86 protein-coding genes, 2 tRNA genes and 6 rRNA genes (2 of these 94 running past the window's edge) are annotated in these 115,343 nt (G+C 57.5%); 52 read left to right on the forward strand and 42 right to left on the reverse strand.

Features of this window, described 5'->3' with window-relative positions; translation table 11 throughout:
* The 7 genes from I6J19_RS02850 to pknB all read left to right on the forward strand — a co-directional run.
* Positions 1–228: the 3' end of a DUF3662 and FHA domain-containing protein gene (locus I6J19_RS02850; RefSeq protein WP_038627135.1), read on the forward strand. Its footprint begins 672 nt before the window's first position; 228 of the gene's 900 nt are visible here — the last part of the coding sequence; the start codon falls outside the window, past its left edge; the stop codon is at positions 226–228.
* Between the two features lie 148 nt (positions 229–376).
* Positions 377–838 (forward strand): FHA domain-containing protein FhaB/FipA, encoded by a 462-nt coding sequence (locus I6J19_RS02855; protein ID WP_038627132.1) that lies wholly within the window; start codon positions 377–379, stop codon positions 836–838.
* Positions 835–2,190 carry a PP2C family protein-serine/threonine phosphatase gene (locus I6J19_RS02860; protein ID WP_038627130.1) on the forward strand — a complete coding sequence of 452 codons (1,356 nt, stop codon included), beginning with the start codon at positions 835–837 and terminating at the stop codon, positions 2,188–2,190. The genes I6J19_RS02855 and I6J19_RS02860 overlap by 4 nt, the downstream gene beginning before the upstream one ends.
* Positions 2,187–3,548, forward strand: coding sequence for an FtsW/RodA/SpoVE family cell cycle protein (locus I6J19_RS02865; RefSeq protein ID WP_065422994.1), 1,362 nt, complete (start codon positions 2,187–2,189; stop codon positions 3,546–3,548). Before I6J19_RS02860 ends, I6J19_RS02865 begins: the two co-directional genes overlap by 4 nt.
* Positions 3,549–4,982, forward strand: coding sequence for a penicillin-binding transpeptidase domain-containing protein (locus I6J19_RS02870; protein ID WP_038627126.1), 1,434 nt, complete (start codon positions 3,549–3,551; stop codon positions 4,980–4,982).
* 5 nt (positions 4,983–4,987) lie between these two features.
* The gene (locus I6J19_RS02875) at positions 4,988–6,466 is read left to right on the forward strand and encodes a serine/threonine-protein kinase (RefSeq protein WP_038627124.1); all 1,479 of its coding nucleotides are present in this window, start codon (positions 4,988–4,990) and stop codon (positions 6,464–6,466) included.
* A gap of 53 nt (positions 6,467–6,519) precedes the next feature.
* Positions 6,520–8,574: a Stk1 family PASTA domain-containing Ser/Thr kinase gene (gene pknB, locus I6J19_RS02880; RefSeq protein WP_049181928.1), complete on the forward strand. Its 2,055-nt coding sequence runs from the start codon at positions 6,520–6,522 to the stop codon at positions 8,572–8,574.
* Positions 8,575–8,577: 3 nt separating this feature from the next.
* Here the strand turns inward: pknB and I6J19_RS02885 are convergent, their stop codons facing one another.
* Positions 8,578–9,249: an aminodeoxychorismate/anthranilate synthase component II gene (locus I6J19_RS02885; RefSeq protein WP_038627121.1), complete on the reverse strand. Its 672-nt coding sequence runs from the start codon at positions 9,247–9,249 to the stop codon at positions 8,578–8,580.
* A gap of 135 nt (positions 9,250–9,384) precedes the next feature.
* On the opposite strand from I6J19_RS02885, the gene crgA reads away from it, so the two are divergent.
* Positions 9,385–9,654 (forward strand): cell division protein CrgA, encoded by a 270-nt coding sequence (gene crgA / locus I6J19_RS02890; protein ID WP_005511903.1) that lies wholly within the window; start codon positions 9,385–9,387, stop codon positions 9,652–9,654.
* 695 nt (positions 9,655–10,349) lie between these two features.
* On the opposite strand, the gene I6J19_RS02895 is transcribed toward crgA, so the two are convergent.
* Positions 10,350–10,886, reverse strand: a complete 537-nt coding sequence (locus I6J19_RS02895) for a peptidylprolyl isomerase (protein ID WP_370643299.1) — start codon at positions 10,884–10,886, stop codon at positions 10,350–10,352.
* A 304-nt stretch (positions 10,887–11,190) separates the two neighbouring features.
* Between I6J19_RS02895 and I6J19_RS02900 the strand changes: the two genes are divergently transcribed.
* The gene (locus I6J19_RS02900) at positions 11,191–12,072 is read left to right on the forward strand and encodes a hypothetical protein (protein WP_187402524.1); all 882 of its coding nucleotides are present in this window, start codon (positions 11,191–11,193) and stop codon (positions 12,070–12,072) included.
* Positions 12,073–12,196: 124 nt separating this feature from the next.
* Here I6J19_RS02900 and I6J19_RS11025 read toward each other — a convergent pair whose 3' ends face one another.
* Positions 12,197–12,430 (reverse strand): PLDc N-terminal domain-containing protein, encoded by a 234-nt coding sequence (locus I6J19_RS11025; protein WP_038627117.1) that lies wholly within the window; start codon positions 12,428–12,430, stop codon positions 12,197–12,199.
* A gap of 1,195 nt (positions 12,431–13,625) precedes the next feature.
* Here I6J19_RS11025 and I6J19_RS02910 point away from each other — a divergent pair.
* The gene (locus I6J19_RS02910) at positions 13,626–14,816 is read left to right on the forward strand and encodes an IS1249 family transposase (protein WP_187402530.1); all 1,191 of its coding nucleotides are present in this window, start codon (positions 13,626–13,628) and stop codon (positions 14,814–14,816) included.
* 118 nt (positions 14,817–14,934) lie between these two features.
* On the opposite strand, the gene I6J19_RS02915 is transcribed toward I6J19_RS02910, so the two are convergent.
* From I6J19_RS02915 to gyrA, 4 genes are all read right to left on the reverse strand, one after another.
* Positions 14,935–15,007 (reverse strand) — tRNA-Ala (locus I6J19_RS02915).
* A gap of 31 nt (positions 15,008–15,038) precedes the next feature.
* Positions 15,039–15,112: transfer RNA gene (locus tag I6J19_RS02920), tRNA-Ile, on the reverse strand.
* A gap of 203 nt (positions 15,113–15,315) precedes the next feature.
* On the reverse strand, positions 15,316–15,648 hold the full coding sequence (locus tag I6J19_RS02925) for a DUF3566 domain-containing protein (protein WP_038627114.1): 333 nt from the start codon (positions 15,646–15,648) through the stop codon (positions 15,316–15,318).
* A 4-nt stretch (positions 15,649–15,652) separates the two neighbouring features.
* On the reverse strand, positions 15,653–18,169 hold the full coding sequence (gene gyrA / locus I6J19_RS02930) for a DNA gyrase subunit A (RefSeq protein ID WP_235191283.1): 2,517 nt from the start codon (positions 18,167–18,169) through the stop codon (positions 15,653–15,655).
* A 271-nt stretch (positions 18,170–18,440) separates the two neighbouring features.
* On the opposite strand from gyrA, the gene I6J19_RS02935 reads away from it, so the two are divergent.
* Both I6J19_RS02935 and I6J19_RS02940 read left to right on the forward strand, forming a co-directional pair.
* The gene (locus tag I6J19_RS02935) at positions 18,441–18,668 is read left to right on the forward strand and encodes a CopG family transcriptional regulator (RefSeq protein WP_038627110.1); all 228 of its coding nucleotides are present in this window, start codon (positions 18,441–18,443) and stop codon (positions 18,666–18,668) included.
* On the forward strand, positions 18,665–19,003 hold the full coding sequence (locus I6J19_RS02940; protein ID WP_038627108.1) for a hypothetical protein: 339 nt from the start codon (positions 18,665–18,667) through the stop codon (positions 19,001–19,003). The genes I6J19_RS02935 and I6J19_RS02940 overlap by 4 nt, the downstream gene beginning before the upstream one ends.
* Positions 19,004–19,016: 13 nt before the next feature.
* Here the strand turns inward: I6J19_RS02940 and I6J19_RS02945 are convergent, their stop codons facing one another.
* The 7 genes from I6J19_RS02945 to dnaA form a co-directional block, all read right to left on the reverse strand.
* Positions 19,017–20,969, reverse strand: a complete 1,953-nt coding sequence (locus I6J19_RS02945; RefSeq protein WP_038627106.1) for an alkaline phosphatase family protein — start codon at positions 20,967–20,969, stop codon at positions 19,017–19,019.
* A gap of 47 nt (positions 20,970–21,016) precedes the next feature.
* Positions 21,017–21,925, reverse strand: coding sequence for an alpha/beta fold hydrolase (locus tag I6J19_RS02950; RefSeq protein ID WP_370643300.1), 909 nt, complete (start codon positions 21,923–21,925; stop codon positions 21,017–21,019).
* 74 nt (positions 21,926–21,999) lie between these two features.
* Positions 22,000–24,039 (reverse strand): DNA topoisomerase (ATP-hydrolyzing) subunit B, encoded by a 2,040-nt coding sequence (gene gyrB, locus I6J19_RS02955; RefSeq protein WP_038627102.1) that lies wholly within the window; start codon positions 24,037–24,039, stop codon positions 22,000–22,002.
* A gap of 289 nt (positions 24,040–24,328) precedes the next feature.
* Positions 24,329–24,991: a DciA family protein gene (locus I6J19_RS02960; protein WP_038627100.1), complete on the reverse strand. Its 663-nt coding sequence runs from the start codon at positions 24,989–24,991 to the stop codon at positions 24,329–24,331.
* Between the two features lie 5 nt (positions 24,992–24,996).
* Positions 24,997–26,196, reverse strand: coding sequence for a DNA replication/repair protein RecF (recF, locus tag I6J19_RS02965; protein WP_038627098.1), 1,200 nt, complete (start codon positions 26,194–26,196; stop codon positions 24,997–24,999).
* 9 nt (positions 26,197–26,205) lie between these two features.
* The gene (gene dnaN, locus I6J19_RS02970) at positions 26,206–27,396 is read right to left on the reverse strand and encodes a DNA polymerase III subunit beta (protein ID WP_005511615.1); all 1,191 of its coding nucleotides are present in this window, start codon (positions 27,394–27,396) and stop codon (positions 26,206–26,208) included.
* Between the two features lie 513 nt (positions 27,397–27,909).
* Entirely contained in the window at positions 27,910–29,658 is a 1,749-nt protein-coding gene (gene dnaA, locus I6J19_RS02975; RefSeq protein ID WP_038627095.1) for a chromosomal replication initiator protein DnaA, read from the reverse strand.
* A 694-nt stretch (positions 29,659–30,352) separates the two neighbouring features.
* Here dnaA and rpmH point away from each other — a divergent pair.
* From rpmH to I6J19_RS03015, 8 genes are all read left to right on the forward strand, one after another.
* Positions 30,353–30,490 carry a 50S ribosomal protein L34 gene (gene rpmH / locus I6J19_RS02980; RefSeq protein ID WP_005511646.1) on the forward strand — a complete coding sequence of 46 codons (138 nt, stop codon included), beginning with the start codon at positions 30,353–30,355 and terminating at the stop codon, positions 30,488–30,490.
* A gap of 20 nt (positions 30,491–30,510) precedes the next feature.
* Positions 30,511–30,891 (forward strand): ribonuclease P protein component, encoded by a 381-nt coding sequence (gene rnpA, locus I6J19_RS02985; RefSeq protein WP_038627093.1) that lies wholly within the window; start codon positions 30,511–30,513, stop codon positions 30,889–30,891.
* Entirely contained in the window at positions 30,851–31,183 is a 333-nt protein-coding gene (gene yidD / locus I6J19_RS02990) for a membrane protein insertion efficiency factor YidD (RefSeq protein WP_080972909.1), read from the forward strand. The genes rnpA and yidD overlap by 41 nt, the downstream gene beginning before the upstream one ends.
* Before the next feature lie 86 nt (positions 31,184–31,269).
* A complete protein-coding gene (gene yidC, locus I6J19_RS02995) occupies positions 31,270–32,418 on the forward strand; it encodes a membrane protein insertase YidC (RefSeq protein ID WP_038627091.1) in 1,149 nt (382 codons plus the stop codon).
* A gap of 320 nt (positions 32,419–32,738) precedes the next feature.
* Positions 32,739–33,374, forward strand: coding sequence for a 16S rRNA (guanine(527)-N(7))-methyltransferase RsmG (gene rsmG / locus I6J19_RS03000; protein WP_070431835.1), 636 nt, complete (start codon positions 32,739–32,741; stop codon positions 33,372–33,374).
* A gap of 279 nt (positions 33,375–33,653) precedes the next feature.
* Positions 33,654–34,610, forward strand: coding sequence for a ParA family protein (locus tag I6J19_RS03005; RefSeq protein ID WP_038627088.1), 957 nt, complete (start codon positions 33,654–33,656; stop codon positions 34,608–34,610).
* A 21-nt stretch (positions 34,611–34,631) separates the two neighbouring features.
* Positions 34,632–35,909 carry a ParB/RepB/Spo0J family partition protein gene (locus I6J19_RS03010; protein ID WP_038627086.1) on the forward strand — a complete coding sequence of 426 codons (1,278 nt, stop codon included), beginning with the start codon at positions 34,632–34,634 and terminating at the stop codon, positions 35,907–35,909.
* An 11-nt stretch (positions 35,910–35,920) separates the two neighbouring features.
* On the forward strand, positions 35,921–36,874 hold the full coding sequence (locus tag I6J19_RS03015; RefSeq protein ID WP_038627084.1) for a hypothetical protein: 954 nt from the start codon (positions 35,921–35,923) through the stop codon (positions 36,872–36,874).
* 26 nt (positions 36,875–36,900) lie between these two features.
* Here the strand turns inward: I6J19_RS03015 and I6J19_RS03020 are convergent, their stop codons facing one another.
* The 7 genes from I6J19_RS03020 to I6J19_RS03050 all read right to left on the reverse strand — a co-directional run bounded on the left by I6J19_RS03020 (position 36,901) and on the right by I6J19_RS03050 (position 48,148).
* Positions 36,901–38,085 carry an N-acetylmuramoyl-L-alanine amidase gene (locus I6J19_RS03020; protein ID WP_038627083.1) on the reverse strand — a complete coding sequence of 395 codons (1,185 nt, stop codon included), beginning with the start codon at positions 38,083–38,085 and terminating at the stop codon, positions 36,901–36,903.
* A gap of 411 nt (positions 38,086–38,496) precedes the next feature.
* The gene (gene trxA, locus I6J19_RS03025; protein WP_038627081.1) at positions 38,497–38,817 is read right to left on the reverse strand and encodes a thioredoxin; all 321 of its coding nucleotides are present in this window, start codon (positions 38,815–38,817) and stop codon (positions 38,497–38,499) included.
* Positions 38,818–39,210: 393 nt separating this feature from the next.
* Positions 39,211–40,149, reverse strand: a complete 939-nt coding sequence (trxB, locus tag I6J19_RS03030) for a thioredoxin-disulfide reductase (RefSeq protein WP_038627079.1) — start codon at positions 40,147–40,149, stop codon at positions 39,211–39,213.
* A gap of 168 nt (positions 40,150–40,317) precedes the next feature.
* The gene (locus tag I6J19_RS03035; RefSeq protein ID WP_235191280.1) at positions 40,318–40,881 is read right to left on the reverse strand and encodes a sigma-70 family RNA polymerase sigma factor; all 564 of its coding nucleotides are present in this window, start codon (positions 40,879–40,881) and stop codon (positions 40,318–40,320) included.
* 235 nt (positions 40,882–41,116) lie between these two features.
* Positions 41,117–44,719, reverse strand: a complete 3,603-nt coding sequence (locus I6J19_RS03040; RefSeq protein WP_038627076.1) for a murein biosynthesis integral membrane protein MurJ — start codon at positions 44,717–44,719, stop codon at positions 41,117–41,119.
* A 27-nt stretch (positions 44,720–44,746) separates the two neighbouring features.
* Positions 44,747–47,284: a hypothetical protein gene (locus tag I6J19_RS03045; RefSeq protein ID WP_038627074.1), complete on the reverse strand. Its 2,538-nt coding sequence runs from the start codon at positions 47,282–47,284 to the stop codon at positions 44,747–44,749.
* Positions 47,285–47,290: 6 nt separating this feature from the next.
* Complete coding sequence (locus I6J19_RS03050) at positions 47,291–48,148, reverse strand: NUDIX hydrolase (RefSeq protein WP_187402523.1); 858 nt, start codon at positions 48,146–48,148, stop codon at positions 47,291–47,293.
* A 160-nt stretch (positions 48,149–48,308) separates the two neighbouring features.
* On the opposite strand from I6J19_RS03050, the gene I6J19_RS03055 reads away from it, so the two are divergent.
* Genes I6J19_RS03055 through I6J19_RS03070 form a run of 4 tightly spaced genes read left to right on the forward strand, consistent with a single transcriptional unit; the run spans position 48,309 to position 51,516 of the window.
* On the forward strand, positions 48,309–49,751 hold the full coding sequence (locus I6J19_RS03055) for a CCA tRNA nucleotidyltransferase (protein ID WP_038627072.1): 1,443 nt from the start codon (positions 48,309–48,311) through the stop codon (positions 49,749–49,751).
* On the forward strand, positions 49,751–50,392 hold the full coding sequence (locus I6J19_RS03060) for a YqgE/AlgH family protein (RefSeq protein ID WP_038627070.1): 642 nt from the start codon (positions 49,751–49,753) through the stop codon (positions 50,390–50,392). The genes I6J19_RS03055 and I6J19_RS03060 overlap by 1 nt, the downstream gene beginning before the upstream one ends.
* Positions 50,393–51,169, forward strand: a complete 777-nt coding sequence (locus I6J19_RS03065; protein WP_052155556.1) for an AzlC family ABC transporter permease — start codon at positions 50,393–50,395, stop codon at positions 51,167–51,169.
* Complete coding sequence (locus I6J19_RS03070; protein ID WP_038627068.1) at positions 51,166–51,516, forward strand: branched-chain amino acid transporter permease; 351 nt, start codon at positions 51,166–51,168, stop codon at positions 51,514–51,516. Before I6J19_RS03065 ends, I6J19_RS03070 begins: the two co-directional genes overlap by 4 nt.
* Before the next feature lie 53 nt (positions 51,517–51,569).
* Here the strand turns inward: I6J19_RS03070 and I6J19_RS03075 are convergent, their stop codons facing one another.
* The 4 genes from I6J19_RS03075 to I6J19_RS03090 all read right to left on the reverse strand — a co-directional run bounded on the left by I6J19_RS03075 (position 51,570) and on the right by I6J19_RS03090 (position 55,404).
* Positions 51,570–52,484: a hypothetical protein gene (locus I6J19_RS03075; protein ID WP_235191279.1), complete on the reverse strand. Its 915-nt coding sequence runs from the start codon at positions 52,482–52,484 to the stop codon at positions 51,570–51,572.
* 14 nt (positions 52,485–52,498) lie between these two features.
* Positions 52,499–53,629, reverse strand: coding sequence for a DUF695 domain-containing protein (locus I6J19_RS03080; RefSeq protein ID WP_016421714.1), 1,131 nt, complete (start codon positions 53,627–53,629; stop codon positions 52,499–52,501).
* Positions 53,630–53,737: 108 nt separating this feature from the next.
* A complete protein-coding gene (locus I6J19_RS03085; protein WP_038627067.1) occupies positions 53,738–54,721 on the reverse strand; it encodes a bile acid:sodium symporter family protein in 984 nt (327 codons plus the stop codon).
* 71 nt (positions 54,722–54,792) lie between these two features.
* The gene (locus tag I6J19_RS03090; protein ID WP_038627065.1) at positions 54,793–55,404 is read right to left on the reverse strand and encodes an SdpI family protein; all 612 of its coding nucleotides are present in this window, start codon (positions 55,402–55,404) and stop codon (positions 54,793–54,795) included.
* Between the two features lie 60 nt (positions 55,405–55,464).
* On the opposite strand from I6J19_RS03090, the gene leuS reads away from it, so the two are divergent.
* Entirely contained in the window at positions 55,465–58,383 is a 2,919-nt protein-coding gene (leuS, locus tag I6J19_RS03095; RefSeq protein WP_038627063.1) for a leucine--tRNA ligase, read from the forward strand.
* A 156-nt stretch (positions 58,384–58,539) separates the two neighbouring features.
* On the opposite strand, the gene I6J19_RS03100 is transcribed toward leuS, so the two are convergent.
* The 4 genes from I6J19_RS03100 to I6J19_RS03115 form a co-directional block, all read right to left on the reverse strand.
* Entirely contained in the window at positions 58,540–58,956 is a 417-nt protein-coding gene (locus I6J19_RS03100) for a hypothetical protein (RefSeq protein WP_038627061.1), read from the reverse strand.
* 43 nt (positions 58,957–58,999) lie between these two features.
* Positions 59,000–59,932, reverse strand: a complete 933-nt coding sequence (locus I6J19_RS03105) for a universal stress protein (RefSeq protein WP_038627059.1) — start codon at positions 59,930–59,932, stop codon at positions 59,000–59,002.
* Between the two features lie 159 nt (positions 59,933–60,091).
* On the reverse strand, positions 60,092–60,583 hold the full coding sequence (locus I6J19_RS03110) for a MarR family winged helix-turn-helix transcriptional regulator (RefSeq protein WP_038627058.1): 492 nt from the start codon (positions 60,581–60,583) through the stop codon (positions 60,092–60,094).
* 522 nt (positions 60,584–61,105) lie between these two features.
* On the reverse strand, positions 61,106–62,191 hold the full coding sequence (locus I6J19_RS03115) for an inositol-3-phosphate synthase (protein ID WP_016421706.1): 1,086 nt from the start codon (positions 62,189–62,191) through the stop codon (positions 61,106–61,108).
* Between the two features lie 272 nt (positions 62,192–62,463).
* On the opposite strand from I6J19_RS03115, the gene I6J19_RS11030 reads away from it, so the two are divergent.
* From I6J19_RS11030 to trxA (I6J19_RS03165), 10 genes are all read left to right on the forward strand, one after another.
* Positions 62,464–62,835, forward strand: coding sequence for a DUF5318 family protein (locus I6J19_RS11030; protein ID WP_224786660.1), 372 nt, complete (start codon positions 62,464–62,466; stop codon positions 62,833–62,835).
* Between the two features lie 11 nt (positions 62,836–62,846).
* Entirely contained in the window at positions 62,847–65,327 is a 2,481-nt protein-coding gene (locus I6J19_RS03125) for a transglycosylase domain-containing protein (RefSeq protein WP_038627056.1), read from the forward strand.
* On the forward strand, positions 65,328–65,519 hold the full coding sequence (locus I6J19_RS03130) for a hypothetical protein (protein WP_049181968.1): 192 nt from the start codon (positions 65,328–65,330) through the stop codon (positions 65,517–65,519).
* Between the two features lie 311 nt (positions 65,520–65,830).
* A complete protein-coding gene (gene rpsF / locus I6J19_RS03135) occupies positions 65,831–66,118 on the forward strand; it encodes a 30S ribosomal protein S6 (RefSeq protein WP_005511978.1) in 288 nt (95 codons plus the stop codon).
* A 121-nt stretch (positions 66,119–66,239) separates the two neighbouring features.
* Positions 66,240–66,806 (forward strand): single-stranded DNA-binding protein, encoded by a 567-nt coding sequence (locus tag I6J19_RS03140; RefSeq protein ID WP_005511984.1) that lies wholly within the window; start codon positions 66,240–66,242, stop codon positions 66,804–66,806.
* 100 nt (positions 66,807–66,906) lie between these two features.
* On the forward strand, positions 66,907–67,359 hold the full coding sequence (rplI, locus tag I6J19_RS03145) for a 50S ribosomal protein L9 (protein ID WP_005511982.1): 453 nt from the start codon (positions 66,907–66,909) through the stop codon (positions 67,357–67,359).
* Between the two features lie 736 nt (positions 67,360–68,095).
* A complete protein-coding gene (dnaB, locus tag I6J19_RS03150) occupies positions 68,096–69,688 on the forward strand; it encodes a replicative DNA helicase (protein ID WP_038627052.1) in 1,593 nt (530 codons plus the stop codon).
* A 142-nt stretch (positions 69,689–69,830) separates the two neighbouring features.
* Entirely contained in the window at positions 69,831–71,027 is a 1,197-nt protein-coding gene (locus I6J19_RS03155; protein WP_038627050.1) for an acyltransferase family protein, read from the forward strand.
* Positions 71,028–71,116: 89 nt separating this feature from the next.
* Positions 71,117–71,965: a fumarylacetoacetate hydrolase family protein gene (locus I6J19_RS03160; protein WP_038627048.1), complete on the forward strand. Its 849-nt coding sequence runs from the start codon at positions 71,117–71,119 to the stop codon at positions 71,963–71,965.
* 142 nt (positions 71,966–72,107) lie between these two features.
* Positions 72,108–72,488: a thioredoxin gene (gene trxA / locus I6J19_RS03165; protein ID WP_005511980.1), complete on the forward strand. Its 381-nt coding sequence runs from the start codon at positions 72,108–72,110 to the stop codon at positions 72,486–72,488.
* 93 nt (positions 72,489–72,581) lie between these two features.
* Here trxA (I6J19_RS03165) and I6J19_RS03170 read toward each other — a convergent pair whose 3' ends face one another.
* Positions 72,582–73,883, reverse strand: coding sequence for a serine hydrolase (locus I6J19_RS03170; RefSeq protein WP_038627046.1), 1,302 nt, complete (start codon positions 73,881–73,883; stop codon positions 72,582–72,584).
* 161 nt (positions 73,884–74,044) lie between these two features.
* On the opposite strand from I6J19_RS03170, the gene I6J19_RS03175 reads away from it, so the two are divergent.
* Positions 74,045–74,872 (forward strand): PspA/IM30 family protein, encoded by an 828-nt coding sequence (locus I6J19_RS03175; RefSeq protein WP_038627044.1) that lies wholly within the window; start codon positions 74,045–74,047, stop codon positions 74,870–74,872.
* Positions 74,873–75,050: 178 nt separating this feature from the next.
* Here I6J19_RS03175 and I6J19_RS03180 read toward each other — a convergent pair whose 3' ends face one another.
* Positions 75,051–76,622 carry an NYN domain-containing protein gene (locus tag I6J19_RS03180; RefSeq protein WP_038627042.1) on the reverse strand — a complete coding sequence of 524 codons (1,572 nt, stop codon included), beginning with the start codon at positions 76,620–76,622 and terminating at the stop codon, positions 75,051–75,053.
* Between the two features lie 261 nt (positions 76,623–76,883).
* Between I6J19_RS03180 and I6J19_RS03185 the strand changes: the two genes are divergently transcribed.
* The 4 genes from I6J19_RS03185 (at position 76,884) to rrf (I6J19_RS03200) (ending at position 84,079) form a co-directional block, all read left to right on the forward strand.
* On the forward strand, positions 76,884–78,161 hold the full coding sequence (locus tag I6J19_RS03185) for an MFS transporter (RefSeq protein ID WP_038627040.1): 1,278 nt from the start codon (positions 76,884–76,886) through the stop codon (positions 78,159–78,161).
* A 698-nt stretch (positions 78,162–78,859) separates the two neighbouring features.
* Positions 78,860–80,379, forward strand: a 16S ribosomal RNA gene (locus I6J19_RS03190).
* Positions 80,380–80,765: 386 nt separating this feature from the next.
* Positions 80,766–83,855: ribosomal RNA gene (locus I6J19_RS03195) — 23S ribosomal RNA — on the forward strand.
* 107 nt (positions 83,856–83,962) lie between these two features.
* Positions 83,963–84,079, forward strand: a 5S ribosomal RNA gene (gene rrf / locus I6J19_RS03200).
* Together the 16S, 23S and 5S rRNA genes form the textbook arrangement of a ribosomal RNA operon.
* 537 nt (positions 84,080–84,616) lie before the next feature.
* Here rrf (I6J19_RS03200) and I6J19_RS03205 read toward each other — a convergent pair.
* Positions 84,617–86,065 carry a nucleobase:cation symporter-2 family protein gene (locus I6J19_RS03205; RefSeq protein WP_038627038.1) on the reverse strand — a complete coding sequence of 483 codons (1,449 nt, stop codon included), beginning with the start codon at positions 86,063–86,065 and terminating at the stop codon, positions 84,617–84,619.
* Between the two features lie 812 nt (positions 86,066–86,877).
* On the opposite strand from I6J19_RS03205, the gene I6J19_RS03210 reads away from it, so the two are divergent.
* From I6J19_RS03210 to I6J19_RS03230, 5 genes are all read left to right on the forward strand, one after another.
* Positions 86,878–88,397: ribosomal RNA gene (locus I6J19_RS03210) — 16S ribosomal RNA — on the forward strand.
* Between the two features lie 386 nt (positions 88,398–88,783).
* Positions 88,784–91,875, forward strand: a 23S ribosomal RNA gene (locus I6J19_RS03215).
* Positions 91,876–91,982: 107 nt separating this feature from the next.
* Positions 91,983–92,099: ribosomal RNA gene (gene rrf / locus I6J19_RS03220) — 5S ribosomal RNA — on the forward strand.
* A 227-nt stretch (positions 92,100–92,326) separates the two neighbouring features.
* Positions 92,327–93,082 (forward strand): SDR family NAD(P)-dependent oxidoreductase, encoded by a 756-nt coding sequence (locus tag I6J19_RS03225; RefSeq protein ID WP_187402518.1) that lies wholly within the window; start codon positions 92,327–92,329, stop codon positions 93,080–93,082.
* A gap of 90 nt (positions 93,083–93,172) precedes the next feature.
* Complete coding sequence (locus I6J19_RS03230) at positions 93,173–93,616, forward strand: DUF2871 domain-containing protein (protein ID WP_038627034.1); 444 nt, start codon at positions 93,173–93,175, stop codon at positions 93,614–93,616.
* A 111-nt stretch (positions 93,617–93,727) separates the two neighbouring features.
* Here I6J19_RS03230 and I6J19_RS03235 read toward each other — a convergent pair whose 3' ends face one another.
* Genes I6J19_RS03235 through I6J19_RS03245 form a run of 3 tightly spaced genes read right to left on the reverse strand, consistent with a single transcriptional unit; the run spans position 93,728 to position 98,217 of the window.
* A complete protein-coding gene (locus I6J19_RS03235; protein ID WP_038627033.1) occupies positions 93,728–96,352 on the reverse strand; it encodes an ABC transporter permease in 2,625 nt (874 codons plus the stop codon).
* A gap of 20 nt (positions 96,353–96,372) precedes the next feature.
* A complete protein-coding gene (locus tag I6J19_RS03240) occupies positions 96,373–97,167 on the reverse strand; it encodes an ABC transporter ATP-binding protein (RefSeq protein ID WP_016421690.1) in 795 nt (264 codons plus the stop codon).
* A gap of 18 nt (positions 97,168–97,185) precedes the next feature.
* Positions 97,186–98,217: a pseudouridine synthase gene (locus I6J19_RS03245; RefSeq protein WP_038627031.1), complete on the reverse strand. Its 1,032-nt coding sequence runs from the start codon at positions 98,215–98,217 to the stop codon at positions 97,186–97,188.
* 297 nt (positions 98,218–98,514) lie between these two features.
* On the opposite strand from I6J19_RS03245, the gene I6J19_RS03250 reads away from it, so the two are divergent.
* From I6J19_RS03250 to I6J19_RS03260, 3 genes are all read left to right on the forward strand, one after another.
* Positions 98,515–99,414, forward strand: a complete 900-nt coding sequence (locus I6J19_RS03250) for a universal stress protein (RefSeq protein WP_016421688.1) — start codon at positions 98,515–98,517, stop codon at positions 99,412–99,414.
* 344 nt (positions 99,415–99,758) lie between these two features.
* Positions 99,759–100,052, forward strand: coding sequence for a GlsB/YeaQ/YmgE family stress response membrane protein (locus tag I6J19_RS03255; protein ID WP_016421687.1), 294 nt, complete (start codon positions 99,759–99,761; stop codon positions 100,050–100,052).
* Positions 100,053–100,427: 375 nt separating this feature from the next.
* A complete protein-coding gene (locus I6J19_RS03260) occupies positions 100,428–101,048 on the forward strand; it encodes a TetR/AcrR family transcriptional regulator (protein WP_016421686.1) in 621 nt (206 codons plus the stop codon).
* Positions 101,049–101,100: 52 nt separating this feature from the next.
* On the opposite strand, the gene yidC (I6J19_RS03265) is transcribed toward I6J19_RS03260, so the two are convergent.
* The 4 genes from yidC (I6J19_RS03265) to I6J19_RS03280 form a co-directional block, all read right to left on the reverse strand.
* Positions 101,101–102,459 (reverse strand): membrane protein insertase YidC, encoded by a 1,359-nt coding sequence (gene yidC, locus I6J19_RS03265; RefSeq protein ID WP_038627029.1) that lies wholly within the window; start codon positions 102,457–102,459, stop codon positions 101,101–101,103.
* A 196-nt stretch (positions 102,460–102,655) separates the two neighbouring features.
* Positions 102,656–103,009, reverse strand: a complete 354-nt coding sequence (locus I6J19_RS03270) for a histone-like nucleoid-structuring protein Lsr2 (RefSeq protein ID WP_016421684.1) — start codon at positions 103,007–103,009, stop codon at positions 102,656–102,658.
* A 348-nt stretch (positions 103,010–103,357) separates the two neighbouring features.
* Positions 103,358–105,115, reverse strand: coding sequence for an alkaline phosphatase D family protein (locus I6J19_RS03275; protein ID WP_038627027.1), 1,758 nt, complete (start codon positions 105,113–105,115; stop codon positions 103,358–103,360).
* A gap of 160 nt (positions 105,116–105,275) precedes the next feature.
* Positions 105,276–106,055 carry a DUF6474 family protein gene (locus I6J19_RS03280; protein WP_016421682.1) on the reverse strand — a complete coding sequence of 260 codons (780 nt, stop codon included), beginning with the start codon at positions 106,053–106,055 and terminating at the stop codon, positions 105,276–105,278.
* 173 nt (positions 106,056–106,228) lie between these two features.
* On the opposite strand from I6J19_RS03280, the gene I6J19_RS03285 reads away from it, so the two are divergent.
* A complete protein-coding gene (locus I6J19_RS03285; RefSeq protein ID WP_038627024.1) occupies positions 106,229–108,049 on the forward strand; it encodes a ribonuclease H-like domain-containing protein in 1,821 nt (606 codons plus the stop codon).
* Between the two features lie 4 nt (positions 108,050–108,053).
* Here the strand turns inward: I6J19_RS03285 and I6J19_RS03290 are convergent, their stop codons facing one another.
* The 3 genes from I6J19_RS03290 to I6J19_RS03300 form a co-directional block, all read right to left on the reverse strand.
* Positions 108,054–108,899 carry a crotonase/enoyl-CoA hydratase family protein gene (locus I6J19_RS03290; protein WP_038627022.1) on the reverse strand — a complete coding sequence of 282 codons (846 nt, stop codon included), beginning with the start codon at positions 108,897–108,899 and terminating at the stop codon, positions 108,054–108,056.
* A 170-nt stretch (positions 108,900–109,069) separates the two neighbouring features.
* Complete coding sequence (locus I6J19_RS03295; RefSeq protein WP_005510435.1) at positions 109,070–109,666, reverse strand: superoxide dismutase; 597 nt, start codon at positions 109,664–109,666, stop codon at positions 109,070–109,072.
* Positions 109,667–109,802: 136 nt separating this feature from the next.
* Positions 109,803–111,779, reverse strand: a complete 1,977-nt coding sequence (locus I6J19_RS03300; protein ID WP_038627020.1) for an alpha/beta-hydrolase family protein — start codon at positions 111,777–111,779, stop codon at positions 109,803–109,805.
* 110 nt (positions 111,780–111,889) lie between these two features.
* Between I6J19_RS03300 and I6J19_RS03305 the strand changes: the two genes are divergently transcribed.
* The 3 genes from I6J19_RS03305 to I6J19_RS03315 form a co-directional block, all read left to right on the forward strand.
* On the forward strand, positions 111,890–112,837 hold the full coding sequence (locus I6J19_RS03305) for an L-lactate dehydrogenase (protein WP_038627019.1): 948 nt from the start codon (positions 111,890–111,892) through the stop codon (positions 112,835–112,837).
* Positions 112,838–112,975: 138 nt separating this feature from the next.
* Positions 112,976–114,943, forward strand: a complete 1,968-nt coding sequence (locus I6J19_RS03310; protein ID WP_052155554.1) for a pyruvate kinase — start codon at positions 112,976–112,978, stop codon at positions 114,941–114,943.
* Positions 114,944–115,061: 118 nt separating this feature from the next.
* Positions 115,062–115,343, forward strand: partial view of a hypothetical protein gene (locus I6J19_RS03315; protein ID WP_038627017.1) — the beginning only. Its footprint extends 597 nt past the window's final position; 282 of the gene's 879 nt are visible here — the first part of the coding sequence; its start codon is at positions 115,062–115,064; the stop codon falls past the right edge of the window.

Here is a 115,343-nt window from a genome sequence, read left to right on the forward strand (position 1 = left end):
GGTTCGAACATCATCGGCCGCGGCACCGCTTCCGACTTCCGCCTTCCGGACACTGGTGTTTCCCGCCAGCATGCCGAAATCACGTGGGATGGCCAGGATGCGGTGCTCGTCGATTTGCATTCGACCAACGGAACCATTGTCAATGGCGAACCCATTGATAACTGGCTGCTGGCCGACGGCGACGAGATCTCGCTTGGACATTCTGTTCTCGAAGTTCAGATCCGCTAGTTAAATCCGCTGATTTAGATCCGCTAAGTAGTGAGGTTCACTAGATTCAAATGCCACTACCCTAGGTTTGCCGACACATTCCTGGAATAATTACGTCCGTGTGTTCGGTTGCGGACCCACCAGCTCTATATAAGGAGGTTCCTCGGACGTGGAAGCTATCGTTTTTCTGCTTTCGCGCATCGGCGTGCTGGTCGTCCTGTGGTTTTTCATTTGGATGACGCTTCGCACCCTGCGTACAGAAACAATAGGTTCGGCTCCGCTGCGCCCGCTTCGGCAAACCAGCAGCGCTCCGGCCAAGCGTTTCCAGCGCTCGCAGACTCCACATCAGCTCCTTGTCACCTCCGGGCCGCTGGCGGGTTCGCGCATGAACCTAAACAACCAACGCGACATCACTATCGGCCGTTCAGAGTCGAATGCCTTCGTCCTCAACGATGATTTCGCCTCGGGCCAGCACGCTCGCGTCATCAACCGCGACGGCATCTGGTACCTGGAGGATCTGGACTCCCGCAATGGCACATTCCTCAATGGTCAGCGCGTGGAACAGCCGGAACGACTGGCTTCGGGTATGGAATTTCGTATTGGCCGTACAACTTTGAGGTTGCAACCATGAGTCTTGCTCTGAATTACACGGCCCGCTCTGACCGCGGCCTCATCCGACAGAACAACGAGGACTCCGCCTATGCGGGTTCGCGTCTGCTCGCGCTTGCCGACGGCATGGGTGGCCACGCCGCCGGGGAAATCGCATCCCAGCTGATGATTGCGGCTGTCTCTCGGCTGGACAATGATCAGCCCGGCCCCGATTTGCTCGAGTCCCTGCGCAGCGCCTGCATAGAGGGCAATAATTCCATTGCGGATGAAATTGAGCAGAACCCCTCTACGCAAGGCATGGGCACTACGCTGACTGCTCTGCTTTTCGACGGCACCCGCCTGGGCATGTGCCATGTCGGTGACTCGCGTGGCTATCTGCTGCGCGACGGGGAGCTCATCCGCATTACCCGGGATGACACTTATGTGCAGTCGCTGGTGGACGAGGGCAATCTCACCGAAGAAGAGGCGGCAATTCACCCTCAGCGCTCACTGATTTTGAAGGCTCTCACCGGTCGCCCGGTGGAGCCTACTTTGTCTTATCGCGATGTCCACGAGGGCGATCGCTACCTGCTGTGCTCGGATGGCCTGTCCGATCCGGTGTCCGCGGACACCATCAAGGATGTGCTCTCGGAGGGGACTCCGGACGAGGCCGCTACCAAGCTCATTGACTACGCGTTGAAGTCCGGTGGTCCGGACAACATCACCGTGGTGGTTGCCGATGTTGTCGATTCGTCGGCACGCACGCCTTACGAGCCCGCCCTGGCCGGTGCCCTGCAGAGTGCGGAGGAGGAACTCCCCCGCCCCAATACTGCAGCGGGTCGCGCGGCGGCACTCCGCCCGCGGAAGTCGCAGGAAATTGCAGTGACTTCGGCGCCGGAGAAGAAGGCTTCCAAGGGCAAGTGGCTAGTTGTTTCTGTGGTGCTGGTGCTGGTGGCCGGTTTGGTCGGCCTTGGTATTTGGGGCTGGCAGAAGAAGGAGTCGATGTACCATCTCGCGGTGGTTGACGGGCAGGTGCAGTTGATGCATGGCGTGCCCGGTAGTTTGCTGGGCTTCGATCTGCAAGAGCCGCATCAGTTCATCTGTTTGACCGATGACAACAAAGTTCAGCTGCCTCCGGCTGGGACGCCGAAGGAGAAGGTCGACTGCCACATCATGACGCCGGAAGATCTCTCGCCGGCGGCACGCAATTCGCTGGAAGGTCTGCCGGCTGATTCCTACGACGGTGTCAGCGACCAGATTGGCCGTTTGGCGGAGTCGGCACTGCCGGTATGTCTGTCCGTGTCCGACGACGACAAGGACGCAACTTCCGCCGACAAGAAGGATGAAAAGCTGGGTTCGAAGCCAGGAGTCAACTGTAGGCAGGTGCGAAAATGAGTGAAACTACCGCGAAGCGACAGCTTCGGATGAAGGAAATGCTCCTGCTGCTGCTGTCGGCAGGATTGTTGCTTTTGGCACTTATTTCGCTGGAACTGGCTCAGGGCAACTCTCTGACCGCCGATGTCTTTTACATCATTGGCGGATTCTTTGTAATCTTTGCAGTGGCGCATATCGCACTGACCTTTGTGGCGCCCAACGCCGATCAGGTGATGCTGCCGGTTGCAGCCACTCTCAATGCCTTGGGGTTGGTGATGATTCACCGCCTCGACCTGGCCAATGACACCTCGTTAGTGCGCAACCAGATCATGTGGACCGTGCTCAGTGTCGCACTGTTTATCGGCGTGATCGTCCTGCTGCGCAACCATCACTCACTGTCGCAGTACTCGTATCTGCTGGGTCTCGGCGGCTTGATTCTGTTGGCGCTGCCGCTGGTGTGGCCGTCGTCGATTAATGCTGATGCCCGCATCTGGATTTCCATCGGCCCGTTTTCCATGCAGCCTGGTGAGTTTGCCAAGGTCATGTTGCTGATCTTCTTCGCACAGCTGCTGGTGAATAAGCGCTCGCTGTTCAATGTGGCGGGTAAGCGTTTCCTGGGCATTGATTTCCCGCGTGTTCGCGATCTGGGCCCGATTCTGCTGATCTGGGGCATCGCTACTGTCATCATGGCTCTGCAGAATGACTTTGGTCCGGCGCTGGTGCTCTTCGGCACTGTGCTGGCAATGCTCTACGCTGCCACCGGTCGTGGTTCCTGGCTCATCATCGGCATGGGGCTGGTGACCATCGGTGTTGTCGGTGTCTACATGGTTTCGGACAAGATTCAGGCGCGAGTCACGCATTTCCTGGATCCGTTGGGTTCCTACGACGAGGGTGGCTACCAGCTCTCCCAGGGGCTGTTCGGCATGAGCTGGGGTGGCATCGGTGGCACCGGTCTGGGTCAGGGCTACCCACAGAACATTCCGGTGGCACACTCTGACTTCATCCTCTCCGCCTTTGGCGAGGAGCTCGGTTTTACCGGTCTGAGTGCCATCATCCTGCTGTTCGCGATTCTGATTTCGCGCGGTATTTCGGCGAGCTTGGCGGTACGTGATTCCTTCGGCAAGCTGCTGGCGGCCGGCATCGCATTCTCGATGGCCATTCAGCTGTTCGTGGTTGCAGCCGGTGTTTCCAAGCTGATGCCACTAACCGGTCTGACTACACCGTTCATGTCAGCCGGTGGTTCCTCACTGCTGGCCAGCTACATCATGTTGGCCATCGTGCTGCGCGTCTCTGACGAGGCCAACCGCCCCTGGGGCATTCCAAGCACCCCTTCTGGCCTCAACGACAATGCCAACGCAGCTCAGGGGGTGAACCAGTAGATGAATAAGACCATTCGCCAAATCTTTGTTGTCGTACTCGGGCTCTTCGTTCTTCTACTGGCGAACCTGACCTACATCCAGGGCTTCCAGCAGGATAAGTACGCCCACAATCCGCTGAATAGCCGCCAGTTCCTGGAGGAAAAGTCCAAACCTCGCGGCCAGATCACCACTGACGGCGACATTCTGGCCCACTCGGTCAAGGGCGAGAACGGCTTCTATGACCGCAGCTACGACACCGACCCGGAGGCATATGCCGCGGTGGTCGGATACCTGTCGGACATCTACGGCTCCGCCGGTATCGAACGCTCTCAAAACGGAATCTTGAACGGCAGCGACCCTTCGCTGTTTACTTCCCGCGCCCTCGACATGGTCACGGGCAAGGAACCTTCTGGGGCTTCCGCAGAGCTGACGCTGTTGCCGAACGCTCAGCGGACTGCGTACCAACAACTCGCTGAACGCGGCTACGTCGGCTCCGCCGTCGCCATTCGCCCATCGACGGGTGAAATTCTCGCGATGGCCTCCACACCGTCGTTCAACCCGAATGACATCGCGGCCGGCGACGAGAGTACCTGGCAGTCCCTCAATAACAATGAGGGCGCACCGCTGCTCAACCACGCCACTCAGCGTCCGCTGCCGCCGGGTTCCACTTTCAAGGTGTTGACCACGGTCACGGCACTGGAGCAAGGCGCCTCCCCGGACACCTCGGTCACTGGCGCACCGCAGATTACGCTGCCGGATACCACCACCACGTTGGAAAACTACGGTGGCTCGACCTGTGGCGGGGCTACTACGACTCTCCGCCAGGCTTTCGCACAGTCCTGTAATACGGCGTTCGCGGAGCTCGGTATGCAGTACGGGGCCGATGCGCTCAAGGACGTCGCCAAGCGATTCGGCATCGGTGAGACCCACGACGACGCGGGCCTGCCGATTCAGCCCTCCACCGTCGGTGAGATTCCGGATCAGTCCTCGCTGGGGCAAACCTCCATTGGTCAGCGCGACGTGTCCTTTACACCACTGGACAACGCCATCATCGCCGCCACGATTGCCAACGGCGGCGTGCGCATGGAACCCCAGATCATCAAATCGGTGCGCGGTGCCGACCTCTCCGAGATCAAGTCCTTCAAGCCGATTGAAGCCGACGAGGCGATTTCGCCGGAGATCGCAGAAACCGTAACTGAGCTGATGCGCGGTTCAGAGTCACATTCGGGCGGTAACGGTTCGCGTATCGCCTCCAAGACCGGTACCGCGGAACACGGTGCTGTCCGCGGCGAGTACGCGCCGCACGTTTGGTACATCGCCTTCGCTCCGGACTCCGATGTCGCCGTGGCCGTCGTCGTGGAAAACGGTGGCGGTCAAGGCCAGGGCGCTACCGGCGCCTCCGTTGCTGCCCCGATTGGCCGTGCGCTCATTGACGCGGTCGAACAGGCGGGTTGATAAGCATGGATGCCCACCAAGTTCAAGACATCGTCGGCGACCGCTATCACGTCCGCCGTCTGCTCGGCCGTGGCGGTATGTCCACCGTCTGGCTTGCCGACGACGCCACCAGCGGCGAACTAGTTGCGATCAAACTTCTGAATCAGGAGTACTCGGACAACTACGAGTTCCGGCAGCGCTTCCAGAACGAAGCCGCTGCTGCACGCAGCGTCAACAGCCCAAACGTGGTGAAGATTGTCACGTACGAGGAAGGCGATATCGGCAGCCACGGCGCGTGTTACATCGTCATGGAGTACATCCGTGGCGAATCTCTGTCGCAGGTGCTGCAGCGACGTCGCACCCTGCCAGAGCACCTGATGCTCGACGTGCTGGAGCAGACTGCGCACGGCCTGTCGGCAATTCACGCTGCGAACCTTGTCCACCGCGACATTAAGCCGGGCAACCTGCTGGTGACGCCGGAGGGCACCGTGAAGATTACCGACTTTGGCATTGCCAAGGCCGCCGAAGCGGTGCCTCTGACGCGTACCGGCATGGTCGTCGGTACCGCGCAGTATGTCTCACCGGAGCAGGCGCAGGGCAAACAGGTAAGTCCGGCGACTGACATTTACTCGCTTGGCTGTGTCGCCTACGAAATGGTGGCCGGCGCCCGCCCCTTCCAGGGCGACTCCACCGTCGCGGTTGCCGTGGCACACATCAACGAGGCACCGCCTGCGTTGGCGCCGACGGTCAATCCGCATATCCGCGAACTTATCGGCATTATGCTGCGCAAGGATCCGCAGCGTCGCTATGCCGATGGCCGCGAGCTGGCACAGGCTGTTTTGCGAGTGCGCGCGGGGCACCGCCCACCGCAGCCGCGTGGTGTGACCCCAACGGTGCACCGTCAATCCAACGCTGCCAACCCGGCGACCACCGAACTCGGTGCCATGACGCGACCGCCCATGCCGGTGTCGCAACCACAGCAGCAGCCACAGCGGCCACCGCAGCAACCCACTCGGCAGCGAAAGCCGGCAAAGAAGCGCAGCGGCTGCGGTTGTGGCTGCGGCAGCATTGTGCTGTTGGTACTGCTAGTGTTACTGGCCGGTGCTATCGCTGTTGTCTATTCGCTGTCGACAACCGGTTCACTGCCAACCATTCCAAACTTGGAGCAGTACATTCCGAACCAGTCACAGCAGCAAACCACGGAAGAAAACTCTGACTCCAGCAACGGTTCCGGTTGGTCGGACGACAATTCCGGTAACTGGGGAAATAACGACGGTGGCAGCTACGGCGACAACTCTGGTGAAAACTACGGTGGCAACAATGATGGTGCTTCTGACAGCTCCACTGAACAGGACACCAGCGAGACCGCCCCGGATACCTCCGAACCGACTCAGGATTCGGGCAACGACAATAGCGACGACTCCACTGGCGGTGGTCTGCCCGGCATTCAACTGCCCCCGGAAAATGGGTCCGGTAATACCTTGGGGACTCCAGATGCACAGTAATATTCAGGTACAAGATGTTTTGGTGGAAATCCTTCCGAAGGGACTGACGAACAATGTCTGGCAATGACGATCTCCTCTCCGGCCGTTATCGGCTCGGCGAGCTCATTGGCGTTGGCGGCATGTCCGATGTTTACCGAGCTGAAGATACTGTTCTCGGTCGCTCTGTCGCGGTCAAGATGATGAGGGCCGACCTTGCCAGGGATGAGAACTTCCTCGCAAGGTTCCGTCGTGAAGCGAAAAACTCAGCACTACTGAATCACCCGTCTATCGTGTCGGTGTACGACACCGGCGAGACGGATAGCCCGATGGGGCGTGTGCCTTTCATTGTCATGGAGCTGATTCAGGGTGAGACGCTGCGTGACCTTGTTCGTCGTGAGGGGCGGCTCGACCCGAAGAAAGCCACGTCGATAATGGCATCGGTGTGTGACGCACTGACGGCATCCCACCATGCCGGCATCATTCACCGTGACATCAAGCCGGCGAACATCATGCTGACCAACACCGGCAAGGTGAAGGTGATGGACTTCGGCATCGCTCGCGCGCTCGGTGATTCCACCACGATGACGCAGACTGCGGCCGTGCTGGGTACCGCGCAGTACCTTTCGCCGGAGCAGGCGCGCGGTAAGACCGCCGATGCACGTTCTGATATTTACGCTGTCGGTTGCGTACTTTTCGAGGCTGTCACGGGCGCCCCGCCATTCACCGGTGAAACCCCTCTTTCTGTCGCTTACCAGCATGTTCAGGATCAGCCGCCGCGCCCTTCGGGGAAGCTCAACACCGACCCGAACACGGCTCAGGGCCTCGACGCGGTGCTGTTGACCGCGATGGCCAAGGATCCGATGGAGCGCTACGACACCGCAGAGGACTTCGCCCAGGATTTGCGTCGTCTTGCACGCGGCGAGGATCCGTTGGCGCTGGCGCACCACGGCGCGCATGACGACGACGCGAAGACCACCGAATTCCTTCCGGCAGCTCCGTCGGATGCTGAGACTCGGGTGACCCCTGCACAGCAGGCAACTCCGGCCCCTGTCCCTGCTCCCGCTCCTGAACCGAAGGAAGCAGCGGACCAGTCGGAGGCCCCTGCTCAGATCGCTAACACTGACGAGCCCGAGAAAAAGAAAGGCGGCGCAGGAAAGACTGTCGCGCTGGTGGCTGCTGCAATGGTGGCTCTCGGCGGTGTCGGCTACGGCGCCTACCAGCTCTTCAACTCGTCCACCGAGGTCGAGACCGTTGCCATTCCGCAGGTCGAGGGTCTAAATGTCAATGAGGCAACGCAGGTTCTCGAGGAGGCTGGTTTTGTAGTCAACCGCGTCGATGAGCCGAACCCAGATGTCCCCCGAGACACGGTGATCGCCACGGAACCGGGTGTCGGATCGGGGTTGCCGCAGGGATCTCGCATCAAGCTGCGCGTATCTTCGGGCCCGGAGTTGACCAATGTGCCGGATGTGCGCGACAAACAGGCCGAGGAAGCTCGCCGCCTGCTCGAGGAGGCGGGGCTTGTCGTCAATCCAAAGCTGCAAGAGGAACCGAATGAGGACGTTCCGCGCGGCAACGTTATCGAGCAGTCTCCAGCTGCCGGTTCTCAGGTATCGAAGGGAACCCGCGTAACCTTGACTGTCTCCTCCGGTATCGAGACCAAGACTGTTCCGGATGTCACTGGTCAGACTTTGGATTCCGCCCGCACGACCCTCGAATCCGCTGGTTTCGTTGTCGAAGTGGTAGAGGTGGACTCCGCTGAGAAGCAGGGAACCGTCATTGAGGTTCCGCAGAAGGGCTCGGAGCTCACTGTCGGTACGACGGTTGAGCTGCACGTTTCGCGTGGTAACCAAATTAAGATGCCACGGGTTGAGGGACAGACCCTCAGTGATGCGGAGAAGGCACTCGCCGATGCCGGATTCGAGGGAACTATCCGCACCGAGGAAGTCACCACGCTGGATCTGTCCAAGGTCGACCACGTGGAGAAGGCCAATCCGTCGGCCGGGTCTAAGCTGAACAAGGACGGCGAGGTCACCCTGCGTGTCTACCGGCTTGGGGTTGCTCCGGAGGGTTCTGAGGACGAGCCTGCGCCGGAACCTCCCCTAAGGCTGCCGGATTTGCTGCCTAACTAACGGCTAGTGTGCCAGCACATCTGAGAAGGCGCGCTGGTACACGGCCTGCTGTTCCTCCAACTCCGCCAGGAGTTCCTCGGAGTACTCGCCACCGGCCAGGCGCAGCCAGTTGACGAGCATGCGGTGCCCGTACTGGGTGAGCACCGACTCCGGGTGGTACTGCACGCCGTGAATCGGCAGGTCGCGGTGGCGCATCGCCATCAGCATGCCCGAATCGGTGAATGCCGTGGCAATGAGTTCCTCCGGCAGTGTCTTCGGATCGACCGTCAACGAGTGGTAGCGCGTGGCAATAAAAGGACTGGGCACATCGGCCAGCACACCCGTGCCGTCGTGTGTGACCGGGGAAGTCTTGCCGTGCAACAGCTCGTCGGCACGCACGACCTGCGCACCAAAGACCTCACCAATCGCCTGATGACCCAAGCACACACCCAACACCGGTGTCGGATCGTCCTGCCTGCTCACCGCGCGAATAATGTCCTCTGTCCATCCAGCATTGGACGGCTCACCGGGACCGGGCGACAGTAGGATTGCATCAAATTGCTTTACGACGTCGTCAACATCGCGGAGACGCGCATCATCATTGCGCCAGACAGTCACCGTTTCGCCGAGCTGGCCTATGTACTGGACCAGATTGAATACGAAGCTGTCATAGTTATCGACGACGAGAATCTGCATAACTGGGAATTCTACTGCCTGCGAACTTCACTGGTAAGTTCGGATGCAAAGTTTACAATTATGCATATACCGCGGGAGTGTAGATACCGCGCTGATCGCAACCTGCTGACCACAACCTAAGGAGTTTAAAGCGCTATGCCTAAGGCAAAGATTGAAAGCACTAATTCACCACAATCCGGTGGCTCCTCCGTCAGCCGTACCCCGGTCAAGATCAACAGCACTCAGACACCGGTGTGGTACAAGGTGCTGATGTTCGGGTTCATGCTGATTGGTTTGGGCTGGCTGCTGGTCAACTACATCGCGGGTCCGCATATTCCGTTCATGGTGACTTTGAACGCATGGAACTACGTCATCGGCTTTGGTCTTTTCATTGTTGGTCTGCTGATGACTATGGGTTGGCGTTAGTCAGCTCTAATACACCGCACTCCTCAGGCGCATCCACTTTTGGATGCGCCTTTTTCATACCTAAAAACCCAGGTCAATTCACCCCCGTCAATACACCCGTTTCCCACACCTTTTTCGGAGAATGGGGATTTCCCTCCTATTGATCGCGCAAAAAAGTTATCCACAGAAACCTGTGTAACAATCATGTAATTTGTGGATAACTGTGGAGAGATTTCGTCCCAAAATTCTCACGGGTTACATGACAGAAACCGTAAAGCATGACAACTTTGGCTCTATCCCCTGTGTCCACAGTATCCACAGCCTGTGGATAATTCTGTGAACAAGTAACATAGTTGCAAGTCAACTTGTATGTAATTCCAATATTCTGCGGAGTTCGACCACTTTCGAACGCTGGTTCGTAAATTACAAGAATGGAATTATCCACACATGTGCACAAGTCTGTGGACAACTGTGGATTCTTGTAATTTGTGAAAATTGGGACCCGTAACGTGCTTCTTGGTCCATGTTCACCTAGGTGAACAGTGGAGTATTTTGTCCACAGGACTGTGGACATGTGGAGAATCAACCCAATTTGCTACTACCCCCGCTACCCCTAAACACAACATTGAAGTTACGGGCCGTCGTAAAGCGAAAATGGGCATGAAAAAACCCGCCCGGAACAACCGGACGGGTTAAAGAGCGTAGAAGCTAGCGGATTACTTCTCGATGTCGATGGAGGTAATCACGACCGGCTCCAGCGGGCGATCCCAGTGATCGGTAGCCACACGAGCGATCTCGTCGACGACCTTCTTCGAGGCGTCATCAACGACCTCACCGAAGATGGTGTGAGCGCCATTGAGGTGCGGGGTCGGAACCACGGTGATGAAGAACTGGGAACCGTTGGTGCCGCGGCCGCCACACTTGCCGGCGTTTGCCATAGCGAGCAGGTACGGACGATCGAACTGGAGCTCCGGGTGGATCTCATCGTCGAACATGTAGCCCGGGCCGCCGGTACCGGTGCCCAGCGGGTCACCACCCTGAATCATGAATCCGGCGATGATGCGGTGGAAAATGGCCTCATCGTAGAACGGGCCGGACTCGGTGCCAGAGGCGTTCTGACCCTTGTACTCCTTCGTGCCCTCTGCCAGGCCGATGAAGTTGTCGACAGTGTTCGGCGCGTGGTTGCCGAACAGGTCAATCACGATATCGCCATGGTTGGTGTGCACAGTTGCAGTAGCAGTCTTAATAGTCACGTTCCTTAGGATACCGACCTTGGTGGCCAATTGCTCTTACTGGTGAGTTTCTCCGTGGCAGAAACCAGCGAAAATGTTTTTCAAGATAAGGAAAAGAGTTCTCCGTTGACCCCCATGAAGAGCAAATAGTGCCTAAGCTGGAATGTGAGCCTGTTGCAAATATTTCGACGCTAGGTCTAACTGGGCCCTAGCTCTTGGACTTAGAAGCATCTTGGTCTCAGAGGCACTGGCGCCGCAGCAGTATTAATCATTGATTGAAAATAAAAGGCGAAGCCTGTTGGCGATGCACTAATTAAGGAGAGTCATGAACCCCAACGCAATCTCGCTGGCTGTCAAGGGACTGAAGTCCGCTTACGACAGCTACTCCGATTACCGGGACAAGAAGGCTGCAGAGCTCTACGACACGATGCAGGAGGCTAAGAAGGTGGCAGCTGCACAGAACGAGGCTGCAAAGGACGCAGCATCCGATTGGGCAGAAGACGTTAAGGAAAAGGTTTCCGACGCTCGCGATCAGCTCGCTGAGCAGGCTGAAGAACTGACCGGCAAGGTTGAGAAGAAGTCCAAGGAGACCAAGAAGCAGGCGAAGAAGGCCGAGAAGGACGCTAAGCGCAAGGGCAAGAAGACTCGTTGCAAGGCTCGCTGCGAGGCTAAGAAGGCTGAAAAGAAGGCCAAGAAGGCTCGCAAGGACCTCGAGGTGCGTACCCAGAAGGCTATCGACAAGGTAACCGGTAAGGAAGAGCAGCGCGCCAAGAACGGCCGCATTGCAACCGCTTCCCTGGTCTTCGCTGTTGTTGCAGCAATCGTCGGTGTCATTGTCTGGAAGCTGCGCAAGGACGACAAGCTCCCGGTTGACCCAGCTCCGTACCAGCAGAAGGCCCAGGAAGTTAAGCACAAGGTCGAAGAGAAGGCCGCAGAGGTCAAGGAGACCGTTGAAGAGAAGGCTTCCGAGGCTAAGGAAAAGGCTGAAGAGGTAAAGGGCAAGGCAGCTGACAAGGCCGACGAGGCCAAGGGCAAGGCAGCTGAGGCCAAGGAGACCACTGAGGAGAAGGCCGCAGAGGCTTCCAAGCAGGCTCAAATCAAGGTCGACGAGGTCAAGACCGAGAAGAAGAACGCTGAGGACGCTAAGAAGATCTCTTCCAAGCCGTCCAAGCCGGCTCCGAAGCCGGGTCAGGCTCGCAAGAAGTAAATAGGCGGCTAGATAGCCAAAAGCCTTTTCTCGCCCGATTGTCCTGTGCAGTAGATGCGCAGACGGTCGGGCGTTTTGCTGTCTATATCTTCTTAGCTGTCGTGCGGTCTAATTCTTTGGCTCTTCAGCCTTTGTCGCCAAATCTCTTTTCGCTGAAGAAGAATATTCCCCAAATAATAAATCCGATGATTGGGAACAGTAACTGCACAAGTGTCCATGCAATTATTCGACTCGTCCTGCTTTTCCGGCGCACTTCAAAGATAATAACAATCCCCAAAAACCCGAGATAAATAATTGGGAAAAGCGTCCATATTAAATCGTAGTAGGTCGGAATTTCCACTATTACACCTGTCGGCATCCATTTTCGGCATTAACATCAGCTAAAACGTCGGTATGACCATTGGCATAACCAGTAAGTTTGATACAAGGATGCAAAGCCGGAAGTAGATGTACGAAGTCCACACCGTCTAGTAGCTTGAGGCCTATCTCTGAATAAGCTCGACCTGAAGTACCCGATGCACGAGCCCCGCTATTCAAAACGCCTTGGTATGTATATCCCGGGGTTGATGTCTCCCCACCTTGGTTAGTAATTCTAACACTGGTTACTTTATTTCCTGACGAGCACCACTCCATCGACAACCAGGAAGTAGCAACTACGAACCCATAGTTAGATTTCCAGTCTTGATGATGGTTAGCAGTCCTGCAGTTGCCACTACTGCGCGTTGCAGTGACAACTGGAGCCGAAACACTTTGCTCTACTGAGGACGGCGACATAGCACGCAAAAAGACCGCTTTATCTTTTTTAGACAACGCATTATACGTTTCTTGAGGATTCCCCGAATTCATTACCTCGTTTACCAGTACCGCCTCAGATCGACTTTCAGCAGAAGCAGTTCCCGTTGCTGTTCCGACAAAAGCTAGGGCAACGATTGCCGTTGCGAATAACCTTTTTTCATACTACACCTCAAGATTGCGGAATTCGGTCCTTGAATCAACACCGTTGTGCTTTCGATGTAACGGTCTCACGAAAGATTAAGAACATCAATGATTTCGCTGAAGTGTCCAATTGGTTACCTCTAAATGGAGGGATAATATTCAACACTGTGATTCGGTCCATCTGAACTGACAACAAGCACAATCTCAGTACCCGAAAGTGAATTTCCCAACCGATATTGTGTGCTTAAAAGCGCACTCCAGAATACTTCGCACTCAATACAATTTTGGCTGACCTGAACAATCGACATAAAACTAGACAGCATGGTCGACTTTGTGGCAGAACCATCTCAACGCGAACGAGGAACTGCTTCATTGAGCTCAAAGCTCGCATCAATGCCGGCATTCATAATGCCCACACGGTCTAGCAGGCTAAGTACACGACCACTAGAATCCGCGGGTTAAGTAGCAGAATGTGTGTCTGATTCTTGCGATTTCCGCAGATCAGACTATACAAATCGGGCTTGAATAAGGATTTAGTCCTTATTCGGGCCCGTTTCTCGTTCAATCCGCCGGAACGGCGCTTCAGTGTGGTAGCTGGATGCTGGTTAGCTTTGCCGGTGACACCAAACAGACCACGATGCCCCGTATGTACTGGGCAAATGAAGAAAAACGGCACCACCACAAAAGGAACGACTAGATGGCGGTGCCAGAACCCTGACTGTGGATCTTCCACCACCTACCGTCGGCCTGATCTGACTACAACCCGCGACTTCAAAGCGTTTCACCGATACGTGACCTCCACGAGGTCACTAACCGAGATCGCCTGCGATGCCGGAGTCAGCAGATGGACCCTCGACCGCCGATTCGAACCGTTATGGCTCATCGATGTTCCCAACACTCCAGACCCCAACAGGGTCTACGACCAGATCTTCATCGACGGCACCTACACCGACGCCGGCTGCCTGCTCGTAGCAGCAAGCCACGACCACGTCATCGCCTGGCACTGGGCCAAACGCGAGTCAGCCCACGCCTACACACAACTGCTGCGTGGTATCGCCGAACCGTTATGCGTCGTCCTCGACGGCGGCCAAGGCGCCTACTCAGCGATCAAAGCCTGCTGGCCCACGACCATGATCCAGCGCTACCTCGTCCACGCCCAACGCGTCATCCGTCGCTACACCACATCACGGCCCCGCACCGACGCTGGCAAAGCGATCTATGCCCTGGCTTTGAAACTGACTAAGATCACCACCTTGGACCAAGCACGCGACTGGACACTACGCCTGCACGACTTCGGAGTGGTCTACAAACGGTTCCTCAACGAAAAAACACCGCTGCCAAAACAACATCGCACACTCGATAAACAGTGGGAATGGCCCCACCTGCGAGTCCGTAAGGCATACAACTCGCTTTTGCACTTATCGCGCAACGACTGGCTGTTTGCCTATCTCCAACCCCCGCCAGAAGCACTCGAACCGGCCCAGTGGGCAGCAACCACAAACAGCCTAGAAGGCGGAGTCAACGCCGGGCTCAAACGCATCGCTGATGCCCACCGCAGCAGATCCGGGGAACGACAACGCAAGATGCTCGAGTGGTACCTGCACTCGAAAACGCAGCTGCCTGACGACCCACTCGAGATCGCCAGGCAGTGCAATTACGGACAAGATCAACTCGCCAAAGTTCCAGACCTTGTCCCAGAAGACCACAACACAGCCGACCAAGAAACAGGACGACCAGCCTTCTACGACAACGCTATCCCAACCGAATACCAACACAACATAGGAATCCGCAAAGGCCCCATGCAATAAAAAGGGCCGCCCGGCGACACGCCGAGCGGACACACTTTTTGCTACTTAACCCGAATCCGCGGCATTCCCAAAACGCAAAAAATCCCCCGGTCTTACGACCGGGGGATTTTGTTCCTTGTGGAGCTTAGGGGAATCGAACCCCTGACCTCCTGCTTGCAAAGCAGGTGCTCTACCAATTGAGCTAAAGCCCCGTACACCGAGCAATTATACCTTGTTCGGCAGTGGGCCTAGGAGGACTTGAACCTCCGACCCCTTCGTTATCAGCGAAGTGCTCTAACCGCCTGAGCTATAGGCCCCGTGGAACGAGATATAACTTAACCCGTAACCATCACACTTCACAAATCGCCTGTTCAGAGGCCTAAATATTGAGTTAAAAAGCAGTCATTAAGTAGTCATTATGGCTACTTCATAACCAGGTCACTGAAAATACCTCTGAACCAACGCGGCCCCGGAGCCACCGAACGGGGGTGACACCGGGGCCAGCGGGAGACTAGGCAGCCTAGCTGTCGTCGGCAAGCGAAATCTTGAGACCTCCGACGAGACCGCCGCACGCGTTGTAGATAACCGCGCCGAGGGCCATGAACCCAATCGACAGCACCCACCACAGCGCTCCTACAGCGGCCGCCAGGCCAAGGACAAGACCCGCGCTGATGGAATCCTCCCCGCCAATCATTTCACTAATCGGAGCGAGCAATCCCATCCCGGAGAGCAAGAGGTAGAGCAGGCCAACCGCGGCAAGCCAGACGAGGAAGCCAATGAAGCCAGTGGCCGCCGTAATGCGCATGGCGGACCAGGGACTCACCTTGTCGACTACCAAGTTAGTTTCGGCCATGCGCTTACTCCTTCTCCGCCTCCGAGTCACCGGACTCGGCGGCGCCGGTGCTCTTGGTGGCGCCGGTGCGCTTCGGGACTACGTCCAGGGTTCCGGCCTCAGAGACCTTGGAAGCGGTCTCCTCACCCTCATCCTCAACATTGCGGTCGATAGCCAGCAGTTCCACGCCATCAGCGAGGTTGACCAGGCGCACGCCCTTGGTGGCACGCGAGGTGGCGCGAATCTCGTTGACGTTGGTGCGGATGATGTCGCCGGCGGAGGTGACAGCGAAGATTTCGTCGTCGTTGTCGACCACCAGGGCGCCCATCAACGGTCCACGCTTCGGGTCGTACTTGAGCGTCAGCACGCCCATACCACCGCGGTTCTGCGGGGTGTACTCGCTGAGCTTGGTCTTCTTGCCGAAGCCGCCAGTCGTGGCGACCAGCAGGTTGTGCTCTTCCTCGACCACGACCATGCTGAGCAGCTTGTCGTCGCCCTTGAAGCGCATACCCTGAACACCAGCAGTGGCGCGCCCCATCGGGCGCAGTGCGTCGTCGGAGGCAGTGAAGCGAATGGCCTGGCCGCGCTCGGAGACGAGCAGCAGGTCATCGTCCGAAGAGCACAGACGAGCACCGATGAGGGAGTCGCCTTCGCGCAGGTTGATGGCAATTAGGCCAGCGGAACGAGCGGACTCGTAGTCCTCCAGGCGAGACTTCTTGACCTTGCCCTCGCTGGTGGCCAGCACCAGGTACGGGCTGTCCTGGTAGCTCTGAATCTGCAGCACCTCGGCGATACGCTCCTCCGGCTGGAACTCCAGCAGATTGGCGACATGCTGGCCGCGGGCAGCGCGAGTGGCCTCCGGCAGTTCGTAGGCCTTGAGGCGGTAGACGCGCCCCTTGTTGGTGAAGAACAGAATCCAGTCGTGCGTGGAGCAGACGAAGAAGTGGCGGACAATGTCGTCCTGCTTCAGATCCGCGCCGCGAACGCCCTTGCCACCACGGCGCTGGGCCTTGTAGGCATCGACCTTGGTGCGCTTGGCGTAGCCCGTGGAGGTAATGGTCACAACCACGTTTTCGCGGGCGATGAGGTCCTCTTCGGTGACGTCGCCCTCGGCGGCCACGATCTGGGTACGACGGTCATCGCCGTACTTCTCCACTACCTCGGTCAGTTCTTCCTTGACAATGGCGCGCTGGCGCTCCGGGCTGGCCAGGATGTCCTTCAGGTCGGCGATCTCGAGCTCGATCTCAGCCAACTCGTCGATAATCTTCTGGCGCTCCAGGGCAGCCAGGCGACGCAGCTGCATCGCCAGGATGGCGTCAGCCTGAATCTCGTCGATGTCGAGCAGACCCATCAGGCCCGTACGCGCGGTATCGACCGTGGCAGACCGGCGAATCAGGGCGATGACCTCGTCCAACATATCCAGGGCCTTGACCAGGCCGCGCAGGATATGGGCACGCTTTTCCTTCTCGTCCAGGCGGAACTGGGTCCGTCGAACAATGACCTCAATCTGGTGGGCGACGTACAGCGTCACCATCTGGTCAATACGCAGCGTACGCGGCACACCGTCAACGATGGCGAGCATGTTCGCGCCGAAGCTGGTCTGCAGCTGGGAGTGCTTGTACAGGTTGTTCAGCACCACACGCGGTACGGCATCGCGCTTGAGCTTGACGACGATGCGCATGCCCCACTTCAGATCGGATTCGTCATCAATCGAGGCAATGCCCTGCAGACGCCCGTCCTTGACCTGATCTGCAATGTTGGCAATCATGCGGTCCGGGTTGACCTGGTACGGCAGCTCAGTGATGACAATCGACTGACGAGTGCCCTCCTGCTCAATCGAGGTCACACCGCGCATGCGGATCGAGCCACGGCCGGTGGTGTAGGCCTCCTTGATGCCCTTATCGCCGACGATTTGGGCGGCAGTTGGGAAATCCGGGCCCTTGATGCGCTCCATGACCGCATCCAGCGTGGTCTTTTCATCCGCCTCCGGGTTGTCCAGGCACCAGTTAATGGCATCCGCGACCTCACGAAGGTTGTGCGGTGGGATGTTGGTGGCCATACCGACGGCAATACCGCCGGAACCGTTCATCAACAGCTGCGGGACACGCGACGGCAGAATCACAGGCTCTGTCGTACGACCGTCGTAATTCGGCTGGAAATCGACAGTGTTTTCGCGAATGTCGCGCACCATTTCCATGGCCAACGGCGTCAGACGGGCCTCGGTGTAACGCATAGCTGCGGGGCCGTCGTCACCGCGGGAGCCGAAGTTACCCTGACCGTCGACAAGCGGATAGCGCATGGACCACGGCTGCGCCATGCGCACCATGGTGTCGTAAATAGCGCTGTCGCCGTGCGGGTGGTAGTTACCCATCGTGTCCGAAACCGGCTTAGCGGACTTCACATAACCGCGCTCCGGGCGGTAGCCGTTGTCGAACATGGCGTAGAGAATGCGGCGGTGCACCGGCTTCAGACCGTCTCGGATCTCCGGCAGCGCACGGCCAACAATCACGCTCATGGCGTAGTCGATATAGCTCGACTGCATCTCTTCATTGATGTCGATCGGGCGAACCTGGTGGCCCAATACTCCACTTCCGAAGGATGAGCCGTCGTTGTTGTTATCGTCGCTCAATGACTGCTTCCTTTACTTAAAAGAGGTTCGCATCCATTCTACAGGGCTTTAGAACCCGTTTTACGACGCCGTGCGCAACTTTTCGATACCATTGTGGTATCAAATACTTGGTTTTCAAGCCTGATAGCGGAAACAAACCAGCGCAGTTAGGAAGCGCGGCTAGGTAGCAAGGAGCAAGTGCACGATGGCGATGACCTTAAGGCTCACGAAAGAACAGGACACCGCCCTGGCGCTGCTGGCGCAAATGGAGGGCGTATCCAAACACGAGGCCGTCATTCGCGCCATTGAATCTGCCGCCGCGAGAGCCCTTCAACAAGGCCAGGCCAGGGAAATCACCGCAAGTGTGATTGATACCGACATGGCGCTGCTGCGAAAGTTGAGCTCCCCGAGCCCCCGGGGAGCAGAGGAATGAGTGCGCCCCAAGTTCAGCCTCCCAGCGAGGCCGCAATCCTGGCGGCTACCGACGAACTGGTGGCCAAAGTGCCGGAATTGGCTGACGCTACGCTTGTGCGACCATGGGCAATCAGCGCCATTGCTGCCGCCAGCTCAGGTGTCATTGCTGGTCACCGCAGCTTTCCCACGGTTTCTGCGGCTGCACAAGCGGTCGCTTACGCAACGTTTCACGTGAAACCACTGAGTTTCGGAAACACCGCGCTGGGCGCACTACTTGCGCACATACTCCTCACCACTAATGGCGAAGAAGTGTCATTCACAGAGACATGGAAACTGGTCAAAAGCGGCATTTAGCCAAAGACGCGGCCTAGTCGATTTTCCGGGTGAACGGGCTCGTCGGAATGCGATTACCGGACTCCAGTCGACCCGTGTAATACGCCGTGGCCTCACCTTCAGTCAGCTCGACCTCGTACCAGCCATCACGGACATAATCAGCCGTTCGGTCCTGCCCGCCGACGAGAACACGTCCCGCCACGTGCTCCAAAGTGACCTCCGGCAACTCCTTCGCCGTCTTGCTGAACACACGCAGGAAGCGGTCCGGGCCGCACACGGTAAGTTCGCGGTCTAGAAGTCCAATTCGCAGCTCTAATGTGCCGAGCACGGTGTGGTGCTCTACCTTGTTACCACTGTAAACAGCGAAAACAGCCTCACGGGAACCGTCGTTGACCAGCACAAGGTTGCCGTCTTTAAGGTAGGCGTGAAGCCGGTACGGTGTTGGCAGCGCGGTCGCCTGCTCGGACTCCTGCACTGGATAGTCACCGGCCGGCTCCGCCTCCCAGCGCTTCACAAACTCCGGTGCTGGCCCCGGCTGCTCTGGAAGCTGCATTCCCGCCGATGCCGAGAAGTCCAGCGTGGATACCAAATCACCACAGACTCGACGACGCCAATCAGTGATGTTTCCACAGTTCACGCCAGTGACCTGCTCCAGAAAGCGAATCACCGAAGTGTGATCGAAGACCTCCGAAGAAACCAGACCACCCACCGACCATGGTGAAATGACAGTCATCGGGACGCGGAAACCGAGCCCCTTCGGCTTGCCCAGGTACCACTCCCCCGGCTCATTCTTTGGCGGCAGCGGCGGCACCACATGATCGAAGTAACCATCAAACTCGTCAAAGTTAATCAGGAAAACTGTCTTGGCCCACACTTCCGGATTGGAGGCCAACGCATCCAACAGACGATAGGTGATATTCGCCGACTGAATTGGCGAGGACGCTCCCGGATGCTCACTTTCCGCGGCCGAAGGCACAATCCAGGACACCTTTGGCAGCTTCCCGGATTCAACATCCCGTCGGAAAGCGTCGGCTAGCGTGCCCGGCTGGCGGCGGTGCAGCGCGCGATCATAGAGATCCCGTTCCGCGTCAGGCAGCTTCTCCACAGCGGCATTCAGGCGATTGACCATCTCCTGTTGCTCTGTAGTTGGCGACATCCCATCGCCGAGTGCAGTAAGCAGCTCATAAAAACCGGTTAAATCGAGTCCCGGCAGTCCGGCCTCACGAATGACCTTGCGGCCAATATTTCGAAACGCGGCGAAGAAATCCAAATTGTTGTCCGTGTAGTTATCCCACTCCTGGTAGACGCGCCACGGCACCCCTGCCTCCGTGAGCTCCTCGGCATAAGTGCGCCACTTATACCCCGGGTGCGTCGGCTCGTACGCCGCATTGCCAACCGCTCCAGTCCCCCACGGTTCCTTTCGGGTGTCACCCGAAAACAGGTAGTTGCGGTTCGGGCTTGTCGACGTAGGCATCGAGGAAAAGTAACCATCGCAGATGGTGAACGTCTCTGCGAGAGCGAATTGGAACGCAATGTCCTGGCGGTCATAGCAGGCCATCGTGCCCTTACCCTTGGCCTCGATCCAGCCGTTACAGCGGCCGCCGTTTAGTGCAACCTGCCCGTCTTCCCAACCGTGCGGCAGACTTGCGATGTACTCCACCGAGAGATCACCGCGATTAGCGGCGTTGCGGATTAGATATGGACTGACCCCACTCTGGTTGAAGACACCCGGTAAAGCGGAGTTGTCTTTGTACCCTCGCACACCTCGGAGCGTGCCGAAGTAGTGATCAAAAGAGCGGTTTTCCTGCATCAACACGACTACGTGCTCAATTTGATCAAGAGAGCCAGCCGGTCGGGGCTGCGCGAGCGCGTGGCGCAGTGATGGTGGCAGCAGCGTGCTCGCAGCGGTGACGGCACCGACTCCTGCGGCGGTCTGCAGGAAGTGCCGACGGGAAAATTCAGATATTTTTTTAGGTGATGTTGCCATAAGTATCTACGTTAAGAAGCGCAGATTACAGGTTGGAAAATTGCGGTTTAAATTTCCTCAATGAACCGCTCGAAGCGGTCAACCACAGCCTGCGGCTCACGCGCCCATCGGTTATGTCCCAGGCGCTGCTCAATGAACTCGTACTTCGCCGAATTCGGCAACATCCGCGCCAATGCCTGCGCCGACTCCGCCGGGCAGTCACGGTCACCGCCACAGTTCAGCAGCAGCGCCGGGGTGGTCACCTTAGGCATCTCAGCGGCATAGTCGATGTCCGCACCGCGCGGTCGCAGGAGACCCGTGCGCGAGAATCGCGCCCACTCCACCACATGGTTACGGGCCTGTCGGCCGTAGCCGGCCACATCAAACCTGCCCGCTGGCCAATAACCCAGAATCTGGGACACTACCTGCATAAACGGTGCGCCGTAGCGAAGCCGCTTGTACTCGTTGCCAGTAAAACACTTGTAGTGCGGGGTACCGGAGCCAACCATCACAACACCAGCCACGTCCGCTTCCGGTCGGGCCAGATACAGCGAGGCAATCTGACCGCCCATGGAATGACACAGCAAGTAAACGGGTAACTTCTCCCCTGTGCTCTCCCCTGCCGCGAGGTGGTCAAACTCCTTGCGGGCCCGCGCCACGGCCAACGGGTAATCCACCGAGGCAAGATCCTGGTAGCCCCAGTTGTGACGGCGGGTGGCTACCGCCGTCTGGTTACCCTGGCCGCGTAACTCCGAGGTCAGGACGCAAAACCCTCGGCGCTGCAACTCTTGGGCAATTGGCCGGTAATAGCGAGCCCCCATGCCAAAACCCGGCCAAATAACGACAATGCCCCGAGGCGTACCTTCGGGAGTCCGAAGCGCCATCGGGGTCACGGAGCCATCGGGCAATGTCTCCTGCACAATACGTGGCTCGACTGGCGGTTCCCCGTTGACCATGCTTCCTCGAGTATCTTCCATTTCATAAACATTAATGGCTGAACTGAGGTTTTGTCAGGGGAACCGACAAGCCGATAACTAGACTAGGTATCGGCTTAGACGTCGAGGAAGCGAACGTCCTTCGCATTACGGGTAATGAACGAACGTCGTGAAGCGACGTCATCGCCCATCAGAATGGTGAACAGTTCATCGGCCTTCTGTGCGTCCTCGAGGGCGACCTTACGCAGCACGCGGTGATCCGGATCCATGGTGGTATCCCACAGCTCGGCGGCGTTCATCTCACCGAGACCCTTGTAGCGCTGGACACCATCGTCCTTGTTGATCTTGCGGTTGGCGGCCAGCCCCTCTTCCAGCAGCTGATCGCGCTCAGCATCTGAGTAGGCGTAGCCCGGCTCGCCCTTGGCCCACTTGAGCTTGTACAGCGGTGGCTGAGCGAGGTAGACGTGCCCTTCATCAATCAGCGGACGCATCAGGCGGAACAGCAGCGTCAGTAGCAGCGTGGCAATGTGCTGACCATCGACGTCGGCATCGGCCATCAGCACAATCTTGTGGTAGCGCAGCTTTTCGATATCGAACTCGTCGTGAATACCGGTGCCCAGCGCCGTAATAATGGCCTGGACCTCGTTATTCTTCAGCGTCTTATCCAGGCGCGCCTTCTCGACGTTCAAAATCTTACCGCGCAGCGGCAAAATGGCCTGGAACAGCGAGTTTCGGCCTGCCTTTGCAGAACCACCTGCGGAGTCACCCTCCACGATGAACAGCTCGGACTGCTTCGGGTCCTTCGAACGGCAGTCCGCCAACTTACCCGGAAGACCGCCAAGATCGGTCGCGGACTTACGACGCACCAGGTCGCGGGCCTTACGAGCCGCCTGACGGGCATGCGCCGAAGCAATGGCCTTGTTAACAATGGCCTTAGCCTCAGCCGGATTGGCCTCCAGCCAGTGACCGATGTGCTCATTGGTCATGCGCTGGACGAAAGAACGCACCTCGGTGTTACCCAGCTTCGTCTTTGTCTGGCCCTCGAACTGTGGATCGGCGACCTTCACCGAAATCACGGCAGCGAGGCCTTCACGACAGTCCTCACCAGAGAGGTTGTTTTCCTTCTCCTTCAACAGTCGGTGCTCACGCGCATAGCGGTTCATCAGCGATGTCAACGCAGAACGGAAGCCCTCTTCGTGCGTGCCACCCTCAATGGTGTTAATGGTGTTGGCGAAGGTGTGCACCGACTCGGAGTAACCCGAGTTCCACTGCATGGCAATCTCGACCTCGTGGCCATCACCTGCAGCATCGAAGGAAATGATGGTCGGGTGGATGATGTTCTTCGACTTGTTCAAAGTCTCGACATAATCCCGCAGACCATTCGGGTAGTGGAAGACCTTGCGGCGCTCCTTCGGCTTGGTGGTCTTCTCTGCCTGCTCCTTCTGCTCTTCAGCCGCATCCTTGGCGATCTCAGCGGATTCGGTCTCCGCCTGCTCCGCCAGAGCCTCAGCCTCGAGCTCCTCCTCGGAGACACGCTTGTCCACCAACGTGATGGTCAGACCCTTGTTCAAAAACGCCATCTCGCGCAGGCGGCGAGAAATGGTGTCGAACTTGAAATCGGTGGTCTCAAAAATCTCCGGGTCCGGCCAGAAACGCTGCGTGGTACCCGAACCACGAGTCTTTTTACCGCGGACAATTTCTTCCGGAACTGCCTGGTCGAAGTTCTGGTACCAGGTGTAGCCATCGCGGATGACCTCGGTTTCCATACGCGTCGACAGCGCGTTAACCACCGAAATACCCACACCGTGCAGACCACCGGAAACAGCGTAGGACTCGGAGTCAAACTTGCCGCCGGCGTGCAGCTGAGTCATAACCACCTGCACCGTCGGCATGCCCGACGGGTGCATTTCGACAGGAATACCACGGCCGTTATCGCGGACCTGAACGCCGCCGTCTTCCAGCAGAGTGACCTCAACATCGGTGGCATAACCCGCCATCGCCTCGTCGACGGAGTTGTCTACAACCTCCCACACCAGGTGGTGCAAGCCACGCTCACCAGTCGAGCCAATGTACATACCCGGCCGCTTACGCACGGCCTCGAGGCCCTCGAGGATGGTAATCGATGAGGCGTCATATTGATGTTCGGTAGCAGCCACGATTCGGCGCGTCTCCTATTCTTGGTTCTCTCCCCGCGCAACATTCGTCAGCGCGCGAAAAATAGGCCAGCGGTCAAGCGCTATCGGCGCCAGCCAGAACTACATAGGACTACTAGATAGGTCTGGCTAGTTTGGATGCCGATAACGTCTCAAGAACCGCCTGCCGGTATTCTCCTGCCCATCTTACCCCAACGTAGTCCCCTACTGTGGATATAGCCGATGCGCTCAAAGGACCAAATTTCGCAGTTTTACGCATACCGATGCCTATTCGTAGACCGTTTACCGACCTTTACCCGTAAGTATCACGCGGTCCTCGGCCCTCGATGTGCAATTTGCCCTTGCGCCAATTCGGCGCTTTCGGCCCCAGCACCTTAATTTCTTCAACCACCCCATCCCCGACGCGTTCCGCGATGGACTTCAAAACCTGTCGCTGTGCTAGCCGCAGCTGTGTTGCCCATGCTGTCGATTGGCACTCGACCACCAAAGTGCCGTCCTTGAACTCCTTGACCTCGGAGTGTTCCGCGACAACTTTGCCGACCATCGAATCCCACTCCGTCATGATCACACCGTGGGCAATATGGATCTGCCAACCGCGATCAACTACTGCCTTATTCAGCACCGCACCAATCGGCGCAGGTCGACGGTCATATTTCCGGTACAGCCGAATCCCCGCCTCCTTCAACAGGCTCGGCGAAATTACCGTACCGGCACGATCTCGCACCACTGCTTGCGCTGCCCGCTGCTTATCGACGTCCGCAACAATCCCCTTCGCGGCCTTCACAGGCACACGGCTATCGAGGCCAGACCACGAGCCCTTCTTCTTCGGTGGCCGCTGGAGATTCGGTAACTTGTGACCGCCCTCTTTAGCGGCATCGCGCATGCGGAAGAAAGCGTCGCTGATCAGGTCGTTTTCCTCTTCCGGTGAGTTATCCGACTCCATGTTCTCGACCATACCCGTCACTCTTCCGCGACTGGTTTTTCATCCAGAAGCGAGATTCGCCCCTGCTCAGTCTGTGCCACCGTCACCGTGTGATGAGTCACCGAAGAATCCTCGACCAATGCCTGAGGTAACTCCTCTCCCACCGCCGAGGTGATTAACACCTGCTCAGCCTGCTGCGCGATTTCCATGAGAGCTTCCCGACGATGCCGGTCAAGCTCCGCAAACACGTCGTCAAGCACCAAAACCGGGTCGGGACCATCGGCACGGAGCAAAAAGTACGCGCCGAGACGTAGCGCGAGTGCAAAAGACCAGGTCTCGCCGTGGCTAGCAAAGCCCTTGGCGGGGTCATTGCCGAGAATGAGGTCGAGATCATCGCGATGCGGACCAACGAGACAGGAACCGCGCTCAATCTCCGCGGTGCGGCGCTCCGCCATCTTCGTCAGCAGCAATGCCTCCAGCAGCTCCGGTTCGCTGGGCAATGGCCCGCCATCCAGGCTGTCGACCTTCGGCGCATAGGCAATCGTGGCTGGGCGCGAGTGCGGGGCAAGCGTGGCATAGGCCTCGCTGACATGTTCGGAAAGCTCGGCAATCAAATCTATGCGCGCAGCCATTAACGCCGCTCCCACCTGCGCCAATTGCGCATCCCAGGTATCCAGCGTGCTCAGTGCGGCCTGCCCCTCCGAAGAAGAATAGCCACGGCGCAGCGTCGAGCCCGCCGACTTCAGCAGCGCATTCTTCTGACGCAAAATCTTGTCATATTGAATGCGGATACCGGCGGACAGTGGCCGTCGTAAAGCGAGCAAATCGTCGATGTAGCGGCGGCGGGAAGCGGGCTCGCCCTTAACCAGCGTGAGATCCTCGGGCGAGAAAAAGACCGACTTGACGATCCCCAGCAGCTCCCGCGGGGACTTCAGCCTCGTGCGATTAATCTGCGCCTGATTCGCGCGATGCGGATTAATGAGCAGATGCGCAGTCAGCTCGCGGCCATCATTGACCGCCGTCGCCGAAATGCGTGCCAACGGGGTCCCCGAACGAACCAGCGGAGCATCCATAGAAACTCGATGCGAACCGAGCGTGGAGAGATACCCAACGGCCTCGACGATATTGGTCTTGCCGTAGCCATTTTGACCGGTAAATACGGTAATTCCAGGCGTGAACTCGACTTCCAACCCCGGCCAGGAGCGGAAGTCCCGCAAGGACAAATACCGAATGTGCATAGCCGCAGACTAGCCCGGCAGGCGCACAGGCATCAGCAGGTAAGTGAAGTCGGTCTCCGGCGTTGGGTAGAAGCCGTCCTCACCGAGCTCCGGAATGGCTTCCGGCTCCGGAATGAGAATCGCAGGACGCGACGGCTGCGTAAAGCCCAGCAAAACACGATGGGAGCGAACAGCGCTGAGCCCCTCGAGCAGGTACTGCGGGTTGAAGGCAATCAGAAGTGGTTCACCATAGAAGTTGCAGGCCACAGTCTCTTCTGCGTGACCAACCTCGTCTCCATGAGCGGAAAGGACAACCTGACCGTCGGAGAAGTCCATGCGAATCTGCGCACCGTGATCCGCCATCAGAGACACACGACGGATAGCATCCTGCAGCTGGTCAACACGGGCAACAGCCATGGAGGAATGCTGCTTCGGCAGTAGCGGGCGGAACTTCGGGAACTCGGCGTCCAGCAGTCGCGTGGTAGTGCGACGAGGATCGGCGAGGATAGCCAGCAGGCCTTCGGAGCCGACCTCACGATCATCGGATCCGTCGCCGAATGCCAAGGTCACTGGCTCGCTAGAAGTGGTATCGAGAGTGCGGGCGGTCTCCGCGAAGGTCTTGGCCGGGATGAGCAGCTTGGTCTCACCCTCCGGAACCTGCTCCCACTCGAAACTGCGAACCGCCAGGCGGAAACGGTCGGTGGCAGCGAGAGTGACCTCGTTACCTTCGGTTTCCATCCGGATGCCGGTCAGCATCGGCAGCGACTCATCCTTGCCGGCAGCGACAGCGACCTGACCAATAGCCTCGGCCAGCAGAGCGGCATCGACAGTGCCGGTAGCAGCCGGAGCTTCCGGTAGCTGCGGGTAATCCTCCAAGGTCAGACTTGGCAGCTCGAAGCGGGAAGAACCACAGCGAACGATGACCTTCGTGCCATCAAAGTGCATCTCTACCTGCTTATTCGGCAGCTTAGAAACAATGTCAGAAACCAACTTGCCATTGACGGCGAAGCGACCGGGCTCATCGACCTCTGCGCTAATACGAATCTGAGTGGAGACCTCGTAGTCATAGCCAGCGAGCTGCAGACCATTGTCATCCGCGAGAAAAATCATGCCACGCAGAATCGGCTGAGTCGGGCGTGCAGGCAGGTTACGAGCAACCCAGCTCACCGCACCCGCGAGATCGTCCTTAGCCGCGCGAATACGGACTTCGGTCTGCTCCATCGTTCCTCCACCGGTATTGGATGTCTGTTTTTAGCCGTTTATTAGCCGTCTTTTGTGTTGTCAGCGTGCTATGTCAGCACACATGACTGGAGTTACAAAGATTCCATCGTACAACTCTACTGCAGACTGCCAAAGACCTCACTGGGATTCTTGTAGTCCGTCTAGTGCTTAATCGTAGTTCTTACTCGTTCTTGGCATTTTTAAAGTTGTGCGCCAGAAGTTGCTTGCCCGGGGTTGTGCGCAGGCCCCCTTTTATCTAGAAGTTTCTAGAGATTTTTAAAGTCGGGAGTAGTAATAGGGGGTGTGCACATTGTGAAATTACATGATTCCCGCTGGTCTTCACTGGTTTCGCGCTGTGGATAACCAGTGCGCCTAACTGTGGATAACTTGGGGTGTCTGTGGATAGTGTTCGGACTTCATCTTTCATCCACAAAATTTACGAGTTGTCCACAGCTCTGTGCACGGAAAAACCGCAGTTAATAACAAGAATTCCGCACGCCGAACCCAAGGTTTTTAAGCCGTTCCACGAGCTCGATCTCGAATGCGTGTGGTCAGGTCGTTGACCTGGTCCTTTGAGGGCTTCTTCTCCTGAATTTCCTTAACAATCTTGCGTTCAGCGTGCAAAACCGTCGAATGGTCACGATTTCCGAACTCCCGGCCAATCGACGGCAACGAAAGCTCGGTGAAGGACCTCGTCAGGTACATCGCAATCTGGCGTGCATGAGCGACCGGGCGAGTCTTACCCGGGCCCACTAAATCTGCAACCGTTAGGTCGAAGTACTCAGCCGTGGTGGAGATGATGATCTCCGGAGTAATCTGCACCTCGATTTCGTCGGCACCGAGGATCTCCTGTGCAAACTTCAAGGTCACAGGCTCATGAATCATGGATGCATGAGCGCTAATCTGCAGTAGACGCCCCTCGAGCTCACGAATAGAAGACGAGGTGTTCTCCGCGATGTACTGGAGTACATCATGCGGAACGACCAGATCAGATAGCTGTGCCTTCTTCGACAGAATTGCGATTCGCGTCTCCAAGTCCGGGTATTGCAGATCCGGATTGAGCCCCCACTGGAAGCGGGTACGAAGGCGATCCTCCAGAGTCTTAAGCTCCCGCGGTGGGCGGTCCGACGACAGCACAATCTGGTGATTGGACTGGTGCAGGGCATTGAACGTATGGAAGAACTCTTCCTGTGTACCTTCCTTGCCCTCCAAGAATTGGATGTCATCGATGATGAGCATGTCCAAATCGCGGTAGCGACGCTTGAAGGATTCTTGGGCGTCGTCACGCACGGAATTAATGAAGTCGTTGGTGAACTCTTCCGAGGAAACGTAACGAACCCGCAGGTTAGGGTACAAATGCTTGGCGTAGTGACCAATGCCGTGGAGCAGGTGCGTCTTGCCAAGACCCGAACCGCCGGAGATAAACAGCGGGTTGTAGGTGCGCCCCGGAGACTCCGCAACAGCGACGGCGGCTGCAGCGGCGAACTTATTCTGCGGACCAATAACGAAGGTCTCGAAGGTGTAGTTCGGGTTGAGGGTTGGCTCCTCGAAAGGCATGCTCATCTCGGTTGGAGTGCCGTGGCTCTCGGAGCGGAAAGGACTTGTGACCTGGCGCTGATCAGCAATAGTCATCGGATTCTCGGCAGATGAGTGCGAAAGCCCCTGCGCCATTGAATCCACGGCGTCCATCGATCGGTGCTGTGACTGGGCACTTTGCTGATTATGGACATTTGGCTGATGCGTCTGCGGCACTTGTGGCATCTGTGTCGATCCCTGGTGCTGCTCGTGGAGATTGAAGTCGTTCGTATCTGCACTGGGGAACGGGTAGTTACGGCCAGACTGCTGCTGGTGTTGCTGGTTTGGCTGTTGACGCTGAGCCTGCTGCGGACGCGAAGCTGCAGATGGGGTCTGTCTCGAGTGCTGTGCAGATGGTTGAGTGGCCTCTGCTGCCTGGCTATCTTCAGCGTCGTCAGCAGGATCAGCAACGGTGATGACCGTTTCCAACTCCTCGCCGGTCAGCGAAGCTAAGACGGCCTCGATAATGCCCTTGAGCTCTTCTTTTACCAGCGCCTGCACCACTGGCGATTGAGTGCTGAGCAGGAAAAAACCTGGAAAGTCACCAGTGTGCGTCACTGACCGCAGCAGTGCCTTGTGTGGCGAGCGTAGTGGTGCAATACCCAACTCCGGCGCACCTTCTGGTGAAGTCAGGATAGAAACGACCTGCTCCCAGAGTCCACCTGGCAATTCTGGTTGTTCGCTCACTGTGTGAATGTCCTTTTACATGTTTACGTTCATCAAATTTATCGAGGCGACCTGTTTTTGTGGAGTGTTTTCGGCATGGCGAGAGTGCCATATCTGCCCATTTGGGGGCTATTTCTTGTAATTCGCCCTGTGGGGTGTTTCTACACAAGGTGCTATACGCCCCGAGCAGGACTTCCACATGTTTGTCCACACCTGTGGATAAACATCGTCGCTAATTGACTAACAGTTTATCCACAGTTTGCCCACAATGAAAAATAGCCCCCTAGTCTGCGTTTACCTAGGTAAACACGTTATTTTCCCTGCTCGCTGTGATTCATGGTGTGGAAGTTATCCACAGCTGATTGGATAAACACCCTGTGGATTGCGGTGCATAGGTCAGTATTTCCACAGGTCAACATTGGTACCGTTGGAAAACTTGGAAAATGATTCTCCAGGTAAATCCGGCGTGTTGATTTGAATTTCTCGCTCGATTCGACGTAACCTATCTGGGTGTTTCATATCCATTGAGATATGAGTCCGAGCTCGTGCTTGGACCCGACAGAACGCTTGTAGCTTTCATTCTGTCGGTAAGTAATTTTTCCGTGCATCACGGGAATGCGTCAGACGCATCGCTGCCTCGCACTCAAAGCGAGAGGTTTACTGCGGTGTGTTCAGCGTGGACTCGTGGTCGTTTGAGTTTCAAGGAGTGTCAACCGTGTCGAAGCGGACGTTCCAGCCGAATAACCGCCGTCGTGCACGCGTGCACGGCTTCCGTACCCGTATGCGTACCCGTTCCGGTCGCGCTGTTGTGGCAGCACGCCGCAGCAAGGGCCGTGCCCGCCTGTCCGCTTAAGTAAGAGGACGCCGATTTCGGTGCTCCCTCAGAGCAATAAGCTGCGTTCTTCGCGTGACTTCACGGTCACCGTACGACGTGGACGCCGAATCGGACGCAAGACGTTGGTCTTGCATATTCGTGACACCGCCGCTTCTGGCGGTGGAGATAAGACCGATACGCAGATTGCCAGGTTTGGTGGTCCACGTGTCGGTCTTGTCGTATCTAAAGCTGTGGGCAACGCCGTGACTCGTCACGCTGTATCCCGCAAGCTCCGCCATGTTATGGCCGCGGCCGCGCAGGATCTCCCGTCCACTATGGACATTGTCGTTCGCGCGCTGCCCGCTTCTGCCACAGCCACCAGCCAGGAGCTGTCCCACGATGTGCAATCGGCACTCGCTACATACGAACGTCGGCGCTAATTCGCTTGACGACGGCCCCCTCGCCCAGGCCCCCGGTGCACGTGTGGCTGAGAGGGCGATTCTCTTCTACCGCCGTCGTATCTCTAATCTGAAGCCAACGAGCACATGTCGTTTTGAACCGACGTGCTCCGCATATGGTCTTGAGGCCGTGCGCCGCTTCGGAGCGATTCGTGGCCTGTGGCTGACTCTCCTGCGTATCTTCCGTTGCGCACCCTGGCATCCGGGCGGCTGGGATCCAGTTCCAGCTACATTCCCCGGCCTGGGTTCGTGGTTAAAGCGAATGCACAGGTAACCTCTAGTAATGCTTAGCCTTTGACCGGGCTTTGTAGACGAAGGCGCGAGTGCGCTGCCCCCTAAAGAACGGAGTGATCTTAGACCGTGCTCAATTTCGTGTATTGGCCGATTTCGGCCATCCTGTGGTTCTGGCATAAGGCCTCAGGTTTCCTATTCGATCCCTCCTCGGGTATCTCGTGGGTGCTGGCCATTATTTTGCTTGTGGTCACCATCCGTATCCTCCTGTTTAAGCCGATGCTGAACCAGCAGCGTTCTGCCATCAAGATGCAGCAGCTCGCTCCTGAGATGCAGGCGATCAAGGAGAAGTACAAGAATGATCAGCAGGCTCAGGCTCTTGCTATGCGCCAGCTACAGAAGGAAATGGGTGTCAACCCGCTCGGCGGCTGTCTGCCGATTCTGGTTCAGATGCCTGTGTTCATCGGTCTTTTCCACGTGCTGCGTTCGTTTAACCGAACGGGTACGTCGGGCAATGCGCTCGGCATGTCGGTGGGGCAGAACTGGAATACGCCTAACTACATCTTCGGTGTAGATGAGGTGCGGTCCTTCCTGCTGGCTCGTGTGCTCAATGCTCCACTGTCCAGTTCGGTTGGAATGGGTGAGGATCAATACGCAGCCTTTACCGTGCCTGGTACGCCTGCAGACTTCACCCGCATGGACATCATGATCGTTGCTATCCCGCTGATTGTTGTCGCGGCACTGGCAACGCACTTCAACGCTCGCATGTCTGTTGAGCGCACCCGTGCCCGCCAGGAAGCCGGCTTGGTGAAGCGCCAGGAAGGCCCTATGGGTCAGCAGATGGACATGATGAACAAGATGATGCTTTGGTTCTTCCCAATCATGATTCTTGTTACCGGTGCTTTCTGGCACATCGGTCTTCTTGTCTACATGGTGACTAACAACGTGTGGACCTACTTCCAGCAGCGCTACATCTTTGGCAAGCTGGATGAGGAAGAGAAGGAAGCTGTCGCAGCCAAGAAGGCTGCTAAGCGCGAGGCACAGGAGAAGCTCGCTCCGAAGGTTGGCCAGAAGCCAATCAACCCCAAGAAGGGTGGCAAGCGCCAGGCAGCGCAGAATGCGCAGCAGTTGCAGTCTGGTGAGGCTTCTACTGCGAACAAGGCTTCTAGCCACCTTCCAGATGGTAATTCGGCGAAGGGACAGCAGGGTCCGGCTTCCAAGCCGGCGCCGGGACAGAAGCCCGCGAATCGGAAGAAACGGAAGCGCAAAAAGAAATAGCTGAAGTAGCACCACGCTTCGTCTACATAAGTTAATTACTCAGAACGCCCCGCATCAAATGCGGGGCGTTTTTGTTTGCCTTAGTCCCCTCCCACGCAAACAACGTCGCTGTTATTACAGATCTGTAATTTTCTCTGGAGCCTCAAGTTTGGCATCCATCCCCAGTCAATGTTTCACGTGAAACATCGCTGTTGCACTGTCGTACACTAGGGGTGTTGAAAAGCTCGACGAGTGACGGCACAGCTGCCCCATTGGAAAGGTTAGAGGAACTGTTGAGTAACTCCGTGAAAGATGTCGATAAGCAAGAAGCCTCCGCAGTTTTGGTCGATGCAGATCTGCGTTCGGTGATAGATACCGTGTTTGGAGAGAATGTCGATCGGGCATACCGCTACCACTCATGGTTGGCCGAGGAGGCGACAGTCCGAGGTTTGATTGGACCACGTGAAGCTCCAAAGCTGTGGGATCGGCACATTATCAATTCTGCGGTAGTTGGAGAAGCGATAGGCAAAGGGCTTGTAGTTGCGGATATTGGTTCGGGGGCGGGCTTGCCCGGCATTCCACTTGCTCTAGCACGACCGGATTTGAAGGTCATGCTTGTGGAACCATTGCTGCGCCGCACAACCTTTTTGAACGAAGTTGTGGAAGATCTTGAGCTGGACAATGTAACGGTAGTTCGCGGGCGTGCTGAGGAGAAAGTGGTTCGCGCTGAGATTGGCCAAGTGGATGTCGTTACCTCCCGCGCTGTTGCCCCTCTGGGGAAGTTGGCGGGATGGTCGCTTCCTTTAGTTAAATCCGGGGGCGCGATGGTTGCACTGAAGGGTGGAACTGCCCAAGAGGAAATCGATCGGGATGCAAAACTTATTGCAAAGGCGAAGGGAATTAATCCTCGCGTCGTAGAGGTCGGCGGATCCGTGTTGGGAACCTCGACGTACGCCGTGATTATCCAGAAGAAGTAGGCTGTAAGCCCCACTTCCCCTACTCCACTGCGGATTCGTTTGTGTTTTGGTTTCGGCATTGAGGCGCGTAGTACCGTCGGGCTAGAGTGGGATAAGTATCGCGGTATGGCAAAGTCCTAGCGACCAAGGTGGATGTTTCACGTGAAACATTTCCACAATCGTCGGCGTCTAACGGTTGTTGGGGCTTGATGATTACGCTTTTGCAGATAGTTACTAAGTTTAAATTCGCACTCCAGTGGCCATGATTGGTGATTGCTGTGCTTGTAAGGGGAATAGTTAATGAGCCGGAAGTCCTGGCAAGACACACCCATTGCTGTGGCAGCTCAACGAGCGGCGCAAGTTAAGGCTCCGAACCGTTTATCGCTTCCACGCCCCGAGCGACCGCGTCGTATCACGATCGCCAACCAGAAGGGTGGCGTGGGCAAGACCACCTCGGCAGTCAACATCGCTTCGGCGCTCGCGCGGCATGGTCTCAAGGTTCTGGTCATCGATAATGACCCGCAGGGAAATGCTTCTACGGCCCTGGGCATTGAGCATGTTTCCGGGACTCCTTCGACGTATGAGCTTCTCATCGGCGAGCTACAGATTGACGATGTCATCCAGCGTTCCCCTGAATCTGAGAACCTCTATTGTGTGCCGGCGACATTGGACTTGGCGGGCTCCGAGATTGAGCTGGTCTCGCTCCTGAACCGTGAGCGCCGACTTCTCGATGCAGTTCCAGATCAGTACTTGATCGACAATGGCTTCGACTTTCTCATTATTGACTGCCCGCCTTCGCTTGGTCTGTTGACGCTGAATTCGATGACCGCCGCCAACGAGGTGTTGATACCGATTCAGTGTGAGTTTTACGCCTTGGAGGGTGTGACACAGCTGATGAATAACGTGCAGATGATTCGTCAGCATCTCAATCCGGAGCTGCATATTTCTGCTGTGCTGCTCACTATGTTCGATGGCCGCACCAAACTGTCAGAAGAAGTTGCCAATGAGGTACGTAACTACTTCGGCGAGGTTGTTCTACGTAATCTCATCCCTCGATCCGTGAAGGTATCGGAGGCGCCGGGATATTCGCAGACCGTAATTTCCTACGATCCAGGGTCTCGGGGCGCAGTTGCTTATCTTGATGCTGCAAAGGAATTGGCAACGCGTGGCGACTATTCAGCAGTTCCGGGGGGAAGTGCGATTGGGCAAAAGCCAGCTTCCTCCCCTACCCCGTCCAATTCCACTGAGCCAAATTAAAGCAACTAGGAGTAGTAACCCATGTCGAATCAAAAGAAGGAGAACCGCAAGGGAGGGCTCGGTCGCGGTATCGCCGCACTGATCCCAACTGCTCCGGCGGCTAACCCGTCGGTAGGTGAAAGTGCCGCGGATATTATTTTCGGTCCCCGCCGTACCCAGGGGGCGAAGCAGTATGGCAGTAGCGGAGTTGCCGACGTATTGGGCGCGGCCGCGACGGAATCCGGCACCTCGTTGCCTGAGAGGAAAAACGCCGGAAAATCCACAAAATCCGGGCAAAGCGAGCCGCATACTAATGAGGCGAATAAACGTCACAGTGACGATAACGCTATTGGTAAGTCTAGCAATGTTTCACGTGAAACAATGCCCTCGACGACGTCGGGAGTAGCGGACTACAGTGGCGCCGAGGCTGCTGATGTTGACACTACGGCCGCAAACGAGTTTGGCGCGACCTATCGCGAGGTCGATTTGAAGCTCATCACGCCGAACCCGAAGCAGCCACGAGAGGTCTTCGATGAAGAGCCCTTGAATGAGCTTGCTCACTCTATTCGTGAGTTCGGTCTATTGCAGCCGATTATCGTACGACCAATCTCAACGGATAATCGTGCGGCAGCGCTCGAGGCAGCGCGCAAGGAAGATCCGAATGCGCTGCAACCCGAGTTTGAAATCATCATGGGTGAACGTCGCTGGCGTGCTTCTCAGCGAGCTGGAATTGACACGATTCCCGCCATCGTTCGCGATACTCCAAACCAGGACATGCTCCGCGATGCCCTACTAGAGAACATCCATCGCGTGCAGCTGAACCCACTCGAAGAGGCCGCTGCGTACCAACAGCTGCTCGATGAGTTTGGTGTTACTCAGGCAGAGCTGGCGGATCGTATCGGTCGCTCGCGGCCCGTTATTACCAACATGATTCGACTCTTGCAGTTGCCGGTGGAGGTACAGCGACGAGTAGCGGTCGGTGTTCTGTCGGCTGGCCACGCACGTGCCTTGCTTGGGGTCAAGGCAGGTAAGGAGGAACAGCAGCGCCTCGCCGAGCGAATTGTTGCTGAAGGACTATCTGTCCGTGCGACCGAAGAAGCAGTGACATTACTCAATGCAGGCGAGCGACCAAAGAAGCAGCACCGCGAGCCCACTCCGCAGCCGGAGGTACTCCACAATTGGGCTGATCGCCTGTCCAATTCTTTTGATACGAAGGTGACTGCCCAGATGGGCAAGCGTAAGGGCAAAATTGTCATCGAATTCGGCAACCTCGAGGACTTTGATCGCATCATGTCACTGATGCATCTCGACGAAGAGTAAACCCGGTTACTGTGACTGAAGTATTCATCGAGAAAATCTCGCTGGCCGACATCGATGGAATCTATCCGGAGACGATGTTAAGCCTGTTTTGGGAACAGGGCATGGAGCATATCCGTACTGCAACTGCCCTAGCCCACTTCTCGTCTGAGCCGCGCGAACCTAATTTGGACCCTCGCAAGCCAGAAGAGGATGAAGCCCTCAACGGCGATTTAAAGCATTCGGACAGCCAACCCCCTATTCGGCCAACCGGAGCTAGTGAGAGCCCCTTAAATAGCGTCCTAAGCTCTGATTTAGCCGCCCAGGTGCGCTTGGAGAAGGAAGCATGGCTCAATACCGTCTACCTTTCCTGGGGGCCGTGCGGATATTCGCTACGGCGAAAGCCACCGGCATCACGTATCGATGGGAAGCCTGAGACCGTCGGCACGCTCCTCTTTGCGCCCCCGCGCTTCTGCCCGACGACATTTTCCATGCCTTCCGGGCCAATATCGCCGGATGCGATAGCGCTGACGAGTCTGCATTACAACGCTTTAGAGGTCGATGATGACATGCTCCGCGTTCTCATTGTGACCGCTCTGCACAAGCTCGCGCTGCGCGGGATCTCAGCGGTAGAGGCGTTTGGTTGCAGTGGCACAGCGGATTCTATGTCGGGACCCACGCCGTCATCGCCAACGCCTGACGACGGCACGGAGAATCTAATCGCTGATTTCGAGGCGCAACTCGAAGAAAAGCTAAATCCAAAGCCGTGTATCTCAGATTCGTTGGCGGCGATTAACCATAACGCCGGTGATTTAATTCGTACGCGAACCCTTCTTGACTCCGGGTTTCGGGTGGTGACTCCACATCCGATTCATCCGAAACTCCGTATCGAGTTGGATGCGGAATTGGACTGGGATGAAGAAATCGGTCATGCGTTGGATCTAAGTGCGAAAGAACCCTTTATGCGCTCAAAGCTGTTCAGTCTCTAGCACCGGGTTACATAGGCCGGCCGTGTTTAGGCTTTTTCCTCTTCAATCAGCTGAGCAAAGCTGTAAGCGCCGGTCATTGGTTGCTCCTCTTCATCGCCCAGGTACAGACGCTTTACAGCGACAACGATAGATTCGGCAATTACGTCCCGCTGATCTGGGGAAGAAAGAATTGCCACGTCATCCTCATTGGTCAGGTAACCAACGGCGACTTCCACCGTGGGCATCCTGGTCAGACGGAGGAGATCCCAAGTACGGGCGTGCGAGCGGCAGTCCACCAGGCTCGTACGGGCAACAATTTCCCGCTGAATAAGGCCAGAGAGCTGTTCGCCCAGAATGGAGTTGGAGCCCTTCATCGAGCCGAAGTAAAAGGTCGCAATACCGCTGGCGCGGTTGTTGTGATAGTGATCAGCCTGCAGGGAGATGAAGATGTCAGCGCCAAATGCGTTGGCCATCTCAGCTCGATCTTCGATAGATGGGTTGTCGGTACGAGGACGAGACAGAATAGTCTCTGCACCCGCCGCGACAAGACGACCTTCGATGCGAGAGGCCAAATCCCAAAGAATTTCCTCTTCAGAAATCTGACCGTAGGGGCCGTCGACCACGACGCCGGGCTCCCCTGCCCCAAGGCCTGGATCAATGACAATGCGCTTGCCTGAGAGCTTAGGCCCCATCGTGCGCAGGATTTCCTTCTCGTGGAAAGCGTTTACCGAGCCACCAGTAACCCTTCTACCCAAGTAGCTGAGCGCTCGGAGAGTAACGGGGCCACAGATACCGTCGGGCTCCAACCCGTAATTGAGCTGGTATTCACGCACAGATGCATCGGTCTTCGGGCCGAAGTGGCCGTCTACTCGGGCATCGTGGAAACCGAGCTCCTGCAAGGTAGCTTGGAGGACGCCCACGTCCTCACCGGTCATTTGTGACAGTGGATCGTAGGACAGTACGCGGGTGCCCAGAGTGTACGAAGCTTCTCGCAGTAGGCGCAGGGTGCTGTCGCGGATGATGCCGTCGGCATAGACACCGCGGGACTGTTGGAACGCCAGGAGAGCGTTGCGCATATCCTCATCAAACAGGTCGTCGTCACCAGACCACTGAGGCGAGTTCTCCTCTGCAGCTGAGCCCTCCCAGTTGGGCAGAAGCCCAAGACGAGCCAGGGTAGAACGTACCTCGGCAACACGAGGTGACCTATCGCCCACCTTCAGAAACTCTGGCACGAAAACTCCCTTCCGAACTCCACAATTATGTTCAGGCCGTTGTGGGGTTCTCACAACACTTAATCAGTATTACTGGCCAGTGAGCTAAACGAAACTTCAGTTAAGAAACTTCGCGCACTCTCAGAGGATATGGTCAGCAATACCTCTTAAGTTGGCGGCAACCTGGTTCCTTCACGGTATTAAGGAAGACGTAAACCGCCATTTCCAGCAAGATTACCAGGTCGCAGGCGCGAATTGATTGTTACGAGGGCGCGTCGGCAAGCCCGACGGCAAAACCCCAGAACTAACTCTAAATCACAACCATAACTTCAGTCACATCTTAATGGGGCGTGTCCAAGGAAGGTGGGAGAAGTGAAGTGACGGGTGAGCAGGTGCGACCTCGTATCGGATAAGGAGCAACCCCTGGTTTTTTTAAAGGTGCTTCTCGATGAGCGCCGTGATTTCGCCCTTCGGGCGGATTCCGCGAATCTCTTCGACCTTCTTGCCGTCCTTGAATAGGAGCAGGCTTGGGATGGACATAATCTGGAACATGCCAGCCAGTGCACGCTCCTCATCGACGTTGACCTTGGCGATGACGGCCTTGCCATCGAGCTCGGTCGCAACCTCGTCGAGAACGGGAGCAATCTTCTTACACGGGCCACACCACTCTGCCCAGAAATCTACAAGTACCGGCTTATCGGATTCGAGGACATCGGACTTAAAGGTATTGGCGGTGACAGTTACCGGAGCCATGAAATTCTTCTCCTTAGAATGAGCTCGTTTGAGTTCTTAGTGGTTTTGATTCGTGCTCTTGATTCTAATTTTTCAACCTAGTTTCTTCAGTCTCGCGTACGGATTTGGCGCTAAAGGCGTCAAAAATTAGGGCTTCCGGTGGCGTGAGTGAAGTACTAAATTGTTAATTAATGGTGTTCTTGGGAACGCTGCGAGCGCTCGATGGGTGCGGGGCGGATCGGGCTATAACACGTCCCGCTGCGCCCTCATTGAGCGACAGCTAACAACAATTGGGCTGACTGACTATCGGGTACTCCCAATAGTTGGATGTCTGCAATCGTTGGCGTTATCCAACAATTGCACCGCCCCAACTAATAGCTGTTTATCCAGCTAGCGAGGCTACCCTGCTTTCAGCTACCGAGCAACAGTTTCCAAGTAGTGCTCAGCATCCAGCGCGGCCTTGCAGCCAGAGCCGGCGGCGGTAATTGCCTGCTGGTAATGCGAGTCAACAACGTCGCCCGCTGCAAAGACACCCTTGAGGGAGGTCTGGGTGCTCGGAGCGGCTACCTGAATGTAGCCATTCTCGTCGCAGTCCAGCTGATTGCGAACCATCTGCGAACGTGGCTCGTGGCCAATTGCTACGAACATGGCAGTCACATCGAGGACGGATTTCTCGCCAGTGACGGTGTCTTCCAGCTCGAGACCGGTAACTGAACCCTTGTCCTCACCAAGAACCTGGGACACAACCTTGTTCGTCGCAAAGCGAATCTTGTCATTGTTCTGGGCGCGCTCAACCATAATCTTTGACGCGCGGAACTCGTCGCGGCGATGGACAATCGTCACCGAGCGGGCGAACTTGGTAAGGAAGGTTGCCTCTTCCATCGCGGAGTCACCGCCACCGATGACGGCGATATCGTGGTCACGGAAGAAGAAACCATCACAGGTGGCACAGGCGCTGACACCGTGGCCCAGCAGTGCCTGCTCGCCCGGAGCACCGACATAACGCGGAGCGGCACCGGTTGCCAAGATGACAGCGTGAGCCTTGTGCTCTTCTCCGCCAACCCAAACAGACTTGATGTCGCCGGTGAGATCCATGCGATCAACAATCTCCATGCGCAGGTCAGCGCCGAAGCGCTCAGCCTGTGCGCGCATCTGATCCATTAGCTCTGGCCCCATGATGCCCTCGGAGAAACCTGGGTAGTTCTCCACGTCGGTAGTCGTCATAAGCAGACCGCCAAACTCGATGCCCTCGAACACCACAGGCTTCAGGTCGGCGCGGGCTGCGTAGGTGGCAGCCGTGTAGCCGGCGGGACCGGAACCGACAATGATCAGGTCGTGAACGATATCGCTCATGAAGACTCCTATAATTTTTATCTCTCACATCACATGGCGCACAGTGATGCTCAGTAGTAAGCAAATTTTTCAGCTCCGGGAAAGAAATTACCGGAAACAGCTACCTCAACCAACGTGAGGTTAGCCATCTCTATTCCCCTCCCCTGTTTCTCCCCTGCTTCGCAGTTGTTAGGCCACCTGCACTTCTTCCAACTGTCGCCGAAGCGCACGACGCGCCCGCGCTCGTCGAGACTTCAACGTTCCGCTCGGTTGCCCAATACTGCGAGAGGTCTCTTGCAGCGAATACCCAAAGATGTCCAAGTACAACAGGGCATCCCACTGATCCGTTGGTAACTGCTCCAATGCGGCGACCATAGTCACTCGTAGCGGAACATCCGGGCAGGGAATCGGCTGTGAACTCAGAAGCGTCTCAAAATCTTCGTCCTTATCGCACAGAGAAATCTCCCCGAAACGACCGCGGATGTGGTCAATACACGCATTCTTCACGATGCACGTCAGCCACGTCGCCACCGTAGAACGCCCGCGAAAACTCGCCGCCCCCGCAATTGCCCGCGCCAACCCCTCCTGTACCCCATCCAAGGGATCGAAATCATCCCGACGATATCGCCGCGCCATAGCTACCAACTGTGGGTAATAACGCTGTGCCAACACCGCGAACGCGCGACGATCCCCCGCCAGGTGCGCCTTTAATAACTCACGATCAACCTCGTCCGCAGATGCATGCTTTCGCATACCGACGACGCCATAGTCCCCCAGTCGCCGACCCGCATGGGCTTTACGGTGACTGTCCCCAATTCGATTTCTTCCCCCAAAGTTCATGGCTCCTATGCAAACACGAAACCTGCGCTCTCCGCTTGGCAAAACTGCCGTGGAGACCGCGGGCTGTGGATGAATTTCAAAATGTCCCAGTAGCTGTGGATAACTTGGGACAACTTAAACTGTTGCCGCCTAAGGCAAGCTCAGAGCGTTATTCCGTACCACGCACCTGGATATCGCCAATTGCAACTGGCAGCAACGAATCCGGGGATTGCTCAGCCAGATTGCGGTCGCCGACAAGTGGGTTGTCCGAATCGGAATTCTGCGACTCAGCATCAGCATTCGTATCAGCATCGGTGTCTGAGTTGCTGTCGGCTACCGCTTCCGCAGCCGTCGGCAAGCTGGAGATCCAGACAACAAGGTTCTTCCACTCGGTGTCGCGGCTATCAATTTCGATAGTTGTCGTACCTGAGGTGGCGGTTGCGCTACCGAGAACCGTTGTGTCATCCAAGTTCGTCGAGTCAGCATCGCGTAGGCCGCGAACTTCAATGTGTGCGCCCGGGGTCGCAGAGACCTTAAGCTCTCGAATGGTTGCCGGTTCATCCAGAGTGACCCGAATACCAACACCAGGTTTAAAGTCCTCTGGACGATTGCCGAACTGGCTGAGGTAAGTAGAAGTTACCCAGAAGCTTTCCTCGTCATTATCGATGGTCAGCTCAGCCATGTCCGGATTGTCTGGACCTGCTGCCGGGTTGTCGGTGTCGGCCTGCCACTCGCTAGCGTCGGCAAGCGAGAGCGTCGTGACCGGAGCCGGGCCGCGTCGTACGGACTCGGAGTTAATCGGTGCGTCCGAGGAACGGTTAACCAGACCAAAGATGCCCGCGGCGACAAGTGCACCGACAATGACTACGCCGACAACGACTGCGCCGGTGCTGAATGCGCGGGTGCGATTCTTGGTGTGATGAGCGTTTGATTGGGCTGCACCGCCGGCATCGACGGATTCGCGCGCACCGGTGTCGGGGTCGATTGCGAGAAACTCCGAAGAATCGGGGCCCAGCGCTGCGGCGCGCAAATCCTCGGCGAGCGTGCGAGCTGGCGACTCCTGCCCATTGAAGTTCTCCGGGCGTGTTTGCTTCGCGCGGTCGATGGCAGCAGAAATATCAGAGGGGATGTTCGTCACGCTGTAGAACAGCTCGTCGATGACTGAAAGCAACGCGCTGTAGTCCGAACGTTGCGAGCTATTGGGCAAAACGACGGGGAAAGCGTCGTAGATGTGGCCGTCGCTGCTGATTCGCAATTGTCCAGGCTTGTTTGTCAGGCCAAGGCAGCGCCCAGATTCGTGGGCGTCGGCGATCGTCTCGGCAAGTGATGCAACTGCGAGTGCCAGGGCATCCGGATGGGCGGCCTGATCGAACCGCTCAATACCGATACTGCTGGTCCAGTCGGCGACGATGAGCACCTCGGTGCGTGTCTTCGCCACGCTATGAATCCGCGACATTCCGGCGCCAGCCAAGTCACGCAGCTCATTGGTCGTCGTGGCAATCTTCTGGGCGGCAGCCGATGGCGAAGTGTCGTAGTACGGCAGTGCAATCGTGTCGACGAAGACAAGTGCGACATCTGCGTTATCGGGATCTCCCATATCCATGGCGCGCCACAGGCGCAGACCTGGGTAGGTCGCGACTTCAGAACGCAGACGGAAACGACCACCTGAGACCATCTCGCCGGGTACATAGCGGGTTGGGCGAGAACCCTGCGTCGGCATCGGCGGCAGCAGCGGCGAAGCGGTGAAGCCCTCGTTTGCCAGACCCGTGGCCTCGCCGATCAGGTTCGACGGGGCAATCGAGAAAGCATCAGCGGCGAAGCCACGTTCGCGCTCCATATCCTCACGGTCGGCGACGGCATTGTCGGCTGCATGAGGCTGCGGAGCAAAGCGGCGTAGACCCGGGATGCGGCCGAGGAAGCCGCCCAGAACGCGGACCTCTTCCAATGGAGCCTGAGCGAGGACCAGGCCGGTACCGATGAGGAAGACCACGCCGGTGACGATGGTCTGCAGCAGCACGCCGAAGGAACCGAAGAAATCGAACAGCACAAGGTCGGTCAATGCGAATGCGCCCCAAGCAACGGCGACACCGACAAGCGACGCCCCCAGTGCCCACAGCACGGTGTGGACGGTCGCCTTACTGTCCAAGTGTCCGAGAGTGCGGCGCAAGAGCAAGAAGCCAATTACTGCGCCGGCGACGAAACCGAAACCGTTGGCAGCACCGAGCAACACGACGACGGTCTCATCGTCAGAAGCCAGACGAGGAGCGAAGAACGACAGAATCACCTTGACGGTGGTAATGCCGAGGATGATGAAAGTCGGGGTCCAGGCCTCTTCACGGGCGTAGAAAACACGCAAGTGCAAAAGCACGATGGCATATGGAATAAGCGAGAACGCCGAGAAGGACAGCGTCCAGCCAAGAATCTCCGCGGTTTCGCGGGGGAACTCCAGATACGCGAAAAGACCGACGGCGATGGGGCGGCCGAATGCGGTGAAGAAGGCGACGATCGGCACCAGCGCAATCATGGTCAGACGCGTACCGATGGATAGATCGCGGACCACTGCCCCATCATTACCGTCGGCTGCATTGCGGGACAGTCGCGGCATGATGGCGGTCAGCAAGGTAACGCCGATGATGCCGTAGGGCACCTGCAACAGCAGCCAAGCCTGCTGGTAAATCGTCGGCGCTGCCTTGGAGGCAGTCGAGGCAATATTGGTGGTGATGAAGTAACCAGCCTGGGAAATTGCCACGTAGGTGATAATCGCAACACCCATGCCGGTGAACTGTTTGATGCGGTCGTCGATACCCCACAGCGGACGCAAGTCAATGCCCGCGCGCTTGAGGTAGGGAATCATGATGGCTGCCTGAATGACGACACCCAGAGTGGTACCAAGACCCAAAAGCAGGATGTGCGGATCGGAGAGTGAACCGTCCGAATCCGGACTCAATTGGCCGGGCAGGAACAGATATAGCAAGAGCGTGGCAATGGCCACGACGTTGTTGGCGACAGGTGCCCACGCACCGGGTTTAAAGATTCCCTTGGTGTTTAGCACCGCCATGAGCAGCGCAAATATGCCGTAGAAGATGATTTGCGGCAATAATAAGAACGCAAATGACGTCGCCAGCGGAACGTTGACCTTACCGGCCTCGTTAAGGCTCAATCTGGTCAATAGTGGCGCACCTATCACTGCTAGCACCGTCACCACTGCCAACAGCGTCATAGAGACAGTCAAGAGACGTCTAATGAAGGCGGCACCGTGATCTGGATCCTCCTTCTCCGCGCGCACCAACACCGGCACCACCAGAGAAGTCAGCACCGCGCCGAGGACGATTTCCGTAATCAGGTTCGGCAGTGTGTTGGCGACGTTGAAGGCTGAAGCCACAGCCGGACCCAGCGTCGCGCCGATAAGCAGGTTTCGCAAAAAACCCGTAATGCGTGAAATCAGGGTAGCGATTGCCATCGAGCCCGTGGAGGCGACGATGTCCGAGTTCGACTGTTCCTGATTTGCGTCCGTCGTCGAGTCCGCGGAGGAATCGCCGGAAGCGGTTGCTGTCGCAGTTGCCGCCTTTGCCGGCGATGGTGATGCCGATTCCGTCATCGCGTCAGCGGCGGTATCGGCATTTGCCTTATGGCCGGATACGCGAGTTAGGTCCGGGGCCGCTTCGGCCGGCTGAGATTCAGCCGTTGGCCGCGCCGCCGGAACCGGAGCCGGTGGCGCGGGGCGACGAATGCGGCCTCGAAGTCCAGATTTATGCGCGTCTGAGTCAGTCACATGTCCTATTGTTGCTTAAAAGGGGGTCTATTTCCGAAAGTACTGTGACCGTTTTGCGGCAAAAAACCCACCAACAGTGACGATGACGAGGGTCACGATAGCCAAAACCCCGACGGAAGCGCCGGATTGCACGGAAATACTCACTGATTGAGAAATAGGCGTGCCGCCAGGTGATTCGAGCCACAACAACAGGTTGTGGGAATTGTCTCCACTATCCCGTGGCCGGTCTCCCTCTGGAGCATTGGTTGCCGGAGTGGATTCTGCATCATCACCCGACTTCGGAGTGAACTGAACAGTCACCGACCCCTTGGCAGGGATGGCGGCCTCATACTTCTCCTCCATCACCGAATCTCCAGCGCCGACGCGCACGAACGCGGGAACCGGCAGCGGCAGACCATTGCGAGCCAGCACCGCAATCGGCGACAGCTGCGTTGCGCGGGTGTAGACACCGCCAGGAGCTACCAATGTCACTGAATTGCGCAGACGTCGAGTCATAACCAGTGCCTGGTCGCTGAGTTCTTCGCTCCGCCGCTGCACGTCAGTTGACTGCAGCTGATTTCGCCGGCCGAGAGTGGTAAACGAGCGCAGTAAGTCGTGCCGCAGGGGGCGGGTGAATTCATACCGCGTCAGCGCGACGTTGGGGTCGTTGGACATGATTGTGGTCAGGTCCGTGATTTCGCGGGAGGCTATCCGAGCCTTCTCCACGAGCGCTTCACTCACCGGCGCGGGATCGGCGAACTCGTCAACTGGGGTAACCGAGCCCGCATCCAGGTCGCGAGCTGCGGCGGTGATGGAATCCATCAGCGGAGTCAGCTCAGCCAGGTTAGCGTCCACGGCTTTCCGAACCGCGGCCATGAAATCTTCAGCATCGCTAGCGCGTGGATCCCAACCGGACGGTGGTGCTGCCACCACAGCCGCGCGAGGGGCATCCGAATCAGTCAGTGATTGGAACAGAGTGCCAATCGCTGTCTGCATCCGTGCAGCCTCGGAGTCGATTCGGAAATCGAAGCGTCCGAGCAGATTCGAATACGCCACAGTCTGGGGCGACCGTCCTGTTACAGCCAGAGAGGCTGTCAGTGCCCCAGAGAGGGCGAAGGCGCGGCTACCGTCGGCAAGCACACCACTGTGGCCAGGCCGTAGTGTCTGACCATCGGCGGTGATAGCGGTGTTGTCCGCGACCAATACGGTGGTGTCGTGCGCGGCTTCGGGCGGAGTGGGCGAGGGAGGCATCGTCTCGCCGGTATCTACGCGGTCTTCGAATGCGTGCTCCGGGGTGGTTCCGCTCAGAGCTGTCGCCGCCGAGTACAGCGGGGCGCTTTCCGACGTTACGTATCCCTCGGCCGGCAAATAGATACCCGGCAGTGTCTGAACGTCCAAATGCTTGGCGATGGTCTGCCGACCAGCGGCGAGTGCCTCCATGGAAAGCTCTTGATCCGCCACGCGAGCTACGGCGCTGGCATCGGTGCCGCCCCACGGCAGTGACAGTGTGCATGTGTCCTGTGTGAGATCGTGCAGCCGGTTAAGCCAGTCGGCGGCATTGTCGCTGGCGGGCATATGCGTGAGATTGGTGTCATCCGCGTTTCCCCAGGAATCCCGCAGTCGTGGCGAGGACTCCACAGGACTTGGGCGGCTGGTGCCAATCCAGTAGTCACGGGTCATCCGGGAGATTGCATCGAGGGTCTCCGGGTCGATGGCGATGCATGTCGATTCCCGCAACCTCTCCCCATCGGGGCCGGCAAAGCCTTTTTCCAACGAGGTGAGCAAACCGTCGAGGCGGCCACCGCGTTCAAGAGATTCGGCCAAAGAATTGTCGGTGAGGATGAGATTCGGCGACGAGGGTGCGTCACCGGTCTCACCGCCGACCACTGGCACTGGCTGGCTGATGGGCCAAATCAGCGAAAACGGCACTGGGTCACGGCGGGTGGGCGCATCGGAATTGTCGGTCTCATCGTTGTCGTTCTCATCGCCGGCAGGCGGTTCCGGCTCATCACCCGCGGCTTGCGAATCCGTCACCGGTAGCAGTGCGCGTGTTTCCGCCAGCAGGCGGTCGATGTCATCTGCCGGTTGCCCGTTAGCGTTGATGAGCAGCGGAAACGTGCCGGCTTCCGTGATGTCGAGTCCTTCTGGGGCCGGTGCGGAGATAGGAACACTTAGCGTAACCTCACGCGTCTCGCCCGCTTTCAGCTCGATGGGGGCACTGAAGGTCCCAGCCACATCAAACACCGATTCAGGCTCAGCGAGAATCGTCCGCGCATCTGCAGAGGAAGCTAGTGCGCCGGCCCGCTGTGGGCGCAGCGCAACATTGCTGATATCCGCGTCGGAGGTGTTGTGCACCTGCACCTTGATGGTCAGTGTCGAATGTAGAGCCGCGACATGCGGAGTGAAGCTGGTTATCGAAAGCCGAAGGGGTCCCTGTTCACCGACTCGATTGGCACCACTGCCCCACAACTGCTCATCTTGCGCAAAAGCTGGGGGCGCAACGGTCGTCGGCAAGCACAGTATGAGCGCTGCGGTGGCGGCCGTGACTTTACGAACAACATTCCTTGGCAACTGCAACCTGAACATGCGCAATCACCTCGGCGTCTGCCGGCCTGCTCGCTTTTCCGCGCGGGCGAGATCGGGCAGCAGATTGTGCGCGCGCCGGGCCAGTTTGCGTTCGTCAGCGTAGGCCAACCGCTCCACCAGGGTGTCTACCGGGACCCACATGACCTGAGTGACCTCGGGGTCTTCGTCGTTCAAATCGCCATCGACATAGCGCAGAAGGTGATGGTGCACGGTCTTGTGAATCCGCGTGCCATCGGAGACAAACCAGTAGTCAATCACACCGAGCTCCTCGATGACCTCGCCGCGAATGCCCGTTTCTTCCCACACCTCACGTTCGGCGGTGGAATCGAAAGCTTCGCCGGGCTCGACATGGCCCTTGGGCATCGACCACAGCAGGCGCCCGCGACGATCGTGCCGACCAATCAGCGCGACATAAATCCGTGACAGGTTGACTTTGCCGCCATCGCCGACCGCCTCAGCAAGCCCCGAGACGACCAGTCCGCCCGCCGAAGTCTCAATCGAGGTCTGCATCGGCGCTGCATTTTGCGCGCGCGACGAGTGCGCACGGCGATTGTTCGTGCGCTTCGTCTGTGCGTGACGACGGCGATTGTTCCTATCCTGACCGTTCTTACGGCCACCGCGGTAGTTCGACTGCTTCGAGGGTCGTGCCGACTTCGGTGATTTGGAAGATTTCTTGGCGCCACCGGAGTTTGGCTTGGCCGATTTGGGGCCATTGGCACCGGAGCCACTACGTTTTGCGGAATTTCCGCTGGTAGTAGCGCTATTGGTGTTGGTGGACGCGGAAGCGTCACCCCTTCTGCGCGGTCGCCGACGACGTCGACGGCTCTTCGCCGCCGAGTTGTCATTGCGTACCACGTTGTTCATTCCACTTAGACTACCGGGTTTATAGGTATAAGCGGGTATTGTGTCGGTCGTGACACAATCGACTCCTTCAACGACAAATGGTGACCAGCCCGGGGCGACTACACCTCACGGCGCTACTCCGGCGGCTGCTGATGCGGACCCACAGGTGCGCAGGACGGCAATGCTGGCAGTGGCGGATCAGGCGATTGCCAAGGAGTCGGAGATTCTCGATTCGCTGGCAGCTGCGTTTAGTGCAGCTGGCCATCGTCTGTACCTTGTGGGCGGTTCTGTGCGCGATGCTCTCTTAGGGCGACTGGGCGTGGATCTCGATTTCACCACCGACGCACGCCCGGAGGTGACGCGCGCGATTCTTGATGACTGGGCGGACATTGTCTGGGATACCGGCATTGAATTTGGCACGCTGTCCGCAGAGCGGCATGGCCGTCAGGTGGAGATCACCACGTTCCGTGCGGATACGTACGACCAGGTCAGTCGCAATCCGGAGGTCACTTTCGGCGACACGCTGGAAGGCGATCTAATCCGCCGTGACTTCCGCTGTAACGCCATCGCCGTTGAACTGCATGGCGACGGCACTCGCACCTTCCTCGACCCGCTCGGAGGTTTCGAGGATCTTGTCGCGGGTGTCTTGGACACCCCGGGGGCGCCGGAGGTCAGCTTTGGCGATGATCCCCTGCGCATGCTGCGTGCCTGCCGCTTCGCATCCCAGCTCGGGTTCGACGTGGCACCGCGCGTACTCAAGGCGTTGAAGGAAATGTCCAGCGAAATTGACCGCATCACGGTTGAGCGCATCTCCACTGAGCTGAACAAGCTCATCCTGGGGGCAGATCCCAGCCGTGGTATCGACCTGATGGTGGAATCGGGGTTGGCCGACCGCGTGCTGCCGGAGATTTCCGATATGCGCATGACGCAGGATGAACACCGCCAGCACAAGGATGTCTATCAACACTCCCTGCAGGTCATGCGGCAGGCCATTGACCAGGAAGAACCCGGTGAACCGGACCTCGTGCTGCGCTGGGCGGCACTGCTGCACGACTGTGGTAAGCCCGCTACCCGCGCCTACAACGAGCAGGGCAATGTCACCTTCTACCAGCACGAGGTCGTCGGTGCGAAGCTGGTGCGTCGCCGCCTGCGCAAGTTGAAGTTTCCGAAGAAGATCAGCCATGAAATCTCCCAGCTGGTCTACTTGCACATGCGCTTCCACGGCTATGGCGAAGGCAAGTGGACGGACTCGGCGGTGCGACGTTATGTCAACGACGCCGGAGATTTGTTGGAACGACTCAACAAAATCGTGCGGGCCGACTGCACGACGAGAAACCGTCGTAAAGCAGCACGCCTCGCACGAGCCTGCGACAACCTGGAAGCGCGAATCAAGGAGCTCGCTGAGCAGGAGGACCTCGCACGCGTCCGCCCCGATCTGGACGGCAACGAAATCATGGAAATTCTGGACCTGAAGCCTGGCAAGGAAGTCGGACAGGCCTGGAATTACCTGAAAGAGCTGCGATTGGAGTCCGGTCCGCTGGAGCGTGAGGATGCTATCTTGGCGCTGAAGAAATGGTGGTACGAGCAGTCCGGTGAGCAGGCTGAAAGCGAAAGTGAGAGCTAATGGCATCGATTAATCCGGAAAATCTCTATGGCGACCGGCTTTTTACCAGCCTCGAGCGCAACGACCCGGCCGCCGGTATGCTGCTGCTCGCAGCACCCGGCATGCTCTCGCCGGAATTCGCTCGTTCGGTGATTTTCCTCATTGAACACGATGAGCACGGCACCCTTGGTGTCGATCTCACGCAGCGTTCGCAGACGCCTGTGCACAATGTGCTCGAGCCCTGGGCGTCACTGATGACTAAGCCGCCGGTGCTCTACGTCGGGGGTCCGGTCAACCAGACGCAGCCAATCTGCATTGGTGTGGTGCGAAATGGCGCTACCCTCCCAGAGGAGACCGACAGTATTACCGGTGCACCGCTGATGGAACGCATCGCCCATAGGTTTGCGCTGGTCAACCTCGGCGCGGAGCCGGAGGATGTACGCGACCGCATCGATGGCGCGCGTATCTTCGCCGGTTACGCGGGCTGGGATCCAGGGCAGCTGGAAGAAGAGCTCGATCGCGGTGATTGGTACGTCGCCCCTGCCCTGCCCTCTGATGTACTCGCGCCTGCTGCCGCTGACATCTGGGGTGATTGCATGCGCCGTCAGCCCTGGCCGCTGCCGCTGTATGGCACCTACCCCGTAGATGTACGTGACAACTAGATGAGTGAGCACATCAATGCCGAAGGAAACAGTGCCGCAACTAGTGACCGCAGCGACATAGCTGCCGGCATTCGGCAGACACTGCCCGTCGGCATGGGTCTCATTCCGCTGGGGCTCGCATTCGGCCTACTCATCGCACAGACTGGCTTAAGTTGGTGGTGGGCACCCATCTTCTCCTTCGTGGTCTACGCGGGGTCGATGGAATTCCTCGCTGTCGGCCTGGTTATGGCCCATACGGGTCTGCTCGGCTGTGCCGTGACCTCGTTTATGGTCAACTTCCGCCACGTCTTCTACGGGCTGACGTTCCCCCGCGACCGGATACAGTCTCGTCTCGGCCGCGCATACTCCACATACGCGCTTACCGACGAGTCGTATGCCATCGTCTCTGCGGCAAATCCGGCTGAAAAGATGTCGGGCCGCCGCCTGCTGACGATTCAGATTCTCTGCCAGTTGCTGTGGGTGGGCTCCGGTATTGTCGGGGCGCTAACCGGTGCAGCATTGCCCGAAGGGATCCGCGGTGCCGAGTTCGCACTGGTGGCGCTCTTTACGGTGCTGGCCATGGACGCGTTTGAGACCTCCAAGGATTGGTCACTGCCCCTGGCCGCTATCGTCTGCACGTTGGTCGGGTGGCTGATTAACCCGAACCAGATGCTGGTCATCGGGTTGTTGATGTACTTCGGCATGCTGCTGTTGCGCGTGTGGTCACCACGAGTAGATCGGGTGATGCGCATGACGTCGTCAAGCAATCAGCGTGTAACGGAGGGAGAGCGAGCATGACCGCGATGCCCGATTCCGGCTATGTGCTAGCCGCGCTCTTTGCGATGGGCGCAGTGACAGTTGCGTTGCGCGCACTGCCGTTTGCGTTCGTGCGGACCCTGAAGGGCTCTCCCCTGTTCGAATTCCTCGGCACGACCATGCCTGTTGGAGTCATGATGGCGCTGGTGGTTTACACCGTCTTTGGACGGTTGGGGCTCAGCGGTGAGGGTGGCGACCCCGGCGCTGCCTGGGCCGTGCCTGTGGCGCTGGTCGTCACCATCTTCCTGCACTGGTGGCGGCGCAACACCGTGATCTCGATATTCGTAGGCACGGCGCTGTATATGGCCCTCGTGAACCTTGTCGCGTGAGGTGCGCTGCGTAAGCGCTGTGTGAGACGGTGCCAGCGGCTAGCGGTCAGTGGCTAGAACTGCGCCGGTACCTGGCCTGTGAAGTTCGGCAGCCCCGGAATCTGCGGCAGCTGCGGGGATTCCGGCAAGTTCAGTAGTTCGCCGAGATTCGGGCTCTCGGACAGATTCGGGACGCCTGGGATGTTGGGCAGGCTCGGGCTGTCGGGCAGACCAGGCAGTGGTGGAGTGCCCACCGTGCCACCGAACGCATTCTGAACATCGCTGGTGTGAGCTTCCTTGGTGCCGTAGGTGTTAGCAGCGACGCTGAAGTCAGGACCAATGGACGCCGAGGCGTGAACGCTCTGACGGTCATCGGACCAACCCCACTTTGTGCCAATAACACCAGGCAGCGTGGCGGTGCCGTAATCCTGACGGTAGCCATCCGCTGCCACAGGTGACGCGGTGCTCATAGCAACCAGCACCGGGTCGGAAGGGTTCTCGCGCTTCTTGGCCTCCAGGAACTTCACGGTGTCAGCGCTGGAAGTCGTGGAATTGCCCCAGTGGCCCGCACCGTGGGTGTTGCTGAGGCCGTACTCACGCGCCGTGGCGTTAATGGAGTCCGGGTAACGGCCGTAGAGCTCGCTGGCAATGTTGTCATCGGAGTAGCGAATCATCTGTGTGGCCTTCGCCTTGTCCGCTTCGGTGCCGTGCTTGAAGACGTAGTCGGCAATGTAGAGCTTGACAATCGACAGCCCCGGACGAGCTTCATTCTCGTTGGCCGTACCGTAGTGAGCGCCGGTCGGGGTGTGGGTAAAGCTGATCTGGGTGCGCCCCGGAGCATCAATAGTGCCCTGTGGAGTCAGTTTCGGCTGCGGAGCCGCAGCGACGTTCCCGGCTGCCAGCGGAAGGCTGGTGACAGCGATGACACCGGTAAGCCCCAGGCGAATCGCGCGAGATGGTCGCGGAGTAAGACGATGACGAGCGTTCATAACAAAAAACCAATCTACACGCGCAGGTGGCCGACGCGCTGCCAAGCTGGATCGTAAGCGGTGTCGACAACGTGCTCTCCGTCGGTCCACGTCTGCGCAACAGCTCGCAGACCCGCCTCCGCATCAGATGCCGGGTCAATAAAGAAGTGCAGCAGAGCCATACCGTCGGACTGCTCAGTTGCGACAAAAATACCCTTGTCCTCAGCGATGGCTTCAGCGGCAGCGGTATTGAACTCGGAGAGGGATTCCTTCGACTCGTCCGTCGGCAAGCCCTTGTCGTCAATGTGAGCGAGCATGAGCTGAATCAGCACATGCTGCGTCATAGTCGGGCTCACCAGCTGCGTAATCGGAGCGCGAGTAGCGACGACGAGCGGCTGGCCGTTGGCTTCGGCATCAATGGTGAGCCACTCCGGGCACTCTTCCGCGAGCTGCTCGACGACACCGCCCAGCTCCGGTAGCGGGATAGCATCTTCCGGCTCCTCGCCAGCGAAGGCGAAACCGCGCAGCCACAGGCCGAAGTCCTCCTCTCCCAGAGCCAGCTGCAGCAGTGTGAAACCTAGCTGAGCTACCAAGCGCTCACCGTCCTCCAACTGAGCAATTGCCGGGAACAGCGGGTGGAATAGGCGAACGTCCACTGCCCCATGACCACTGCTAACAGCCACGCGGGCGTCTGCCGGATCGACCTCGGCGGGAGCATCGGCCTCGAGAGCACCCTGTGCAACCAACGTAGCTGCGACATCCCCCAGCGACAGCTTCATCGCCGGATCCGCCTGGCGGAGGTCGGTGAAAGACCACACCGCGCCGTCGTCAGGCGCGGCCTCCAGCCAACGGCGAGCGACCGGGCGCAGCTCTGGATCGCCGGCAGCGCTCACAGTCAGAAGATGGCGAGAATACGGAGCGCCAGCCTCAAACCCCCAGATGAGCCGGTCATTAATGGCGGCGATGCGCCCGCCGACCTCCTTCTGGACATCAATAATGTCCACATCGGCGGCGTTCGGGGCACCATCGATACCGAGTTGGACACTAAACATAGAGTCGAGCGCATCGGCGCCAAAAGAGTTCCACCACGACCAGAACTCATTGATCGCGGTCTCTTCTGCGGCGCGCTGTTCCGGAGAGAATGGAGCCGGATTCTCGTTAGCCATACTGAATCTCACACTTTCGTTTGCTCGTTTAAAACCGAACCTTATGTTGTGCGCCCCAGTATATGTGCCAAGCCGGATTCGCCCCTCGGTTCCATGCCCTAGACCGCGTTAAGCGGGTTGTGGCTCCGGCTCAGCTTCTGCTTCCTTGCCCCAGCGAGCGGCGTAGACCGCACAGATCATCAGCTGAATCTGGTGGAAAATCATCAGCGGCAAAATGTAGAGGCTGGCATCGGCACCGAAGATAACGGCGGCCATTGGCAGGCCAGTGGCCAGGGACTTCTTCGAACCGCAGAACTGAATGGCAATGCGGTCCTTGCGGTCGAAGCCCATCTTCTTTGCGACGAAACCGGACAGCCGCAAAACGAATTCCACCAGCACTACCGAGAGCACACAGAGGATGACGATGTCGCCGGCCGGCACCTTCGACCAAATGCCCTGCACCATGCCCTCGGAGAACGCGGCATAGACAACCAGTGCGATGGAAAGTCGGTCAACGTTCTTAGTCGTCTTCGCGGCGGCAAACTTCAGGGTCCAACGGCGAGTGAGCTGGCCGATTGCGAACGGCAGCAGCAACTGCAGCGAAATATCCAAGAACACCGACGAATCCACATGAACGCCGCCACCAGTGGCCATCAACAGCATCACGAGCACCGGTGTGACGACGATGCCCAGCAGGTTAGAAGCCGAGGCACTGACGATTGCGCCGGCGACATTGCCCTTGGCGATGGAGGTGAAGTTCACACTCGACTGCACCGTTGACGGGGCCAGCGTCATGTACAGAATGCCCAGGTAGAGGCCAGGAGAGAGAAACCAATCCAGGGGTTTCATCAGCAGGCCGAGGATTGGGAACAGCACGAATGTGAAAGCCAGAATGGTTATGTGCAGCCGCCAATGCTTAACGCCGGCCAACGCATCCTGCGGACTCAAACGCGCACCATAGAGGAAGAACAAGAAGCCGATGGCGATCTTCGTTGCCCAGCTGAAAACCTCAGCGGTAGTGCCGCTTGCAGGAAAAAAAATCGCCAGTATCGCTGCAGCAACGATACCGACGATGAGGGGATCTGGACGCCAACTCACAATTCGTTGCCACATGGACAAATAGTTTAGTGGGCAACCAGAAGTTGTCTTACTATTTTGCAGAAGCTTTTCTCTGCAATAATTTTTTACTTCTTCTGCTCAGCTGCCTTGCGCAGCGCATCCTTGTCCACAGGCTTGAAAGCGGCATTCGCGGATGAGCCCTTGTCCGTGCACAGTCCTTCCAGGCCACAGGAGCTGCAGCCACCGGAGACACCGCAGTCTGCTGCTGGGTTGTCGGAGCAGCAGGCATCATCAGCTGCAGTGTCGGCGGCATCAGTGGTGGCGGAGCCACAGCCACAGCCGCTGTCACCGTCACCGCACCCACAACCGGAGCCGGACTCCGCGGAGACCTTGGCGTCGTAAAGCGCGATGGTGTGCGAGCCGATCGCCGCACCAACGCCGAGCATGGCGATACCGGCGAGCAGAGCGACGGCGTACCACAGCCACATCCAACCAGAGGCCTCCGGGCGGATGGCGAGGAAGGCGAGCATGGCGGCGCCGAGGAAAGCGACGGCGGACACAGCCCACGGCGGCCCGGCAACGCGGTGCGTAATATCCCAGTTTTCCTGGGACTTTCGAGCCTCGGGCGCACGAATTCCAATCCAGTTATTACCCGGCAGCTTCGCCGACCATGCCAAACCAGCGACAACGGCTATGCAAACAGCCAGAACCAGGGTAATTACAGGGATGACAATCATGCTTCCAATTTATATAGGTGGTTGGGCACGTGCCAAACGCACCTATTAGACTGTGAGACCATGACCAACAGCGAAAAGTCCTCGTCCTCGGCAGAAGCCACTGAATACCGCTACTCCCCCGAGCTGGCGACTCAGCTAGAGGGAAAGTGGCAGGCGTATTGGAAAGATAACGGCACCTTCTACGCCCCCAACCCGGTGGGCGATTTGGCAGCTGCCGACGGCTCGACTCCGCCGAAAGACAAGCTTTTCGTCCAGGACATGTTCCCGTACCCGTCAGGCGTCGGTCTGCACGTAGGCCACCCACTGGGTTACATCGCCACCGACGTCTTCGCGCGCTTCCACCGTATGCAGGGCGCAAACGTGCTGCACACCCTGGGCTACGACGCCTTCGGTCTGCCGGCGGAGCAGTTCGCAATCCAGACCGGTACGCACCCGCGCGTGACGACGGAAGCGAATATCGCCAACATGGAGCGCCAGCTGGGCCGCCTGGGGCTTGGCCATGACCGCCGTCGTGTTTTCGCGACCACTGACCAGGACTACTACAAGTGGACGCAGTGGATTTTCCTGCAGATTTACAACGCCTGGTTCGATGAGGATCAAAAGAAGGCCCGTCGTATCGATGAGCTGATTCCGCTGTTGGAGTCCGGCGAGATGGCTACCAAGGACGGTCGCGTCTACGCTGAGCTCAGCGAGGCTGAGCAGCGCGAAGCTGTGGATGAGTTCCGCTTGGTCTACCAGTCGAATTCGATGGTCAACTGGTGCCCGGGCCTCGGCACTGTGCTGTCCAACGAGGAAGTGACCGCCGAAGGTCGTTCGGAGCGCGGTAACTTCCCGGTGTTCCGCAAGCGGCTGGGCCAGTGGATGATGCGCATCACCGCTTACGCCGACCGCCTGGTCGATGATCTGGAGCTGCTGGACTGGCCGGACAAGGTCAAGTCCATGCAGCGTAACTGGATCGGTCGCTCCCGCGGTGCTGAGGTCGACTTCGCAGCTGAGGTCGGCCCGAAGGTCTCCACCAAGATCAGGGTCTTCACCACTCGCCCGGACACTCTCTTCGGAGCCTCCTACATGGTGCTCGCTCCTGAGCACGAGCTGGTGGATCAGCTGGTCGAAGCCGGCAGCGGTTCCTACGAGGGTGTGGATGAGCGCTGGACCTTCGGCAAGGAAACCCCAGCTGAGGCCGTCGCCGTTTACCGCGCCGCAATTGCCTCCAAGTCCGACCTGGAACGCCAGGAGAACAAGGAGAAAACCGGCGTCTTCCTGGGTGCTTACGCCACCAACCCGGTCAGCGGCGAACAGGTGCCGGTATTCATTTCCGACTACGTCCTGATTGGCTACGGCACCGGTGCCATCATGGCTGTCCCGGCCCACGATGAGCGCGACTACGAGTTCGCCACTGCCTTCGGTCTGCCAATCCGCGAGGTCGTTGAAGGCGGTGACATTGCAAAGGAGGCGTACGTCGGTAACGGTACGTGCGTGAACTCCGCCAATGACTCCGGCCTGGACATCAATGGCCTGGACAAGGACACCGCCATCGCCACCGTCATTGAGTGGTTGGAGAAGGAAGGTACTGGCCACGAGAAGGTCCAGTACAAGCTGCGCGACTGGCTGTTCGCCCGCCAGCGCTACTGGGGCGAGCCCTTCCCCATCGTCTACGACGAGGACGGTCACGCCCACGCACTGCCCGAGTCCATGCTTCCGGTCGAGCTCCCGGAGGTCGAGGACTACAAGCCGGTCACATTCGACCCGGACGATGCCGACACCGAGCCAAAGGCCCCACTGGACAAGGCCACTGACTGGGTCAACGTCGAGCTCGACCTCGGAGACGGCAAGAAGAAGTACCGCCGAGACACCAACGTCATGCCGAACTGGGCAGGTTCCTCCTGGTACCAGCTGCGCTACATCGACCCGAACAACGCTGAAAAGTTCGTTGACCTGGAAAACGAGCGCTACTGGACCGGCCCCCGTCCGGAGACGCACGGCAAGGACGATCCAGGCGGCGTCGACCTCTACGTCGGCGGCGTCGAGCACGCGGTGCTGCACCTGCTCTACTCCCGCTTCTGGCACAAGGTCCTCTTCGACCTCGGCTACGTGACCTCCAAGGAGCCGTACCGCCGTCTGTTCAACCAGGGCTACATTCAGGCCTACGCCTACACCGATGCTCGTGGTGTCTACCAGCCGGCGGATCAGGTAGTTGAGCGCGATGGTAAGTTCTTCATTCCAGGTGGCGCCGAAGACGGCTCTGACCTGGAGGTTTTCCAGGAGTACGGCAAGATGGGCAAGTCTCTGAAGAACGCCGTCTCCCCCGACGAGGTCTGCGACAACTACGGCGCCGACACCTTGCGCGTCTACGAAATGGCCATGGGCCCACTCGACACTTCCCGCCCGTGGGCGACGAAGGACCTGGTCGGCTCGCAGCGCTTCCTCCAGCGCGCTTGGCGTCTGGTGGTCAATGAGGACTCCGGTGAGCTCGCCGTCACGGACGCAGCGCTTTCCGACGACGACCTCAAGGCGCTCAACCGCACCGTGGAAGGGGTTACCTCTGACTACGCAGAACTGCGTGACAACACGGCCGTCGCAAAGCTCATTGAGTACGTCAACTACCTGACCAAGACCTACGGATCGGCCGGTGCACCGCGCGCCGCTGTGGAGCCGCTGGCTCTCATGCTGGGCCCGGTGGCACCGCACATCGCGGAGGAAATGTGGAGCCGCCTCGGCCACTCCGAGTCCCTGGCGCACGGTCCGTGGCCGGCAGTTGACGAGAAGTGGCTGGTCGATGACACCGTTGAGCTGCCAGTTCAGATCAACGGCAAGGTCCGTGCCCGCATTGACGTGGCTACCGATGCTTCCCGCGAGGATATCGAGGCCGTCGCGCGTGCCGACGAAAAGGTTGTCGCAGCGGTGGAGAGCGCCGGTGGCAATATCGTGAAGGTCATTGTCGTTCCGGGCAAGATGGTCAACCTGGTTGTGAAGAAGTAGCCAGGGAGGCCAGTGCGTACAAGAAAGTGTCTGGGGTTATGGCAGTTTAAGGCCTAAAATCGGCTCAAATTTGCCATAAGCCCAGACACTTTCTCGCTTGAGGCGTTCTCGCAAAAACCTCAAGAGGGTGGCGTCGAGGCTGGCCGCCTCTTACCCCTACTTAACGCCCAGAATCAGGACGCCGAATGTGGAGAGCATCCACATCAAAGTGAAGGGCATGAGCACCCAGCACATGGCGAGCCACGGGCGCCAGTTGCGGAAGTTCTTCCACTCCACGTAGGTCTGCCAGAAACCAAAAAGGCAGCCAACCAGGGAGATTACGCCTGGAACAACGGGAAAAAGAATCTCCCACGTGCGGGAGCAGAGGAAGCTGGACTTATCCGCATCACAGGTGGGGCCACCGACAATCGCGCCAGCGATGCCGATAATGAGGCCCGCGAGCAGCGTAGTAAGAATCACACCCGCGGTGTAGATGTAGGCGCGCCTGCCGGAATACATCTTGCGCTCAAGCTCGTCGAAGATTTCATCCTCGCTGCGCTCCGGTTTACTGTGCCCCGGTGCGTTATCCACCATCTGCTCCCCTCGCCTCTAAATCCCTTCTGATGTGCTTGCCATACTAGGCCGGAGTAATCAGCATTGGCACCGGGCTGTGGCGAACGATGTGGTTAGTCGACGATCCGATGAAGATTCGTCCGAATGGGCCAAGAGTAGACGAACCCAAAACGAGCAAGTCCCCCTTCTTCCATTTGATGGACTGAATGGCCTCTTCCCAACCGTTGCCGGAGGCCACGTCCGCATCGATGGACAGATCTGGGTAACGGGTATGCGCGCGGTCGGTACCGCGGTCGAGCAGCCCCATCGCCTGCTCGCGCCACTCAATCATCAGGTCCGAGGAGGGGCCGTAGCCGTTCTCCGTCGGGTACATGGTCGCACCGCGGGGCGTAAACGAGACCAGACGCAGGGGAACTTCCCAACGGTGTGCCAGGTCAGCAGCCTTATTCAATGCGTGGTGCGACTGCGGAGTGTCAATGTAACAAATGCTGACACGGGTCACACCATGCTTAGAAAGTTTCGCGCCGGGGATAGCCAGCCCCAGTGGAGTTGGCGAGTAGTGCAGCAGCGCATCCGAAGTCGACCCCGCGGTAAAGCGACTGCGGTTCTTGGCGGCCCAGTCCTTGGTATTGCTTCGGCGCGTGCCAAGCAGAACCATATCAGCTTCGAATTCTTCGGCCTCGTTGCAGATAGTTGTAGATTCGCTGGAGGATTCGATGATCCGCACGGCATCGTCGTCAAGCATGCCCTTGCGCAGGCCAGCGAGCTTTAGCTCATCCTTGATGATTTTTTCAAGAGACTCGGTTTCGTGGGCAACCCAGGAGTCATTGGTGCTCAGCCGAGCCAGTGAGGTCAGCGGCCAGCCGCGCGACAGTGCGCTGACGATGCGAATCTGCACCTTCGTGGTGCGAGCTAACCAAGCGGCGTAAGCAAGCGTTTCGGTGCCGTACTCGCCTGGACGCCACGCAATCATGATACGAAGCGGGCGGGAAGCCATCGCTAATCCTCCTGTGATTACTCAGAAATATCCAAGTGGTGCTTCTGGGTAATAGCCTACGTGGATAGGCGGGCATATATAAAACGGCACTGATGACGTGTAAAAGCTATGTACCCTGCCTGTGGGCTTAAAGAGGGCAGGGCTAAGCTGAAAAAGAGACTAGACGCTTGGGTTTGTCTTTGGATGCTCCGGGTAGTTTTCGAGAATCTTGGACAGAATCGTCTCAAGACCAGCGCCAAATTCCAGCTCTTCCTGGGTCAGCGTGCTGAACATTTCAGCCATCTGCTGATTGCGCTCTTCAGAAACACGGTGCAGTTCTTCACGGCCACGGTCGGTCAGTTCAACGCGGACGCCACGGCGGTCTTTGCTGTCGCGGACGCGCTCCACCATGCCGGCGACCTCCAAGTGGTGCACGGCGTTGGAGGCGGTGGGCATGCGGATGGCCTCGGCCTCAGCCAACTGGCTGATACGGCAGGCGCCCAGTGCCTCCAGGGTCATCATGATGGACAGCTGCGCACGACTGAGCTGGGACTCCGAGGAGCGGCGGCTGTAGAGCAGCTCAGCGCGAGTCAGGAGAGGGCGAATGCGCTTAGCGAGCGACAGAGGAGTAACGGCATTAGGATTGCCAATCGAGCCCGAAGATAATGTCATAGCGACGATGTTATATGCGAACAGCGCTAGTTGCCAATACGAAATTTATTTGGGGTGCTATTTATTTTTCTACAACTGGTGATTTCGGCAATGAAATCATTAGGAATCCTCCATCGATCATCTAAAACCCCAGTACAAAGCATTAAACCTATCTGCGTATAAGGTTTTTTCGGCGCTGGCAGAAACCCCCTAAAGTGTCACTTCTTCTGTACTTAGAACGTTGGCTTGGAGGTAGCCATCCGGCTACTCTCGCGAATACTTTCGGCTTGCGATATATCTCGCGAATCAATCCTCTCGGATGTATTGCTGTCAGCTTTACGACGACTGCAGCGCACGCATCCATGGCAGGGACGAGGTGGGCGCAGCAGCGAGTAGGGCGAGGAGGGCGTGGAAGGAAACGGGGAGGATAGGGGATAGAGGAGCACAAAAGCGCCAGCGGCTACTGCATGGGTAACCGGCTGGCGCTTTTCAAGGAACATGCTCTCGGAGCTGCTCGCTTGTACTTTTGAGTGCTTGTACCTTTTAGTCTTCGCCCTTAATAAATGCTTCGAGCTGTGCTCGCGCAACATCGTCGGCAAGCTGCTTCGGCGGGGACTTCATCAGGTAGGAAGAAGCGGCGTAAACCGGGCCGCCGATGCCGCGATCCTTGGCGATTTTGGCCGCGCGAACAGCATCGATGATGATGCCGGCGGAGTTCGGGGAGTCCCAGACCTCGAGCTTGTACTCAAGGTTCAGCGGCACCTCGCCGAAGGCCTTGCCCTCGAGTCGGACGTAGGCCCACTTGCGGTCATCCAGCCAGTCCACCCAGTCCGACGGGCCGATGTGGACGTTGCGGTCATCGATCTTGCCGGCCAGCGGACCGGTGAGGTTGGAGGTGACAGCCTGGGTCTTGGAGATCTTCTTGGACTCGAGGCGGTCGCGCTCGAGCATGTTCTTGAAGTCCATGTTGCCGCCGACGTTGAGCTGCAGGGTGCGCTCGAGGCGAACACCGCGGTCTTCAAACAGCTTGGCCATGACGCGGTGGGTGATGGTTGCGCCGACCTGGCTCTTGATATCGTCGCCGACAATCGGAACGCCCGCGTCTTCGAACTTCTTGGCCCACTCCGGGTCGGATGCGATGAAGACCGGCAGGGCGTTGACGAAGGCCACACCAGCGTCAATGGCACACTGTGCGTAGAACTTGTCGGCCTGCTCGGAACCGACCGGCAGGTAGGAGACCAGGACATCGACCTTGGCGTCCTTCAGCGCCTGAACTACGTCGACCGGTTCAGCCGGGGATTCGTCGATGGTGTCCGCGTAGTACTTGCCAACGCCGTCCAGGGTCGGGCCGCGCTGAACCTCAACGCCGAGAGTCGGGACATCGGCAATCTTGATGGTGCAGTTTTCGGAGGAAACAATGGCCTCGGAGAGGTCCTTGCCGACCTTCTTGTCGTCAACGTCGAAAGCTGCGACGAACTCGACATCGGAGACGTGGTAGTCGCCGAAGACGACGTGCATGAGGCCAGGAATGGTCTCATCGGGCTTTGCATCGCGGTAGAACTCGACACCCTGCACCAGGGAAGAGGCGCAGTTGCCGACGCCGACGATAGCGACGCGAATTGAACTCATTTAGTAATTCTCCTTGAAACTATGTGCTCGGAGGCTTTGACCTCGCGCCGGGAACTCACACCGGGAACTCGCATCAAGACCTAGCATCAGAACCCCGCACCAGGACCTTGCGCCAGCGGTGCGGCCGTGAGTGGGCGCGCGCATTGAGGTAACGAGCGTGACGTTATACCTTTATGCGTTTTTTGCCGATGCCCGAACCGTGAGGGGGCATGTGTTTACCGATAAAGCGGGGGTGAAACCAGCCCGCACGAGCCTGCTAATCTGTCTTCGTGATGACATGGCAGGGCGAGATTGATCACTCCTTGCTCAAGAAGCAGTTATTGGAGCAGTGGCGTGTAGGGGAGATTTCACGGAAATCACTCTGTGATGCCGATGCTCGGCTGGTCGCTGCCGCGCGTTTTCACGGCAGAAAGTCCCAGGAAGAGTGCCCAGTATGTCGCAAATTCCATCTCCGACTCGTATTCTGGGTGTTCGGAGAAAACTTGGGCCGTCGTTCCGGCTCTGCTTGTACTGAAAACGAATTATCCGCAATAGTTAATGAATATGGTTCGTGCACCGTCAAAGAAGTTGAGGTGTGCCCCGACTGCAAGTGGAGTTTCCTGACCCGGACACTTCAGGCAGCTCGAGAAGAGTCAGAAAACTAGGGAGAGCACCCGTGAGCAATGATCGACCCGATAGCCCAGGCGGTCCTAACAGCCCTCACGAGGGCCAGGGTTCTAATTCATCAGACGAGTGGTGGGATCAGCCGGATGCTGATTCCTTCAATACGCACGCACGCTCCGATGACGCATCGCTTGACGACGATTCCAGCGACAGCATTGATGCTGTTTCGGTCGGTGGCAATGACGAGGGTCTGGCCACCGATTCAGAGATGACGTCGGCAAGCGAGCTGGACCCGGCGAAGGGGCAGTACGCCCCAGATGACCATGAACCAGATGACCATGAAGAGGAAAGCTCGATGGCACAGGAAGAACAGCCGACTGATAATAAGCGGCGAATTTTAGCGTGGCTCGGTCTAGCCGTGGCGTTGGTCGTGCTGTTGCCGGTAGTTGTGTTCGGTGTTGCTTATGCGACAACGGACGTGCCGGAGCCAGAGGAGTTGGCCAATAGCCAGATTGCGGTGATTTATGACCGTACTGGTGAAAAGGAAATCACGCGCATCGTCCCCGAGGGCGGTAACCGAAGCAACATCACAATCGACAAGGTGCCGGATGCTGTACGCAATGCAGTGCTGGCAGCCGAGGATCGTGATTTCTATACCAACCCGGGTTTCTCCCTGACCGGTTATGGCCGTGCGGCTCTGGGAGTCGTGACTGGTAATTCCAGTGCCGGTGGCGGATCGACCATTACGCAGCAGTACGTCAAGAATGCTGTGGTGGGCAATGAGCGCACGCTGACCCGTAAGGCCAAGGAATTGGTGATGTCGGCGAAGATGGCGCGGGAGTGGACTAAGGACGAAATCCTTGAGGCCTACCTCAACACGATTTACTTTGGTCGTAACGCATACGGTATCGCGGCAGCGTCGAAGGCCTACTTCGGTAAGGAAGTCGGTGAGCTGAATGCCGAAGAGGGTGCTGTGCTGGCGGCCTCGATTCAGCGTCCATCCGCACTGGATCCGTGGACTAACCGTCCAGAGGCGGAGCAGCGTTGGAACTACGTCCTCGATGGCCTGGTGGAGATGAACATCGTCTCGCCGCAGGACCGCGCGGGAATGCAGTACCCGGAGACCATCGATCCGGCGTTGGCGCCGAAGCAGGCTCCGGAGCCCGGCCCGGCTGCCATGATTAAGAATCAGGTGCTGGCTGAGTTGGAGCGCGAGGGAATCTCCGAGCAGGAGGTCAACACTGGCGGCCTTCGCATTACGACGACCATTGACCCGACGGTGCAGCAGGCTGCCCTGGATGCGATGGAGAACTACGTCGACCAGTCAACAGGTCTGCGCGCCGCCATCGTCTCGGTGGAGCCGAAGACCGGTGCTGTCCGCGCCTACTACGGTGGCGATGATCCGACTGGTTGGGACTACGCGAACAGCGGTCTGCAGACCGGTTCTACTTTCAAGATCTTTGCGCTGGCAGCAGCGCTTGATCAGGGCATTCCTCTGACCGCGCAGTACTCTTCGGCACCTGTCCAGTCCGGTAACGCTACTCTGTACAACTCCGGTGGCGCCGGCGGTGGTGTTCTCCCGATTTACGAGTCCCTGAAGCAGTCGCTGAACACCCCGTTTATTCGCCTGCAGCGTGACCTGAAGAATGGCCCGGATGACACCGCCAAGATGGCTCATCGCCTGGGTGTGGCCGAGTCGATCCCGGGTATTGAAAAGACTCTGATGGATGACAATGGCCACTCGCAGGACGGCATCACCCTGGGTCAGTACCTCTCACGTCCGCTGGATATGGCTGTTGGTCTGGCTACGCTGACTAATGACGGCGTCTACCAGCAGACGCACTTCGTAGAGAAGGTCGAAAACTCCAAGGGTGAGATCGTTTACGAGTCCAATGCCGACAAGGGTGACCGTCGAGTCTCTAAGGCAGTGGCCACCAACGTGATATCAGCCATGGAGCCCATTGCGGGCTACAGTAACAAGCCTTTGGGCGGTGGTCGCCCGTCGGCTGCCAAGACCGGTACTACGCAGTTGGGTGACACCGGCCAGAACAAGGATGCGTGGATGATTGGTTCGACCCCGCAGCTGTCGACCGCAGTATGGGTTGGCAACGTCGATGGTTCGGCGCTCTACAACTCCTACGGTGGAGTCATGTATGGTGCCCAAACCCCGGGTGATTTGTGGAAGTACACCATGGATAACGCACTGGCTAACGAGGACTTTGAGTACTTCACTAAGCCGGAACCAATCGGCGGTGTCGCAGGTGCACCGCAGTACCAGGCGCCGTCGACCTCTGACTCTAACTATGGCCAGGACTATGCCCCGGAGACCACCGAACAGGAGTCATCCGAGGAGTCGACCCCTGAGTCCTCCAATGAGCAGCCTGCACCACTTCCGCTTCCGGGCGGCGACGGCGGCGGTGGTGGCGGTGGCGGAATCGCTGACCTGCTGCCCATCCCGCTTCCAGGGGGCGGTGGTCTCGGTGGTGGCAATGAAGGCGGCGGAGACCCTGGTAACTCTGGGGGTGGACAGTAAGTGGATACGTGGGTGATTTTCACCATCGTCTGCGTCGCGATTGGCTTCCTGATGTTCGGCACGGCTTTTTGGGGCTTCATGCAGAAGTGGAAAACAGCAATCATTTGGGTTCTGTGTCTGGCAGCTTTCCTGTTCGCGACAGTCATTCCGGTGATTATTGCGTTGGCGCATGCTTCCTCGACAGCAATGTAGGACGCAGGCCTGATAGTTAGTTGTTAGAGCGCTAACTGCCCACCAAGCACGCGACAACTTCACAATTTAAAGAGACGCACGCAGTAGCTCTGTGTGCGTCTCTTTGAATTCGGCGCCCCGACGCCGCTTGCCAGTACTGCTTGCCGACGGCGCCTGCGATTAGGACATATACCTCTGCCTGCGGTACCCTGGCAGGGTTGCTTGACGCAACGATCCTCCTGCTGCATAGCGGCTGGCATGAAAGATAGTGCCAGCGCACCACGCTGTGTAGCCGAAATACAAGAACTAGACCATAGGAGGTGATGAGGTCCGTGCGTCACTACGAAGTAATGATTATTATCGATCCGTCTCAGGATGAGCGCACCGTAGGCCCGTCCCTGGAGAAGTACCTCGACGTTGTCCGCAAGGAGAACGGCAAGGTGGAGAAGGTGGACATCTGGGGTAAGCGCCACCTCGCCTACCCGATCGAGAAGAAGGAAGACGGCATCTACGTTGTCGTCGACCTCACCTGCGAGTCCGCAACCGTGCTGGAACTCGACCGTCGTCTGAATCTGAACGACAGCATCCTGCGCACCAAGGTGCTGCGGGTTGATCGTTAATCTGCGTCATATTTGCGTATCCAGAGTGCTCGAATGGGGCACACCGGTAATGCGAAAGCCGTAGGATAGCGGGCGAAAGCCCCATCATCAGCTCGACAGAATACAACCGAGGAGAAGAAGCATGGCTCAGGGAGACGTACAAATCACAGTGGTTGGCAACCTGGTTGCTGACCCGGAGCTTAAGTACACCCAGAACGGCACCGCCGTGGCGAATTTCCGCGTCGCGTCGACTCCGCGGGTGTACCGAGATGGCCAGTGGGTTGACGGCGAGGGCATGTTCCTCACCTGCAGCCTGTGGCGTGAGGCAGCGGAGAACGCTGTCGAAAGTCTCTCCAAGGGCATGCGTGTCATCGTCCAGGGTCGTCTGCGCCAGCGCAGCTACGAGACCCGCGAGGGCGAGCGTCGTACCGTCTTTGAGGTTGAGGTCGATGAGGTGGGTCCGTCCCTGAAGTTCGCTCGAGCTCAGGTCACGCGCACTCCACGCAACGGCGGTGGAAACTTTGGCGGCGGTAACCGCGGCCAAGGTGGAAATGCCGGTGGTGGTTTCGGCGGTGGCTTTGGTGGAAACCAAGGCAACCAGGGTGGACAGAGTGATCGCGGTTTTGGTGGCGGAGCTCCTGCGGAAGATCCGTGGAACTCAGCTCCTCCGGCCGGTGGCGGCTTCGGCGGCGATGAGCCTCCGTTCTAAGCTCCTTCCAGCCACGGCACTACGTGACTAGTTTGCAGCAGATTTAGCATCCACAATTCTCATAATCTTTTAAAGACATATCCAGCGAAAGGCAGGGATCATGAAGCTGATCCTCACCGCCGACGTTGACAAGCTCGGTGTCGCAGGCGACATCGTTGAGGTCAAGGCCGGCTACGGACGTAACTACCTGCTTCCTCGCGGACTGGCAATTGTTGCCACCCGCGGCGCAGAAAAGCAGATCGAGGGCATTCGTCGTGCCCAGGAGGCTCGCGCTATCCGCGACCTCGACCATGCACGTGAAGTCAAGCAGAAGATTGATTCGCTCGACAACGTCTCCGTTGCTGTGAAGGCTTCGGAAAATGGCAAGCTGTTCGGTTCCGTCACCAAGGGTGACATCGCCGATGCAGTTCGTAAGGCTTCCGGTCAGGCTATCGACAAGCGCGCAGTCGTGCTTGCTCCGAGCCAGATCAAGTCCCTTGGTAAGCACACCGTTGACATCGCGCTGCACCCGCAGATTACCGCGCATGTTTCCGTACAGGTCGTCGCCGCGTAAGTTCGCGGTTTAAAGTTTTTACTTTGACGGCGGCCGACGAGCGCCGCGCCTAAGGATGTGCGCGGGCTCTGAGGCCCAATGACAACAGCACACGTGAAGCTCTGATCTTTCGTAGTGAAAGGTCGGGGCTTTTCGTGGTTTAAGGCTGGCTTAAAGCCTTTTACGCAGGTGCTGGAAAGAGCATCTACGACTTGTCCACAGGCTAACGATGATTGTTGTGGATAAACCTGTGGGTAACTTGCCTGGCTGCCGTGGATAACTTTTCTGGAGAACGCGAGATTTTTATTAATTCATCGTTAATAATCTCCGCATGAGCAGCATCGATGCTAAAAGGGCAACAGAGGATTACATTTGTGCAGGATTAAGGCAAATATGTACTGACCTGCGTAGATAGAATATTTTCGGGTTGAAACTCCGCTACCCCCGTTAACATTCAAGCGGCGGTTTAGGGTTACGGACCGTTCACCTGGACTTTTCTTGATTGTGCACATGTTCTCCCCAGGCCTATCCACAGGTGCTGTGGATAACTTCGGGGATAAACGCCGTAGAAGATTGTTTTCTGGGGCCTTCAAGGGTACTTTTACAGGTCCGTCAATCCGCTCGAACAGGTATAACTGCGGTAGGTAGTCAGGTGTCCAGTGCTGGCGGTCGGAACAGACATATTGAATGTGACGGTCAGTCAGCAACAGGGTTGAAAAGGCACCTAAGTGGTCCAGAAGGGGAGGAGCTGCTCACGATGAGTCAGCCTGTAGGTGATGGTGGTCATTCAGGAGCAGGGGACGAGGCGTCGTCCTACTCGGTAAGTTCCCACGATGATTCTTTCGATGACGTTCCGCTGCCCCCGGAACCGCCGGTAGAGGATGCTCCACCGGAGGAGTATTCTTTCTCGCAGAGCTCGGGCAACGGATCGTCGGCAAGCGGATCTGGGGCGCGGGACTGGGAGCGAGACCGTGGTCGTGGCGCTCGTGCGAGTGCGGTCGCTGGCGCGACTTTTGAGCGCACGCCGCCGCACAATATCGAGGCGGAGCAGAGTGTGCTCGGCGCGATGCTGCTGAACTCAGAGGTCGTTGCGGATGTGTACGAGCAGCTGACACCGGAGGATTTTTACCGACCGGCGCACCAGACGATTTACTCGGCGATTTTGCACCTCTACGGTGAGTCCTCGGAAATTGACCCCATTTTGCTGGCAGGTCGTCTGGATCGAACTGGAGACCTGGAGCGCATCGGTGGTCCGCTGTACCTGCACACCTTGGCCTCCCTGGTGCCAACGGCGGCGAATGCGCAGTTCTATGCCCGCATTGTTGCGGAGAAGGCGACAATCCGTCGCCTGGTAGAGGCCGGCACGAAGATCGCCCAGATCGGCTATGCGGGCGCGGAGGACACGGAGCCGGAGCAGCTGGTGGATGAGGCGCAGCAGCTCATCTTCAGTGTTGGACGTGAGAACACGAAGAATGACTACGTTCCCATCGCCGATGTCCTGGATGACACGCTGGAGGAACTGGATCTTATTACCCAAAACGGCGGTCTGGCGCAGGGTGTGCCGACGGGGATTACCAACCTGGACAAGCTGACAAACGGTCTTCACCCAGGTCAGATGGTGATTATTGCGGCTCGCCCGGGTGTGGGTAAGTCCACGCTGGCGATGGACTTCATGCGTTCGGCCTCGATTCGCAACGGCATGACCAGCGCAATTTTCTCGTTGGAGATGTCGCGCAATGAAATCATGATGCGCATCATGTCCGCAGAGGCGAAGATCAACATGGCATCTTTGCGCTCCGGTGACCTGGATGAGCGGGACTGGACCAAGTTGGTCGAGGTCGGCGACAAGATCCGCGATGCTCCGCTGTTTATTGATGACTCGCCGAACCTGACCATGATGGAGATTCGCGCGAAGGCACGTCAGCTGAAGCAGAAGCACGATCTGAAGATGATCGTGGTCGACTACCTGCAGCTGATGAGCTCGGGTAAAAAAGTCGAGTCCAGACAGCAAGAGGTCTCGGAGTTCTCCCGTCAGCTCAAGTTGTTGGCGAAGGAACTCGAGGTACCGCTGATTGCAATTTCGCAGCTGAACCGTGGTCCGGAAGCTCGCACGGATAAGAAGCCACAGGTCTCGGACCTGCGTGAGTCGGGCTCACTGGAGCAGGATGCCGATATCGTCATGCTGATTTACCGGCCGGACTCGCAGGAGGCTGACCATGAACGTGCTGGTGAGGCGGATATTATCGTCGCAAAGCACCGTGGTGGACCGACCGGAAGCATTGCTGTGGCCCACCAGCTGCACTACTCCAGGTTCGCCAACCTGGCGGAGGAGCCCAGCGGTTCTCTCTAGGTTCCTGGCCTAGCCACCCAGAATTAGTGCAATCCGGGTGGCTAGGTAAGGTGAGTGACAGTCAATGGGGCGAGTTTTCGTGTGTTGACGGTTTTGAAGGTTTTGAGGGTTACGCGGAGTCGTCGGGAAGCGGGGAAGCACTATGTCACCAACTGCCGCTCCCGCGGCAGCGGAAGCCAAAGCTAAAAGGCATAAGAGTGCGCCGAAACAGCGCGTCGGCTGGGTAGATGCGGCCAAGGGGCTGTGCATTCTATTGGTTGTGCTTGGCCATGCCATCACAGAGCTGCAAGCGCACGGTTACTACACGGCGCAGTGGGCGGGGATTAACTTCTTCCTCGGACCAATCCGTATGCCGCTGTTTTTCCTGCTATCTGGTCTGTTCGCCGGCAAGGCACTCAAGGAGTCGTGGCATAAGTTGGCCAATCGCCGAATCTGGGTGATGGTCTATCTCTACGTGATTTGGGTTCCACTGCGTGACTTCGTGCTTTTCCTCATGCCATATACGCACGTGGATGCCGATGGCATCGTGTCTCCGCCGTCGATTGCGGACCGCGGCGCGTGGGGGCCGCGGATTTACAACACGCTTCACGCGGTCATCGAGCCAACTTCTTACCTGTGGTTCCTGTGGGCGCTGGCGCTATTTGCAATTCTCACACGAGCATTCCGCTGGGTACATCCGGTGATTCAGCTCATCGTTTCAGGCCTCATTAGTGCATGGGCGCCTTTTGCCTCATCCAGCTGGTCGTGGGACTTTGTCAGCAAGATGCTGTTCTTCTACGTGCTGGGCATGTACGGTGCGCCCTGGATCTTCCGGATGGCACAGCGTCGCAGCGGCCTCTCACTGCTAGTGACGCTGACGGCGTTCCTGTCGGTGGCAATCTGGGTGCAGGCGACCTACGCGAGCTTTAACGAAGGCAACGTCGGCTTCACCCACGTGTACCTGTCCACCACTGGCGCACTGGCTGCAATCAATGTTATGGCGATGCTGCAGAACACTCGCCTAGTTGTGCCCTTTGAAAAGATTGGCGGCCGAACGCTGCCTATCTTCCTCATGCACATTCCAATGTTGGTTGTGGTCATGATTATTTGCGACCTCATCCTGCCGAAGGACCCACACTTGGTCATCATGACGCCGCTGGTGGCCATCATCGCGGCGATGCTGTGTCTCGGTCTGCACAGGTTGCTGCTTGCCATCGGTGCCGGATGGCTCTTCGTCCGTCCTGCTTGGGTAGTGCGCATGACTACGCCGGGACAGCGTGCTCTTCAGCGCAGCCAGAATCTTCCCTCCCAGCCTGAAGGCGAGGCTCTGCGTCAACCAAAGAGCGAACCTGCTTCCTAATTCAGCTCAACAAGGCGGTAGCGTGGAACCGAGAGCCGATCAGGCGGCAGAAGTGACACAGAGAATAGCCATAAAGAAATGAGAAAGCCATGCGTCTAGCAACGTTGCGATACCAGGGTGCAACCCGCGCCGCTGTTCTCGGCGACGGCGTAGCGGTCCTTTTTGATGACCACTGTCTCGGAGATGTGTTAGCGCGGCCAACGTGGCGTCGTGAAGCGGAAGAACTCTTGGCGGAGGCGGGGGACAACCCTGACAACGTCATGGCGGAGAGCGCGTGGGCGTTCGCACCGCTGATCACGCGGCCGGGCAAGATCGTCTGTGTTGGCCTGAACTATGCCGCGCACATCGATGAGATGGGACACCAGCGCCCCGAGGTGCCGACGCTATTCGCGAAGTTTGCCGATGCCGTCGCCGGTGCGAAGGATGATATCCGAGTGCCGGAGGCCTGCGCGGAAAAGCTCGATTATGAAGGCGAACTCGCGGTTATCGTCGGCGAGACCTGCTTGCGGGTGTCGGAGGAGCAGGCGCAGGACGCTATCGCTGGGTACGCGATTATGAATGACTTCACCCAGCGCGATTTCCAGTACGCCACCGCGCAGTGGCTACAGGGGAAGACGTTGCAGCGCGCCAGTGCTTTCGGTCCGTGGATGCTCACAGCCGATGCTTTCGATGCGGACTCCGCACGGGTGCGCACATATGTCGACGGAGAGCTGCGCCAGGATGCCCCGATTGCGGACCTTGTTTTCTCCCCGGCGATGTTAATCGCCTACATCTCACAGTTCGTGCAGCTGAACCCGGGCGATGTCATCTCCACGGGAACGCCGGCGGGTGTTGGCCACGGCATGAGCCCGCAGACCTACCTTCAGGATGGTCAGGAAATGATTATCACCATCGATGGCCTGGGTAAACAGATCAACACCGTCCGCATCAACCACTAGCACGCGCCGCTTTACGACGTCCCCGCGAACCCGGCGGGAATGAATCGACCCCCGCGTGCGTTGTGGGAGACTAACGGGTAAAAACCTACGTAAAGAACGTGAAGTTAGAACACGACGTTAAAGAGTAAGAGGAGTTAGACCCATGGCAACTGTTGATATTACGAACGAGACTTTCGCTGAGACTATTCAGAACAACGACATTGTGCTCGTTGATGCCTGGGCATCCTGGTGCGGTCCGTGCCGCCAGTTCGCCCCGATTTATGAGAAGGCTTCGGAGAAGCACTCAGAGGTAGTGTTCGCAAAGCTGGACACCGATGCCAACCAGGAGGTTTCGGCCGCCCTGGGCATTCAGTCGATTCCGACGCTGTTTGTTTTCCGCGAGGGAATCCTGCTGTTCCAGCACTCTGGTGTGCTGCCTGAGACCGCTCTGAGCGACCTGGTTGGCCAGGCTTCGGAGCTGAACATGGATGATGTCCGTGCGCAGATTGCCGAGCAGGCCGCACAGGATAGCGCTACCGAGTAAATTCTGCGATTTAGTCCGCATACTGTGCGTTTTCCAACTTGGAGCACTGCCGGATAAGCCCCCGCGCCTCAAGCCCGCGGGGGCTTTTTGTATCTAGTCCGCGCGCTGGCCACGAATGAGCCAGCCAATACCAAAGCCAGCGAGTGCCGCTACTAGTGCCCACAGGGCTGGAGCGACTTTGTTTGAGTCCTCCTCAATCGACAGTGCCGCGCTGGTGCGGGCATGCTTTGTCTCCTTCTCACCTGTTGGCAGAACCTGCCCGCCCGGGAACACGTGCTTGACAGCTTCGGTGAGGTCGTTGGCGGTCAGGTTTTTGCCCAGAACCGCGATAGCGTAACGGTCATCGTCGCCAAGGAATCCGGCAGTGGTGTGCTGCTCTTCGTACCAACCGGATTTGTTGGCAATCGTTTCCTTCGGTAGCGCTGCACGCAGACCGAAGTTCTGGTCTGCATCGCCGTAGGAGTAGCGCGGCAGTGAGTACATCAGCTGACGCATGTATTTGGTCTCCGTGTCGCTCAGTCCGCCTTCTTCGCTCAGCATGCGGTCAAAGTAGGCGACCATGTCGGCTGGCGTACTAGTGGTGGCTCCCCACATAGGCGAGCCGACGGTCTTATCCGACAGGCCGTAGCGCTGCCGGACATTGTCAACGATGCGTACACCGCCGTAGGAATCCCACAGCTCGTCAGTTGCTTCGTTGTTGGAGTATCGAATCATGTCGTCGCGCAGCATGGCGTCAGGGTTGCCCTCAACCGGCATATCGCCCTGGCCAGCGACGATCTCGTCCTTCTTCGGCTGTGTGTAGTTGGAGTAGGCCACGACATCGGCGATGAATACCTTCATCAGGCTGGCGAGGCGAAAAACATCATCACAGTGTGCGTTGCAGATGAACTCACCGGTCTGGCGATCCAGGATGCCCATGCCGAGCATGCCGCCCTTAGCATCAAACTCCTCGGTCACTTGGTCGAGACGAGTTTGGACGCCAAGGCCCCACTGGGTCTTCGCCCCCGGCACAAGTGGGGGAAACGCCTTCGGCTCACTTTTCGCAGTGCTTTCCGACGGCTCCGTTGAGGACGTTTCCGATGTCGTTGAAGAGGTTTTCTCAGTCGACTTCTCAGGCGACTGTTCCGCCGACTTCTCTGTGGTTTTTCCTGTGCTCTTCTCGGGAGTCTTTTCAGCTGGCTTTTCGGTGGTCTTCTTGGTTTTTGCGTCGGAGGGCTTAGTCGGCTCCGTTGAGGATGGAGCTGCGACGACTACCTGCGAAAATGCGCCGGTATCGGTGGAGTCAGCAGTTGCGGTGACTGTCGCGTTAGCCAGCGGCGCAGTTGCTGACAGAGTAATTACCGCGGCGAGACTCGCGGCAAGTCCGCGGTACGCGCGTTGAGGGCAATGAACCATGTTTAGAGAGTTTACAACTCTGGGGGAGTCTTGCTTGTCGGTAACCAGCTCTTTCCGTTTGCCGAGAGAGAGCGAGCTAGCTCACGTACAATTTTTTAAGAGATGGAATCTTCTCGGTTCCGATTAGTTATTCCGCATATGTTGAGGAAGGTTGGATTTGCATGGCTAATCCATTTGCCAAGGGCTGGAAGTACATGATGTCTTCGTTCGATAAGAAAATCGAGGACAATGCGGATCCGAAGGTTCAGATTGCACAGGCAGCTGAGGCCGAGCGTCAGCGCCATCAGGAGATTCAGCGTCAGGCTGCGGCTATCATCGGCAACCGCAATCAGCTGGAAATGCAGCTGGGGCGGTTGACCTCCGAGCGTGACAAGATTACCGAGAACACCCGCCAGGCACTCGCCAATGCGGATCAGGCTCGTGCCAAGGGCGATGAGGCCACTGCACAGAAGATGGAAAGCACTGCTGAGGCGTTTGCCACCCAGCTGGTGAATGTTGAAAAGGAGCTGGAAAATACTACGCAGCTCCACCAGCAGGCCGTATCTGCTGCTGAGGAGGCACAGCGTCAGGCGCAGCAGTCGCAGGCTCGCTACGAGCAGATTAAGCAGGATATCCGCAAGCTGGAGTCGCAGGCGGATCAGGCCAAGATGCAAGAGACCGCGTCGAAGACTCTCCAGAGCATGCAGGGTATTTCCGAGGATCCGAATGTGCCGACTTTAGATTCGGTCCGTGAGAAGATTGAAGGTCGCTACGCCAATGCGTTGGGCGCTCAGGAGCTCGCGGAATCCTCACAAGCAGGTCGCATGGCTGAGATCGAGACTTCGACTCGCGATGCCGCTGCCGACATGCGCCTGGCCGAAATTCGTGCCCAGATGAATAATGAAAGCGCTGCTCTCGAATCCGGTTCTGCCGCGAAGGATAATGCCGGCGAGCTGGAGTCCGCCGAGGCCGTTGAGGACACCACAACGGACGCAGACGAAGCGAAGTAGCCTTCACCAGTTGCCAACAATCGCCAACAAGAAAGTGTCGGGGTTTATGGCAGTCTGAGCGGGAAAAACCATCCTAAAATGCCATAAACCCCGACACTTTCTCGCGTCAGCCGCACCAGCAGCGACAGTAGCGCCAGTAGTGCTGAAGCCATCGAAACTGCCGAAGCCGTGAGGCGCGCTACTTCTCCAATTCGCCGTTCTTCCGCGCGAGCAGCACCCCGCGGATACCGGCGTGGAAACCATCGCGCAGATTGACGCGCTGCGTCTCCGTCAGCGTGTATTCGTGCAGGGTTTCGCACGCAAACTGCAGCAGCGGACGATCAATGTCCGGCGGCAGCCCACCACCAGAGAGCAAGTGGGCACTATCGCGCGCCTGCTCGTTCGCAATATTCTCGTACCACCAGTTCGCGTACTGCTGTCCCACATCGAACGGCGTCTGGAAACCCGCGGATGCCCACACCTCGTTCGGCAGGGGCACGTATCGACTACGCAGCTTCCTCCTTGGCGCCATCATCGAAGGATTCGGCCGCGGGCTTGGTTTCGGTGGACTCGCGTTGGCACCGTCTTCGCTTGCCGACGGCTCCGTCGCCGACTCCCCACTGCCGGTTGCAGTCGACGACGCGGAATCGGAGGCAGACGCGCTTGCATTCTCGGCTCCGATGTTGTTCGCAGTGTCGTTACCAGCCCCACTGCCAGTATTGACTGTCGCGCCGGGCATGGCCGCTGGAGAAGGCTGCGCTGGCTGCGCTGGCTGCGTTGGCGAGTCAGCCGAAACGCCCGAAGCAGCGGAATCCACCTGTGTAGCTTCCAAACCGCCGGTGCGCTCTACCTCAGCGCGGTGCTCAGCCTGCGCCGGGATTTCCCGGGCACCCATCTTAGCCGCGTGCTCGACTTCGTTGAACTTCGGCGAGTCGGCCTTGGCCGTCGGCGTGGCTGCGGCATTGTCTTCGCTGCGACAGTCGGAGTCGCGGTCAGCCGTGGGGGATGGCACAACGCGCTGGTCCTGCGGAACCTCCGGAGTGCCGGCCTCCGGCGAAGCAACGTCACCGTCGGCAGCGGAGGGAGTGTTCTCCGTGCCGTCGTCAAGCGAGTCCTCGCCCGGAGGAGTGATGCGCGTATCCGGTACGCAGGTGGCGCCGAGATCTTCGATTGGTTCGGCATCGCCCAGCGGCTTATTCGTGCGGACGACCGGTGGGATTGGACCCTCGAGGACATTGAGCTGCATGGCGTCGGCGAAGTCCTCGCGGGGATCGAGGATTGTCGTCGAATCGCAGGCATGGCGAAGTGCACCGGACATGGAGTCCCAGCCGAAGCCGTAGAGATGCACGCGCACACCGGCGGCCGAAGCCTCAGCGACGCCGGGCAGCATGTCCGCATCGCCCGAGACCAGCACGATATCGGAAACTTGGTTGCGCAGGCCGGCGACAACCATGTCTGCGACGAGTCGCGTATCGACGGCCTTCTGCGTCCGTCGGTCACCCCATTCAATGAGCTGACCTGCGCGCAGCTGCACACCATCAATCGTGCGCAGTGAGCGCTGGTAACGATGCGGCCCCGACTCCGGGATGCCGTCGTACCAAAGTTGCCGCTGAACTGGCTGGTTCAGCTGCTGGTTAATCATTCGGTCAAGGACACTAACTACTTCTCTAAGGTCGATTTCTAATTGCCCGCGGGCTCCGGTTTCCCACGAGTTGTAAAAGCTCGCCAGTAAATATGACGTATCGACGAACACCAATGTGCGTTCAAGCATGGCTCCTAATTCCTGATTCTTTATTAACTAAATAAGCAAACCGGTTACATCGACAAGGATGCCCGAATAATTCATTCTATGCGCTAAACATGTTTAACTTCAGGGACTATTCTTAATAAGCCGCATTGCTTTGACCGTTCTTCGCGGGTTGGCAGAAGTGCGAGCCGACGAGAAAACACCGATCAATTTAGGTATTGACGTGCAAAGAAATCACCCCGCGAAGAGTGCGACCACACAGGAGAAGGGGAGTTGCAAACAGGTATGAGACGCTGGTTCGGCCTATTGGTTCTCATTACTGTGTTGGGGCAAGCGGTTTTCAACGGCGGTCGCGTGCTGCTTTCTTGGCGAGTCCTCGATTTTGGCGGTTCCGCCGCCACCGTCGGTTGGTTCACTGCCGCATTTTCACTTGTACCTCTTATTATTGCGCTTCCCGCCGGCAAGCTTGTCGACAGCCATCGTGCCACCGAAGTCATGTACTCCGGTCTCGTCGCCACCGTCATCGCTGCGGCAGTAATGGCGCTCTCGCCGAACCTACCTATTCTTCTGCTCGGCTACGTGGCCCTGGGTTTTGCCCACATGACCACGCTCATCGCCGCTCAAGGCATGGTTTCGCACCTGCGTGGCGGCGTCGCCGGGCTTGATAGCCTCTTTGCATACTTCACGCTTGGAATCTCTGTCGGGCAGTTCCTCGGCATCGTCGGTGCGGGTCTGCTCACTCCCAACCACGACGGCAGCGCCATGACCGCCACCACTTCCGCGCTCTGGGCGATGACGGGAATCGGTGCGATCGCCCTGGTCATCGGCTGGCCGGTCGCAACTGCTTATCGACGGCACGAAGCGAATGCAGCCGCCGAAGTGCAAGCTGCTAGCTCAACTGAGTATTCTCCGGCGTCGACTGTTAGCGACCGCAGCCGGATGGAGGAGAGGCGACCGGCGCAGGCCGAAGCCAGTGGCGCATCGGTCTTAAGCATCCTGCGTATCGATGGCATGTCCAGCGCCATGGCTGTCTCAATTGCGGTCATCGTGGCCATTGACCTGTTGACGGCATATGTGCCGGTGCTGGGACGTGAACTGGGCTTTAGTGTTGCCGAGGTGACGGCGATCCTTGGTGCGCGTAGTGGTCTTGCGATTATTTCCCGAGCCCTCATGCCGACTGTTTTGCGCAAAGCTAACCGCAATCGGGTCCTTATCATTGCAGTTTGTGCCGGTGTCCTGCCGCTTTTGGCAATGCCGTGGCTACAGAGTGCGTGGCTGATGGTTATCGCGGTTGGTATCTGTGGCTTGGCGTGGGGCTTTGTCATGCCTATGTCGATGACGTGGGTGAGCTCCCTGGTGGATGCCGAGGTGCGTGCTCAGGCGCTATCCATCCGGCTGATGGGTAACCGCTTGGCGCAGGTCATCCTGCCGCCGGTTGCTGGTTTGGGTGCTACCGCGATGGGTGCGGGCAGCGTGTTTCTGGGGGCGGGTGCGCTGATGGGTGTCGCGTCTGCCACTGCTTGGCGACGACTCGCAGGTGACAAGGCGGCTCTGACTAAGTAATTGGTCGGTTGCTGAGTTGCTGACAAGTAGCGACCGAGCCTTAGGAAGTCTCTGATTTGGCGTACGGGGTTAACTAAAGTGAATTGTTTTCATGGTTCTACCAGCGGATTCGCTTAAATAAGGGCGTGTGTGTAATGTATTCAGAGGTCAGCGCGGCCAGGCAGTTTATGTGTTTGGTTGGCTGATGTGGGGGAAATGTTTTCGTGCGGTTAGCCGCTGGGAGTCGTTGGTTTGACTTTCTGGTTAATTGTTTGTTAATGTTTTCTCTCGCTGCTCGCGGGGTGGCTGCTGCTTGGTTGTGGTGGTTGTTTTGTGGGTGTGTGTTGTGTGAGAACTCAATAGTGTGCCGATGTACTAACTAATACTTTTTTGGGAAAGTGCTTGTTTGGTTGTCGTTTGCGTGTGTGTTGCTGGTGGGTGCCGGGGCCTTTGTTTGTTTTGGGTCCTTTTGTGCTTGCGGGTGATGGATTGCGTGGCGGCGCCTTGTTTGGGTGCTTTTCGCGTGGTTTTTTCATTTGTGGGAAAGATCATGGTTTTGTTCCTTTTTCTTTTGGCCTCGTCGGTTCGGGAGAGGGAACGTTTTTTGGATAACGGCCAGGCCGCATGCAATTGGTGTTGTGTGTGGTGGTTGTTTGTTTTGTTTTTGTCAGGTTTTTGGGCCTTTCATTGTTTTGTGATTCTTCTGATTTGAAGGGTTTTTGATGGAGGGTTTGATCCTGGCTCAGGACGAACGCTGGCGGCGTGCTTAACACATGCAAGTCGAACGGTAAGGCTCCAGCTTGCTGGGGTACACGAGTGGCGAACGGGTGAGTAACACGTGGGTGACCTGCCCTGCACTTCGGGATAAGCCTGGGAAACTGGGTCTAATACCGGATAGGACCATGGTGTGGATGCTGTGGTGGAAAGTTTTTTCGGTGTGGGATGGGCCCGCGGCCTATCAGCTTGTTGGTGGGGTAATGGCCTACCAAGGCGGCGACGGGTAGCCGGCCTGAGAGGGTGGACGGCCACATTGGGACTGAGACACGGCCCAGACTCCTACGGGAGGCAGCAGTGGGGAATATTGCACAATGGGCGGAAGCCTGATGCAGCGACGCCGCGTGGGGGATGACGGCCTTCGGGTTGTAAACTCCTTTCACCATCGACGAAGGGTTTCTGACGGTAGATGGAGAAGAAGCACCGGCTAACTACGTGCCAGCAGCCGCGGTAATACGTAGGGTGCGAGCGTTGTCCGGAATTACTGGGCGTAAAGAGCTCGTAGGTGGTTTGTCGCGTCGTCTGTGAAATTCCGGGGCTTAACTCCGGGCGTGCAGGCGATACGGGCATAACTTGAGTACTGTAGGGGAGACTGGAATTCCTGGTGTAGCGGTGAAATGCGCAGATATCAGGAGGAACACCGGTGGCGAAGGCGGGTCTCTGGGCAGTAACTGACGCTGAGGAGCGAAAGCATGGGGAGCGAACAGGATTAGATACCCTGGTAGTCCATGCCGTAAACGGTGGGCGCTAGGTGTGGGTTTCCTTCCACGGGATCCGTGCCGTAGCTAACGCATTAAGCGCCCCGCCTGGGGAGTACGGCCGCAAGGCTAAAACTCAAAGGAATTGACGGGGGCCCGCACAAGCGGCGGAGCATGTGGATTAATTCGATGCAACGCGAAGAACCTTACCTGGGCTTGACATATACAGGATCGCGCCAGAGATGGTGTTTCCCTTGTGGCTTGTATACAGGTGGTGCATGGTTGTCGTCAGCTCGTGTCGTGAGATGTTGGGTTAAGTCCCGCAACGAGCGCAACCCTTGTCTTATGTTGCCAGCACGTTGTGGTGGGGACTCGTAAGAAACTGCCGGGGTTAACTCGGAGGAAGGTGGGGATGACGTCAAATCATCATGCCCCTTATGTCCAGGGCTTCACACATGCTACAATGGTCGGTACAGTGGGTTGCCAGTCCGTGAGGGCGAGCTAATCCCGTAAAGCCGGTCTCAGTTCGGATCGGGGTCTGCAACTCGACCCCGTGAAGTCGGAGTCGCTAGTAATCGCAGATCAGCAACGCTGCGGTGAATACGTTCCCGGGCCTTGTACACACCGCCCGTCACGTCATGAAAGTCGGTAACACCCGAAGCCAGTGGCCTAAACTCGTTAGGGAGCTGTCGAAGGTGGGATTGGCGATTGGGACGAAGTCGTAACAAGGTAGCCGTACCGGAAGGTGCGGCTGGATCACCTCCTTTCTAAGGAGATTATTTTTTCTTTGTGTCATGTGTCATCGTGTTGGTGGCGTGTGGCTTTTTTGTTTTTTGGGTGGAACACCTGCTGGTCAGGCTGCTGAAGTGATGGTGGTCTGCGCGTGTGTAAGTGATGATTAAACGTTTAAGGTGCTTTCCTTTTTTGTGTTGGTTGGTTGTTGGTGCGCTGTTGGGTGTCTGGGATGACACACGTGTTGTTGTTCCTGTTGTACAGGTTGCTGCGTGCTGCAGGCGGGCTGCTGTGTGGTGGTTTGTTCTGTGGTGTGTGGGTGTTGTGTGAGAACTGGATAGTGGACGCGAGCATCTTGTTTTTCTGTAAGTTCGATTTTGTCAAGCAGTTTTTCTGTTTGTGATTGTTCTTGAGTATTTGTGTGTTGTGTTGTAAGGGCGCATGGTGGATGCCTTGGCATAGTAGGCCGATGAAGGACGTGAGAGGCTGCGATAGGCCTCGGGGAGCTGCCAACTAAGCGTTGATCCGAGGGTGTCCGAATGGGGAAACCTGGCCGTCGTTGTGGGCGGTCGCCGTTAGATGAATTCATAGTCTAATTGGTGGTTACGCGGGGAAGTGAAACATCTCAGTACCCGTAGGAGTAGAAAACAATTGTGATTCCGTTAGTAGTGGCGAACGAACGTGGATGAGGCTAAACCGCGTGCGTGTGATACCTGGCAGGGTTTGCGTGCGTGGGGTTGTGGGGATGCATTGTTGCAGGGTCTGCTAGTCCTGCGTTGCGTGTGTGTGGGTGTAGCGGAAGTGGATTGGAATGTCCTGCCGTAGACGGTGAGAGTCCGGTACGTGAAACACTCGCATCTGCAATTGGTGTGTTGCCCGAGTAGCAGCGGGCTCGTGGAATCTGCTGTGAATCTGCCGGGACCACCCGGTAAGCCTAAATACCTGCTTATGACCGATAGCGGATTAGTACCGTGAGGGAATGGTGAAAAGTACCCCGGGAGGGGAGTGAAATAGTACCTGAAACCATGTGCTTACAATCCGTCAGAGCCTCCGTGTGGGGTGATGGCGTGCCTTTTGAAGAATGAGCCTGCGAGTCAGCGGCATGTCGCGAGGTTAACCCGTTTGGTGGGGTAGTCGTAGCGAAAGCGAATACTAACTAGTGTGTTTTTAGTGGCATGTCCTGGACCCGAAGCGGGGTGATCTACCCATGGCCAGTGTGAAGCAGAGGTAAGACTCTGTGGAGGCGCGAACCCACTTAGGTTGAAAACTGAGGGGATGAGTTGTGGGTAGGGGTGAAAGGCCAATCAAACTCCGTGATAGCTGGTTCTCCCCGAAATGCATTTAGGTGCAGCGTCGTGTGTTTCCTCCTGGAGGTAGAGCTACTGGTTGGTTTAGCGGGACTATCATCTTAGCGACATCAGCCAAACTCCGAATGCCAGGTCAGGTGAGAGCACGGCAGTGAGACTGCGGGGGATAAGCTTCGTAGTCGAGAGGGAAACAGCCCAGATCGCCGGCTAAGGCCCCTAAGGGTGTGCTAAGTGGAAAAGGATGTGGGATCGCGAAGACAACCAGGAGGTTGGCTTAGAAGCAGCCATCCTTGAAAGAGTGCGTAATAGCTCACTGGTCGAGTGGTTCTGCGCCGACAATGTAGTGGGGCTCAAGTACACCGCCGAAGCCGCGGCAATCATCTTTTGTGGTGGTTGGGTAGGGGAGCGTCGCGTGACTGCTGTGAAGCGCTGGGGTAACCCTAGTGTGGAGTGTGCGCGAGTGAGAATGCAGGCATGAGTAGCGAATGAGGAGTGGAAAACTCCTCCGCCGAATGACTAAGGGTTCCTGGGCCAGGTTAATCCTCCCAGGGTGAGTCGGGGCCTAAGGCGAGGCCGACAGGCGTAGTCGATGGATAACGGGTTGATATTCCCGTACCCGTGTGTCCGCGCCCATGGTGAATCAGGGATACTAACCCACCTGAACATGCGCCGTTTACTAGCCTTTTGGGTTGGTTGGTGTGTGTGATGCTGGGGACCTGAACTGGTAGTAGCCAAGTGATGGGGTGACGCAGGAAGGTAGCCGTGCCACGTGATGGATATCGTGGTGTAAGCGTGTGGCCCGTGTTCTAGGTAAATCCGGAGCACAGTGGGTGAGGCGTGATGCGTACCCGTATTTGGGGAAGTTGGTGATCCTATGCTGCCGAGAAAAGCCTCTAGCGATGTGGATATACGGCCCGTACCCGAAACCGACACAGGTAGTCAGGTAGAGAATACTAAGGCGATCGGGAGAACTGTGGTTAAGGAACTCGGCAAAATGCCCCCGTAACTTCGGGAGAAGGGGGGCCATGACTGGTGACCGACGTGGTTGAGCTGGTTGTGGCCGCAGAGAATAGAGGGAAGCGACTGTTTACTAAAAACACAGGTCCGTGCGAAGACGTTTAAGTCGATGTATACGGACTGACGCCTGCCCGGTGCTGGAAGGTTAAGAGGACCTGTTAGATCATTTGTGGTCGAAGCGGAGAATTTAAGCCCCAGTAAACGGCGGTGGTAACTATAACCATCCTAAGGTAGCGAAATTCCTTGTCGGGTAAGTTCCGACCTGCACGAATGGCGTAACGACTTCCCTGCTGTCTCAACCACAGACCCGGCGAAATTGCAGTACGAGTAAAGATGCTCGTTACGCGCGGCAGGACGAAAAGACCCCGGGACCTTCACTATAGCTTGGTATTGGTGTTCGGTTCGGTTTGTGTAGGATAGGTGGGAGACTGTGATGCCTCAACGCCAGTTGGGGTGGAGTCGTTGTTGAAATACCACTCTGATCGTATTGGACATCTCAACCTCGGCCCGTGATCCGGGTTAGGGACAGTGCCTGGTGGGTAGTTTAACTGGGGCGGTTGCCTCCCAAAGAGTAACGGAGGCGCCCAAAGGTTCCCTCAGCCTGGTTGGCAATCAGGTGTTGAGTGTAAGTGCACAAGGGAGCTTGACTGTGAGACTGACAGGTCGAGCAGGTAGGAAACTAGGGACTAGTGATCCGGCACCGGCTTGTGGAAGCGGTGTCGCTCAACGGATAAAAGGTACCCCGGGGATAACAGGCTGATCTTCCCCAAGAGTCCATATCGACGGGATGGTTTGGCACCTCGATGTCGGCTCGTCGCATCCTGGGGCTGGAGTAGGTCCCAAGGGTTGGGCTGTTCGCCCATTAAAGCGGCACGCGAGCTGGGTTTAGAACGTCGTGAGACAGTTCGGTCTCTATCCGCCGCGCGCGTAGAAACTTGAGGAAGGCTGTCCCTAGTACGAGAGGACCGGGATGGACGTACCTCTGGTGTGCCAGTTGTCCCGCCTGGGGCATGGCTGGTTGGCTACGTACGGAAGGGATAACCGCTGAAAGCATCTAAGCGGGAAGCCTGTTCCAAGATTAGGTTTCTTTTGAGGTCCCCTATAGATGATGGGGTTGATAGGCCGGATCTGGAAGCATCGTAAGGTGTGGAGGTGACCGGTACTAATAGACCAAACATTCAACACACAAGAGAGTGTGAAAAATTAGGGTTTTTGCTCGCGTCTACTGTTCAGTGTCTGGCATGACACCACCCACCCGAAGTTTTGTGGTGGGGTTGGTTGTTGCCTGGTTTTTGTCGGTGGTGTTAGCGGTGGGGTCACGCCCGGTCCCATTCCGAACCCGGAAGCTAAGTCCACCAGCGCCGATGGTACTGCACTCGGGAGGGTGTGGGAGAGTAGGTCGCCGCCGGCATGAATATTTTTTGTTTGTGGGTCGTGGTTGCTCCCCTTTGTTGTTGTGGGGTGGTGGCTGCGGCCCGCTTTTGTTTTACCCACAAGTAAACAACATTCAATCGATAGATGTCGTAGCTTATGTTTCGGTGATAGCCATTGATTTTGCTTGGTGGTGGGTATTTGGAAGGGGCCCGGTGCGCAGTAGACCGGTCGCGGAGGCTCCTCGAATTCTGGCACTTAGCTTGTTGGTGTGTGCGATTCATCTATTGCACTTCTGTGACTATCACCGCCACTTATCCCTACATACTGATACCTCGGTCTCAATTGAGGCTTTATTACCAAGCTGTCCAAATAGAGAGACATACGCTTACTTAGTAGTCAGCTCTGATTTTCGACTCGTACCTACGAGATGCTGTGGCGGCTTCCTCGATCGCGCCAAAAGAAAATCCCGTATAGGTGAGGTATTGCCTGCGCCCATACGGGAGGGTGTCGTATTTAGTTAGGTTAGCCCTGTCTGGGATTAAGCTATGCAGTCGCGCTAATCAAAGTACCGAGGTTAGTTATTACTGCTCGGCTTAGCCGACGGGACGTCTCCGTAGCCGTCGTGGTCCTTATCTTCCGAGTTAATACCTCCGCGGAAGGTGTCGTGAGCACTCGGAGTAACGGCGTGCGGTGCACGGTCGGCGGTGTTGAACAAAAGATTCAAGATGATAGCAGCGACGGAACCTACGCAGATACCTGAAGCCATAAACGTTTGCGCCCATGCCGGTAGTCCGGAGAATAGTTCGGGCGATACAGCAGGAAGTAATGCCAATGCCAACGGAATACCCACGACAATCACGTTGGATTCAGTGAACTTAACCTTGGATAGAGTGCGGACGCCCGATGCTGCGACCATACCGAACAAGGCAATACCGGCACCTCCCAAAACTGGAGCTGGGATAGCGGCAACGAGAGCGGCCGTCTTTGGAATCAAACCCAGAATCAGCAGCATTCCACCTGCAGCTGCGGTAACCCATCGGGAACGTACGCCCGTGATGGATAGGACGCCAATGTTCTGGGCAAACGCCGTGTATTGGAAGGTATTGAAAATACCGCCAATTACGGTCGCAGCACCGTCGGCACGCAGTGTGTCGGCAATACGGTGATTATCAATCTCGGATTCGGTAATCTCGCCGATTGCAAGTACGTCGCCAGTCGCTTCGACCATAGTCACAAGCGAAACAATGCACATGGCAAATACAGCGGAGAGGACGAATTCAGGCATGCCAAAGTAGAATGGATGCGTCAACCCGAAGACTGGTGAGTCCTTAGTTCCAGACCAATCCACCATTCCCAATGGAATGCATAGCAGCAATCCGGAGATCATGCCCACTAGAACGGCAATGCGGGCGAGCCATTCTGGTGCCCATCGCTCAATACTGAGAATTAAGGCCAACACAAACGCAGCTACTGCCAAGTTTTGAGGTGCGCCGAAATCTGGAGTGTCCTTGACTTCAGCACCGCCACCAACCCAGTCGGCTGCGACTGGCATAAGCGTCGTGCCGATAATCAATAGCACCGTGCCAGTGACCAACGGCGGAAATAGGCGTAGAAGCGACGCAAAAAGCGGTGCAAAGAGCATCATGAAAATGCCCGATGCAATCACCGAACCGTAGATTGCGGGTACGCCGTATTGCGATCCGATAGTAACCATCGGAATCGCGGCAGAGAAGGTACAGCCCTGAATCAGTGGTAGTCGCACACCAAATCGCCAAATACCCACCGACTGTACGATGGTGGCGATGCCTGCAACAAACAGGTCCGCAGCAATTAGGTGCGGAATATCGGATGGGGACATACGCCCGGCATCCACAAGTGCCCAGCCCACGAAAAGCGGGACTGCCACCGCGCCTGCATACGCGGCGAGCACATGTTGAAAGCCGAGTACAAGCAGTTTCACATGGCCCGGATACTCATCGACCGGATGAACCGTCTGAGTATCGGTCTTCGTTGATGTAGTCACAGTTCGACTTTAGTTCCCTAGTCCAGGTTTTCCTCACTGGAGCTTTCTATTGGGGTGGTTTCGCTCCATCTCGCTTTACGACGAGGCGATCGGGCCACGCCACTTTGCTGAGATAACTCGTGAGTGTGCGTGGGAGGCCACTGAACGAATGCATTGCGGAACAGCTTTAAGCGAGACTCTAGGGTTATGGTTTTCTATTAGCTCGGAAATACACTAGAAAGGCCTTGTGACCTGCAGGTTCGCGTTATGTGTGAAGTGTGTGTAATGTAGCCGGGGTCAGCGCGACAGGGCGATGTGATTGCTTGTTGTGGTGATGTGGGGGAGAGTTTACTTTGTATTCACGGTCGGTTTGACTTGTGTTTGTAGTGAAGGTAAAGTCTTCTTTTGCTGCTCGCGGGGTGGCTGCTGCTTGGTTGTGGTGGTTGTTTTGTGGGTGTGTGTTGTGTGAGAACTCAATAGTGTGCCGATGTACTAACTAATACTTTTTTGGGAAAGTGCTTGTTTGGTTGTCGTTTGCGTGTGTGTTGCTGGTGGGTGCCGGGGCCTTTGTTTGTTTTGGGTCCTTTTGTGCTTGCGGGTGATGGATTGCGTGGCGGCGCCTTGTTTGGGTGCTTTTCGCGTGGTTTTTTCATTTGTGGGAAAGATCATGGTTTTGTTCCTTTTTCTTTTGGCCTCGTCGGTTCGGGAGAGGGAACGTTTTTTGGATAACGGCCAGGCCGCGCACTGTTGTGGTGTGTGGTGGTTGTTTGTTTTGTTTTTGTCAGGTTTTTGGGCCTTTCATTGTTTTGTGATTCTTCTGATTTGAAGGGTTTTTGATGGAGGGTTTGATCCTGGCTCAGGACGAACGCTGGCGGCGTGCTTAACACATGCAAGTCGAACGGTAAGGCTCCAGCTTGCTGGGGTACACGAGTGGCGAACGGGTGAGTAACACGTGGGTGACCTGCCCTGCACTTCGGGATAAGCCTGGGAAACTGGGTCTAATACCGGATAGGACCATGGTGTGGATGCTGTGGTGGAAAGTTTTTTCGGTGTGGGATGGGCCCGCGGCCTATCAGCTTGTTGGTGGGGTAATGGCCTACCAAGGCGGCGACGGGTAGCCGGCCTGAGAGGGTGGACGGCCACATTGGGACTGAGACACGGCCCAGACTCCTACGGGAGGCAGCAGTGGGGAATATTGCACAATGGGCGGAAGCCTGATGCAGCGACGCCGCGTGGGGGATGACGGCCTTCGGGTTGTAAACTCCTTTCACCATCGACGAAGGGTTTCTGACGGTAGATGGAGAAGAAGCACCGGCTAACTACGTGCCAGCAGCCGCGGTAATACGTAGGGTGCGAGCGTTGTCCGGAATTACTGGGCGTAAAGAGCTCGTAGGTGGTTTGTCGCGTCGTCTGTGAAATTCCGGGGCTTAACTCCGGGCGTGCAGGCGATACGGGCATAACTTGAGTACTGTAGGGGAGACTGGAATTCCTGGTGTAGCGGTGAAATGCGCAGATATCAGGAGGAACACCGGTGGCGAAGGCGGGTCTCTGGGCAGTAACTGACGCTGAGGAGCGAAAGCATGGGGAGCGAACAGGATTAGATACCCTGGTAGTCCATGCCGTAAACGGTGGGCGCTAGGTGTGGGTTTCCTTCCACGGGATCCGTGCCGTAGCTAACGCATTAAGCGCCCCGCCTGGGGAGTACGGCCGCAAGGCTAAAACTCAAAGGAATTGACGGGGGCCCGCACAAGCGGCGGAGCATGTGGATTAATTCGATGCAACGCGAAGAACCTTACCTGGGCTTGACATATACAGGATCGCGCCAGAGATGGTGTTTCCCTTGTGGCTTGTATACAGGTGGTGCATGGTTGTCGTCAGCTCGTGTCGTGAGATGTTGGGTTAAGTCCCGCAACGAGCGCAACCCTTGTCTTATGTTGCCAGCACGTTGTGGTGGGGACTCGTAAGAAACTGCCGGGGTTAACTCGGAGGAAGGTGGGGATGACGTCAAATCATCATGCCCCTTATGTCCAGGGCTTCACACATGCTACAATGGTCGGTACAGTGGGTTGCCAGTCCGTGAGGGCGAGCTAATCCCGTAAAGCCGGTCTCAGTTCGGATCGGGGTCTGCAACTCGACCCCGTGAAGTCGGAGTCGCTAGTAATCGCAGATCAGCAACGCTGCGGTGAATACGTTCCCGGGCCTTGTACACACCGCCCGTCACGTCATGAAAGTCGGTAACACCCGAAGCCAGTGGCCTAAACTCGTTAGGGAGCTGTCGAAGGTGGGATTGGCGATTGGGACGAAGTCGTAACAAGGTAGCCGTACCGGAAGGTGCGGCTGGATCACCTCCTTTCTAAGGAGATTATTTTTTCTTTGTGTCATGTGTCATCGTGTTGGTGGCGTGTGGCTTTTTTGTTTTTTGGGTGGAACACCTGCTGGTCAGGCTGCTGAAGTGATGGTGGTCTGCGCGTGTGTAAGTGATGATTAAACGTTTAAGGTGCTTTCCTTTTTTGTGTTGGTTGGTTGTTGGTGCGCTGTTGGGTGTCTGGGATGACACACGTGTTGTTGTTCCTGTTGTACAGGTTGCTGCGTGCTGCAGGCGGGCTGCTGTGTGGTGGTTTGTTCTGTGGTGTGTGGGTGTTGTGTGAGAACTGGATAGTGGACGCGAGCATCTTGTTTTTCTGTAAGTTCGATTTTGTCAAGCAGTTTTTCTGTTTGTGATTGTTCTTGAGTATTTGTGTGTTGTGTTGTAAGGGCGCATGGTGGATGCCTTGGCATAGTAGGCCGATGAAGGACGTGAGAGGCTGCGATAGGCCTCGGGGAGCTGCCAACTAAGCGTTGATCCGAGGGTGTCCGAATGGGGAAACCTGGCCGTCGTTGTGGGCGGTCGCCGTTAGATGAATTCATAGTCTAATTGGTGGTTACGCGGGGAAGTGAAACATCTCAGTACCCGTAGGAGTAGAAAACAATTGTGATTCCGTTAGTAGTGGCGAACGAACGTGGATGAGGCTAAACCGCGTGCGTGTGATACCTGGCAGGGTTTGCGTGCGTGGGGTTGTGGGGATGCATTGTTGCAGGGTCTGCTAGTCCTGCGTTGCGTGTGTGTGGGTGTAGCGGAAGTGGATTGGAATGTCCTGCCGTAGACGGTGAGAGTCCGGTACGTGAAACACTCGCATCTGCAATTGGTGTGTTGCCCGAGTAGCAGCGGGCTCGTGGAATCTGCTGTGAATCTGCCGGGACCACCCGGTAAGCCTAAATACCTGCTTATGACCGATAGCGGATTAGTACCGTGAGGGAATGGTGAAAAGTACCCCGGGAGGGGAGTGAAATAGTACCTGAAACCATGTGCTTACAATCCGTCAGAGCCTCCGTGTGGGGTGATGGCGTGCCTTTTGAAGAATGAGCCTGCGAGTCAGCGGCATGTCGCGAGGTTAACCCGTTTGGTGGGGTAGTCGTAGCGAAAGCGAATACTAACTAGTGTGTTTTTAGTGGCATGTCCTGGACCCGAAGCGGGGTGATCTACCCATGGCCAGTGTGAAGCAGAGGTAAGACTCTGTGGAGGCGCGAACCCACTTAGGTTGAAAACTGAGGGGATGAGTTGTGGGTAGGGGTGAAAGGCCAATCAAACTCCGTGATAGCTGGTTCTCCCCGAAATGCATTTAGGTGCAGCGTCGTGTGTTTCCTCCTGGAGGTAGAGCTACTGGTTGGTTTAGCGGGACTATCATCTTAGCGACATCAGCCAAACTCCGAATGCCAGGTCAGGTGAGAGCACGGCAGTGAGACTGCGGGGGATAAGCTTCGTAGTCGAGAGGGAAACAGCCCAGATCGCCGGCTAAGGCCCCTAAGGGTGTGCTAAGTGGAAAAGGATGTGGGATCGCGAAGACAACCAGGAGGTTGGCTTAGAAGCAGCCATCCTTGAAAGAGTGCGTAATAGCTCACTGGTCGAGTGGTTCTGCGCCGACAATGTAGTGGGGCTCAAGTACACCGCCGAAGCCGCGGCAATCATCTTTTGTGGTGGTTGGGTAGGGGAGCGTCGCGTGACTGCTGTAAAGCGCTGGGGTAACCCTAGTGTGGAGTGTGCGCGAGTGAGAATGCAGGCATGAGTAGCGAATGAGGAGTGGAAAACTCCTCCGCCGAATGACTAAGGGTTCCTGGGCCAGGTTAATCCTCCCAGGGTGAGTCGGGGCCTAAGGCGAGGCCGACAGGCGTAGTCGATGGATAACGGGTTGATATTCCCGTACCCGTGTGTCCGCGCCCATGGTGAATCAGGGATACTAACCCACCTGAACATGCGCCGTTTACTAGCCTTTTGGGTTGGTTGGTGTGTGTGATGCTGGGGACCTGAACTGGTAGTAGCCAAGTGATGGGGTGACGCAGGAAGGTAGCCGTGCCACGTGATGGATATCGTGGTGTAAGCGTGTGGCCCGTGTTCTAGGTAAATCCGGAGCACAGTGGGTGAGGCGTGATGCGTACCCGTATTTGGGGAAGTTGGTGATCCTATGCTGCCGAGAAAAGCCTCTAGCGATGTGGATATACGGCCCGTACCCGAAACCGACACAGGTAGTCAGGTAGAGAATACTAAGGCGATCGGGAGAACTGTGGTTAAGGAACTCGGCAAAATGCCCCCGTAACTTCGGGAGAAGGGGGGCCATGACTGGTGACCGACGTGGTTGAGCTGGTTGTGGCCGCAGAGAATAGAGGGAAGCGACTGTTTACTAAAAACACAGGTCCGTGCGAAGACGTTTAAGTCGATGTATACGGACTGACGCCTGCCCGGTGCTGGAAGGTTAAGAGGACCTGTTAGATTCCTTGTGGGGTCGAAGCGGAGAATTTAAGCCCCAGTAAACGGCGGTGGTAACTATAACCATCCTAAGGTAGCGAAATTCCTTGTCGGGTAAGTTCCGACCTGCACGAATGGCGTAACGACTTCCCTGCTGTCTCAACCACAGACCCGGCGAAATTGCAGTACGAGTAAAGATGCTCGTTACGCGCGGCAGGACGAAAAGACCCCGGGACCTTCACTATAGCTTGGTATTGGTGTTCGGTTCGGTTTGTGTAGGATAGGTGGGAGACTGTGATGCCTCAACGCCAGTTGGGGTGGAGTCGTTGTTGAAATACCACTCTGATCGTATTGGACATCTCAACCTCGGCCCGTGATCCGGGTTAGGGACAGTGCCTGGTGGGTAGTTTAACTGGGGCGGTTGCCTCCCAAAGAGTAACGGAGGCGCCCAAAGGTTCCCTCAGCCTGGTTGGCAATCAGGTGTTGAGTGTAAGTGCACAAGGGAGCTTGACTGTGAGACTGACAGGTCGAGCAGGTAGGAAACTAGGGACTAGTGATCCGGCACCGGCTTGTGGAAGCGGTGTCGCTCAACGGATAAAAGGTACCCCGGGGATAACAGGCTGATCTTCCCCAAGAGTCCATATCGACGGGATGGTTTGGCACCTCGATGTCGGCTCGTCGCATCCTGGGGCTGGAGTAGGTCCCAAGGGTTGGGCTGTTCGCCCATTAAAGCGGCACGCGAGCTGGGTTTAGAACGTCGTGAGACAGTTCGGTCTCTATCCGCCGCGCGCGTAGAAACTTGAGGAAGGCTGTCCCTAGTACGAGAGGACCGGGATGGACGTACCTCTGGTGTGCCAGTTGTCCCGCCTGGGGCATGGCTGGTTGGCTACGTACGGAAGGGATAACCGCTGAAAGCATCTAAGCGGGAAGCCTGTTCCAAGATTAGGTTTCTTTTGAGGTCCCCTATAGATGATGGGGTTGATAGGCCGGATCTGGAAGCATCGTAAGGTGTGGAGGTGACCGGTACTAATAGACCAAACATTCAACACACAAGAGAGTGTGAAAAATTAGGGTTTTTGCTCGCGTCTACTGTTCAGTGTCTGGCATGACACCACCCACCCGAAGTTTTGTGGTGGGGTTGGTTGTTGCCTGGTTTTTGTCGGTGGTGTTAGCGGTGGGGTCACGCCCGGTCCCATTCCGAACCCGGAAGCTAAGTCCACCAGCGCCGATGGTACTGCACTCGGGAGGGTGTGGGAGAGTAGGTCGCCGCCGGCATGAATATTTTTTGTTTGTGGGTCGTGGTTGCTCCCCTTTGTTGTTGTGGGGTGGTGGCTGCGGCCCGCTTTTGTTTTACCCACAAGTAAACGACATAAACTAGCGTAAGTGTTTTAACACTGTATCTTTTTGTCGGCATGTTTATTCCCATACAGCACTCTTGGTCGGCGCCGTTTTAATTGCCTGAACCAGTCAGCTGTATCTTGGAAATCATGCGAGTGGGAATCGTGACTGGAGCATCTCGTGGCATAGGTGCCGTCTTCGCCGATAGGCTCGGGCAGCTACGTCCAGACCTAGATGAAATCTGGTGTATCTCTCGTAGCTACAACGATGATCCTTCCAGCGAGGCCGCTGAACACTCTAGGACCCAAGGTCCGCGTCTTCGATATCTTCGTCTAGACCAGTCCGATGATGATTTTGGCGATAGGCTCCGGAATCGTGTTGAGCGCCATCACGCGACGATAGTTTATTTAATCCTCAATGCCGCGTACGCGAATTATGGCGATGTTAATACCCAGGATTTTTCGCGGGCTGATCAAATGATACAGATGAATATTCGCGGAACGGTCGCAGCGGTTTACTCTCTAAACGATCTATTCGAAGAGAATGGCCACATTATTCTGGTTTCGTCGATCTCTGCTGTAGCACCAACTCCAGGGCTCGCAGTGTACACAGCGTCGAAGGCGTTTATTCGGCATTGGGGTATCAGCCTTAGGGATGAATTAAAGCCTAATGGTGTAACTGTAACTATTTGCTACCCGGGAAAGGTTAAGACCAAGGCGCTCCGGGACGTCGTGAAGCAGGCGAAGTCGGTGAAGTTGCGTCTTATGCCTGATCAGAATCTCAGTTATCTGGTGGAGGGCACGTTACGTGCAGCGGAGAGCGACCGAGCGGAGGTCGCACCCGGTCTATATGGTCTGGTGATGGCTCTATTTAAGGCTGTGCCGAAACGTGTGGTGGCTCGATTCGCGCGGTTAGTTTGAGGCCCTCTAGTTTCGCGGTATCAAACTTTCGTTTAACCCCCTGGGTTTAGTCCATGTAGAAGCCAGTGTTTTCTGAGTAGGCTACGAAGTATGCGTAAGTTATTCACAGCCGCTTCGGTCTACCTCGGTCTTGGTCTGTTTTCTGGCGTTTTCTATCGTGAATTTACCCGTGCGATGGATTTTGGCGATAAAACGCAGCTCAATACGCTGCACACGCATTTCCTTGTCCTTGGCACGATCTTTTTCTTGGTTGCGCTGGCATTGGATGGTCAATTCAATATTTCAGCTGTCAAGGGCTTTGATCGCTGGTTCATTGTTCAGAATGTCGGCATTGTTTGGACGATCGGCATGATGGTGGCAAACGGTATTGTCCACGTTGTTTCAGGCCCGGAGGCCTGGGGTCCGATGTACTCGGGAATTGCAGGACTCGGCCACATTATCCTGACGGTTGGCTTTGTGTGGTTCTTTATGCTTCTCAATAAGGCGCTGAAGAATCGTGAACGCGTGGATCGCAAGGCCAACGCAGCCGTATAAATTTCCAGTGGAAATGCGTGAGTCGGATAGCTGATACCGCCTAGGCGATAAGGCGAAATAAAACCCCGTGCAGAAACTATATCTGCGCGGGGTGCTTTCATATAGCGGCGACTATTCGTCTGCGATAGCGGCCAGAGGTGGTGTCTTTGCGGCCTTCTGACCAGGTCCGAGAGCAGCAATAACGCCTACAAGCGCAGACCCAAGCAGCATGAGAACAACCTGCAGCCACGGTACCGCAATAGTATTCAGGCCCTCATCCTTCAGCACGGTCAGCAGTGACCAGCCAAGGAACAAGCCGAGGACAATACCCACAACCGCGCCGAAAATGGAGATTTCCACAGATTCCAGGCGAATCATCCGGCGAATCCCTGAGCGCTGCAGGCCGACGGCTCGAAGCATGCCAATCTCCTGGCGGCGCTCGACAACTGAGAGCGCGACAGTATTGATAATTCCCAGAATCGAAATGATGACCGCCAGTGCCAGCAGTGCGTACACGATTCCCAGCATGACATCGATAGAGGCATTAGCCAGGCCCGCGAACTCCTTGGCAGTCATCACTTGTACTACAAGGTAGTCTGCAACGGCGCCGCTAAGCTTCTGTTTCATCTCAGCCATGGCGCTGTCATCTGCTGCGATGGAATCGGAGACATCGACGTAGGTCTGGAAGGGCAACAGGTGGCTGCTCTTGACATATTTATGGGCGGCTTCGTAGGAGACAAAAATCGACTGGCCTGGATCTCTTGTATCAGCAAAAATGCCGGTGACAGGGAGCCGTGTTACGCCGCCTTTGGAAACCACTGCAAGTTCAGTGTCAACGTTCCAACTATTCTTTTTCGCCGTTGATTCGCTGATGACAATTCCCGCATCTGGCTTGGCTAGATTAAGGGATCCTTGGAGGGCGCGAGTGCCGTACCATTTGCCGACGTTGGAGTTGAAAACCGACACATTGCTAGATTCCGGTCCGACTTCAGTTTGTTCGCCGTCGGCAGTCATCATCGTGGCGGCTTCTTCAGGCGGGATCACCAGTAGGGCACCAATCGACAACGTTGCGGTGTCTTCGACACCATCGATACCCTTCACCGCGTCCTCGACACCAAGAGGCAGGGCCGAATGCGCAGTCAGAGGCGGTGAGAGCACGAAGTCAGCCGTCAGATTGGTCTCTGACCACTCATTGACCGCTTCCTTCATGGACACGCCGAACATGCCGATCACAGTCACCAGCGCAAGTCCGAGCGTCAGTGCAAACGATGTGGTTCCCGTTCTGCGCGGATTGCGGTGAGAGTTCGTTGCCGCAAGCTTGCCGACGGTTCCAAAAGGCGCACCTACGACGCGCCCCAGTCCTCCGATCAGAGGCATGGACAGTGCAGGGCCGACAAGCCAGACGGAGGCTACGGCCATCACCGCACCGACACCAACGAAGATGGCGCGAATCTTGGTTTCCGCGTCGTTCCACTGCAATGCCCAGGCAATGATTGCAATAGCAGCGGATGCCAGCACTGCGCCGGTCCACGTCCGAGCACTGAGACTATTGCTGGTTGTTTGATCTCCAGAGCGCATGGCTTCCACAGGAGGGACCGCGCCAGCGCGGGCGGCCGGCGTCCAGGCGGCAATCATGGTAATTACCACGCCGACAATGAGCGGCACGATAACTGCCACCGGTTCGAATGTCAGGCCGTCGCCGGGCATGGAGATACTCATGGCATCGAGAAGCATGAATAGCCCCTGGCTCAGCCCAAATCCCGTGATTACACCTAGTGCGGAACCGATGAGGCCAACAATGAATGCCTCCAAGAGGACTGACCCAGTGAGCTGCCGTCGTGAAGCACCGAGGGCGCGGAGGAGAGCGAATTCCTTCATGCGCTGAGTGACCAGCATGGTGAAGGTATTGGAGATGATGAAGATGCCGACCAGCAGACCGATGAGCCCAAAAGCGATGAGGAAGTAGTTAACAAAGCTTAAGGCGGAGGAGACACGTTCGGAAGCCTCGTCGGCGAGCGTAGAGCCGGCCTCTACCTTGAGCTCGGGGAACGCGGCCGCGACGTCACGGGTGAGTGCGGCGGCGTCGGTGGTGGAATCGGCAGCGAGGGTGAACATGTCCATATGGCTGTCCGCGCCGTAGAGCTCTCGCCACTGATCTTGGGTGAAAAAGACTGTGAGATAGCCGGTTTCGTCGATGGAGGTATCAGCGATGCCGACAACCTTCACCGTCGCCCGCTCGAGACGGGTGGCCACCTTGATTTCAGTGCCGACGTGGAGGTTGCCGAGTTCGGCGGTGGTGGAATTGACGACCACCTCACCTGGTGCTTCCGGTGCGTGTCCCTCGGTAATCGTGACCTTGTTGCCCACTGCTTCGGCCGCTGGATAGTAGGGAAGACCCAACGATGGCGAACCATTGGTCTGAATCGGCTTGCCATCGGCTCCCGTGGCCGTAATGCTGTTGTTGGGATTGCCGATGTTGAGGGCGCGCACCCCAGGGAAGTTCTCTACCTTCTGTTCAGTTTCTTTGGTGAGCGCACCGGGATTGTCAGCAGGGGCCGTCACCACCACGTCGACACCGTCATAAGCGGTACTCATTGCGCCCTTAAAGGCCTTGTCCAGCGATGATGTGAACACAAATGCGCCGGTGATGAAGGCCGTGCCCAGCACGACCGAAATAATTGTGAGCACGAGGCGCAACTTGTGCGAGGTGATGTTGCGCCAGGCGACGCGGCTCAGCGTGGAAGACGATGATGCCATGGGGGAGATGACCTGCCTTCCTAAAGATTCTCAATATCTGCCATGCGCGCCAAGATATCGGCGGGCGTGGGATTGCGAAGCTCGTCAACCACGCGGCCATCCGCGAGGAACACAACACGGTCTGCGTAGGACGCGGCGGTGGCATCATGCGTCACAATGACGACGGTTTGGCCGATGTCATCAACCGCATCGCGGAGAATCGTCAATACCTCACGAGATGAGTTCGAGTCCAAGTTGCCCGTCGGCTCATCGCCAAAAATGATCTCCGGCCGGCTGACGATGGCACGCGCACAGGCGACACGCTGCTGCTGGCCACCGGACAGTTCCGAGGGGCGGTGCGTAAGCCGTTCTTTAAGCCCGAGGCGTGTGGTGATTTCCTCGAACCACTGCTTATCCACCTTCCGACCAGCGATATTGATAGGCAGGGTGATGTTCTCTGCCGCCGTCAACGTCGGCACCAGGTTGAAGGACTGGAACACAAAGCCCAGGCGATCACGCCGCAGCGCCGTGATTTCCTTGTCCGACAGCTTCGACAGATCCGTCGTGCCGATGTACGCGCTTCCCGACGTCGCGGAGTCCAAACCGGCCATGCAGTGCATCAATGTCGACTTACCGGACCCGGACGGGCCCATAATCGCGGTGAACTCACCAGCGGCAAAAGAGATATCGACATGGTCCAGTGCAGTAACAGCGGCATTGCCGACACCGTACTTCTTGGTGAGCCTCTCAGCGTAGGCCGCCGCTGGTGGGGCGGAATGCTCCAAAGAAGATTCAGCGGATGATTTAGCGGATTGTTGTGCATGCTTGGCAGACATGGGGGAGGGGGTTCTCTTCTAATTAGATTTGATCAACGGCGAATTAATATCCGGCAGCGAAAGCGGATTGAAAACGCTGCGGCGGGAATGGAACGTTCGTTGTTCACCAGTCACGGGGTCAGCGAAACTCATTTCTACACAGACCAGGTGCAGGGGCTCCGAGGTATTCTCGGCCTCCAGCGGCAGAATCTCCGGGTAGTACTGGTCGCCCAGGATGGGAAAGCCCAGCTCACTCAAGTGCAGCCGTAGCTGATGAGTGCGTCCGGTGATGGGTTTCAATTGCCACAGCGCAACGCGACCACTGTCGGCAGCGAGGTCGTCGGCGTCCGAAGGCACGTCGACAAGCGAAATGTGCTCGATGATGGTGTGGGCGTTTGGCTCGCCCTCGAGAGTATAAGCCTGCATCTGGCCAGCAACTTTGTGCTGTCGTGTGCGCAACTCCAGCGGGGTCTCGGGCAGGGCTTCGCTGGTCGCGCCAGCGATGGGTGTGGGCGATGTCAGCGCGTGATAGCGCTTAGTAACTTCCCCAGATGCGAAAAGCCCCTGGTAGGCGCCACGAACTTCGCGCCGGGCGGTAAAGATGAGCAACCCCGACGTCAGTCTGTCGAGGCGATGCGCGGGAACCAACTCCGGATTTCCCAGCTCCCGCCGCAGGCGTACGACAGCGGTTTCCGTGATGTGTCGGCCGCGTGGCATCGTTGCCAAAAACGACGGCTTGTCGACGACCACAAGGTTGTCATCTTGAAAGACAATCGGCATCGGCCCCGCGATTGTGCGCTCCGGTGCCGGGGTGCGGTAAAACCACATTTCCGCGCCGGGCTTCACCATGTCATCTGGACTGTACGGCACTGAGTTGGCGCGAACGACGAGTCCATCTGCAAAGCGTTTAGCTACGGCCGCTTCATCATCGTCCGGGTGGCGATGGGTTTGACCTGCGATAGCGCCTGCGAGCAGAACCCACGCACGGGTGGGGGCATCGCCATGACGCCCGGGAGCGGCGATGCGGGATGGGTTGAGCCCATCGCGAATGGGCAGTGGCATGCGACGCATACGGCTGACTTTAACAGGTGCCCCGGATTCATCTGGCAGGCAAGCGGAGTTGCTGTGGCAGAGCGGTGTTGGTATCGCCCCCAATGGCGTAGGTGGACAACATTCTGCCCTGTCGGTCGCAACATAATGGGGGTAGGGTGGAGGTGAAAGTAATAAAAGGGTTGGCTCGGAAGAGCTGACCATATAGCAACGCTTGTCCATTAAAATGGCGTCCAAGCAGGTGCGATAGGTGTAGCTGCGTTGCGGTCTGGCCGCGGAGAGCCAATTTTTATGGATCGCATAATAAGGAGGCAATCAATGCCAAGGCAGAACATCATTGTGTGCGCGGTCGACGGCTCAGAGGCGTCCAAGACCGCCGTCAAGTGGGCCGCTAACACCGCAGTGAAGCGCGGTGAGCCACTCCGTCTGGTCAGCAGCTACTCCATGCCACAGTTCCTCTACGCAGAGGGCATGGTTCCGCCGCAGGAGCTTTACGACGATCTTGAGGCCGAAACCCTGGAGAAGATTAACGAGGCCAAGAAGATTGCCCTCGACTTCGCACCGTCGGTAGATGTCAGCCACCAGATTGAAGAGGGCAGCCCGATTGACATGCTGCTCGACCTGTCTGAGCAGGCAACCATGGTGGTTATGGGCTCTCGCGGTCTGGGTGGGCTCTCTGGCATGGTCATGGGTTCGGTTTCCGCCGCTGTTGTTTCCCACGCATCGTGCCCGGTTGTTGTTGTCCGCGAGGACAACCTGGTCACCGATGAGACCAAGTACGGCCCGGTCGTTGTCGGCGTCGATGGCTCCGATATTTCCGAAAAGGCAACGGAGTACGCATTCCGTGAGGCCGATGCCCGTGGTGCAGAGCTGATTGCAGTTCACACCTGGATGGACATGCAGGTACAGGCTTCCCTGGCCGGTCTTTCTGCAGCTCAGAGCCAGTGGCAGGTTGTGGAAGAGGAGCAGAAGGCTCTGCTCGGCCACCGCCTGGAGAAGTACGCTAAGAAGTACCCGGACGTGGCCATCAAGAAGGTCGTTACCCGCGACCGCCCGGTTCGTGCTCTGGCTGATGCCTCGGAAGGCTCGCAGCTGCTGGTCGTCGGCAGCCACGGCCGCGGAGGCTTCAAGGGCATGCTGCTCGGCTCCACCTCGCGTGCACTCCTGCAGGCGGCTGCTTGCCCGATGATGGTCGTCCGCCCGGAGACTGACGCCTAAAGCGCCCTTCGAGGAGGCTGAGAAAAGACGCCGGTGCCGGTCGTGGAGGTGCGTTTAGCGCCGAGAACAGAAACCGTTACCGAATATTTATAAGTAGAACCTAGCCGGTTTCCGACATGTCTCGGAGATCGGCTTCGGTTTATATAAATGGGGCCTCTCGTCTGCATAAACCCCGTTTTCATGCAGAAAGTACAGATTCTATAAGGGTTTTCCTGTGGTTATCCGACTGTTATCTCGCTAGTTTCCCAGTGGCCGAAATGGCCTGATAGTGCTTGCAGTAGGTGCAAGATATTTTGGAAAGCCTTATAGTTGAGTCAGAACGATTTCGGAAAGGAATATCTATCATGAACGAGATTCTTCTTGCTGCCTCCTTTAGCCCCTCTCTGGGCTTCTTCGGCTGGATTATCATCGGTGGCCTTGCCGGTTGGATTGGTTCCAAGATTATGGGCACCGATGCTTCGATGGGTGTCGTCCTGAATATCGTCGTCGGTATTGTCGGTGGCTTCCTCGGCGGTTGGCTGCTCACCCTGTTCGGCGTTGATGTCGCCGGTGGTGGAATGATCTTCAGCTTCCTTACGTGTCTGCTCGGCGCCGTGATTTTGCTGTGGATTGTCGGCCTGGTTCAGAAGCGTAAGTAAACCAAGAAAAACAGCACAGCTCAGCACAAAGCGTCGTAACGCTGCTATCTACTGGATAGTGAGCTAGAGCGCGGGGCATCTCATTAACATTGAGATGCCCTTTTTCTTGTGTGGTTGTCGTGAAGTAGGCGTTCTGCGGTTGTCGCGACATCTGTTGGGGGCAGTAATCATCGCACGCTAAAGTAGGACTAGAGGCTGAAAGACTGACTAGTTTGTTCTTTTACAAAATCACAGTCGCAGATGCGCCTACAATGGAATATCACAAACTATAAACGCTCTGCTCAGTGTTGCGAAAGCAATGACGCGAATGCCGATATTTGCGAGTAAGCAGCTGTTATAACGGGGTGTGACTTTGGAAGGACGAGAGGTACTGCCGTGGCAGAAGCGACAACGGGCAAGGGCGCAAAAGGCGGCCGCGCTTCCTCTCGCCGTCGTAACCGCCCCAGTCCGCGGGAGCGCCTCCTGACATCAGCGACAGCTCTGTTTACAACGGAAGGCATCCGCGTTGTCGGCATTGACCGCATCCTGCGGGAAGCTGATGTCGCCAAAGCCAGCCTGTACTCGTTGTTTGGATCCAAGGACAAGCTGGTCATCGCGTATCTGCAAGACCTCGATGCCAAATGGCGGGAGGCTTGGGAGCAGCGAGTGGCCTCGTTGGATACCCCGGCGGAGAAGATTCTCGCTTTCTTCGATCAGTGTATTGCGGAGCAGCCGGCAATCGACTTCCGTGGTTCACACTTCCAGAATGCGGCTAGTGAATATCCACGGCCGGAAACGGAGTCGGAGCAGGACATCCGCCAGGCCGCAGCCGATCACCGCTCCTGGGTTTGGCAACAGCTACACACGCTGCTGACTGAAAATGAATCTAGTATGCCGTCTGCTCACGCAAATATGCTGTTGCTCTACCTCGACGGCGGCCTCGCGGGTGCCAAGATGTCCAAAGACCTGAACCCGCTGCAGATGGCGCGCGACCTGGCCCGTGACTTGGTCACGTAAATACCTAATTCCCTTTTTTAACGCGCCCTAGTTCTCGCCTTTTGCTCACGGGCTAATCCCGGAAGCGTTTCCAGTCCGACTCCTTTGAGCCGGTGGCTTTCTTAACCATATTCTTCGTATTCTGGCCGAGCAGCATTCCCAGGTTCTTTGCAATCAGAATTGGTTTCGGCCGCTTCTGCGCCTTTTGTGCTTTCTCGGCTTGTCGTTTCATGTCTGCCCGCACTTTGGCCAGGCCGGGAAGCGGCGGAACTATACCCGAGGAAATCTTCATATCCTGCGTCAGGGACGGCAAATTGTCCTGAGCGCCAGGCCTCATCTGGGTCACCATGTAGCGAACCTTCGCAATTTTCAAAGCCTGGGCATATTCTTCGTCCTGCTTTGCTTTACGACGGTCCCGCGATTCCTTCTCAATAGCGGCATATTCGCTCTTATACTGCTTTATTTTCCACGGAGCGAATGCGGATTTGATATAAAAGCGACGCTTGGCCTGCTTTAACTTCTTCTTTTCCTCCCGCTCCGATTCGTATTCACCCTTTTGGTGGTTTTGAAGAGTTCGGAAATCGTCCGTGAGCGGGTAGGTCTTTTCTACATAGCGGGTAAGAATAATATTTTGGGTCAGTGTCCAGAAGTTATTGGTGACCCAGTAGACAATTAGAGCCACAGGTGTTGGGCCAAAGAACCCCGCGAAGAGGATCATCAGCGGTGCGTAGATAAGCATTACGCGCATGAATTTGCTGAGGAATACACTGACGCTATTGGAATAGTCGAGAGTGCGCTGCAACCGGCGGTAGGAAATGACCAAGTTAAAACCGGTGAAAATGGCCGCTGCCACGATGCCGATAATGCAGAAAGCTAACAGCGAATCATGATCGCCCCCAAGGATTTGTAGTTGCTCCCGGTCCATGCGCAGATACGCGGGTAGAGGCTGCCCCAAGAATGTCGCACTCAGAAAGTCGGAAATCTCATCCTTAGAGATGAATCCGACATTATGAGACGCAGGCAGCCCAGGCCCCTCAGACGCCCGCAGCATGTGCCTCAGCATGCGAACAAGGCCCATAATCACGGGAATCTGGACGAAGAGGGGCGCCAGCATTACGGAGGTCTTAATACCTTCGGCTTTGCGCATTTCCTTGCTGGCAAAGTTTACGTATTGTGGCGAGTTCGGCTCGATGCTCCTGCGGTAGCGCTCCTTGAGTATAAAAAGCTGCGGCCGTAGGTTGGCCGTCTTGCGCGCCGAGATAAATTGCTGGAACGCGAGAAACGCCAGAGCGCCACGCACCGTAAACACCAGCAGGAAGAGAGAAAGCGTCCAGGACAGAGAAGATGGCAGGTGAAACACTGAGGCCAGTAAAAGGTGCCACGCCTTAAGGACAAACGAGACCAGCCAAACAAATGGTTCCAAAATAACCACGGGCCGACTCCTCCATGTCAAGGATAAGAAAAGTAAGACAACCGGATTAGGCCGGTGTGCCAATTCCAGCCGCTATCCTAGCGACTCGAATCACCTGCCCCAACTTTAAAACAGGGCCCCGCTGTGGCGGGACCCTGTCTTTAAGATAGTGAAGCTGGATGACATCCAGTGGAAGGCAAACGAACCTGGGTGAGAACTAGTTAGCGCTCTCGTACTTTTCAATAATGTGCTTTGGCAGCGCACCGCGGTCTGCAACATCCATGCCATTCTCTCGTGCCCACTGGCGAATCTTGCGATTGCGATCACGGGCCTCAGCGGCATTGGGATTAGCGGAAGAGCGCTTACGCGGAGCTACAACCGTGCTGTGATCAATAGAAGCGTTCGCAATATACGGTTCTAATACCTGCTCGAACTTCTCAGCATTTTCCTGAGAGAGGTCGAGAATGTAGTTCTTACCGCGGAAAGAGAAACGAACGACTTGGTGATCTGCGGAATCAAGCGGAGTCCCATCAAGGTCGTCGATGTACTGAATTAGTTCGCGGCGTGCCATAGAATCCCTGCCTAAGCTTGGTGCTGAACTTGTAATAATGAAGAAGGCTTACGGTGAAACTTCAATACGGTGAAATTTCAAATTAATATCAAGCCCTGTTTTCTTTCCCTCACAGTATAAGTGCAAAGAAATTTAATGTCTATTGACGATAATTGAGCTAGATTGTGCAACTTATATCGAATACATGGTTTGTTAATAATTCGATTAATTGTGCACAAGAACTTGGGGTAATAAAAAGACGGCCCTGCATGTTGTGCAGGGCCGTCGTGAACAGCAACTACGCTACTGAGGGCGCAATGCGGGGTGCGCTCTCAGTGGTCGTCGGAAAGCGAAAGGATGAGAAAGCGCTTAAGCCTGGGTCATGCCCTCACCAGGCTTGCCTCGGTAGGTAGCGGCGACGAAAAGTGGCTGGTTCGGTTCCTCCTTGAGCTCGACGAGGCGGTACTCAGAGGTAACGTCCTCGCGGCCGAAGTAGACAGCGGTGTAGCCGTGGCGGTCGAACTCGAGGTAGTTGACGTACGGGTTCGCAGCCTTGAGTCCAGCGGTAGCAGCCAAGGAAATCGGGTTGTCCTGAGGCAGCTTCACAATGTCATCGATGTTCGGGGCGCTGACGGAAGTACAGACAATCTCAATGGCGGCAATACCGGCACTCGGGTACTGGCCCGGGACCTTCGGTACGTTGCAGTTCCAGGAGGAGTGAATATCGCCGGTGAGGAAGACAACGTTGTCGTAGCCCTCCTTACCCATGATGTCAATCAGCTTACGACGCTCAGCAGCGTAGCCATCCCACTGATCCAAGTTGTACGGCAGGCCGTCCTGAGGCAAGCTCAGCAGCTCAGTGACAGCGCGAGTGGCCTCCGGATCCAGCGGCGGAACCAGCACTGGAGTGAACATGACGGAGTTGCCCACGATACGCCACTTTGCGCTCGAGGAACGCCACTGGCCGAGCAGGTAATTGAACTGCTCAGAGCCGAGCATGGAGCGACTCTCATCATCGGTCTCGCCAGCGCGGATGAACTTCAGCTGCTGGTCACGGTAGGTGCGCAGGTCCAGCATGGTCAGGTCGGCGAGATCGCCGAAACGGAAGCTGCGGTAGAGCTTGCCGCCCTGGGAGAAGGGGACAGCGCGAACTGGCAGCCACTCCAGGTAAGCCTGGATAGCGGCGTCGCGGCGGGCAACGTAGTCGCCTTCGGTCTCCGGGTCGTGGTTCTCAGCGCCACTGTGCCAATCATCGTTGGCGACCTCGTGGTCATCCCAGGTCACAATCCACGGCTTTGCGCGGTGAGCTTCCTGCAGGTCCGCATCGGTGCGGTAGGTGGCGTAGCGCAGGCGGTAGTCAGCGAGAGAAATAATCTCGTGAGCCGGCTTGTGGTCACGAACCGGGCCCTTGCCGGAGTAGCCACCGGCCTCGTACTCGTAGATGTAGTCACCGACACACATAATGATGTCGATGCGGTCATTTTCCGCCATATCGCGGTAAGCGGAGAAGAAGCCACTTTCCCAGTTAGCGCAGGAGGTCAGCGCGATGCCCAGGTGATCTGGCGAGGAGTTCACCGGCGGCGCAGTGCGAGTCTGGCCAATCGGGGAAACCTGGCCCGCGTGATTACCAGCGGTGACGGTAAAGCGGTAGAAGTAGTAGGAATCAGCGGAGAGACCCTTGACATCGATCTTGACGGTGTTGTCAGCATCCGGGTCGGTGTTCAGGGCACCAGAGGCAACGATGTTGCCGAAGCCCTCATCAGAAGCGACTTCCCACTTCAGTGCAACAGGGCGGCCCTGGTTTGCACCTGCGGTGTCGCCTGGGTGCGAGGTCACACGAGTCCAGATAAGAACGGAGTCCGGCAGTGGATCGCCAGAGGCCACACCGTGTTGGAAGACCTGAAAACCGCCAGAACCGCCAGCATTAGCTGGAGACTGTGACTCAGGATTGGCCCCCGCACTAGTAGCGGTCGCCAGGCCGATGGCGCCAGCAGCAGCACCGGTAGCGCCGGCACGCAGTACGGCACGACGAGAAGGGGTGAATGGCTTTTGGGCTGTTGCGTCGCTATTCGAGACCGCGCCGTTCAGATCCGAGGCTGCAGTCTGAGATTTATCTGAAGATGGCATAGCCCTCATTACAGTAGTTCTCAGTCCGTAGCGCCATCGGAGGGAGAAAATAGCCCGATACGGGGGTAATAAGAGCGAAAGCGCGACTATTGCTGCTCAACAACAGTCGCGCTTAGTTCGACGGATCTCGGCGAGTGGCCTTAACCCGAAGCGGCCAGGTTTACGCGCCCAGCTCCGAAATGATCTGGCGATCCAGAGAATCCAGCTCTGCGGTAATGGAGTGGTGTGCGCGACGACGCTGCTCCGGGGTCATCTTCTCGGCAGTGTTAATGGCATCAGTCATGACATCCAGACGCGAGTTGGCGTCCTTGATAAAACCATCGGTACCCTTGACGCCCGACTTACGCAGCTCTGTCAGTGAACCACGAGTGGCCTCAATGCGGGCCAGCAGCGGCGCACCGTGCCCCTGGTAACGAGCGGCATCATTAGCGGAAACACCGAACTTCTGCGCGGCCGAAGAGTGTTCACGGCGCTGAATGGCAGTGATGGCGCGGTAGGCCAGCGGAACCAGCACCGGTACCAGCAGGCGTGCGCCACCGATCCACGACTTTGCCTTGTCCTTGTTGAAGCCCTGGCTGCGCTGCTGTTGCAGGATCTTCTCGGCCATCTTGGTCTGGTGACGCTGCTTGGCGGCCAGCGCCTTCTTCTCGTCCTTGGCACTTGCCTTGCGGATCTTTTCCGCGCGCTTCAGAGCACGGTTTTCCAGCTTGAGTTCCTTCTTACCGAGCTTTTCCTCAGAACGAACGCGGCCAGCGGCCTCCTTCAGCTCCAGCTTGTGCTGGTGCTTCTGGTCGCGCTTAGCGGCCTTGACCTCAGCCTTATGTGCCTTGCGATTAAGTCGAGCTGCGTGGCGAGCCTCTTCCTTAGCCTTCGCCTTGGCAGCCTTCACCTGCTTGGCGGTTTCGCGCCGACGCTCACGGATGTCACCCAAGAAGCTCATTTTTTCCTTCGCCTAGTTGCTCGCAGATAGTCCCTCCGGAAAAGCGGGGCGGAAAACCCGTAAACCCCACCGCGCCGGAGTGCGCTTGCCAGATGCAGTGGCTGCATCACGATTCTTGCTATCCAAGCTTAACGTGAAACTTCCTACCGAGTGGCGATACGCTAATTCTCATTGTGACTGATTCATCCGTTTCGCGCCCGCTTCTCCACGCGAGCGACCTCATCGGCTGCCGCTACCGGCTGAGCCTCGACCTCCGCGAGGGGCGGCTAGTCGAACCTGCTTCTCGCCATGAGCACCGCTTGCCGACGTCCATCGCGTCCATCCCCGGCCTGTACACAGTGGCCCCGGGGCCGGACGCTCACCTGGATACCCTTGAGGCCATCGCCCGCGGAGAAAGCGTCATCGCCGGTGGCGTGCTCATGCATGAGCGTCCGATTCCCGGTGGGGTGTACTCGGGAATCGACGAGATTTGCCACCCCGATCTGCTGGTCAAGGTCGATGATTCACCACAGACGACCTCACCGACGTACATGCCGGTCCTGGTTGTCACACGGCACTTGCTCTCTGCGCGCAAACCGGGCCGGCGGCGTAAGCCGTCGTCAAGCAATGCGGCGCGTGCGGCGGCGATGCAGGTGCGACTGCTGGGCGTTGACCGGCTCGGACGTGCTGGCGTGATGGGGCGGACCCTGCGTCAGGCGATGGTTGTCACGGACGAGTGGAAGCTACGGCATTACGGACCCGATGCTGTGAAGCTTGGGCAGGCAGCGGCGATACTGCACCGCCTGGGCGTATCCTGTGGTCTGGTGGGGGCGATTAGTGCCACCGGGATGAACCTGGATACACGGCATATTGTCATTGCCGATGAAGGTTCGCGCGTGGCCTCGTACCGGATGGCGTTGCGGGACGCGCGTGATGCCGTCGCTGCCACTCAGGGGCGACCGTCACGGTTTACGCCAGGCACCTGGCCGCTGGCGCCACGGCGCATCCGGGAGTGCCGAACCTGCCGTCACCACGACCTTTGCTTGGCTGAGCTGACCGCAAGTGACGACATTTCCCTCCTCCTACCTGGGGATAAGTCCATGCGGTTGCGCAGTGTGGGCATCGACACGGTCACGGCACTGGCGCAGGCGAGTACCAACACTTCGCACGTCAGCAAGGAGCAGGTGTGGATGGCGAGGGCGCGGCTTGCCGACGTCGATGCGCTCCGGGTAGCCGCTAAGACATCGGCCCCGCGTGGCGATGTTGAGATGGATATCGATATGGAGGCGTACCCCAACGATGGCGCCTACCTGTGGGGAACGTGGGTGCCTGGGGAGGACTACCGCGGGTTTATCACCTGGGAGCCACCGGGGCCAGAAGGGCTCGGTGGCACGGCGGAGGCCAGGAACTTTGCGATTTTCTGGGATTACCTGATGCGGCGTCGAAATGCGGCGCATGAACAAGGCAAGACCTTCCGCGCCTATTGCTGGGCGGCAGAGGGTGAGAACTATTGGCTGCGTCAGAGCGCCACCCGGTTCGGCGGCCAGGAATTTGTGGTGCCCGCAGATTCGGCGGAGCTGGCTACAGGCGATGCGGCTGGTTCCAGTTCCGAGGCAGCTGGCCCGACAAAGATTGTGCGGGTGCCGACCCGCGAAGAAGTGGACAAGTTCATTGCCTCGGAGGACTGGGTGGACATGCTGAAGGTCGCCCGTCGCCAGATCCTCTCCACCGTCGGTATGGGGCTTAAAGTCGTGGCCCCGTGGTCGGGCTTCCACTGGCGCGACGCCGATGTTGACGGCGAGGCATCGCTGGATCTGTATCGCATTGCGACGGCCACTGACCTCGACTTTGTCGCGGAACAGTCCTTTGAAAAGCTCACGCAAGCCGAGGCTCGCGCCATGCTGCTGCGCTACAACGGCGATGATTGCCGATCGGTAGCCCACGTCCGCGACTGGCTGGATTCACAGCGCGCGGCCGCGGACCTGCCGCATGGGGATGACCTGCCGGTTCCTTAACGCGCTAACCACGCGCCCACGTGCCGCGCCGGGCGAACTTAGGTGAGACCTTCTTCATCGCAGCATCGCGAATAATGGCCGTGTTCTTGCGGGCTAATAGCAGCAGCTGCTGTGTGCGCTCGGCACGGAATGTTGCGCGAGGAGAGCGGTGCACATCGCGGAAAAGCCGCTTCGTCGCCGCCAGCTGATCCGGCGAGCGTGTCGCCAGCTGTGCCAACTTCTCCTTGGACAGCTCAAGTGCAGCGTCCTCCGTGTCCACGGCCCACGTCGCCAGACCAATCTCAGTTGCTTCCTTGCCGTTGAGTTCTTCGCCAGACATGGTCAGCCAACGTGCAGTATCGGCGCTGACCTCATCGAGGATGGTTCGCATACCGGACATATCCGGAATCAGTCCCCACTTCGCTTCGAGGATTGACCACTTGGCATCGCTCGTAGTAATGCGGAAATCAGCACCTAGTGCAATCTGTAGACCACCGCCGTAGCAGTGCCCATGCACTGCCGCGATGACCGGCACCGGCAGGCGTCGCCAGTCCCAGCAGGCGCGCTGGAACAGGTTCGTGCCGTGGATATCGGGGACGAATGAGCGCAGGATGCGCGAGGGCTTCTTAAATGCCGAGGCGAAATCGAGTCCAGCGCAAAACGATTTGCCCTCGCCACGTAGGATCACGCCACGCAGATCACGGTCAGCTGCCAGTTTCCGGGCGACGGCGGACAGCTCGGTCAGCATCTCAAGTGTTAGACCGTTGAGTTTGTCTCCGCGGTCCAAACTGACGACAGCGATTTTCGCCGCCTCTGAATCAGCTACGACGAGGTATTCATAGGCGACGTTGACATTGTTGCTGGTGTTCATGGGCACTAACGCTAAACGACGGATACGTGTGCCGCCCGGGAAATACCAAAAGTGGTCTCAAACAAGACACAAAAAACCGACCCGCTGAGGGTAAGTCCCGTCAGCGAGCCGGTAAGCCATCTTTAGCGCGCGGCAGGGACGCGTAAAAAGCCGCGCGCTGTTAGCTGAAATTACTTGGCAGCTGCGAACAGCTCTGCAGCGTAATCCCAGTTGAAGACGTTCCAGACAGCCTTGACGTAGTCAGCCTTGACGTTCTTGTACTGCAAGTAGAAAGCGTGCTCCCACATATCCAGCAGCAGAACCGGCTTCAGGTTGATGGACAGGTTGCCCTGCTGATCAGTCATCTGCTCAATAACCAGGCGCTCTGCAATGGTGTCGTAACCCAGAACAGCCCAGCCGGAGCCCTGCAGGCCCAGAGCAGCAGCGTTGAAGTGAGCCTGGAACTTCTCGAAAGAGCCGAAGTCGCGCTCGATAGCCTCAGCCAGCTCACCGGTCGGCTGGCCGCCACCGTTCGGGGACAGCAGCTTCCAGAACAGGGAGTGGTTGGTGTGGCCACCCAGGTTAAAGGCCAGGTCCTTGGACAGGCCGGTAACAGCTGCGAAGTCGCCGGACTCGCGAGCAGCAGCGAGCTTCTCCAGAGCAGCGTTGGCGCCGTTGACGTAATTAGCGTGGTGCTTGCTGTGGTGCAGCTCCATAATCTCGCCGGAGATGTGCGGCTCCAGAGCGTCGTAAGCGTAATCCAGCTCAGGAAGTTCGTACTTAGTCATTAGGAAAATTCCTCCTCAACACGTTTTTAGGTTGTGCCGTTGATGGTACTCAAGATGAGCGGATGCGCAACCATTTAAGCAATACAATTAATGCGAAATTCATAAAAAATGCTGTTCAGGGATATCTGTCACAAGTTTATGAACGTGGCGGCTGAGTGCGGCGAATCCACTTACTCACGCGCTTGAAGCGCATTCCGGCTGCGCCACCCAGGTCGTCGTCAAGCGGAATGTCGAGGATGGAAGCCCACGTTGGCAGCATTTCTTCCTCGTACCGGTGGCCGTGACCACCGGGGACGGTGACGGAGGCGAGGCCGTCGATAAGCACCTGCCAGAAGGTGACGAACGGGTGCCAGCGCATGGAGGGGAGAACATCGCGGCCGACGCGCTCTGCAAGCCAGTCGGGGCGGCGCCAGGCCAGTGGGTAATCCCACCAGACGATGGGGTCAGAGGCATGCTGCAGGAATGCGACGCGCGGGAATTCCCACGGCCCGAACTTGGTGACATAGAAGGAGTGGTACAGCTCGTCGGGGCGCGTAGCGAAGCGGATGTTTCGCCCCTCGTCGATGACCGGAGCGATTTCCGGAGACCCCTTTGTCCGACGGTGCGTCAGCTCTTTCCACATTGCGGAGAACTGTGGTGCGCCCGTCCAGACAGCACCGTCGACGCGTGCGAGCATGTCAGCGGAATTCTCGAATGCGCCGAGACCGCCAAACCCGCCGAGGGATTCACCGGCGACGTAGACCTTTGGCCGGTCGTTCTCCGGCATCTTGTCGACTTCCTGCAACACCCGATGGATAAGGGTGTGGCCAGCCGCGATTGGGGTTTCGTGGTCCGTTAGCCATGCCACTGGGGAGGGGAGGTCAGAGTACTGCAGAGCGACAGTGGCGCAGTTGCCAAGGGTCAAGAACTCTGCAGCCTGCGCCGACCACGGTGGCACCCAACCGGTGCCGGTGGTGGTGAAGACAACCAGATGATCGCGCCGGAACGCGCCGGTGCGGTGCATCTCGCGGATGATGAGCTCCGCCTGTTCCCGCAGAGAACGACCTGGCACCTTGCCCGCATAAATGCGGATGGGTTCCTGCAGTTCGGAGAGCGGCTTGCCAGTGACCACCGCCAAATCTCGGGCACGGGGGCCTTCGGCGACGAAGACGCGCCCCTCGGCGCCGAGTGCGTACCACGGCTCCAAAGACCATGGACTTCCGGAACGTTCCGGCTCCCAGGGCTGCATGCGGCCTGGAACTACCAGGGTATTCAGGTATCGGGACTTCTTGGCGATGGACTCCAAAGTCCGACGGATAAGCAGTCGGTCAATGCTGGCGGCCACGGCACCACCGACGATGGCACCGCTGAGAACCGGGGCGAGACCGCGCGGCAGCCAGGGGCGGAGGTTGTCCCGCAGTAAGTCATAGCCGCGATTGGCCAGCGCGGAGAGCCCCCGAGTGGTCAGGTAGAGACCACTGGCAATCATTGTGGAAGCGAACTGGCTGCGTGCGGATTCCTGCTCATCCTTGCCCACCAGTCGGCCAATTTCGCGCTGCTGGGAAATAGAGCGCAGCCACAGCGCCGCGGTGGTGGCCGTGGTGGCAACATGCCAGGTCACGGCCAGTGCGCGCTCGTGTCGAGGTGCCGGCGCAAAGCGGTTGAGCGGAGTGCTGGCCAGACGCCGCATCGTCGTGTTGTAGCCATAGCCGATAGCCACCCCGGTGACATGGCCCGCCAACTGTGCCAGGAAGGTCACAGTAACGGTGGCGGTCCGAGTACGCGGCATCAGCGAGGGGCTAAAGGCAGCCCATGACGCAATTTCTGCACCAATTAGACCGGGGTTGGAGGGGATGCCCGCCCGCAGTGCGCTGCGGATAGTGCCAGGGCCGGTACCTAGGAGGCGTTCGCGAAAGACTTTGGTAGCCATCAGACTGCCGGTGCCGACTGCGCCCAGCGCTTTGGCCATGCCAGCTGTGCCAGCGACTCTTGCAATTCCCGTTCGCGCTGCTCGTGCAGCTCGCACTGTCCTGGTGGTTTCGATTGGCTGAGCTACAGGTGTGTTGCCCGTAGACGCAATCGAGGGCGCAATCGAAGTAAATGCGCGACGCAGGAATCCCATAACTCCCATCATGGCAAATTTTTTCCTCGGGGTTTATTCATCTCGCGCCAGTTTTCCGCACAAAGCGTAGCCTGTGGGGTGTCGCAACGTTTTCCGAATCGGTTGAGAAGGATCCGAGGGTTATGAAGCTATCCACAGGAAATAAGGTCGTGCTGATCGGCGCTGGCGACGTCGGCGTGGCATATGCGTACTCGCTGGTCAACCAAGGCACTGTCGACCATTTGGCAATCATTGACATCGACGAAAAGAAGACGATGGGCAACGTCATGGACTTAAACCATGGCGTCGTGTGGGCGTCGTCGCGCACCAAAGTCACTCAGGGCACGTACGCCGACTGTGACGATGCCGCGCTGGTAGTCATCTGTGCAGGCGCAGCACAAAAGCCCGGCGAGACTCGCCTACAGCTGGTGGACAAGAATATGAAAATTATGAAGTCCATCGTCGATTCCGTCATGGCCAGCGGTTTTGATGGGCTCCTACTGATCGCCTCCAACCCCGTCGACGTACTCACATACGCCGCGTGGAAGTACTCCGGGCTGCCACACAACCGTGTCTTCGGCTCCGGCACCATCTTGGACTCCGCACGTTTCCGTTACATGCTGGGTGAATACTACGATGTTTCCCCGATGAGCGTGCACGCATACATCATTGGTGAACACGGCGACTCCGAGCTGCCGGTGTTGTCCAGCGCCAACGTTGCAGGCGTCAGTCTGTCCAAGCGCCTCGCCGCCGACCCCGCGCTTCACGACGAGCTGGAGGACATCTTCATCCGAACCCGTGATGCCGCCTACGAGATTATCGATGCCAAGGGCTCCACTTCCTACGGAATCGGTATGGGTCTGGCCCGCATTACGCGCGCCATTTTCCAGAACCAAGAGGTAGCTCTGCCGGTCTCCGCATACTTGCAAGGTGAATACGGTCATGAGGACGTGTTCATCGGAACACCCGCCATTGTGAACCGTCGAGGAATTCGCCGCGTTATCGAGCTTGAGCTGGACGAATACGAAAAGAAGCAGCTGGACAAGTCCATTCAGACGCTCCGAGATGTGCAGGATCCATTCTGGAAGTAACTGCTGGTAGCGAGAGCAGATGTCTTCTCGACATGCGCTTTCGGCCGTCTCATTTGAGAATGAGAATGCCCACCTTCTATTGGCCCGCGTGGCCGACTCTGGCCAACGCTTCGTCTTAAACACAGGAGTGCCTTCTCTATGGCAGCGCAGAGCCCTCAAGACACAGCAACAGCAACTGACAACACTGAAAGCGGCGCGGCCGTACCGCGTCTGGATGACCTCATCAGCAAGGTCACTGATCTGATCACAGAGTTGGACGACGTTTCGGTGGAGGCTTCTGCACTGCTCGCAGAGGTGCCGGAGGAGCGCCGTCGGCACGCGGAAAACCTGCTGCACTACGCACACCTGCGCACAATTGACATCCGTGAGCTGCAAAACAGCTTGCACGACCTCGGCGTGACCAGTCTGACTACGGTGGAGACTTTCACCCGGGGGCGCCTTGAGCTCGCTCTCAACGCGCTGTTGGCGCTGGCGGGGCGCACCTCAGACATCGATGTCGCCCGCATTATTGCCGACGATGAGCGCGCGGATATTGCCCTGGATAACAACGCCACCGAGCTGTTCGGTCAGGAGCGCGCGGATGTCACTTCGCACATTATGGTGACCCTGCCCGCCGAGGCCGCCGACGATGCAGAGTTGGTGGAGAGCTTCGCTGCCGCTGGCATGGATCTCGCTCGCATCAACTGCGCCCACGACGGCCCTGAGCAGTGGAGCCGCATGATTGACAACGTCAATGCTGCAGCTGAGAAGGCCGGTCGCCGCATCTTCGTGTCCATGGATCTGGCTGGCCCGAAGCTGCGCACGGGCGATATCGAACCGGGGCCGCGTGTGGGGCGCGCCCGTGTTGTGCGTGACGACGCCGGCACGGTCATCTCCAAGTCCAAGATTTGGCTGACTCCACGGCTGGATGAGCACCCCAAGCCAGCTCCGAGCGATTTGCCGGGGCGTCCCGCACTGCCGCTGGAAGCAGATCAGGGGTGGTTGGAGCAGCTGCAGCTCGAGGACGTCATCACGCTGCATGACTCCCGCTCGGCCAAGCGTCACTTCACCGTTGTGCGCATCGACACCGACTCCGAGGGCGAGGTCGAGGCTGTCCTCGCCGAGGGGGAGAAGAACGCGTGGATCGCCGAGGGCACACACCTGCGGAGCAACTACGAGGTCACGCGCGCTGGTGGTGTGCCACCGACCGTGCAAAAGCTGCGTTTCCACACTGGGGATGAGTTTATTCTCACCAGCCGTGAGGAAATCACCACCATTCCACGCACCGACGATGAAATTCCACGCGTCTCCTGTTCGCTGCCGTCTGCCGTGGCGGCTCTGAAACCGGGCGATCCGGTACTTTTCGACGACGGTGCACTTGGCGCTGAGGTGGTTGAGGTCTCCGAGACGTCGTCAAGCGAAGATAGTCACGTCGATGCCCGGCTGCGTGTCCTGCGTACGAAGCCGAATGGTCAGCCGCTGGCGGCGCATAAGGGCATCAATCTGCCGAACACCGACCTGCCGCTCAATTCGCTTACCGACGAAGACATTGAGCACCTGCGCTTTGTGGTGGAGCATGCGGATATTGCTGCGGTGAGCTTTATTCGCACGCAGGGGGATGCTGAGTACGTCTACAAGGTGCTCGATGAGATTACGGCAGAACATGAGGCTGCGGGCCGCGAGGACCTGGCGTCGAAGGCTCGGAATCTGGGTGTTGTGCTGAAGATTGAGACTATTCCGGCATTCCAGAATCTGCCGGGAATCATCATCGCCAGCATGAAGCGCGCCAAGTCCGGTCTGATGATTGCTCGTGGTGACCTGGCTGTGGAGCTGGGCTTCGACCGTATGGGTGAGGTCCCAGGCCAGATTCTGACGCTGGCGCAGGCAGCCGGTGTGCCGACCATTCTGGGTACTCAGGTGCTGGAGAACATGGCCAAGGCCGGCCTGCCGTCCCGCGCGGAGATTACCGATGCGGCCTTCGCCCTGCGTGCCGAGTGCGTGATGCTGAACAAGGGGCCGCATATTACCGAGGCCATCGCGATTTTGAACAACCTGGCCCGGAAGATGGGGCGTTCGCAGCGTAAGAGCCGCATCATGCTGCGGAAGATTCGCAGCTGGTCGGACTAGTGGCTGGGTTAGGGGCCGGGCTAGTTTAGGTAGGTTAGGGGGAGCGCACCTAAAAACACCGTGGGAGAAAAGACTGCGGAAGAAGCCGGCCGCGCGTACGAGAGGAGCCCTGCGGAAAATGTCTAATGAACAGGCAGAAAACGCGGGGTGGGCTGTGCCGCCGCAGTCTCCAAAACAGCAGCCACAGCAGTCCCCACCTCAGGTGGTGCTGCCACCGCAGCAGAGCTGGCAGCCGACTGTCTCGGATTCGGCCATCACAGGTGCGACGCCGCGCTGGAAGGCCGATGAGATTGTTCGCAAGCGTGCGGACAGCGTCTTTCGATGGGCAATGAGCGGCGCCGGAGTATTCGCCGCATTTACCGTATTCATCTGGATGAGCATCCTGAGCCCCGGCCAGGAT

Origin of the sequence: Corynebacterium amycolatum (assembly GCF_016889425.1) — a bacterium.
In the GTDB taxonomy this organism is placed as follows: Bacteria; Actinomycetota; Actinomycetes; order Mycobacteriales; family Mycobacteriaceae; genus Corynebacterium; species Corynebacterium amycolatum.

What these genes read in the sequence shown, in the direction of transcription:
- I6J19_RS02860 (WP_038627130.1), top strand. Translation starts at nt 835, where the DNA reads ATGAGTCTTGCTCTGAATTACACGGCCCGCTCTGACCGCGGCCTCATC.
- I6J19_RS02865 (WP_065422994.1), top strand. Translation starts at nt 2,187, where the DNA reads ATGAGTGAAACTACCGCGAAGCGACAGCTTCGGATGAAGGAAATGCTC.
- I6J19_RS02870 (WP_038627126.1), top strand. Translation starts at nt 3,549, where the DNA reads ATGAATAAGACCATTCGCCAAATCTTTGTTGTCGTACTCGGGCTCTTC.
- I6J19_RS02875 (WP_038627124.1), top strand. Translation starts at nt 4,988, where the DNA reads ATGGATGCCCACCAAGTTCAAGACATCGTCGGCGACCGCTATCACGTC.
- pknB (WP_049181928.1), top strand. Translation starts at nt 6,520, where the DNA reads ATGTCTGGCAATGACGATCTCCTCTCCGGCCGTTATCGGCTCGGCGAG.
- I6J19_RS02885 (WP_038627121.1), bottom strand. Translation starts at nt 9,249, where the DNA reads ATGCAGATTCTCGTCGTCGATAACTATGACAGCTTCGTATTCAATCTG.
- crgA (WP_005511903.1), top strand. Translation starts at nt 9,385, where the DNA reads ATGCCTAAGGCAAAGATTGAAAGCACTAATTCACCACAATCCGGTGGC.
- I6J19_RS02900 (WP_187402524.1), top strand. Translation starts at nt 11,191, where the DNA reads ATGAACCCCAACGCAATCTCGCTGGCTGTCAAGGGACTGAAGTCCGCT.
- I6J19_RS11025 (WP_038627117.1), bottom strand. Translation starts at nt 12,430, where the DNA reads ATGCCGACAGGTGTAATAGTGGAAATTCCGACCTACTACGATTTAATA.
- I6J19_RS02925 (WP_038627114.1), bottom strand. Translation starts at nt 15,648, where the DNA reads ATGGCCGAAACTAACTTGGTAGTCGACAAGGTGAGTCCCTGGTCCGCC.
- gyrA (WP_235191283.1), bottom strand. Translation starts at nt 18,169, where the DNA reads ATGCAGTCGAGCTATATCGACTACGCCATGAGCGTGATTGTTGGCCGT.
- I6J19_RS02935 (WP_038627110.1), top strand. Translation starts at nt 18,441, where the DNA reads ATGGCGATGACCTTAAGGCTCACGAAAGAACAGGACACCGCCCTGGCG.
- I6J19_RS02940 (WP_038627108.1), top strand. Translation starts at nt 18,665, where the DNA reads ATGAGTGCGCCCCAAGTTCAGCCTCCCAGCGAGGCCGCAATCCTGGCG.
- I6J19_RS02945 (WP_038627106.1), bottom strand. Translation starts at nt 20,969, where the DNA reads ATGGCAACATCACCTAAAAAAATATCTGAATTTTCCCGTCGGCACTTC.
- I6J19_RS02950 (WP_370643300.1), bottom strand. Translation starts at nt 21,925, where the DNA reads ATGGAAGATACTCGAGGAAGCATGGTCAACGGGGAACCGCCAGTCGAG.
- I6J19_RS02960 (WP_038627100.1), bottom strand. Translation starts at nt 24,991, where the DNA reads ATGGTCGAGAACATGGAGTCGGATAACTCACCGGAAGAGGAAAACGAC.
- recF (WP_038627098.1), bottom strand. Translation starts at nt 26,196, where the DNA reads ATGCACATTCGGTATTTGTCCTTGCGGGACTTCCGCTCCTGGCCGGGG.
- dnaN (WP_005511615.1), bottom strand. Translation starts at nt 27,396, where the DNA reads ATGGAGCAGACCGAAGTCCGTATTCGCGCGGCTAAGGACGATCTCGCG.
- yidD (WP_080972909.1), top strand. Translation starts at nt 30,851, where the DNA reads ATGTGCAATCGGCACTCGCTACATACGAACGTCGGCGCTAATTCGCTT.
- I6J19_RS03005 (WP_038627088.1), top strand. Translation starts at nt 33,654, where the DNA reads ATGAGCCGGAAGTCCTGGCAAGACACACCCATTGCTGTGGCAGCTCAA.
- I6J19_RS03010 (WP_038627086.1), top strand. Translation starts at nt 34,632, where the DNA reads ATGTCGAATCAAAAGAAGGAGAACCGCAAGGGAGGGCTCGGTCGCGGT.
- trxA (WP_038627081.1), bottom strand. Translation starts at nt 38,817, where the DNA reads ATGGCTCCGGTAACTGTCACCGCCAATACCTTTAAGTCCGATGTCCTC.
- trxB (WP_038627079.1), bottom strand. Translation starts at nt 40,149, where the DNA reads ATGAGCGATATCGTTCACGACCTGATCATTGTCGGTTCCGGTCCCGCC.
- I6J19_RS03035 (WP_235191280.1), bottom strand. Translation starts at nt 40,881, where the DNA reads ATGCGAAAGCATGCATCTGCGGACGAGGTTGATCGTGAGTTATTAAAG.
- I6J19_RS03045 (WP_038627074.1), bottom strand. Translation starts at nt 47,284, where the DNA reads ATGTTCAGGTTGCAGTTGCCAAGGAATGTTGTTCGTAAAGTCACGGCC.
- I6J19_RS03050 (WP_187402523.1), bottom strand. Translation starts at nt 48,148, where the DNA reads ATGAACAACGTGGTACGCAATGACAACTCGGCGGCGAAGAGCCGTCGA.
- I6J19_RS03055 (WP_038627072.1), top strand. Translation starts at nt 48,309, where the DNA reads ATGCTGGCAGTGGCGGATCAGGCGATTGCCAAGGAGTCGGAGATTCTC.
- I6J19_RS03060 (WP_038627070.1), top strand. Translation starts at nt 49,751, where the DNA reads ATGGCATCGATTAATCCGGAAAATCTCTATGGCGACCGGCTTTTTACC.
- I6J19_RS03065 (WP_052155556.1), top strand. Translation starts at nt 50,393, where the DNA reads ATGAGTGAGCACATCAATGCCGAAGGAAACAGTGCCGCAACTAGTGAC.
- I6J19_RS03070 (WP_038627068.1), top strand. Translation starts at nt 51,166, where the DNA reads ATGACCGCGATGCCCGATTCCGGCTATGTGCTAGCCGCGCTCTTTGCG.
- I6J19_RS03075 (WP_235191279.1), bottom strand. Translation starts at nt 52,484, where the DNA reads ATGAACGCTCGTCATCGTCTTACTCCGCGACCATCTCGCGCGATTCGC.
- I6J19_RS03080 (WP_016421714.1), bottom strand. Translation starts at nt 53,629, where the DNA reads ATGGCTAACGAGAATCCGGCTCCATTCTCTCCGGAACAGCGCGCCGCA.
- I6J19_RS03085 (WP_038627067.1), bottom strand. Translation starts at nt 54,721, where the DNA reads ATGTGGCAACGAATTGTGAGTTGGCGTCCAGATCCCCTCATCGTCGGT.
- I6J19_RS03090 (WP_038627065.1), bottom strand. Translation starts at nt 55,404, where the DNA reads ATGATTGTCATCCCTGTAATTACCCTGGTTCTGGCTGTTTGCATAGCC.
- leuS (WP_038627063.1), top strand. Translation starts at nt 55,465, where the DNA reads ATGACCAACAGCGAAAAGTCCTCGTCCTCGGCAGAAGCCACTGAATAC.
- I6J19_RS03100 (WP_038627061.1), bottom strand. Translation starts at nt 58,956, where the DNA reads ATGGTGGATAACGCACCGGGGCACAGTAAACCGGAGCGCAGCGAGGAT.
- I6J19_RS03105 (WP_038627059.1), bottom strand. Translation starts at nt 59,932, where the DNA reads ATGGCTTCCCGCCCGCTTCGTATCATGATTGCGTGGCGTCCAGGCGAG.
- I6J19_RS03110 (WP_038627058.1), bottom strand. Translation starts at nt 60,583, where the DNA reads ATGACATTATCTTCGGGCTCGATTGGCAATCCTAATGCCGTTACTCCT.
- I6J19_RS03115 (WP_016421706.1), bottom strand. Translation starts at nt 62,191, where the DNA reads ATGAGTTCAATTCGCGTCGCTATCGTCGGCGTCGGCAACTGCGCCTCT.
- I6J19_RS11030 (WP_224786660.1), top strand. Translation starts at nt 62,464, where the DNA reads ATGACATGGCAGGGCGAGATTGATCACTCCTTGCTCAAGAAGCAGTTA.
- I6J19_RS03140 (WP_005511984.1), top strand. Translation starts at nt 66,240, where the DNA reads ATGGCTCAGGGAGACGTACAAATCACAGTGGTTGGCAACCTGGTTGCT.
- rplI (WP_005511982.1), top strand. Translation starts at nt 66,907, where the DNA reads ATGAAGCTGATCCTCACCGCCGACGTTGACAAGCTCGGTGTCGCAGGC.
- dnaB (WP_038627052.1), top strand. Translation starts at nt 68,096, where the DNA reads ATGAGTCAGCCTGTAGGTGATGGTGGTCATTCAGGAGCAGGGGACGAG.
- I6J19_RS03155 (WP_038627050.1), top strand. Translation starts at nt 69,831, where the DNA reads ATGTCACCAACTGCCGCTCCCGCGGCAGCGGAAGCCAAAGCTAAAAGG.
- I6J19_RS03160 (WP_038627048.1), top strand. Translation starts at nt 71,117, where the DNA reads ATGCGTCTAGCAACGTTGCGATACCAGGGTGCAACCCGCGCCGCTGTT.
- trxA (WP_005511980.1), top strand. Translation starts at nt 72,108, where the DNA reads ATGGCAACTGTTGATATTACGAACGAGACTTTCGCTGAGACTATTCAG.
- I6J19_RS03170 (WP_038627046.1), bottom strand. Translation starts at nt 73,883, where the DNA reads ATGGTTCATTGCCCTCAACGCGCGTACCGCGGACTTGCCGCGAGTCTC.
- I6J19_RS03175 (WP_038627044.1), top strand. Translation starts at nt 74,045, where the DNA reads ATGGCTAATCCATTTGCCAAGGGCTGGAAGTACATGATGTCTTCGTTC.
- I6J19_RS03180 (WP_038627042.1), bottom strand. Translation starts at nt 76,622, where the DNA reads ATGCTTGAACGCACATTGGTGTTCGTCGATACGTCATATTTACTGGCG.
- I6J19_RS03185 (WP_038627040.1), top strand. Translation starts at nt 76,884, where the DNA reads ATGAGACGCTGGTTCGGCCTATTGGTTCTCATTACTGTGTTGGGGCAA.
- I6J19_RS03230 (WP_038627034.1), top strand. Translation starts at nt 93,173, where the DNA reads ATGCGTAAGTTATTCACAGCCGCTTCGGTCTACCTCGGTCTTGGTCTG.
- I6J19_RS03235 (WP_038627033.1), bottom strand. Translation starts at nt 96,352, where the DNA reads ATGGCATCATCGTCTTCCACGCTGAGCCGCGTCGCCTGGCGCAACATC.
- I6J19_RS03240 (WP_016421690.1), bottom strand. Translation starts at nt 97,167, where the DNA reads ATGTCTGCCAAGCATGCACAACAATCCGCTAAATCATCCGCTGAATCT.
- I6J19_RS03245 (WP_038627031.1), bottom strand. Translation starts at nt 98,217, where the DNA reads ATGCGTCGCATGCCACTGCCCATTCGCGATGGGCTCAACCCATCCCGC.
- I6J19_RS03250 (WP_016421688.1), top strand. Translation starts at nt 98,515, where the DNA reads ATGCCAAGGCAGAACATCATTGTGTGCGCGGTCGACGGCTCAGAGGCG.
- I6J19_RS03255 (WP_016421687.1), top strand. Translation starts at nt 99,759, where the DNA reads ATGAACGAGATTCTTCTTGCTGCCTCCTTTAGCCCCTCTCTGGGCTTC.
- I6J19_RS03270 (WP_016421684.1), bottom strand. Translation starts at nt 103,009, where the DNA reads ATGGCACGCCGCGAACTAATTCAGTACATCGACGACCTTGATGGGACT.
- I6J19_RS03275 (WP_038627027.1), bottom strand. Translation starts at nt 105,115, where the DNA reads ATGCCATCTTCAGATAAATCTCAGACTGCAGCCTCGGATCTGAACGGC.
- I6J19_RS03280 (WP_016421682.1), bottom strand. Translation starts at nt 106,055, where the DNA reads ATGAGCTTCTTGGGTGACATCCGTGAGCGTCGGCGCGAAACCGCCAAG.
- I6J19_RS03290 (WP_038627022.1), bottom strand. Translation starts at nt 108,899, where the DNA reads ATGAACACCAGCAACAATGTCAACGTCGCCTATGAATACCTCGTCGTA.
- I6J19_RS03295 (WP_005510435.1), bottom strand. Translation starts at nt 109,666, where the DNA reads ATGACTAAGTACGAACTTCCTGAGCTGGATTACGCTTACGACGCTCTG.
- I6J19_RS03300 (WP_038627020.1), bottom strand. Translation starts at nt 111,779, where the DNA reads ATGATGGGAGTTATGGGATTCCTGCGTCGCGCATTTACTTCGATTGCG.
- I6J19_RS03305 (WP_038627019.1), top strand. Translation starts at nt 111,890, where the DNA reads ATGAAGCTATCCACAGGAAATAAGGTCGTGCTGATCGGCGCTGGCGAC.
- I6J19_RS03310 (WP_052155554.1), top strand. Translation starts at nt 112,976, where the DNA reads ATGGCAGCGCAGAGCCCTCAAGACACAGCAACAGCAACTGACAACACT.